The organism is Vulgatibacter sp., from assembly GCF_041687135.1.
GTDB lineage: Bacteria > Myxococcota > Myxococcia > Myxococcales > Vulgatibacteraceae > JAWLCN01.
Map to the genome: position 1 here is coordinate 114,769 of NZ_JAWLCN010000002.1, position 115,343 is coordinate 230,111.

Here is a 115,343-nt window from a genome sequence, read left to right on the forward strand (position 1 = left end):
ACTTCATCGCAGCGGCTCGAAGGCGTGCGCCTCGGGGAAGGGGTTGTCGCGGAAGTGGCGCAGGGGATCGACGAGGCCCGGCACGTTGGGGCTGCGCAGCGCCTCGCCGCAGGCGACGCCGATGAGGCTGCCGACGAAGCGATCCCGCGCCTCGATCGCGTCGAGGGCGCGGCTCGAGGAGAGGAGCGTGGCGTCGCCGCCGGGGGGCCTGCGCACCTGGCTGCCGTAGCAGGCGATCGCCTCGCGCTTCCGCTCGGCGGCGGCGGAGGTGTCGATCACGAAGGTCGGCTCCATCCGGTGGCGGAGCTGGTAGTGGAGCACCTGCCTGGGGACGAAGCGTTCGGAGGCGGGCTCCGTCTCGAAGCGCCGCACGCCTGCGTAGAAGATCGCCTTCTGGAGCAACGCCGCTGCCGCTACGTGGTCGGGGTGGCGTTCCTCCACCCAGGGCAGGAGCACCAGCTCCGGCCGGTGGCGGCGGATCACCTCCACCGCCTTTGCGATCTGCGCTCGATCGGAGGCGTCGAGGCCGGTGTCCGGGAGGCCGAGGTCCTCGCGGAAGGCGAGGCCGAGGATGCGGCTCGCCGCCTCCGCCTCCCGGGCGCGCTCCTCGGGCGTGCCGAGGCTCGCCTTCTCGCCGCGGGTGAGATCGACGACGCCGGTGCGGTAGCCGAGATCCGCGAAGCGGATCATCGTGCCGCCGCAGAAGATCTCCACGTCGTCGGGATGGGGCCCGAAAGCGAGTACCTCCACGCCATAGGCGCTCAAGGCTCGATCTCCAGCAGCGAGCCGTCGAAGGGGCGCACCGACGCGAGGATCGTCTCGAGGAAGGCGCGGTCGCCGTAGCGGGCGCCGTACCAGGCGAACCCGTGGTTCCGCTCCTGCGGCGCACCCTTCGGGTGGAGGAGGCGCTGCAGCTTGCGCACGTCGGCGACGACGGCCTCGTCCCGGTGGAGGCGCGCTCTTTCGTAGCGCGTGGCGAAGCGCTCCGCGGCGACGCGGACGCTGGTGCGCGTGCGGGCGAGGGCCTTCTCGAGTTCGCCACGCAAGGGGACCGCCACCTCGTCCAGCGTCTGCTCGAAAGGCGCGAGGAGCGATCGAAGGACCGCCGCGCCGTCGGGGAGCTCGGCCCTGCTACATCGGGCGAGGAGCGCCTCCTCGAGCTGCGCCGCGTCCTGCGGCGCGAGATCGTGGCGGACGAGGAGCCGCCTCGCCCGGGGCTCGATCACCCGGAAGCGGGCCCGGGGCACCACCAGCGGCATCCGCTTGTCGAAGGCGGCGTAGAGCGGCGCGAGCTGGGCGAAATAGGCGATCTCGCCGGGGCCGCCGACATAGGCGGCGGTGGGCAGGAGGGTGTCCTGCAGGATCGGCCGGAGGAGCGCGCTGGTGCTGAAGGCGAGCGGCTCCGCCTCGAGGCGCTCGAGCAGCGCCTGGCGGGTGTGCCTGCCGCTGCCGCCCACCTCGGCGAAGTGTGCGTCGAGGCGGTAGCGGGGCCCCGTCGGCCCGTCGGGATGAAAGAAGGAGAGCGGCGCCTCCTCGCGGACGTGGACCGCCACGTCGAAGCCCGCCGCCTCGAGGCGCTCGCAGCCTGCGCGCAAGCCGCGGGCGATGAGCTCCGCGCCCTCGAGGGCCCTGCGGTGGATCGGCACCGCTGCAGCTGCGAAGGCCGGGGTGCGGGGATCGAGGAGGACCAGCCCCTCGTCGGCGAAGAGCTCGGCGAGGAGGCCCGCGAAGGCTTCGCCCCAGCCGGCGCCGGCGCGGTAGTGGCGCCCGATCCGCTCGAGGTGGGCGGGACCGTGGGGCAGATCCTCGAGGAGCTCGCGGAGCTGCGCGAGCTGCCCTTCGATCGCCGCAGGGATCTTCCGGTGGGCGATCGAAATCCGATCGCTGGCTGCGGCGGGGAGCGCCAGGTGGGCGAGATCGCCGCTTGCCGTGGGCAGGCAGCAGCCGGCGATCTCGGGCAGGTCGTGGTCCTCGGTCTGCAGCCAGAAGACCGGCACCACCGCGGCGCCGCTCTCCTCCGCCAGCGCCCTCGCGTCCCGGATCGCCGCCGCCGCCTTGTAGACGGTGTAGAGCGGCCCGAGGAAGAGGCCGACCTGCTGGCCGGTGACCACCGCAGCGGCGCCCCGCCGCAGCGCCGCGAGGTGGGCGGCGCGGGCGGGGCTCGGTGCATGGCGGGCGTTCTGTCGTTCGAGCTCGTCGGCGACCGCCGGGTCGAGGGGGCGCACCGCCGCCGCGACCGCGCTGCGGCGGTCCGCTGCCGAGGTGGGCGTGAGCGGGAAGAAGGCCCTCGCCTCCCCCCGCAGATACGAATCGACCAGCCCTGCCACGCTGCTTCCTACTTCTGCCAGTCGGCGATGGCGGCGGAGACCTGCTTCACGAAGAAGCCCTCGTAGACGCGGTCGCCCTTGCCGAGCTTCTGCGCCGCCTTCGCGGTCTTCACCGCGTCGGAGCGCTTGCCGCCCTTGGCCTGGATCTGCGCCTTGACCCAGTGGTTCCACCAGGTGGGCTGGATCGCGATCGAGGTGTCGATGAACTGGGCGGCCTTCTTGAGGTCGCCGTCGTGCTCGAGGAGCCAGCGGGCCGAATCGAAGTGCGGGCGCCAGGCCTCGCGGACGGCGCCCTCGATGTTGGCGGCGACGTGGGTGTCGGTGTCGACGCCCACCGGCACGCTCACCCGGAGCTTCTCCCACTCGATGTCGAGGCGGGTGCCGTGGTCGGTGGTGTCGCTGAAGAGGAAGGTGAGGCGCTCGCGGGGGCTTGCCGCTGCGGCCGGCTGCACCTCGACGCGGGCGACGTCGAGCTTCTCGTCGTAGCCGTACGCGCCCCAGGTCTTGGGATTGGAGTTGAGCACCACGGTCCAGCTCTTCTCGCCGGGGATGGTGAAGAGCGAGTAGGTGCCGGCGGGAACCTTCTTGCCGCCGAAGGTGAAGTCCCGGCTGGCGGTGAGGTTGGTGGCGCCGTTGGCGCCGGTCCGCCAGACCTGGCCGAAGGGGACGAGCTCGCCCCAGATCTTGCGGCCCTTCACGCCCGGGCTCGCGTAGTCGACGACGAACTGGGTCACGCCGACCTGCTGCTCCACCCGGGCCTTCGGGCTCGGCTGCGGCAGCTCGACGCCCTGCGCCTCTGCGGGCGCGGTGGGGAGCGAGACGGCTGCTGCGGCAAGGAAGGCAACCGCGGCGATGCGGGAACCGACGTGGCGGAACGGAACCTGGAACATCGAGTTTCTCCTCGAGCGATGGGAAGGAGCGCGGCCCCCTCGGGCGCGCCCGGTCGGTCGCCCTCCTGTCGGAGGGCCGAGCCTTTCGTTTCGGCGTCGAACGATTGAAGCTGGAGCTTATTCCCGTGCGCCGCATCGCGCACCAGAAGTGCGCGGGGCCGGGAGTCTTTCACATCGGATGGCGGCGGCGCGAGGACGGGGTCTCGACAAGTCCCTTGCACGCCCGGAAGCCCCGCGGTAGGCGCCACGCCATGGAGCCCCTCCTCGTTTCCACCGCCGTGGTCGCGATCGCCGAGATCGGCGACAAGACCCAGCTCCTCGCGCTCCTCCTCGCGGCCAAATTCCGCAAGCCCCTCCCGATCATCCTCGGCATCCTCGTCGCCACCCTCGCCAACCACGCCGGCGCCGCCTTCGTCGGGACCCTGGTCTCCGGCTGGCTGAACGAGCAGGTGATGGCCTGGATCCTCGGCCTCTCCTTCCTCGCCATGGCGATCTGGGCCCTCGTCCCCGACAAGGAGGAGGAGCCCACTGCGGCGGCCTCCGGGTACGGCCCCTTCGTCGCCACCACCCTCGCCTTCTTCCTCCTCGAGATGGGCGACAAGACCCAGCTGGCCACCATCGCGCTCGGCGCCCGCTTCGACGACCTCCTCCTCGTCACCCTGGGCACGACGCTGGGAATGATGATCGCCAACGTGCCCGCGGTGCTCCTCGGCGAGGTGGCGGCGAAGAAGATCCCGCTGGGCGTGGTTCGCACTGTGGCAGCAGCCATATTCGTCGTGCTCGGCCTGATCTCGATCGGCCACGCGATCGGTTGGTTTTGACGGGGAGAGAGGCGTTTCGATGGACGGCACCAGCACCCAGGGCGCGAGCCGGCGGATCCTCGTGATCGAGGACAACGAGGACATCGCCACCACCCTTGCCGACCTGCTCGAGTTGGAGGGGCACGAGCCGATCCTCGCCGGCAGCGGCCCCGAGGGCCTCGACGCCGCCAGGCGCCACCGCCCCGACCTCGTGATCTGCGACATCGGCCTGCCGGGGATGGACGGCTTCGAGGTGGCCGCTGCGCTCCGCGCCAATGCCGACCTCCGATCCACCGTGCTCGTCGCCCTCTCCGGCTACGGCAGGCCCGAGGACAAGGAGAAGGCGGTCGCAGCCGGCTTCGACGAGCACCTCACCAAGCCGGTGCGCTTCGAGGACCTCGAGGCCCTGCTCGCCCGGTAGGAGAGCGGGGACTGCGCCGTTGTCGGGGCGGAATGCGCGTGGTAAGGACCCGCGTTTCTGCAGGGATATCGTCCATTCCCCCACGTGAGAGGGCCCCCGATGCTCGACGCAGTTTCCAAGGGCTTCAAGGCAGCCAAGAACCGCCTGCGCGGCAAGGCCGAGATCACCCCGCAGGTGGTCGACGAGGCGCTCCGCGACATCCGGGTGGCGCTCCTCGAGGCCGACGTCGAGTTCGGCGTGGTCAAGCAGTTCGTCGCCTCCGTCCGCGAGAAGGCGATCGGCGAGGTGGTCGAGACCCGGGTCGAGACGAAGAAGGGCGAGCTGCGCGCCACGCCCGCCGACCACTTCATCAAGATCTGCCACGACGAGCTCGAGGCCCTGATGGGCCCGGTGGACACCTCGCTGCAGTTCAAGGCGAAGGGGCCCACCGGCATCATGATGGTCGGTCTGCAGGGCTCGGGTAAGACCACCACCGCCGGCAAGATCGCCAACAAGCTCCTCAAGGAAGGCAAGAAGCCGCTGCTGGTGGCTGCGGACGTCTACCGTCCCGCCGCGGTCGATCAGCTCAAGGTGCTCGGCGAGCGCCTCGGCGTGCCCGTCTTCCACGACCCGGCGGTGAAGCCGCCGGAGATGTGCCGCAAGGCCTTCGAGGTGGCGCGCGCCCAGGGCAACGACGTCGTCATCCTCGACACCGCGGGCCGCCTCGCCATCGACGAGCAGATGATGGCCGAGCTCGAGGAGATCAAGGCGGGCACCCAGCCCGAGAACATCCTCCTCGTCGCCGACGCGATGATCGGCCAGGACGCGGTGAAGACCGCCGCCGAGTTCGACCGGCGCCTCACCATCGACGGCTTCATCCTCACCAAGCTGGACGGCGACGCCCGCGGCGGCGCGGCGCTCTCGATCAAGCAGGTCACCGGCAAGCCGATCAAATTCCTCGGCATGGGCGAGTCCCTCGACCGCCTCGAGGAGTTCCGGCCCGAGGGCCTGGCGAGCCGCATCCTCGGCTTCGGCGACATCGTCGGCCTGATGCAGGACTTCGAGAAGGTCGTCGATCAGCAGAAGGCCGAGGAGGACGCGCAGAAGATCCTCCAGGGCAACTTCACCCTGCAGGACTTCGTCGACCAGATCCGCACCGTGCGGAAGATGGGCCCGCTCCAGGAGCTCCTCGAGAAGTTCCCGATGTTCGGCGAGCTGCCGGAGGGGATCAACTTCGACGAGAAGGAGCTGGTGAAGATCGAGGCGATGGTCTCCTCGATGACCCCCGACGAGCGGAAGACGCCGCAGATCTTCAACGACTCCCGGATCAACCGCGTGGCGAAGGGCTCGGGCCATCCGAAGAAGGACGTGCAGGAGCTGCTGCAGAAGTACGAGGCGATGCGCGGCGTGATGAAGCAGATCGGCGGCGCGTCGGGGCTCCTCGGCAAGCTGCCCGGCTTCAAGCAGATGGCCCAGCTCCGCCAGATGAAGGGCATGGACCTCTCCTCGGTCTTCGGCGGCGCAGGTGGCGCCGGCGGGATCCAGGAGGCTGCCGCCGCGATGATGCAGCAGGATCCGCGGGCCCTCGGCCTGCCGCCCGGCTACATGCCGCCGATGGACGCCGCCGCGCGGGCCCGCGCCCGGGCGATGGGGTATGCGCTCCCCGGCAGCGGCGGTGCGCCCGCCTTCATGAGCGACGCGGAGAAGAAGAAGCTCCAGGAGAAGCGCAAGCGCGAGCGGCAGGCGAAGAAGGCCAACCGCAAGAAGGGCAAGAAGAAGTAGGCGCCCTTCCCCCCTGCTTTTCATGAAGAGGCCGGCCCGGTGCCGGCCTTCTTCGTTCCTGCGGAGCGGTCGGTCAGGCGCCGCGGGCCTGGCGGAGGATTTCGGCGACGAAGGGCGCCTTGCCGTCCGTGTAGGCCTCGCGGTCGTTCGTGTAGCGCTGCGCCAGCTGCTGCTTGAGGAAGCCGTAGCGGCGGGCGTCGTCGGCGTGGCTGCGGAGCCAGTCCCGGAAGGCGAGGTGCTCGTACCAGAAGGCCCCGCCCCGCTCCACCACGTGGAGGTGGAAGGTCCCAGAAGGCGTGCGGAGGAAGCGGCGCCGGGGCAGCTGCGCCTCGAAGGCCTGCACGTAGTCGTAGCCCAGCGCCTGCAGCTTCGGCACCAGCGCGTCGGCGTCGGCGAGGGTGGGCACGCCCACGAGCACGTCGACGGTCGGCTTGGCGAGGAGCCGCGGCACCGCGGTGGAGCCGATGTGCTCGATCACGACCGGCGTGTCGCCGGCAGCCTCGCGCAGGCGCGCCGCTTCGCGGGCGAAGGCAGCGGGCCAGGTGGGATCGGCGGGGACGAGCTGGACGGTGCGACCGAGCATCAGGCCTTCTCTTCGGGGATCTCGTTGGCTGCTTCGAGGGCCCGCTTCGGGACGACGAGGCCACGCGAGAGGCGGCGCAGCACCTTCACCCGCTGCCGGCGCTTGTAGCGCTCGTGGGAGTTCTCGCCCAGCTCGTTCTGCCGGGCGGTCTCCTGGTCCATCAGCTGGAACTCCACCGGCGCGAAGGCGATCTGCGGCCCGGTGGTGGGGCGCTGCGCCTCGAGCACGGTGAGGTACTCGTCGAGCCGCACCGGCACGTCGGCGACGAAGTTGAGCACGCGGTAGGTGGCGCCGGAGAACTCGTTCACCATTCCCCGCCCCTTGCGCCGCTCCTCCTGATCCCACTCCTCGAGGTGGGGATCGATCTGGAGCTTCGGCAGGAAGGTGGAAAGGTGCGGCGTCGACTCCACCAGCTGGCGGAAGGGAAAGAGCGTGTTCTGGGTCTGCGCCGGCACGGTGAAGGCGAAGGGGAAGAGGTGGGTGGTGAGGTAGTGGAGGACGGGGAGGATGTCCTCGTAGCGCTCGGTGACGATCCGGTAGCGCACCTTGTCGAAGATCTGCGCCGCCACGCTCTCGCGCTTGGCGAGGAGCTTGGTGATCATCGACTCCCGGCTCTTCACGCTGCCCACGAACTCGAGGACGGGCGCGCCCATGGCGAGCAGCTCCTCGGAGCACTGGCGCACCCGCATGTCGACGAGGGCGGCGAAGTCCAGCTCGCTGATCGGCGTTCGGAAGAGGAGCTCACGGGCGTCGGTGTGGAAGATCGTGTGCATCACCTTGAGGGCGATGCAGGCGATCCGCCGGTGGCGCCGGTGCTCGCCGACGTCGGAGGCCATCAGGAAGAGGTCGTGCACCTCCTTCGGATCGGCCACGGCGTCCGCCACCTTGTAGCGGAACTGCGAACGGAGGTAGGCCACCGCCTCGTCGAGGATCTCGCGCATCCGCGCCGCGTCGGCGGGGCGGTCGGAGTGGAGCTGCGCCAGGCGCAGGAAGGCGTCCACCTCGTCGCGGTCGCGGAAGTTGAGGCGGCGCCAGTCGATCACCGAACCGCCGCGGAGGACGAGCCGGATCTCCTCGAGCTCGCGGAGGCCGAAGCGCTCCACCGGGAGCAGCTCCTGCATGCTGGCATGAATCCGGTGGATGTCGATCGCCATCTTCCCCCGCTGGCGGCCCGTGGCTTCCGGGCCCGTGCTGGCATTCGGCGCGGACCCTAAAGGCTCGCCCGAGGCCGGGTCAAGGCGCAGGCGGTCGAGCCCCCATCGGTGTCGGGCCCGGAACGCGTGCTGGTGGCTGCGGGCAGGAAAGACAGCCGACCGCTCGGAAATCTTCCCGCCTGCACCTGTGCTCTTCGGACGGACAGGCAGGGGCCTGCCCCTGCAAAGGCGACGGGCCCCACCGGATGGTCCGGGGGGCCCGTTTTCACCGCCCGCAGGCGGGCGGTGGGCTGCGAGCGGGGCTTACTGCAGGGTGCCGTCGACGCAGAGGCTGTTCGACGCGTCGTTCGCCGAGTCGCGGAGCACCACGGCGGTGCCGATGTTGCCGCTCGAGGTCTCGGGGAAGCAGGCGCGGAAGCGGTACTCGGTGTTGTTGCCCGCCGCCGAGAAGCCGGTGCCGAAGACGGTGAGCTCGCGGCCCGCGCTGCTGATCACGCGGATCCGGTTGTTGAGGTCGCTCGTCGGCAGGTTGTCGTCGAAGCCGAGGAAGGAGAAGGTGCAGACCCAGGGAGCGGCGCCGGGGAGGCACTGGCTCGCATCCTGGGTGCAGGTGCCCACCTGCTCGGGGAAGAAGATCACCGGGCCGTCGGCGTCGCGGTCACCGTTGTTGGGCCCGAGGGTGCAGCGGCTGCAGCTGTTCAGGTCCGCGCCGCAGGAGACGTCGAGGCAGGAAGAACCGGCGCCGACCTCGGCGCAGTAGGCGGTCTGGTCGATGCAGTCCGCGGTGGTCTCGCACTCGTTGGTGGTGGCCTCGGGCACGCAGGTGCCGCCCTCGCAGACCTCACCGGTCTCGCAGTCGGTGTCGGCGGTGCACTCGTCGGGGACGATGCAGCCACCCTCGACGCAGACGGCGCCTTCCTCGGTGCAGTCGGTGTCGGTGGTGCACTCCTCCTGGAGCTGGGCCGGCTCGCAGACGGTCACGCCGCCACGCGAGATGTCCTCGACCTGGATGCACTCCTCGCCTTCACGGTTGCACTCGTCGCTGCTCTCGCAGAGCTGCTCGCACTCGAGCGCGCCCACGGCGGGCCCGATGCAGAACTCGTTCTCGGCGCAGTCGCCATCCGTCTCACAGGGTGCGTCCTCATCGTCGCCACAGGCCGCCAGGCCCGCGGAAGCGGCGAAGGTTACGCCGGTGCAGATCATCAGCCACTTCCAGTTCATGCCGTCCTCCTGTCGTTGTTCGACTTCTCGGTTCGGCAGGCCACTGCCTGCCGGAAAGGCAACCGGGGTGCTCCCACCCCTTTTCGATTGGGCGGAGGTGCACACGCTGGTGCGGTTGTGCATCCCCGCGGAGCAGGAATTTTCCGTCGGTCCTGCCCACCGCTACCGCTGCCGGGGGAGGCCAGCGGTCTCGAAGTACGTCGAAATTGTTAAAGCGGCTGCATAACACGCGGTCGCCGCCAGGGACAAAAAATCTGCCCCGCCGCCGCACCGGCCCTTATCAGCAGTGCACGCAGCCAGACCGACGCCGCCGCCGCCGCAGCTATTCAGCAGGGAGCATGCCGCAGGGCGGCCGCGCCTGATTTCGCGGGGTTGGCCGGGCTGCAAGGCGAGCAGGTGCCGCCCGAAGCGACATCCCTGTCAGGGCGTCGTGGTGGGAGCGGAGGAACGCGAAACGGCCGGCCCGCAGCGCTCGTCGCGCGCTGCAGCCGGCCGATTCCGCCCGTCGGAGGGCGCCCGGGTGAGATTGGCCCGGATCAGAACTGGAACGGGAAGTCGATCGGCGCCATCTGCGGGCCGCTGTAGGCGGGAAATTTCCACCCCTTCACGAGGCCCCCGATGCAGGAGGCGAGCTCCTTGTGCTCGGCGCCCTTCACCGGCTTCACGCCGCTGGTGCGGCCGTTCTGCTGGATCGTCCAGCGCATCACCACCGTGCCGGCGCTGCCGCCGTTCTTGCTCTTGTAGTTGGTCACGCAGGTCTTGAGCGCACCCTTGTGGCCCACCACCACGCCGGCGATGTCGCCCTGGCTCAAGGAATGGGGCTTGCCGCCGCTGCCAGGGGCGGGAGGGATGTAGGTGCCGCCGCTCGACTTCGGCTGTGCCTTCGGCTTCTTCGTGAACTCGCGCGCGAAGAGCGCGTCGATCGAGCTGTTGCTGCCCGCTGCGTCGAGGAGATCGCCCCCGCCGGACGCGGGTGCCGGCGCGGGCTCGGGACGACGCTTCGCCGCAGCGACCGCCTGGCGCTTCCGCTGGGGCCGGACCACCTTCGCCGGCGTCGGCTCGGGCTTCGCCGGTTCCGCTTCCACCGCTGCTTCCGCAGGTGCCTCCTGCAGGCCTGCGGTCGTGGCTGCCATCGTCCCGGGCGCGGCCTCGCCACCGGCGGCGACTGCTCCTGCAGCCTCTGCTGCGGCCTCGGCCGCCGCAGGCGCTCCGGCGGCAGCATCCGCAGCAGGAGCGGGCGGGGCCCCGGTTCCGTCGGCCGGAGCTGCTGGCACCGCCGCTGCGACGGCAGCTTCGGGAGCCGGCGCGGGAGCGGGAGCGGGAACGGCAGCGGGTGCCGGAGCGGGTGCCGGCGCAGCAGCGACCGGGGCCGCAGCCGGCGCGACGAGGTCGCGGGCGAAGAAGGCGCCGCCTGCCACGATGGCCAGCACGGCTGCTGCAGCGATCCACTTGCCCGCTCCGCCCTTCTTCGCTGGCGCGGCGGCAGCGGATGCCGGTGCTCCAGCCTGCGTCGCGGCGGCGGGCGCCGCTGCGGCTGCGCTCGGCTCTTCGCGGTGCTGGGGGGCGATGATCGGCGCAGGCACCGGGACGGAGGCAGGCGTCGCGCTCGAGCCCAGGGGCAGGAGCCGCGACTGCTCGGGTGCAGGCGCCGCGGCAGTGGGCAGATCGCGGAGCAGGCTGCGGATGCCGGTCGACTCGAGCCCCTGGGGGATGTCGCGTTCGAGCGTCGCCTCGGGCACCGGCGCCTCGCGGCTCGCTGCCATCTCCTGCTCGACGAGGGAGGCCAGCGCGCTGGCGGCAGTGGGCTTCCACGCCGGCGCTGCTGCAGGCTGCTCCTGGGGCTTCATCGCCGACTCGAGCCAATTGCCGCCGGCCTCTGCTGCAGGCGCGGGCCTGGGCGCGAGGCAATCGGCCAGCTCGGGGATCTGGGCGAGGGCCGTCCAATCCGCCATGCCGGTGCGCCAGCAGAGGGTGTCGGGACCGATCGCGCCGGCATCCCAGCGGCTCCGGACTCCGTCGATGGTGAGGGGGCCGACCTGCTCCTCGTCGATGGCGACGTACCACTCGGCGGCGGCGGCGGGCGCTGCCGGTGCGGGGACCTCGGCGGCTGGCGCCCGCTCCTTCTCCTCGAAGACCCGCTGCATCTCGGGCATCTCGACGATGCGGGTGCGCTCGATCTCGGAAGGCGCGTCGAAGCCGAAATCGTCGCCGGCGGGGAAGCCCGCCGGTGCCTCGGCTGGCGGCGCAGCAGGCGCCGGTGCCGGGGCGGTGCCGTCGACCATGTGGTCGAAGGCGGCGCCGATCTCGTCCTCGAGGTTGCCGCTGGGCGGCGCCGCGGGAGGCGGCGCCACGACCACGTCGGGGTCGACGGCGGGCGCCTGCCGCTTCACCACGTTCACGTGGCTGCACTTCTTGCACCGGACCTTCACGCCCCGGGGTCCGACCTTCTCGTCGGAGATCATGTACTGCGCCCGGCAACTCTCGCAGGCGAACTTCATCCTGTGCCCCGATTTCGTGGTGCCGGGGCGGTCCCTTCGGAGCGACCGGCCACGGAAAAAAGTCCCACGGTAAGGCCGGTTAGCTTAGCTAGGGGTTCGTGTGGGGGTCAAGGATTCCGCTGGGGTCCGGCAGCTGCAATGTGGGTGAACGGCGAAGCCGGCGGTGCGGATCGCCCGCAGCGCCGGCTCGGATCTTTTGGATTTTCATGCCTCTGGCTCGCCTGGAAGACCTCAGTCGTTCACCTGGAGAACCAGGAGCCGCTGCGCCACCAGCGGGAGATGGATGTTCGGGCAGGCGTAGGCGCTCTTGCAGCGGACGACGAGCTGGACCGTGTGGTTGCCGGCGTTGGCGGCCTGGGTGAGGAAGAAGTTCCGCCGCGAGCCGTCGGCGGGAAGGACGAAATACCGGCTCTGCTGGATGAGCGCACCGTCGTACTCGATGCCGAATTCCAGGTCGACGGTGCCCAGATAACTGCTCCCCGACGCCTCGCCCACATCGGCCAGAAGGATGAGGGTGGTGTTGTTCGCTGCCACGGTGACCGTCCGCGCGGTGCCCAGCCGCCGCCACGACGAGTTCGAGATGGAATAGCTGCTGTTGCTGGTGGTCGAGCCGGCGCTGAGGAGATCGACGCCGAGAACGCCGTCGTCACCCTGCGCCCCCTGGGGTCCCCGCATCCCCATGGAACCACGGGGCCCCGTCGGTCCGGTGGGGCCTGCGGGCCCCTGCGCGCCGACGGCGCCGCGATTGCCCTGCGGCCCCTGCATCCCCTGCGGGCCCCTCTCGCCCTGGGGCCCTTGCGGGCCCATCGCCCCCTGCGGTCCCTGCGGGCCTTCCGCTCCGGTGTCGCCCTTTTCGCCCTGGGGACCGGCGGGGCCCTGCAGGCCCACCTCGCCCCTGGCGCCACGGAGGAGGACCACCTCGCGCCGGGCGGAGCCACCGCCGGCGCGGACGAGCAGCGAGGCGGTGCCGGGAAGGGCCACGGACGGAAGGGCGAGGCGAAGCTCGTGATCGGTGGCGGCGAGGACCTCGAGCTCGTGCTGCACCCCACCCTGTTCCAGGACGGCGGTTGCATCGGCGAGCCCCCTGCCCCGCACCACCAGCACGTCGCCCTCGCCGAGGACGTCGAAGAGCTCGAGGCCCGAGACCACCTGGCCGGTGCCGCTGCCGCCACTGCCACCAGTCCCACCGGTCCCACCGGTGCCGCCGCTGCCGCCCGTGCCGCCCGTGCCGCCGCTCGCGCCGGAGCCGCCGCTGCCCTCCTGCTTGGGCGCGCCGCCCGCCTCCTCCTCCGGGATCGGCTCGCCGCCGCAGGCGATGAGCTGGGACGAGAGCACCACCACTGCCACCATCGAGACGAGACGCATGCGTTTTGCTCCCCGGCGGCCTCCGCCGCCGCTCGCAGCCGGGCCTGATGCCCGGCCGGTGTACGAGGGCGGGAGAAGCGAGCGCCGTACCGCAGCGCCGCCGCGTGATTCCGCGGCTTTGGCCTGCGGGCCCCGGGTACGCAAAAGGCCCCGGCCCGCGATGCGGACCGGGGCCTCGGGGCCACCTGAGACGATCGGTGTCAGCCGGGGATCGTCACCGCGAGGCCGAGGGCCTTGCGCAGGTCGCCGAAGCCCTCGGAGAGAGCGAAGGCCGCCACGTCGCGGAGCCGCGCGTCGAGGGGAAGCTCCGCCACGCCGCCCTGCTCCGCTGCGAGCTGGTGCCGGGCCACGGCGAGATCGCCGCAGAGGAGCGTGCCCACCCGGTTCGCGGTGAACTCCGCCGCCTCGAGCCAGTCGCGGACCGACTGCCGGCTCCGATCCCGGGCGTAGCCGTAGGCGATCTTCTTGAGGGCCTCCACCGCCGGGGGCGTCAGCACCTTCGCCAGCTTCTTGCGGGTCTTCTCCACCTGGGCCTCGTCGGCGGTGCGCTTGAAGCGCGGCTCGCCGAGGAGGACCGCCGCCTGGAGCAGGATCTCGAGCTGGGGCTCGGCATGGAAGCAAGCCAGCGCGATCTCGTGGCGGGTGAAGGCGAGGTTGCGGCCGAGGACGAAGGCGAGCTGCCGCCGCGATCCCTGCTCCGTGAACATCTCCTCGCCGGCGACGATGCAGGCGGGCCACGTGTTGGCGAGATGGAGCCCCGCTACGCCAGCCACCTTGTAGAGCTCCGGCGCCTCGAGCCCGAGGGTCGCCGCCGCCCGGTTGTAGGCACCGACCAGGTAGAGCATGCCGCCGAGGTCGACCCGGTCGCGCTTGCGATCGATGCGGAGCTCGCGCCCCTGCAGCGGCACCGCGCCGTGGTCCGCCGCGAGGAGCGAGCCTGCCTGCGCGTGGAGGATCGCGAAGATCTGGGCGACCGGACCACGCGCGCCCTCGTGGGCGATCTCGGTCCAGTGGCGATCGGTGAGGACGCCGCTCGCCTGGGTCTTCGTGAAGGGGCGGAGCTTGTCGAGGATCCCCGCCTCGTCGGAGGTGCCCGCGGCGTAGAGGTCCGCCACCACCGAGGCCGCCACGAAGGCAGCGTCGTAGGTCCGGCGCTTCGCGTGGAGGCGCTCGAGGTTGCGGGCGGCGCCGACCACGTCGGGCACCACCGCGATCGCCTTGCGCCAGGCGCCGATCGCCTCGAGCTCGCCGCCGGGCTTCTGGGTTGCCAGCTCCGCCCACTGGAAGGCGGCGTCGCCGTCCTCCGGCGCGAGGAGCGTGACCGCCTTGTAGGCCTCCGCCGCAGCGGCCGCGTCGCCGAGGGCGTTGCGGTAGAGGTCGGCGAGCGTCCGGTAGAGCAGGATGCGCACCGGCTTGCTCGCCTCCTCGCGGGGCAGGCGCTGCAGCATGCGCACGTAGTTGGCCTCGAGGAGGCGCCACTCGCCGCGCTCGCCGAGAAGCGCCTCGATCGCCTGGAAGGCAGCGGTCTGCCGCCAGTCGAGGTCGAGGGCCGCGTCGTAATGGGCCACCGCCTTCGGCAGCGCCGCGGGATCGCTCGCCGCCTCGAGGCGGAAGTGATCGCCGAGGCGCAGGTGGCAGCGGATGCGCCGGGCCGGATCGGCCTGCACCGCCGGGTGGGCGAGGAGGCGGTCGAGCAGATCGACGGCCTTCGCCCCCTGCTTCGTCTGGCGGTAGAGGTCGAGGAGCTTCTCCGAGGCGTCGACGTCGTCGGGCCGCAGGCGCAGCGCCGCCACGTAGGCGTCGATGGCCTGCCAGGGATCGTCGAGCCTGCCGGCGGCGAGCGCCGCCGTCTCGAGGAGGAGCGCGTGCTTCTCGTCACCCTCGAGGATCTCGCCGAGCCGCTGCCTGTGCTCGATGGCCAGGGCGAGATCGCCGGTGGCCTCCGCCAGCGCGATCACCGCCCGGTGCGACTCGACGTGCCAGGAATCGAGCTCCAGCGCCGAGCGGAAACTCTTGAGCGCCGCCTCGGTCTCGCCGAGGCGGCGGCGGATCTCGCCGAGGGCGAAGTGGAGCTCGACCACCTCGGGATCGCTGAGCTCGTCCCGGTGGTGGATGAGGATCGCCTGGTAGACCCGCAGCGCCTGCGCGTCGTCGCCGGTCCGCACGAGCAGGCGGGCGAGCCCCTCGCCAGCGGCGAGCTGGGTGGGATCGCTCTCCCAGGCGCGGCCGTAGGCCTGGAGCGCCTTCGCGGTCTTCTCGAGCCGCTCGCAGACGGCGCCCAGGCGGTAGAGCTTGTGGGCCCAGTTGCGGAGCGCATCCGCCCCGCCGTGGGGCGAGAGGCGGGCGCAGACCACGTCGAGGACGACCTCGGCCCTGGCCCACGCCTCCCGGGCGAAGTAGCGGTCGGAGAGCGCCAGCGCCGCGTCGAGATCGTCGGGGGTGTAGCGGCGGGCCTCCTCGAAGGCGGCAATGGCGGCCCCCTCCTCCTCGTGCTCGAGCTGGAAGGCGCCGACCTCGTTCCAGAGGCGGGTCTTCTCGCCCGCTGCCTCGGTGTGGATCGCCTCCAGGGTCAGCGCCTCGAGGAAGGCCGCCTTCTCGCCACGGGACGCGTGCACCGCGCGGATCGCCTGCAACGCAGGGACGTAGCCTGCGTCGATGGCCAGCGCGGTGCGATACGCAGCCTCCGCCGCATCGGCGTCGCCGCGCTGCTCCGCGTGGATCCGTCCGATCCGCACGTGGAGCGCCCGTGCCTCGGGGGTGCGCCCGAGCAGCTCCGCCTCGCGGCGCAGCATCTCGAGGGCCTCGTCCCAGCGGCCCGTCCGCTCGTAGTGCTTGCCCAGCGCCGCGAGCGGCTCCCGCGCAGCGGGATCGAGCGCGAGGGCGCCGCGCCATGCCTCCTCCGCCAGGTCCGCCTGCTGCAGCTCGCGGAAGCGGAGGTCGCCGAGCTTCACCAGCAGATCGACCCGCTCGGGCGTCGCCGCCGGATCGGTGGCGAGGGCAGCGAGGTGCTGCTCGGTGACGGCGACGAGGCGCTCGAAATCGCCTGCGGCGCGGAGCAGCCTGCCCAGCTCGCGAAGAACGACCCGGTGGGTCGGCACGCTGCCGAGGGCGCCTTCGAGGCAGGCGATCGCCTCGTGGAGGTTGGAGAGCTTCTCCTCCTGGATGCTCGCCGCCTTGAGGTGGAAGCGGCAACGCTCCTCGTCGCCGTCGACCAGGGCGATCTTGCGATCGTAGACCCGGAGCAGATCGGCGAAGCGATCGTGCCGCGTGTAGAGCCGCTCGAGGGCGTCGAGCGGCGCGAGCCGATCGGCGCCGAGCTCATGGGCGAGGGACCAGGCGGAGATGGCCGCCTCGTCGTCCCGCAGTTCGTTCTCGAACAGCGTGGCGAGCCGCTCCTGCAGCGTGTAACGCTCCGCCGCGTCGAGGACCAGATCGCGGGAGCGGGCGAGGAGCGAAGCCACGTCCCGGAGGCGGCCGGCGCGCTGGTAGAGATCGACCAGGGCCTCGCGGGTCGACGCCTCCGCCGGATCGAGTTCGAGGGCCCGCTCGAGCGATCGCGACGCCTCGTCCCGATCGCCGAGGCGCTCCTCCTGGACGCGGGCGATCCGCTGGAGGAGGTCACGCCGCGCATCGAGCTCCACCGAGGCCTCGAGCTGCTGCTCGAGCACGAGGACCAGCGAGCGATCCTCGCCGCGGCGGGCGAAGAGCGCCGCCAGCGCCTCGAGGGCCTGTGGGTGGACCGCGTCGATGGCGAGGATCCGGCGCAGGCTCGCTTCCGAGGCTTCGGCGTCGTCGAGCTTCTCGTCCTGCAGCCTGCCCAGCTCGAGGAGGAGCGTGGGGGCGACGGGATCGTCCTCCCAGGCGTCGATCACGCTCTCGTAGACGAGGGCGAGCTCTTCGTGGAGCCCGCCTTCCTCCGCGAGTTCCGCGAGCTTGCGCCGCAGCTTCTCCTCCCCGGGCTGCAACTCGACGGCGGCGCCGAGCTTGGCGAAGGCGAGCTCGCGCTGGCCGAGGCGGCTCTCGTGGACCTCGCCCAGCTCGCAGAGCAGCGCGACCTTGCGCGCCAGATCGGCGGTGCCGGCGGCGAAGCGCTCGGTGACCTGCGCGTAGCGGCGCCAGTCCGCCACCGAACGGTAGATCGAGCGGAGCTTGTCGAAGGCCTCGTCGTCGAGGCGCTCGTCGAGGATCCGCTCCAGCGCCGCTGCGGCGCCCTCGCGGCGGTGGAGCTGCTCCTCCCAGAGGCGGGCCACGCTGCGCCACACGTCGACGACCGCTTCGGAATCGTCCGCGAGCAGCGGCGCCTGCAGCTCCATGCTCCGGATCACCTCCGGCCACGCCGAGAGGTCGCGGAAGAGGAGCTCGACCCGCTGGAGCTGGAGGAGGTCGTGCGGATCGAGGTCGAGGACGCGCTTGCCGTTCTCGATCGCCTCTTCGCGGCGACCGAGGGAAGCCAGGGTCTCGGCGAGTTCGAGGCGCACGCCCTTCACGCCGCTCGCGTCGTCCTGCAACGGCACGAGCCGACGGAGCACCGCGGCAAGGGACTCGCCGTCGCCGTTGGCGGCGTGGATCGCCCGGAGCGCCTCCAGGGCCCGCCGGTTGCGGGGATCGCGCTCGAGCACCGCCTGGAAGCTACGCGCCGCTGCCTCGGCATCTTCGAGGTGTTCGGCCTGGAGCCTGCCGAGGCGCTCGTTGAGCTGCGCGATCTCGCGGGGGTCGACGGTGCTCTGCAGCCGCGACTGGAGGAGCGCGGAGAGGTCGTTCCACCGGCTCTCGCGCTCGAGGAGCGCCTCCAGGCCCCGGTGAGCGTTGTCGTGGCGCGGGTTGCGCTCGAGCACCTCGCGGAAGTGGGACGCTGCACGTTCAGCGTCGCCGAGGCCCCCGTCCGCGACCTCGGCGAGGCGAAGGGCGAGGCGCTGCCAGGCGCTGCCCTCCGGCGTCGCCTCGCGCTGCGCGAGGAGGACGTCGTAGAGCGCCTGCGCATCACCTGCAGCCTCGTGGAGCGGCTCGAGGGCGCGGAGCGCCGGCAGGTGGCGGGGGTCGACCTCGAGGAGCTGCCGGTAGGCCGCAATCGCGCGGCCCGGCGCATCGAGGCGCTCCTCGACGAGGCGGCCGAGGCGGAAGAGGAGGTTCACCTTCTCGCGCGGATCGCTCTCCCGCTGGGCGAGGGCATCGAGGACGTCCGCCAGCGTGGGCCAACGCTCCGCGGTGCGGTGGAGCCGCTCGAGGGCGACCAGGGCCTCGGGCGCCGGGAACGCGCGCTGGTACCAGCGTGCAGCAGCCTCGTCGTCGCCGATGGGCCGCTCGCAGAGCGGCGCCACGTGGAGGGCGAGGGCCGGGAGGTCCTCACCCTCGAGGGACGCAGCCGCCTCCTCCTGGAGGGCGAGCCACTCCTCCGCCGCTTCGCACGCGTGGGCCTCCTGCCAGAGGCGCTGCCAGATCGCGCGATCGGAGGGAAGCAGCCGGAACGCCCGGGTGAAGGCGAGGAAGGCGAGGTCGTGGCGGCCCTGCCGCGCCGATCGGACCTCCGCGAGCTCGACCAGCACGGTCCGCATCGCCTCCGGATCGGGCGTGGCGTCCGCACGGGCCTCGAGCATCTCGGCGAGGGGCGCCGCGTCGCCGGTGGCGCGGTGGGCGTTCTCGAGGATTTCGATCAGCTCGAGGTCATTGGGCGCCTCGGCGAGGAGCGCCCGCAGCCGCGCCAGCGTCGGCTCGTGGTCGGGGGCGAGCTCGAGGATCTGCTTGTGGAGCGCCAGGGCGCCGTCGCGATCGAGGAGCCTGGCCTCGCGGAGGGTGGCGAGGCGGAAGAGGAACTCGACGCGGGCGGCCCCGTCGCCGCGGAGGGCGGCTGCCTGTTCCTCGCGGGCGAGGACGTCGGCCAGATCGATCCAGCGCTCCTGCTGCACGCAGAGCACGTCGAGGCGCTGCAGCGCCTCCGGGTCGAGGGGCACGATCTCGAGGAGGCGGCGCAGCGAGGTCACCGCGCCGGCGAGGTCGCGCTTGCGCTCCTCCTGCACCACCGCGATCTCGAAGAGGAGATCGCGCCGGCGCCCGTTCTCCTCCTCGCGGGCGAGGAGCGAGCGGAGGGCCTCGAGCTGCGCCTCGACGTCGCCGCTCCTGCCGTGCAGGTGGGCGAGGGCCCCGAGGGCCTCCTCGTCGTCGGGGGCAGCAGCACGCAGCTTCGCCCACGCCTCGCGGGCGCCGTCGAGATCTCCTTCGCGATCGAGGAGGCGCGCTGCGGCCCGGAGCGCGGCCGCCCTCCCCTCGTCGGTGCGGGCGGACTCGGCGGCGTTGGAGAGCAGCGCCGCGAGCTCCTCGGCGACGTCGCCGGAGGCCTCCGCGATCCGCATGCAGAGCGCGAGGTTCTCCGTCGCGTCGGGGTCGGCCTCGAGGGCGCGGCCCGCTGCGAGGAAGGCCATCTCCGGCGCCTCGAGCTCGCGCTCGTAGACCGACGCGGCGGCGCGGTGGAGCTCGGCACGGGCGGCGGGCTCGATCGCCGCAGCGGCGAGGGCATCGAGCATCTGCACGTGGCGCTGCCAATCCCGCTCCTCGGCGTAGATCGGCGCGAGGACCTCGGCGGCGAGGGCACGGCGCCCCGGCTCCTGCACGCGGGCGAGATCCTCGAGGGCAGAGAGGGTGGCGGGGTGGCGCGGCTGTTCGCCGAGGACGGCGCGGTAGAGCTCCACCGCCCGGTTCACCTCGCCGGTCTGCTGCTGCAGGATCCTGCCGAGGCGGAAGCGCATCTCCCGCGCCTCGTGATCCATGCCGTTGCCTGCGGCGACGATCACCTGGCGCTCGAGGAGGGAGGCGAGATCCTTCCAGGAGCCGGACTCGCCGAGGAGCCGCGAGAGCATGGTGAAGGCCTCGGGATCCGCCTCGTCGATGGCGAGGATTTCCCGGTAGGCGGACATGGCGGCCTCACGGTCGCCGATCTGATCTTCCAGCAGAGATGCCATCTCGAAGAGGAGGTCCTTGCGCCGCGCGGGCGCTTCTGCGTGGGCCGCCTGTCGGCGGAGAACGGTGGCGAGCTCGCGGTGCAGGCCGCGACCCCGGTAGATCGATTCGAGGGCTGCGAGCGGGGCGGGATCCGCGGGCCGGGCAGCGGCGAGGTGCTCCCAGGCCGACGCAGCGGCGTCGGGCCTGCCGAGGCGCTCGCCATAGAGCGGCGCCAGCAGCGCCCGCAGGGCGAGCGCCGCCTCGTCGTCCGGTGCGAGGATGGCCAGGGCGTCCTCGAAGGCACCGGCGAGCTCCTCCCACGCGAAGGTGGCCTCGGCGAGACGCAACAGCCGGTCGCGCACCGCCGCATCGGCAGGGTCCTCGGCGAAGCGGGCCAGCGTCGCGACGAAGGCCGCCTCCTGCTGCCCGAGCTCCTCGCGCAGGGCTGCGATCGCGTCGAGGTGCGTGCGCCGCTCCTCGCCGGCGGCGCCGATGAGCAGCACGTCATGGACGTGGACGAGCTTCTCCGCAGCGCCTTGCGCCTCGTAGATCGGCGCGAGGATCGCACCGGCTGCGGCGGCGGAGGCGGGCACCTCGAGCAAGCGCTCCAGCGCACCGATCGCCGCGGGCTGCAGCGCTGCGATCTCGTTCCACGCCTCGACGGCAGCGAGCTCGTCGCCTGCAGACTCGAGGAGCAAGGCCCGCCGGGCACGGAGGGCGGCGCCCTCCTCCTCCGCAGCGGGGATGCGCTCTGCCAGCGCTGCGAGCAGGTCGAGGAGCTCGGCCCGATCCGCAACCGGATCGAGGAGGTCGACCAATGCGCGGAGCGCCTCCACGTCGCCGCCGTCGAGGGTGAGTACCTCCCGCCAGCAGAGGGCCGCGAGGGTCGCGTCCTGCAGGGGCCCCGCAGCGGTGCGCGCGGCCTGTGCGAGGGCAGCCCGGGGATCCCCCTCGTTCACGCCGGCCTGCGCCCTGCGGCGCAGCAGCGCCACCAGCTCGTGCCAGCTCTCCGCCGCTGCATGGATCCGCTCCAGCGCGGCGTAGGCCTCGGCGTCGGCGCCGACCTCGAGCAATGCCCGCCAGTGGGCCGAAGCCGTCGCAGCATCTTCCAGTCGCGTCTCGCGGATCCGCGCCGCTGCACGGAGCAGGGCGCGATCGTCCTCCGCGGCGGCCGCCTCCTCGAAGAGCTCGACCAGCTCCTCCCAGGAGCCGGTCGCCCCCGCGAGGCGCTCGAGATGCGCACGGAGCGCATCGGTGCGGTCGCCTTCGCCGAAGGCCCGGCAGGCTGCGACGAAGGCGAGCGCGGGCTGGCCGAGCGCCTCCTCGTGGAGCGCGCGGATCTCGCCGAGGCGATCGCCCCGCTCCGCCGCGTCGGCAGCAGGGAGGCGCCCCTCGCGCAGCTCGATCCGGGCGGCGTGGTCGCCCGCAGCTTCCAGGCTCTCGTCGAGCAGGGCGAAGGCCTCCGCGGCCCCCGGCGCCACCTCGCGGGACCAGCCCGCGAGCCAGCGGCGGGTAGCCTCGTGGCCAGGCGCCGCAACGAGGATCTCCCGGGCGACGAAGAGGGCCCCTGCAGCATCGCCGAGCCTGGAACGACGCACGGAGGCAAGGGCCAGTGCAGCTTCGATGGCCGCCTCACCTTCCGTCGCGGCGAAGAGCCCCTCGAGGGCGAGGGCCTCCTCCTCGTGGCGTTCGAGCAGCGCCGCGAGGCGGGCGAGCTCGCGGAAGGCGCCGGCCTCTGCAGGGGCGCGGTCCACCACCAGCCGCCAATCGGCGGCGGCGAGGGCCTGGTCGCCCAGCTCGTGCTCCGCCAGCGCCGCCGCCTCGCGGAGGAAGCCGACGAGCCCCTCCTGCGCCGCGCGGTGGAGGCAGATCTCGTGGAGCCGCTCCCAGCGTCCGGTGCTGCGGAGGAGCCGGTGGAGCGCAGCGAGGGCCTCGGTGTCGTTGGGCGCGAGCTGCAGCACCTGCTCCCACGCGTCCGCCGCTGCGCCGGGCTGGCCCAGCTGCTCCTCGTGGAGGGTGGCGACGTCCCGAAGGAGCGCCGGCGGCCCGCCTGCGGCGAGGACCGTCTCGAAGGTCTCGGCGAGCGCCTCCCAGGCGCCGAGCGCCGCCGCATGGGCGATCAGCGCGGCGCGATTCGCCTCGTCCGGCGTGAGGACGAAGGCCTCGCGCGCTGCGGCGAAGGCAGCTGCCGGCTCACCGAGCTCGGCGCGCAGGCCGGCGATCTCGGCGAGGAGCTCGGCGCGGTTCGGCGCTGCAGCTGCCAGGGTCTCGAGCGCGGTGACGAGGAGCGCGCGATCCTCCAGGTGCCGTGCGAGCGGCGCCGCGAGCACCGCGGCGCCGTCCCGGGTCGACTCCCTGGCGAGGAGCTGCGACAGGAGGTCGGCGGTGGCTGCATCGCCCTGCTCCGCGGCGAGGATCGCCTCGACCTCGACGAGCGCATCGCCGTGGCGACCGAGGCCGAGAAGGAGCCGCGCGCGCTCACCACGGGTGGCAGCGTCGTCGTCGAGGCGGAGCCTGGCGCCCAGGAGCTCGACGCGCTCGGAAGCGTCGGCGACGTGATCGAGAAGCGCCTCGATCGCCTCGCGCCCTCCCGGCAGGCGCAGGTGCGCGCCGCGCCAGAGCTCGACGGCGCGCTCGGCATCGCCGGCCGCATCCGCCGCCTCGAGAAGGAGGCGGTAGGCGGACGCGTCGTCGGCGAGGGCGGCGCGGCGGCAGAGCGCCTCGACCAGCTCCGCCCGATCGCCTGCGGCACGATGCAGCCGCGCGAGCGCATCGAGGGCCACCTCGTCCGCAGCGCCGGTGGCGAGGAGCTGCTGCCAGCAGCCGATCGCAGCGTCCGCATCGCCGCGATCCGATTCGTGGGTCCGCGCGGCGAGCTCGAGCCAGCGCGGCCGCTCGGCAGCGTCGCTCTCCGCCGCCTCCTCGTAGATCTCCGCGAGCTCGTCGAAGGCGCAGGTGGCACGGGCGAGACGCTCGACGTGGGTCGTGGCAGCGGCGCGGTCCTCGGCGAAGAGCCTGCACGCGGCGACGAAGGCGAGTTCGGGCTGCTCGGCGGCCTCGTGGAGCGCGCGGAGCTCGTCGAGGAGCGTGGTGCGCGCCGCGGCATCGCTGGTGGTGGCGAGGAGCGCCTCCCGGAGCTCCACGAGGAGCGCCGGCGTCTCGGCGAGGAGGGGATCGAGGAGATCGAGTGCAGCGCGGGCGCCGGCGCCGCCCGCCCGCGCCCACGCCTCGAGGGCCTCCCGTGTCGCAGGCCGATCGAGATGGGCCTCGTAGATCGCGAGGGCGCCTGCCTCGTCGCCGAGCTGCACGCGCCGGATCGCAGCGAGGCGCAGGGCGGCGGCGGGATCCGCCGTCTCCGCGAGGAGCGCCGCCACCTCGTCCCAGCGGGACGCGGCGGCGAGCAAGCTCTCGAGACGCTCGCGGGCCTCGGCGTCGTCGGGGACCAGCGCGAGGAGGCGCCGGAGATCGCCGATGGCGAGCGCGGGATCCTCGAGGTGGGTCGCTGCGAGGAATGCCGCCTCGCGGACCAGCACCGCCTCCTCGGCAGGCAGGAGCGCCGCAAGGCGCAGCGCCACCTCGCGCTGGAGCGCCGGCGCGCCGTCCGTTTCCGCGAGGCGGCGCACCGCGCGGAGCGCCTCCACGTCGGCGGAGTCGAAGGCGAGGATCCGCTGCCAGGTGGCCCGGGCCGCTTCGGTGCGCAGCAGCCGCTCCTCCTGGAGCGTCGCCAGCTGCACCAGCAGCGCACGGGCGCCGGGCCGCTCCACGAGAACGTTCTCGATCGCGTCGGCGACCGCCTCGTGGTTGCCGGTCCTCCCGCCCAGATCGAGGAGCGCCTGCAGCGCCCCGTCGTCCTCCGGCGCAGCGGCGAAGCGGGAGAGCGCCAGCGGCCAGGCGGCCTCGGCGTCGCCGCTCTCGAGCCGCAGCTCCATCATCTCGGCGAGGAGCGTCGCGCGCCCGGCGGCATCCGCCTCGGCGAGGCGCCGCTCGAGGAGGGCGAGGAGCCGCTCCCGGTCCCCGGCCTCCCGGTAGATCGGCTCGAGCACCGCGGCGGCGCCGACGAGCCCGTCGGCGAGGAGCGCCTCCACGGCGGCGACGGCGCGGCCCTCCGCAGGCTGCTCCACGAGCACCTGCACGCAGGCGGCGAGTGCCTCGTCGTGGGCGCCCAGCCCGGCGAGGATCGCCGCACGGCGGAGCCGGTGCTCGAGCCGCGTCTCGCTCCCCTCGGGCTGCAAAGCTGCGAGCCGCTCGAGGACGGCGACGAGCTCGGCCCCATCGTCCTCTTCCCGCAGGTAGAGCGCGAGCGTCTCCAGGGCCGGCGCGTGACCGCCGTCGATGGCGAGGGCCTCGCGGCTCAGGAGCACCGCCCGCTCGAAATCGTCGAGGGCCAGCGCGCAGGTATCGGCTGCCTGCATGAGGAGATCGCGGCGCTCGGCGCCGCTCGCCTCCTCGGCGCGGCGGCGGAGGATCTCCACCAGCTCCGCGGCGCGATCCGCCGCGGTGAAGAGCCGGGAGAGCGCCTCGAGGGCTTCGCGGTCCTGCGGCGCAGCGGCGAGCACGGCGCTCCAGGCCTCGATGGCACCGGCGGCGTCCTGCAGCTCGCGCTCCCGGATCGCGGCGATGCGCCGCTGCAGCTCGGGCCGGGCCTCCGCCGCATCCTCGTAGATCTCGACCAGCTCCTCGAAGGAACCGGTGGCTGCGGCGAGCCGCTCGAGCACCTCCTCGCCCACCGCTGCCTCGCCGAAGGCGCGGGCCGCTGCCACGAAGGCGCGCTCCGCGCTGCCCAGCGCACCTTCGAGAAGATCGACGGTGGCGGTGTGGAGCTCCCGCCGCTCCTGCGGATCGGTGGCACGTGCGAGGAGCGCCTCCCGGAGCTCGACCCGGGCTTCGTGCTCCCCGGCAGCAGCCAGGACCTCGTCGAGGGCGTCGGCAGCAGCGGATGCTTCGAGCGCCCAGGCGCCGAGCGCCTCCCGCGCGGCGTCGTGGCCGGGCTCCGCCGCGAGCACTGCGCGGTAGAGCCGCAGCGCGCCGGCCTCGTCCCCGAGGTGCGTGCGCCGGACGTTTGCGAGCCTGCAGGCCGCGTCGCGGTCGCCGGCGGCGATTCGCTCGAGCGCCCAGGCGACGTCGTCCCACGCCGCCTGCGACGCGGCGATCGCCTCGAGCTCGAGATGGACCGCACGGTCGTCCGGCGCTGCTTCCGCCAGGAGGCGCAGCGCCCGTGCGGCCCTGGCCGGATCGGCGAGGCGTTCGGTGGCGATCGCCGTCGCCTCCCGCCAGAGCTGCTGCCGCTCCGTGGCCGTCACCTGCGCCAGCTCGAGGCAGGTGTCGAATTGCTCCGCCCAGGCCGCGACCCCCGGCTGGAGCCGGTGGAGCGCGCGGAGGGCCTCGACGCTGCGCGGCTGCAGGGCGAGGATCCGCCGCTGCCGCTCTGCAGCTGCACGCGGATCGCCGAGCCGCTTCTCGTGCAATTCGGCGAGCTCCCGCTCGACGGCGACGGCCTGCTGCACGGCGCCTGTGGCGCCGAGGTGGGTGGCGACGTCGGCCATCACCACTGCCAGCGCCTCCAGCCTGCCGGCCTGCCCCGCTGCGACGCGGAGCTCGGAGCGGAGCAGCGCATCCGCAGGCGCCTCGCGGAAGGCGCGGGCGAGGCTCTCGAAAGCGAGCGTCGGATCGCGCAGCTCCCGGCCCGCGAGGACGGCGAGGCGGCGCAGCTCGGCGACCCGGAAGGCGGGATCGGCGGATGCGTCGATCCGGATCTCGAGGACGCGGCGCAGGCCGGCCCAGTTGCCGCGCGTCTCGTACGGACCCGCGAGGATCCGCGCGGCGTCGACGGCGGTGTCCGGATCGTCGAGGAGCGACTCCATCGAAGCCAGGGCCTCGGCGTCGTCGGGATCGCGGGCGAGGATCGCGGCGAAGTGGGTGGCGGCCTCGCTCTTGCGCTGCAGCGTGGCGAGGAGCTGCGCCTGCCGCAGGCCGAGACGCGCCACCTCCGCCTCGTCGCCGGCGGCGGTGGCGAGCTCCAGCTGCCGGCCGAGCACCTCGACCAGGTCGTCCTGCCTGCCTGCGGCGCGAAGGGCCTCGGCGAGGAGCGGCAACACCTCCGCCTCGGCGGCGCCAGCGTCGAGGGCGGCGCGGTAGGCCTCGGCGGCGTGGCCATGGGCGCCCTGCAGCGAGAGCCAGTCGCCGCGGGTCTTCTCCAGCGCGGGCCGACTTTCGGGCGGCGCCAGGGCGAGGCGCCGCTCGAGGAGGCTGCCGGCCTCGGCCCAATGGCAGGCGGCGGCTGCCCGATCGGCGAGGGCCGCGAGCGCCCCGTCGTCCTCGGGGTCGAGGGCGAGCAACCTGCGCCACGCAGCCACCACCACCGCCTCGTCGCCGCTCCGCTCCGCCACCCGGCGCGCCAGCGCCGCGGCCTCCGGTGCAGGCGCCGCATCCCAGGCGTCGCGGCAGAAATTGGCCAGCTCCGCGCCAGCGCCCAGCGAGGCAGCGAGGGGCTCGAGCCGATCGAGGAGCCCGAGGTCGTCGGGCCGCTCTGCCAGCGCGCGCCCCAGGGCGACGAAGGCGCCGCGCGAGTCGGCGAGACGCTCCTCGCGCAATGCGGCCAGCGCCACGAGCAGGTCGTGGCGGACGGCGGGATCGCGGGCGCCGGCGAGGCGGGCCTCGTGCAGCGCCGCGAGGCGGGTCCAGGCAGCGGCAGCCTCGAAGCGCGGCGCGAGCACCGAGGCGATCGCCTCCACCTCGACGCCACCGTGGAGGAGGCGCTCGAGCGCCGGCACCACCTCCGCTTCGTCCGCTCCCTGCTCGAGCGCCGCGAGCCAGTCGGCCGCGCCCTCTTCCGCCCTGCCCAGCCGCTCGACCAGCAGGGATGCGCGCTGGACCAGCGTCCCGCGCTCCCCCCGCTCCACGAGGCGATCGAGGATCGCCCGCTGCTCGGGCCAGCGCTCCGCGGCGCCGAAGGCCGCTGCGAGCCGCCGCAGGAGCGCCGCATCGTCGGGCCGCGCCTCGGCGAGAACCTGGAGGTGCTCCGCGGCCCTGGCGGGATCGCGGTGTTCGTAGAGCTCCACCAGCCTGGCGCGGATCTCGTGTCCTTCCGTCTCGTCGTCGCTCCGGCCGAGGCGCTCCTCGAGACCGCGGATCCGTTCCTCGCCGTCGGTGCTCGCCTCGAGGATCCGCTGCAGCCCTGCCGTAGCCTCCGCGTGGGCGGGCTCCACCTCGATCACCCTGCGCCAGGCTGCGGCGGCGTCGCTGGCCCTGCCAGGCTGCGACTCGAGAAGGCGCGCCGCGCCGGCGAGAAGCGCGGCGCGAACCGGCGCATGCCGCGTGGCCTCCGCCGCCTGCACGAGCAGGCGGAGGAGCGTCTCCGGCGCCGCCGCTGCAGCCTCCTCGAGGCGCTCGAGCACGTCGGTGCGCTCCGGCGCCAGGAGGAGGGCCCTGCCGAGAAGCTCGACGGCGGCAGCAGGCCGCAGATCTGCGGCGCGGACCAGCAGATCGACCTGCTGCGCCGCATCGGCGCTCCGCTGCGCCCGCTGCTCGAGGCGCCAGGCCAGCGCCTCGGGCGATGCGGCGAGGAGCGGCTCGAGGAGCTCGTCCGCCCGCTCGTTGGCCGGATCGAGGGTGAGCGCCTCCTCGAGGTGGATCCGGGCGCGGTCGGGCCTGTCCAGCGGATCGAGGTAGAGATCGGCGAGGAGCACGCGCAGCTCGGGCTGCCGTGCAGCAGCGGGCGAGGCGGCGAGGTGGCGCTCGAGGAGATCCGCCAGCTCGGCGCAGCGTCCCTCCTCCTGGAGCTGCTCGAGGAGCGGCAGCACCGCTTCGGTCTTGCCGGGATCGAGCTGCGCCGCACGGGCGCGGGCGCCGCTGGCGCGGGTCTCGTCGCCGAAGCGCACCTCGTAGAGGTTGGCGAGGCGCAGCAAGAGCTCCACCTGCCCGTCGCGCTCGGCGGTGGTCTCGACCAGCCGCTCCCAGGCTTGCGCGAGCCCCTCGAAATCGTCGGCCTCCGCGTAGCGGCGCTCGAGGAATTCGAGGGCCTCGGGCATCGCCGGGCAGAGGAGGAAGACGGGCCGGAGCGCCTCGCGGACGTGGAGCTCCGCATCAGCGGCTTCGTCGAAGGCGGCGTGGAGCGCCGCCACCTGCAGGTACATGCGGGCGGCGGCCTTGCGGTCCCGCTCCTCGACGGCGTTGCTCTTGAGGTGCCGGACCTGGTCGCGCCACCCGACCCGGAGGGCCTGGATCGCCTCGAGGAGCACGCGGGCCACGAGGCAATCGGGATCGAGCGCCAGCGCCGCCTCGGCACAGGAGCGGGCGAGACCGTGGCGGTAGGGCTGCTCCAGGGCCTTGCGCCCGAGCTCCGCGTAGCGCGCCGCGTGTCCCGCCGCGTCGTCCGGCGCCGCGGCGACCTCACGATCGAGCACGGCCTGCGCCGCCTCGAAGCGGCAGAGCGCGACGTAGGTCTCGCGGCTCGCGGCGAGGGAACGCAGGTGGGTGGGCACGAGGCGCAGGGCCCGCTGCCACATCTCGATCGCCCGCATCGGCAGGTCGAGGGCGAGGAGGCTCTCGCCCAGGGTGAAGTAGGCGTCCGCCGCGATCTCCGGCGTGGGCGCCCGCGCCGCTTCGCGCTCGAGAAGGTCGCAGAGCGCCTGGTCGTCGCGGCGCTCGCGGTAGAGCTGCACCAGCCGGTCGAGGGTCCGCGCGTCGCCGGGCTCCGCCTCGAGGAGGCGCCGCAGCCAGCGCTCCGCCCTGGGGAGATCGGCGAGCTTCTCCTCGAGGACCCTGGCGCCGCGGGCGATCAGGTTGGCGTCGCCGGGGAGCCGGCGCAGGTGGTGCTCGTAGACCCGGACCAGATCGTCCCAGGCGCCGGCGTCGGAGAGGGCCTGCTCGACCTCAGCCAGCGGCGGCACCTCGGGCGAGGCGTCGAGGAGCTCGAGATAGCCGCGGATCCGCTGGTCCATGTACGCGCACCCCAACCCCTCGCACGGGCAGCAGCAAGCGGCCCGGAATCGTTCGGAGGGAGCGCGATCCTAGGCTGGCGCGACGAGGGGGGTCAACGCCAAGTCCTCGCACTCACGAGCCTTTTTCTTCAGAAGCTGTACTTGAGGTGCGGAAGCACCGCTACGCCGTAGGCATCGCCGTCGTCGGTCATCATCGCCAGGCCGTTGGCCTCGAGGCCGATGGAGAAGTGGCGGAGCCTGGTGAAGTACTCGACGCCGAGGCCTGCGGCGCCCCAGAAGCCGTCGCCGATCACGCCCACCGGCCGCGAGATCGCCGGGCCGCCGGCGCCGCGCACGTAGAGGAAGGTGCGGTCGATGCCGTTGTCGTCGGCGAAGCGGAGGAAGGACCAGCGCAGCATGGCGCCGGCGAGGAGGCTCTGGAAATCACCGCGGGCGCCCTTGGGATCGAGCTCCGTGTCGGTGATCCCCTTGTAGTCGGCCTCGGCGCCGATCGCCTGGCCCCAGGCGACGAGGCCGAGCTGCAGCGTCCTGGTGACGTCGAAGCCTGCTTCGACACCGACCAGGGCGCCGCTGCCGATGCCCGCCCCTTCTCCGGGGGTCTGGAAATAGACGACGCCGCCGACGGTGGAGCCCACCCAGAAGCCGCGCTCGACCTCGTTGAGACGGACGGTATTCGGCTGCACCTCCGCCGCGGCAGCAGGGGCAGCGAGGGTGGACAGACCAAGGGCGAGCAGAGACGCGAGCACGGGGCGCATCGGACTTCCTCCGAATCCGCAAAAGATGCAAATCGGCTTGTACCACAGCCCCGGCCGACCGCGAAGTTGCTGGCACTTTCGAGTGGGTGGCGGTGGGAGCACGCGCTACCGCGGAGCGGGCCCTGCAGCGGGGGGAAGGCGCCTGGCGGAGGCTGCGATCCGGTCGAGGAGCGGAAAGTACTCGCCGTAGCGATCGCCCTGCGCCCCGGCGAGGACGACGAGGCAGCCTCCGGCGTCGCAGCGCGTCTGCGCGAAACCGGCGAGCTCGCCGCCGGGGAGCTTCCAGACGAAGGTCTGCCGGAGCCAGTCGCCGACCTGCCGCGGCTCGGGGCCGAGCTCCATCCCCTCGGGGAGGCCGTCGCCGACCAGCGCCAGCTCCAGCGCAGCCGCGGGGGCGCCGGCGGGCTCGCTCCCCACCGAAACGAAGGCGGCCGATCCGAATTGCGCGAGCGAATCGCGCACCACCAGCCCCTCCTCACCCTCGTCGCTGCGCCAGCTCCCCGGCGCGTCGACGGCGAGGCCGCGCTCCGGGCTCTCGATCGCCGTGAAGCGCTGGCTGGCGAGCAGCGCGGCGAGGGAGGCGACGATCACGAGGCCGGCGACCACCGCGGTGAGCCTGGCGAAGGCTCCTTCCCTCCCCTGCCACGGCCGCAGGACCCAGCCCACCGCGAGGCCCGCGGCGAAGCCGCCGATGTGGCCCAGCCAATCGATGCCTGGGACGGCGAAGGTGTAGACCAGCATGAAGGCGGACCAGACGAGCAGCTGCTTGAGCAGCTGCTTGCCCATCGGCGTCAGCCGCTCGCGATGCCGGAGGAAGAAGGCGACGAGCGCCCCCTCGAGACCGAAGAGCGCCCCGGAGGCGCCGGCGCTGATCTTGGTGGAGAGGAGGGTGAGGGCCGAGCCGGCGACGCCGGTGAAGACGAAGAGCGACAAGGTGGTGAACTTGCCGAAGGTCACCTCGCTGAGGCGGCCGAGCTGGAAGAGGGCCCAACCGTTCATGAGGAGGTGGACGAAGCCGATGTGGAGGAGCGTGGCGGTGACGAGGCGGAACCACTGCCCGTCGAAGACGAGCGGCGGGTAGTTCGCTCCCAGCTGCAGCAGCACCAGCGACTCGGTGGAGCCGCCGCGCAGCTCCTCGAGGAGGAAGAGCGCGGCGATCAGGGCGAGCAGGCCGCTGGTCACCGGGAAGCGGCCGAGGCCGAGGCGCTGTGGGTCGGTGGCTCGCACGGCGCGGAAGATAGATGCGCCGGGGCGGGAAGGCTCGCAAAACCGGTGGCTGTTGCAAGCTCCACCAAAGGCCCATATCACCGGGGCCTACCCCACCGCCGCAGGACGAGAGGGAGCTCGCATGCTCGAATCGCTGGGAACCGTCGCATCCGAATACTGGGATCTCCACGGGATCCGCTTCCTCCAGGCTGCGGTCACCATCGTCGCCGTGCTCGTCGGCGCGAAGATCGTGCGGAGCGTGGGCAAGCGGATCACCGAGCGGATCCTCAAGCCCCGCGAGGGCTCGAAGGACTACGCGATGCAGGTCCGCCGCGCCCAGACCCTCGGGCCGCTCCTGCTCGAGGTGGAGCGCTACGTCATCTACTTCGTGGCGGCGGTCACCATCCTCGCCCAGGTCGGCATCGACACCGGCGCGATCCTCGCATCGGTCGGCGTGGTGGGCCTCGCCCTCGGCTTCGGCGCCCAGAACCTGGTCAAGGACGTGATCAGCGGGTTCTTCCTGCTCTTCGACGGCCTGGTCGCCGTGGGCGACGTGGTCAAGGTCAACAACGACACCGCTGGCGCGGTGGAAGCGGTGGGCCTGCGCACCACCCAGCTCCGCGACTTCTCCGGCCTGCTCTGGATGGTGCCCAACGGCGACTTGCGCCAGTTCGGCAACTTCAACCGCGGCTGGACCCGGGCCATCGTCCCCATCGACATCGCCTACGAGGCCGACATCCGCAGGGCCCGCGAGACGATGCTCGAGGTGGCGGAGCGCTGGGTCGCCGAGAACCAGGAGAAGGTCCTCGAAGCCCCCGAGATCCAGGGCCTGATGACCCTCGCCGAGTCGAGCGTGGGCCTTCGCCTCGTGATCAAGGTCAAGGCGATGGAGCATTGGGGTGCCGAGCGCCTCCTCCGCGAGCGGATCAAGGCGGCGTTCGACGAGCGCGGCATCGAGATCCCCTACCCGCGCCGCGTGCTGATCGAGAAGAAGGAGGGCGTCGCCGAGAAGGCCGCCTGATCCCGCTTCCGCTGGTGAGAAGAAGGGCCGGTGCACGGGATGCGCCGGCCCTTCGTCGTTCCTTCATACGGTCGCGCGGAGGATCGCGAGGGCGGCCTCGAAATCCGGCGGCAGCGGCGCCTCCAGCGCGAGGCGCTCGCCGGTGCGCGGATGGGGGAAGCTGAGGCGCCGCGCATGGAGCGCCTGCCTGCCGATCGCCTCGGCGGCGCGGCGCACGGGATCGTCGGGGCGCAGCTTCGCCTCGCGCTTGCGCCCGCCGTATTCGCGGTCGGCGAGGAGCGGATGGCCCGCCTCCGAGAGGTGGACGCGGATCTGGTGGGTGCGCCCGGTCTCGAGCTCGACCTCCACCAGCGACGCGCCAGCGAAGACCTCCAGCAGGCGCACGTGGGAGACGGCGCGGCGCTGTGGCCCCACCGGCCTGCGCCCGGTATAGCGGGTGCGATCGGTGGGATGCCTGCCGTAAGGGGTGTCGACGGTGAAGGCCGGCTCCTGCGGCACGCCGTGGACCAGCGCGACGTAGCGCTTGTCGACCACGCGCTCTTTGAAGGAGGCCTGCAACGACACCAGCGCCCGCTCGTGTTTCGCCACCACCAGACAGCCGGAGGTGTCGCGATCGAGGCGGTGGACGATGCCGGGGCGGAGCTCGCCGCCGATGCCGCCGAGGTCGCGCACGTGGAAGAGGAGCGCGTTGACCAGCGTCCCGTCCGGCACGCCCGCTGCCGGATGGACCACCACCCCCGCGGCTTTGTCGAGGACGACGAGGTCGGCGTCCTCGTGGAGCATGCGCAAGGGCAGGTCCTGCGGCTGCGGGGCCGCCGGGACCGGGTCGGGGATCTCGACGTCGATCGCCTCGCCCCCGCGGAGCTTGCGGGCGGCCTTGGCCGGAGCGCCGTCGACCAGGACGTGGCCCTCGTCGATCAGCGACTGCAGCCGCGAGCGGGATAGCTCCGCGTGGCGATCGGCGAGGAATTGGTCGAGCCTGCGGCCCTTCGCTTCTGGAGGCACCTGGTGCCGGAGCTGCTCGGACATGATGGTGCTGGGGCGGAAGGACCGGCGCTGCTTTTAGAGCCAGAGGCGGGAGCGCACGTGCCCGCGGCTGCGGACGATGATGTCGACCACGGCGCGGTCGTAGAAATTGGTGTGGTTGTAGATCTCGGGGGAGACGCGGCTGCGGTAGAGGTCGCGGCCCTCCTCGAGCTCGGCGGCGAGGGCGTCGAAGAGGTTGTCGGCCTCGATGCCCTTCACGATCTTCTCGTCGTTGTAGAGCGAGATGTCGGACGCGATGGCGCGGGCAAGCCGCATCGCCTTCGCCTTCTCCTCTTCGGTCGGCATCGTTTTCGCCTCCTACCTCGTCGAATGCGCTCGGTTCGGGCGGGATCTTGGGCGCAAGCGCTTGATCCGTCAACGGGTTCGGACCGAATCCCGCCGTGCGAGGTAGGTCGCGACCACCTGTGTCGGGTCGAGTCGTAGCTCCCGGGCGAAGGCGGTGAGGTAGCCCTGGAGGAAGACGCGCTCGGGCAGATCGGCCCAGCGCTCCTCCTCGAGGTTGGCGAAATGGACCGCCTGGATCCGGGTCCGCCGGGCGATCTCGTCGAGGGAGAGGCCGCGGGCCTCGCGCACCTCGCGGAGCAGCGCGCCGGTGAAGCGGGTCGCTCCATCGATCGCCCGGAGCACCGGCGGCGTCGCGGCAGGCGGCGCCTCTGCTGCGGCGATCGCCTGGGCGAAGGGGCCGCTTTCCGGCAGGCGCTCCGGCTCGCCGCACGCCGCTTCGATCGCCTCGGCGCCGATCGCGTCGGGGTCGAGGGGCTCCTCCTCGAGGATCGCCGCCTCGTCCACCGGGAGCGTGTCCCGGGGCTCGGCCACCAGCGCCCCGGCGATCTCGACCACTTCGAGGAGGTCGGCGTCGTCGAGGACGATCTCGGCGAGGTCATCCTGCAGCGCCGGCGCTGCGACCGCCTGCGGCGCGTCGGCATCGTCCGCCCCGCTCCCGGCGGCACGGATCGCCCGAAGCGCGTCGGTGAAGGAGCTCCGGGCAGGCGCCTCCGGCTGCGGCGCGATCCCGAGCGAAGCGTCGTAGCGCCTGCGCTGCGCGGGATCCGAGAGGACGGCGAAGGCCTCGTCCATCCGCAGCAGCAGCGCCTGCTGCTCGGCGGGCTCGACCAGCGAATAGACCGCCAGCGACCCGGGCCCCAGGAGCTTGCGGAGCCGCTCGTAGCCGGCGCGGACCACGTCCGGCGCCGCGCCCGGCTCCACCTCGAGGACCTCGTAGTGGCTCTGCTCCGAAAGCGGCCTCAAATCGCCTCCCGCTTCGGCGCGGGGATCGCCAGCAGCTTGTCGGCGATGGCGGCCACGTCCTGCGCCAGCGGCGCGTCGCGGCGCTCGAGGAGCACCGGCCGCCGCTCGCGGATCGACTCCAGCGCCGAGGGGTCGTGGCGCAGGTAGCCGAGGTAGTCGAGCTCGAGGCCGAAGAAGCGGCGCCAGGCCACACACACGCCCTCGCCCACGGTGAGGTCGTCTGCTTCGCGGACCTGGTTCACCACCACCAGCGGGTGGAAGTCGCGGACCGCGTCGGCGAGCTCTGCGCCTGCGCCCGCGTCGTCCTGCGAGACCATCTCGATCAGGCGCGCCGGGCTGGGCAGCTTGTGGGCGTGCTCGCGGGTGGCCTCCTCGACCACGTCGGAGATCCCGTAGACCCGCTCCAGCGCCTTGAGCCTGCGGAAGAAAGCCGCCTTGAGGAAGCGGTAGGCGTTCTCGATCGAGGTGGGCTCCGGCACCACGGTGATGATCCCGTGATCGGCGAAGAGGAAGAAGTCGAGGACGTTGTGGTGGCTGCCGGCGCCGAGATCGAGCAGGGCCACGTCGACGTCGAGGGCCTGCACCGCGCGCAGGAGCCGCAGCTTCTGCTGGTGCATCGGGTTGGCCATCGCCAGCGCGTCGGAGGCGCCGGAGACGAGGCGCAGGCCGGGCACGCCGGTCTCGACCAGCACCTCGGGGAGCGACTCCACCCGTCGGAGCACGAAATCCGAGAGCGTGCGCTGCGGCTGGTGGAGGCCGAGGCAGGTGTGGAGGTTGGCGCCGCCGAGGTCGAAGTCGAGGAGCGCCACCGACTGCCCGCGCTGCGCCAGCTCGATGCCGAGGCTCGCGGAGAGGAGCGACTTGCCGATGCCGCCCTTCCCGCCGCCGACGGCGATCACGCGCCGGGCACGGAAAGGCGTGGGCCGGAAGCGCGGCGAGCGGCGCCGTTCGGTTGCAGGTGCGGTGTCGGAGGATGCAACGGTGTCGTCGCGGTTCATTGCGGCGGGCAACCTACCACGAAGTCGCCGGGCATGGGTGCGAGCGGTGGGCCGCCTCGCCTACTCGTCGAGAAGCTCCGTGTTCCAATAGGACACGTCGACGAGGGTGAGGAAGGGGATCCATGCCTTGTAGCCCCTGCCGGTGGGGCGGAAGCCCGGGGTCCAGCGCGGCCGCACCGGCACCTGGAGCAGCTCCATCCCGGCCTGCTCCGGCGTGCGATTGGCCTTCTTGAGGTTGCACGGGATGCAGGAGCAGACGACGTTCTCCCACGACGTCTTGCCGCCCTGCGACCGCGGCACCACGTGGTCGAGGTTGAGCTCGGCCCGCGGCAGGCGCCTCGCGCAGTACTGGCAGGTGCTGTCGTCGCGCTGGTAGATGTTGTGCCGCGAGAAGCGCACCCGCATCCGCGGCAGCCGGTCGAAGGCCACGAGCACCACCACCCGCGGCACGCGGATCCTGCGGCTTACGGTGCCGATCGACTCGGCGTGGACCTCGGCGGAGAGCGCCGCCCAGGAGTCGAAGTCGAAGAGCCGGTACTCCTCGTCGATCGCCTTGGCGACGCCCTGGTAGAGGAGCGTGAAGGCCCGGCGGAGCGAGCAGACGTGGATGGGCTGGAAGGAGCGGTTGAGTACCAGCACGCTGGAGTCGAGCAACGCCTGGTTCATCAAAGCCTCCTCCCTCGCTTCAGGCGCGCCCCGCCGCCGCGGCGATCGCCGCAGCGAGGGGGGCGAGCTCCCCATCCTGGACCGTTCTCGTGTCGAAGAGGAGGCGGCCCTCGTGGATCCGTGCAACGACCGCAGGCTCGCCCCGGCGCAGGCGCTCGTGCAGCTCCTCCATAGGGCCTGCCAGCGCGAGCGCCACCGAGGGCGGCGCCGCCAGCGGCAGCGCCCCGCCGCCGACCTGCGACGAAGTCGCGACGAGCTCGGCGTCGACCCCGCGTTCGGCGAGGAGGGAGCGGAGCCGCTCGGCACGGGCGCGCAGCGATTCCGGCGACGCATGGAGCATGCGCAGTGCCGGCACCTCGCCCGCTCTTCCGTCCCGGTACATGCGCAGCGTCGCCTCCAGGGCGGCAACGGTCAGCTTGTCGATCCGCAGCGCGCGGTTGAGGGGGTGGCGCTCGAGTCGCTCCACCAGCTCCCGGCGCCCGACGACCAGGCCGGCCTGCGGTCCGCCCAACAACTTGTCCCCTGAAAAGGTGATCACGTCCGCGCCAGCGGCAACTGCCTCTGCGACCGTGGGCTCGTGGGGCAGGCCCGCTCCTTCGAGGGGGACGAGGCAGCCGGAGCCCAGGTCCTCGTAGACCGGGATCCCCCGCTCGCGCCCCAGCCGGGAGAGCGCTGCGGCGGAGACCTCTTCGGTGAAGCCGACCAGGGCGAAATTGGACTTGTGGATCTTGAGCAGGAGCGCGGTCTCGGGGCCGATCGCCTCGGCGTAATCCTGCAGCCGGGTCTTGTTGGTGGTCCCCACCTCGACGAGGCGCACCCCCGCCATCCGCATCACGTCGGGGATCCGGAAGCCGCCCCCGATCTCCACCAGCTCCCCGCGGGAGACGATGCATTCGCGCCCCGCTGCGAGGGCCGAGAGCACGAGCAGCACCGCGGCGGCGTTGTTGTTCACCACCAGCCCCGCTTCGGCCCCCGCCAGCTCGCAGAGCAGGGGGGCCACCGGCGCGTAGCGGCTGCCGCGTTTGCCGGTGTCGAGGTCGAGCTCGAGGTTGGCGTAGCCACGGGCCACCTCGAGCACCGCCGCCTGCGCCTCCTCGGCGAGGGGCGCGCGGCCGAGGTTGGTGTGGAGCACCACGCCGGTGGCGTTGATGACCGGCCGCAGGCCCCTGCGCTGCCCCAGCGCCAGCGCCGCGCGGATCGCCTCGTCGGAGACCGACGGGTCGGCGCCGCCTTCGAGGAGGCGCCGGCGCGCCTCGTCCACCGCGGTCCTGGCGGCGCGGACCACCGCCGCACGGGGATGCCCGTCGAGGAGGGCGCGGATCGCGGGCCTGCCGAGGAGCTCGTCGACGGCGGGGAGCGCCCGGAGGAGGTGGTGGCTCGTTCGTTCGTCCTTCTGCACCGCCAGAGCCTACCTCGCTCCGCCGGGAAAGACGCCGCCGATCACTCGCAGCCCTCGAGCGGATCGCAATCCTCGACCTCGCAATCCGGGCAGCCGGGCGGATCGTCGGCGGTGCAGATCCCGTCGCCGCAGCCTGCAGCACAAGGGCCGCAATCGAGGGCGCAGACCGCGCAATCCTCCACGGCGGGATCGCAGATGTCGTCGCCGCAGGTGCAGTCGGGGCAGCTCTCGCTCTCCCCCGCCTCGCAGGCTGCGTCGAAGTCGCAGACCCGTTCGCAGCGGGTGCCGGGGCAGTCGCCGGGGCAGGTGCCGATGCACTCGCCGGCGCCGGTGTCGCAATAGCCGTCACCGCAGCTGCAATCGGGGCAGCGGGGGCTCTCCCCCACGGTGCAGAGCCCGTCGAAGTTGCACCCGGCCGGATAGCAGTCGGGACAGGTCGCGCCCTCGCCCTCGCTGCAGACGCCGTCGAGCTTGCAGGGCAGCGCGCAGGGCACGTCGGGACAATCCGCCGGGCAGGCGCCGACGCACTCTCCCGCGGCGAGATCGCAGATCCCGTCGCCGCAGGGCGCCCGCACGGGCTCGCGCTCCCTGCCGGTGCGGGCGGCGAAGAGGAGGCGAATCGGCTCCGGCGGTCGGGCCGCCACGCAGCGCGCGCCCTCGCACCGCTCGCCTGGGCCGCAATCCGGGCCGTCGGCACAGGGCCGCACCGTCGGGGCCGGCTCCAACACGAGCCAGGCCACGGTGCCCACCATCGCCACCAGCCCCGGGATCCAGCCCCACCTCATGGTAGCGAAGGTGGGGCAGCGGCGCCGCTGCCGCCGCCCCCCGCTGAGGTCAATGGACCGCCTTGCCGTCGGCCCTCGTGGGGACGAGGGCCACGAAGCGCTCCTCGCCGCTGCCGTAGGTGAGCCGGTAGGTGGCGAAGCTGTCGAGGACCCGCTTCACGTAGTTGCGGGTCTCCTCGATCGGGATCTCCTCGACGAACTCGTCCATCTCGAGCTGCCCCCGCTCGCCGAGCCAGCGCGAGACCGCGCCGGGCCCCGCGTTGTAGCTCGCGGTGGCGAGGGCGGGATTGCCCTTCCAGCGCTTGAGCAGCTGGCCCAGGTAGGCCGTGCCGATCCGCACGTTGAGATCCGGATCGCGCAGCTGCGCGTTCGACGGCGTACCCAGCTTGAGCTGCCGCGCCACCGCCCGCGCGGTGGAGGGCATGAGCTGGGTGAGCCCGATGGCGCCGGCCCACGAGACGATCTGCGGATCGAGGCTCGACTCCTCCCGCATCAGCGCCTGCATCAGATCCGCGGGCACGCCGTAGTTGCCTGCGTGGCGCTCGATCAGATCGCGGAAGGCGAGCGGGTAGGCGATGCGGAAGTGGGCGGCGCTCTCGCCGGTGGGCCTGCCGCGGATGAGCTCGCGGAGCTCGGTGCGGGCGATGTGGTGCGCGGCCCTGCGGGACTCGACGCGATCGAGGAGCCAGGCGACGAGGAGCACCGGCTCCGGCGATCCGCCTGCACGAGCCCTGGCAGCCTCGCGGTCGATGCGGAGCAGCTCGTCGCCGGCGAGCTTCGGGAAGCCGAGACGGATCAGCTCGAGGGCTGCCTGGTAGTGGAGGTCGGGCTCGAGGGCGCCGGTGTGGAGCACGAGCGGCGCGTTCTCCTCCTCGGGATGGGGCAGCGCCGCCTCCGCCGCTGCGGCGCGGTCGGGATCGAGCCGCGCCAGCCTGCCGCGGGCGAGCATCGCGTAGTAGCCGGCGGGGTGGTCGCGGATCAGCTTCTCCCAGGTGGCCGCCGCTTCGAGCGGGCGTTCCAGCGCCACCAGCGAGCGTCCCTGCCAGTAGAGCGAGCGCTCCAGCGGCACCGCGTCCGCGGCGTCGGCGTAGTCGCGCTCGAGGATGCGCAGGGAGTCGATCGCCTTCCGCTCGGCGCCGGCCTTGCGGTCCATCCAATAGAGCCGGAAGAGCGCGTCGGCGCGGTAGTCGCCCTGGGGGTAGCCGTCGACGAGGCGCTGGAGCGCGGCGCGGGCCGCCTTCTCGTTCCCCGCCCGCTCGTGGAGCTCGGCGAGGAAGAGGAGCGCGTCGTCGGCGAAGGAGTGGTCGGCGAACTCGCTGGCCAGGGTCTCGTAGACGCCCAGCGCCTTCTGCGGCGCGACGATGGTGGTGCTCTGCCCGAGGATGTAGAGCGCCCGCGCCCGGACGGACGGGTCCTTGCACGACGCGACCACCGCCTCGAGGATCGGGATCGCCCTGCTGTGCTCGCGCATCTTCCGGTAGCCGCGGCCCAGGGCGAAGCGCGCCTCGCACGCCAGCGGATCGGGCAGCTCGAGCCGGGGCAGGAGCGCCGCGATCAGGTCGGTCCCCTCGCGGTTCTGGTGGGCGCCGAGGAAGCGCTGCGCCCGGGCCACCTGCTGCGCCCGCGTGGGACCTGCGCCGCCGAGCCGATCGGCGCGCTGCTTCGCGTCCTCCGCCTGCGGCGAGAGGGCGTGCTCGCTCCAGACCTCGAGCCAGGCGCTGCGGGCGGCGTCCTTCTCGCCCCGCTTCAGGTGGAGCTCGCCCGCGAGGAAGTGGGCAGCGGCAGCGTAGTTGGTGCCCCAGGCCGGCGCCGGCCGCTTCCGCAGCGGCGCCAGCACGGCGAGGGCCTCGTCGCTCTTGCCCAGCCGGGCGAGCGCCCGCGCCCGGGAGAGGCGCGCCTCCTGGTGCCGCACCGAATCCCCGGTGATCGCGCCCCACGCCTCGGCGGCGCCGGCGAAGTCGCCGGCCCGCTCCCGGGCCAGGCCGAGGTTCCAGCGGATCCGATCGGCGAGGGCGGGCAGCTTCGCCGGCAGCGGCGCGAGGATCCTCGCCGCCTCCTCGTTGCGGCCGATCTCGAGGGCCGACAGCCCACGGAGGAATGCGACCTGCGGCGAGCCGTCGTCCCCCCTGGTGAAGAGCTGGAAGGCGCCTTCGTGGAGCCCCGCCTCGAAGCGGGCCCGGGCTGCGCGCAGATCACCCTTCTCGAAATGGGGGCGGAGCAGCGCCTCGTCGAAGACCGGTCCACGATCGGGTGGCTTGGGCGCCTCCATCGCGGGCGGCGCCGGGGTCGCAGGCGGCGGGTCCGCCGGCGCGCTCCTTCCCGAATCGGGGACGATGGCGAGCGCCCCAGCGACGAGAAGCGGCGTGGCGAGGGCCAGAGCGATCGTTGCCTTCATGTGGTGCGGCACTCCCAGGGCGCAAGGGGACGGTTGCAGGACGTGGCGGCCCCTGCCCCGGCCACGAACCCACCGGGCCCGCCGCCGGATTCCCGGCGCCCGGCCCTGCAGCGGGGGCTCGTAGGCCCCCCGGCCAGGCGGGCATCCGCCAGCTGGCCGATGGTGCGGGGAGGATGGCGACGCCGGGAAGGAGGCGCACGTACACCCCCACGCTGCGCCCGGGCCGGACCGAGTGTCAACCCGACAGGCGGTGGAGAATTGCGATAGGATCCCGGGCGCTTGGATTTCCGGACACAGAGCCTCCTCCTGGCGGCGATCGTGGCGGTGGCGCTGGCCGTGGCGATGCTCCTGCGTTCGCAGCGGGCCAAGGCGCTCACCCTCTTCGCGGTGCTCTGCCTCTCGCTCGCGGCTTCGTACCTCGGCGACTTCCTCTACGCGGTCACCGGCCACGAATTCTGGCTGCGGGCCGCCATCGCCAACGGCGCCGCGGTCCCCGCAGCGGCGCTGGCCTTCTTCCTCGAATTCCTCGGCGTTTCCCGGCGATCCGCCAGGCGGGGCAGGACCCTCGCCTTCATCGGCGCCTTCGGCGGCCTCCTGGTGGCGGTGACCCCGCTGGCGGAGTTCACCTCGGCCCGGGTGGTGGTGGCGACCTGGGTCTTCGGCTCCCTCACCGTCTCGCTCTCGCTGCTCTACCGGCGGATGCGCGGCTCGCCGTCGCGGGTGGAGCGGGCGCGGCTCACCTACCTGCTCGGCGGCGCAGCGGTGGCGCTGCTCGCCTCGGCCCTCGATCTCCTCCCGCGCCTCGGGATCCCCTTCCCCTCACTCGGGCCGATCCTCACCACCCTCTTCCTCTTCTTCCTCTCGCAGACCCTGCAGGTCTACCGCCTCCTCGACCTGCACGAGCTCCTCGGCAAATTCGCCACGCTCTCGGTGCTGGCGCTGATCCTCGCGGCGATCTACGCGGGCCTCGTGATCTGGGTGGGCGACAGGCCCGGCCTCTTCGCCTTCAACACCCTCGTCGCCTCCTTCGTGATCCTGAACCTCTACGAGCCCCTGCGGGCCAAGGTGGAGGAGTGGGTGATCGCCACGCTCTTCCGCGAGCGCTTCGAGCTGCTCCGCACCCTCGCCGGCCTCAAGGCCCGCCTCACCAGCGTCATCGATCCGATCGAGCTGGCGCGGATGGTCCTCGACACCTTCCACGAGTCGCGGCGGGTGACCCACGCCTCGCTCTACCTCCTCACCGACGCCCGCCCCGGCTTCTCCCTGGTGGACGCCCGTGGCCCGGCGCCTGCGCCCTTCCTCGACGCCAGCGCTGCCCGCGGTCTTCTCGCCATCGCCCGCAGCGGCCAGAAGGCGGTGCTCCTCGAGAACGTCGACCGGCGGCTCCACGAGCTGCGGCGCCAGCTCGCAGCAGGTGCGCGCACCACCGCCGCCCCCACCGACGAGACGGCGCGGGCAGCGGACGAGCAGCAGCGCCTCGCCGAGGTGCGCTCGGCGCTCTTCTCGATGAAGGCCGGCATCTGCATCCCGCTCCTCGGCGCCGAGCGGGTGATCGGCTTCCTCAATCTGCAGGACGAGCGGGTGCCGGAGGCCTACTCCTCCGACGAGATCGCGCTCCTCCTCGAGATCGCCGAGCAGACCGCCACCGTGGTGGAGAACAGCAAGCTCTACGATCGGATGAAGGAGCGCGACCGCCTCGCGGCGCTCGGCGAGATGGCGGCGGGCCTCGCCCACGAGATCCGCAACCCGCTCGGCGCGATCAAGGGCGCAGCGCAATTCCTCGATCCGCAGCAGCTCGGCGGCGAGGAGGGCGAGTTCGTGCAGGTGATCATCGACGAGGTCGATCGCCTGAACGGCGTGGTGACCCAATTCCTCGACTACGCGAGGCCCCTGAAGAGCACGCCCCACCCCATCGACGTGAACGATCTGGTGGAGCGGACGCTGCGGCTGGTGCAGACCAACCTGCCCGAGGGGATCGAGGTGCAGGCGATCCTCGACCGCGCGCTGCCCCGGGCGCAGAGCGACGCCGAGCAGCTCAAGCAGGTGATCATCAACCTGGTGCAGAACGCGGTGCAGGCGATGCCGGGCGGCGGCAGGCTGATCATTTCCACCGCGGCGCCGGAGGAAGCAGGCGGCTTCCGCCTCCGCGGCCGCGGACCGGAGATGGTGGAGCTCCGGGTCCGAGACGACGGTCCCGGCATCCCCGAGAACCAGCGCGACCACATCTTCGTGCCCTTCTACACCACCAAGGAGAAGGGCACGGGCCTGGGCCTCGCCATCTCGCAGCGCATCGTCCGCTCCCACGGCGGCAGCATCGGCCTGCAGAGCAGGCCGGGCGAGGGCACCGAGTTCGTGGTGCGGCTGCCCGCGGTGGAGGAGCGCCGCGCCGAACCCTCGGTGGAGGCACCGCTCCCCGCCAACGATCCGGCGCCGCAGCAGCAGCGGCAGGGGAAGCGCCCCCGCCGCCGCAAGCCGGCCTAGCGGAGCGCGCCGATCACCACGTCGGCGATGCTGCCGGTGCTGGTGGAGCCGCCCACGCCGTAGACCCTGCCGTCGACGACGGGGAGCTGGTGCACGTGGGCGCGGGCCACCGGCAGCTCGCTCACCGATTCCCAGTCGGCGAGGGTGCCGTCCGGCGCGAAGGTCGCCCGACTCACCGCGCCGGTGTAGCGCGAGGTCTGGACGCCGCCGACGACGAAGACGGCGCCGCCCGCCTCGAAGGCGCTCATCGAGCTCACCGGCACCGGCAGCGCGGCCAGGGTCTCCCACGTGCCGAGCGATCCGTCCTGCCCCAGCGCCGCCCGCCACACGTCGCCGTGGGTGGTGTCGCTGCCGTTCATCGGGTTGCCGCTCAGGCCGCCGAAGACGTAGAGCCAGCCGTTCCGGACCAGCGCCGCGTGGTGGCTGCGGGGGCCGGGCATCGCGCCGGCGCTCTCCCAATCACCGATCTGCCCGGCCTCGTCGATCGACGCGCGGACGATGGCGTCGGTGGCGGCGGCGGGCATGAGGCCGCCGAGCACGTAGACGAAGCCGTCGTGGAGCACCGCGGCCTGGTGGAAACGCGCGTCGGGCAGCGACGGGCCCGCGTCCCAGCCGGCGATGTGGCCGTCGTCCTGCAGCGTGCCGATGCGGACGTCGGCGCGGTTCTGGATGTCCGAGCCGCGGCCGCCGAGGACGATCACCTTGTCGCCGGCGAGGAGGACCGAATGGCCGCCGATCCCCTCGGGCAGCGCGGTGGTCTCCTCCCAGGTGCCGAGGCTGCCGTCGGCGGCGATGGTCGCCATGTAGCCGTCGCCGTGGAAGGTCGTCCGGTCGGTCACGCCGCCCAGCACGTAGAGGCGCAGGCCGCTCTCGGTCCTGGCGGCGAAGGTCACGTGGTGGTCGAGCTCCAGCGGGAAGAGCGTCGCCTGGGTCTGCCAATCGACGTCGGTGAAGGTCTCCCCGATGGATCCACCGCTGCCGCCGGCGCCGCCCATGCCACCGCTGCCACCAGCGCCGCCGACGCCGGCGGTTCCGCCGACACCGCCGCTGCCACCGGCGCCGCCATTACCGGCCGAAGAGCCGCAACCCGCCGCTGCAACGAGCAACGCGGCGATCAGAAAAGCCTTGTGCATCATGACGTTCCCCCAACGAACGTCGGAATCCTAACAACAGCCTGCGGCAGGCCGCCGGTTCGAACCGACGAACGCACCGGCAGTGCGAGCGCCTCCGCCGGAAGCGCTTGACTCCCCCCTCGGGCGTGGCTGAATGCGCGGGATGCCGTGGCCCACGCAGGGCCCCGTGCGCACCTTGGAGCACGATGCCCACCGATCTGGAGCTCGTACGGCAGGTTCTCGCCCGCGAGCTGGACACGATCAGCCAGTACGAGCAGGCGGCGCGGGAAGCCGAGATGGAGCTCGTCCGCGCCTTCTTCCGCCATCTGGCCGACGAAGAGAAGGAGCACGTCGCCGAGGCGATGCAGCTGCTCCAGCAGCTCGACGCCAAGCAGCGGGCCCACTTCTCCACGGTGGACGTGCGACACGAGCACTTCCTGGGCATCTCCGCGAAACCCGCGCCAGCGTCCGGGGCCGGGAACCAGACCGCCGCTCCCCCCGTGTTGCGGCACACCTTCACCGTCGGCAGCCTGAAGAGCAGAAAGGACGCGCCATGAGCGATTTTCTCGGCCACCACGAGAACCCCCTCCGCCCCGAGGAGTGGCAGCGCCTCAACGAGACCGTGATCCAGGTCGCCCGGCGCACCCTGATCGGCCGCCGCTTCATCGATCTCTACGGCCCGCTGGGCCCCGGCGTGCAGACCGTCCCCCACGACCAGTTCGTCGGCGTCGACAAGGGGGCGGTCGATCTCGTGGGCGAGGTGGAGACCACCAACGTCTTCGCCGACCGCCGCACCTTCAAGACCGTGCCCCTGGTCTACAAGGACTTCCTCCTCCACTGGCGGGACATCGAGGCGGCGCGGACCCACAACATGCCCCTCGACGTCTCCGCCGCCGCAGGCGCCGCGGCCTTCTGCGCCATGCGGGAGGACGAGCTCATCTTCTACGGCGAGGAGAAGCTCGGTTACGAAGGGCTGATGACCGCCGAGGGCCGGACCCGGATGCCGCTCTACGATTGGAGCGAGCCGGGCAACGGTTTCCGCAACGTGGTGGAGGCCACCGAGCGCCTCAACGCCAACGGCCACTTCGGCCCGTACGCCATGGTCTGCTCGCCGCGCCTCTACGCGATGCTCCACCGGATCTTCGAGAAGACCGGCGTCCTCGAGATCCAGACGATCCGCGAGCTCCTCGTCGACGGCATCTACCAGTCGAACCGCCTCCGCGGCGACATCGCGGTGGTGATCTCCACCGGCCGCGAGAACCTCGACCTCGCGGTGGCGATGGACATGGCGGTGGCCTACCTCGGCGCCGAGCGGATGAACCATCCCTTCCGCGTGATCGAGAGCGTCCTCCTCCGCATCAAGCACCCGGACGCGATCTGCACCATCGGCGACGCGCGCTGAAAAAGCAGCGCGGTTGGCCGGGCATCGGCGAAGATGCCCTGCCGTTCGCCGGAGGCTGGCCCATGAGCGCGACGATCCTGGTCGTCGACGACGAGACGAACCTTCGCAAAGTCCTCGCCGCCACCCTCAAGCGCGAGGGCTACGACGTGGTGCAGGCGCAGGACGGAGCGGAAGGCGTCTCCCTCTTCGACAAGGGCGGCATCGACGTCGTCGTCTCCGATCTCGTGATGCCGAAGCTCGGCGGCTTCGAGGTCCTGCGCCACGTGCAGGAGAAGGCCCCCGACGTGCCGGTGATCCTGATCACCGCGCACGGCACCGTCGACTCGGCGGTGAGCGCGATCAAGACCGGCGCCTTCGACTACGTCACCAAGCCCTTCGAGCAGGCGGAGCTCAAGCAGGTCATCGCCAAGGCGGTGCGCACCCGGGATCTGGGGCGCAGCAACCTCGCCGGCACCCTCGACGGCGAGCGGCGGATCATCGGCCAGTCCCCGGCGATCCAGGAGATCTACCGGATCGTCGAGAAGGTGGCCGATACGCCCTCCACCGTGCTGATCACCGGCGAGAGCGGCACCGGCAAGGAGCTCGTGGCGCAAGCGCTCCACCAGGGCTCCTCGCGGCGGACGAAGCCCCTGATCAAGATCAACTGCGCCGCGATCCCCAAGGATCTGATGGAGTCGGAGCTCTTCGGCTACGAGCGCGGCGCCTTCACCGGTGCGGTCACTTCCAAGCCCGGGCGCTTCGAGCTCGCCGACGGCGGCACCCTCTTCCTCGACGAGATCGGCGAGATCCCGATCGAGATGCAGGTGAAGCTCCTCCGCGCGCTGCAGGAGAGCGAGTTCGAGCGCGTGGGCGGCGTGAAGACGCTCAAGGTCGACGTGCGCCTCGTCGCCGCCACCAACCGGGATCTCTCCAGGGAGATCCAGGCGGGCCGCTTTCGCGAGGATCTCTTCTACCGGCTCAACGTCGTGCCCATCTCGCTCCCGCCGCTGCGCGACCGGCGCAGCGACATCCCCCTGCTCGTCGAGTTCTTCCGGGAGAAATACAACCGCAAGCTCAACAAGCGGATCGAGCGGGTCGAGCCTGCGGCGATGGAGCTGCTGCAGGCCTGGAACTTCCCGGGCAACATCCGCGAGCTCGAGAACCTCCTCGAGCGCGCGGTCCTCTTCGCCGACGGCTCGACGGTCCGGGCGGAGGATCTCCCCGAGAACCTGCGCCGGGCCGCAGCGCCGGCGGCGCCGCCGCAGGCCCCTGGGCTGCAGCCACCGGTTCCGGTGACGACCCCGGGCCCCGCTGCGGCCCTGCCGGTGCTGGCGGAAGCCTCGATGAAGGACATCGTCCGCGGGGCGGCGGCTGCCCTCGAGCGGGACCTGATCGTCCGCGCCCTCGAGGAGACCGGCGGCAACGTGACGCAGGCAGCGCGGAAGCTGAAGATTTCGCGCAAATCGCTGCAGAACAAGATGAAGGAATTCGGCCTGCGCCTCCCCGAGGAGAGGTAGGCTCGCCTCACACCCCGGGTGTACCGTCACAGCGGCGCGATCGATGCTTTTGTGACAAGATGCCCCCTTCGCGACAGGGGGGGTCGGGGATGGGCCTGCCGATCGGGGTGGCGGTTGGGCACGCAGACAAGCAAGACGAAAACGCGCAGCGCGACGTGAGCGATCGGCAGCGCCTGGAGCGGGAGCTGGCGACGGCGCAGGCGCGTTTCGACGCGCTCTGCGAAGCGACCGGGCAGCTGGCTTTCCGTGCCGATCGACACGGTCGCAACATCGCCAGCTCGCCGGCGTGGGTCGCCTATACCGGAAGGCCCGCGGAGGTGGCTGCCGACGAGGGCTGGCTGGATCTCGTCCACCCCGACGATCGCCCCGGCGCGCGCACGACGCTCGACCACCTGCTCGAGCACCCGCGCATCGTCCAGACCGAGTGCCGCTTCCGTGGGGCCCGCGGCGCCTATCGGCGCTTCGCCGTGCGCATCGTGCCGGTTCGCGATGGAGACGGCGCCGTGGTGGAGTTCGTCGGCGCCGCGGTCGACATCGAGGAACAGCACCGCAAGGAGCTCGAGCGGCACGAGCTGAGCCGCGCCCTCGAGCGCAAGCGGGACAAGCTCGAGGCGATCCTCGAGGCGCTGCCGGTGGGCGTGGTGCTCACCGAGGTGCCGAGCGGCCGCGTCCTCCAGACCAACCGCGCCTTCGACACGCTCGGCGAGAACGCGGCGCCGGCTCCGCTGGAGCTCGCCGCCCGCCCGTGGGGCTCGACCGGCCCGGGCCCGATCGCACGCGCGATCCGCGAGGGCGAGCCGGTCGAAGGGGTGGAGGCGCGGCAGATCCGCGACGACGGCACGGAGCGGTGGTTGCGGATGAGCGCGGTGCCGCTGCGCGACGGCTCGGGCGCCGTGGTCGCCGGCCTCGGCACCACGATCGACATCACCGATCGCAAGCGGATGGAGGAGGCGCTGCGCGACAGCGAGCGACGCCTGCGCTTCTGCCTCGAGAGCATCCCGCAGCAGGTCTGGATTGCAGCGGCGGACGGGTCCCTCGAGTACTACAGCCCGCGCTGGTACGAATACACGGGCCTGGAGCCCGGGCAGGCGGACGGCTGGGGTTGGTCGATGGTCGTCCATCCGGACGATCGGTCCACCTGCTTCGCCGCCTGGAAGCGCGCAGTGAGGACCGGTGCCGCCTACGAGGTGGAGGTCCGGCTCCGCGCCGCGGACGGAAGCTACCGCTGGTTTCTCGGCAGGGCGCTGCCGCAGCGCGACGAGGACGGCAGGATCCTGCGCTGGTTCGGCAGCAACACCGACATGCACGAGCACAAGCAGATCCGCGAGGCCCTCGAGGCGAGCGAGGCCCGCTTCCGCCGGATCTTCGAGCTCGACCTCCTCGGTATGTGCACGTGGCGGATGGACGGGCAGATCCTCGACGCGAACCGCGAGTACCTCCGCACCTTCGGTTACGACGAAGCCGACCTCCGCGCCGGGCGGATCAACTGGTACGCGTTGACCCCGCCGGATCAGGCGCAATTGGGCGCCGACACCGCCGACGAGCTGCAACGGAGCGGCGTCATCCGTCCCACCGAGAAGGTCTGCCTGCGCAAGGACGGCAGCCGGGTCCCGGTGATCCTCACCGCCGCCCTGGACGCGGTGGGTGGCGAGACGGGCACCGCCTTCCTCTTCGACGCCTCGGACCGCAAGCAGCTCGAGGAGTTCCAGCACCAGCTCATCGGCGTGGTGAGCCACGACCTCCGCAGCCCCCTGGCCGCGATGCTCACCACCGCCGGGGTGCTGCTGCGGAGCGCGAGCCTCTCGCCCAGCGAGCGCCGCGGCCTCGAGCGGATCCACGGCACCGCCGAGCGGATGCGCCGGATCACGCGCGATCTGCTCGACTACACCCAGGCCCGGGTCGGCAGGGGCCTCTCGCTCACCGCGAGCGATGCGGACATCGGCGCGATCTGCAGGGCGGCGGCGGCGGAGGCGCAGCTCCTCGCGCCGGATCGGACGGTGATCTGCAGCGGCGAGGGAGCCGGCGAGCTCCGCTGCGATCCGGGCCGGATCGAGCAGGCCCTCTCGAACCTCCTCGCCAACGCGGTCAAATATGGCGAGGGACGGATCGCGCTGCGCTGGAGCAGCAGCGAGGACGAGTTCGCCATCGAGGTGGAGAACGAGGGCAGGCCCATCGACGGGGCCCTGCTGCCCCAGCTCTTCCTGCCCTTCCGCCAGGGGCCGCGTCCCGACGCACCCGTGACCCAGAGCCTCGGCCTGGGCCTCTTCATCGTCCGCGAGATCGCCAGGGCCCACGGCGGCGACGCGTCGATCCGGCCGCTGCCCCACGGCACCCTGGTGCGGCTCACCCTCGCCCGGCGCCTCGGCAACGCATGCGATCAGCGCCCGGAGGCGAGCTCCAGCGCGCGCTGGTAGAGCGGCTTCTTCGGCAGGCCCGTCGCCTCCGCCACCTCGCGGGCTGCGTCCCGCACCGAGACCCCCGCTGCGAGGCGGGCGCGGAGCAGCTCGTCGGGATCGGCCGCCGCTTCCGCCGGGGCAGGCCCCGTCCGGCCCTCGATCACCAGGGTGATCTCGCCGAGGACCTCGCCGGCGAAATGCGTCGCCAGCTCGGAGAGCCGGCCGCGCACGAATTCCTCGTGGAGCTTGGTGAGCTCCCTGGCGACGCAGGCCCGCCTGTCGCCGAGCGCCTCGCGCAGATCGAGCAGCGTATCGTGCAGCCGCCGCGGCGATTCGAAGAGGAGCAGCGTGCCCGGGGCAACGGCGAGCTCCGCCATCGCATCCCTGCGGGCGCCGCCCTTCCGCGGCAGGAAGCCGAAGAAGGTGAAGCGCTCGGTGGGCAGGCCGCTCGCCGCCAACGCTGCCAGCGGCGCCGACGGACCGGGAACCGGCACCACCGTGACCCCGGCCTCCACTGCGAGGCGCACCACCTCCGCGCCCGGATCGCTCACGCCGGGCATTCCCGCGTCGGTGACGAGCGCGATGCTCGCACCGCCGGCGAGGCGCTCGATCAGTCCCCCTGCCCTGCGCGCCTCGTCGAAGGCGGGGAGCGAGGTGGTCCTGGTGGCGATGCCGTAGCGGTCGAGGAGGATGCGGGTGCGCCGGGTGTCCTCGCAAGCGACGACGTCCACCGACCGCAGCACCTCCACGGCGCGCTGGCTGATGTCGCCGAGGTTCCCGATGGGCGTGCCCACGAGGTAGAGGGTGCCGGCTGTCGTCGTCATGGCGCGCTACCTAACACGGCGCCCCGGTGGCGTCGAAGGCCGCCGGAATCCAATCGATCGAGACCTCGCCCTCCCCGCGATCGATTACCGCGATCACGTCGAAGCGGATCGCCCTCGCGTCGAGGAGCCCCGCGCGCGTGGCCCAGTCGATCGCCGCGGCGATCACCCGTCTGCGCTTGCGCAGGGTGACCGTCTCCGCCGGCGCGCCGAAGGCGTCGTCCCGCCTGCTCCGCACCTCCACGAAGGCGAGGATCTCGCCCTTTTCAGCCACGAGATCGACTTCGCCCCTGCGGCAGTGGTGGTTCCGGTCGAGGATGACGAAGCCCTCCGCCTCGAGGAAGGCGGCGGCCCGCGCCTCCGCCTCGTCCCCGCGCGCGCGCCGCTCGGAGGGTCGTGCAGGCGGGCGGCTCACCGGAACGCCGCCACCGTGTCGGCGTGGGCGAGGAAGGGCGGCGCCTCGGTCCGGTGGATCACCTGGGCGCGCTTCCCCAGCCCCTGCAGCATCCGGCCGAGGAGCTCTTGCTTCGCCTCGTCGAGGAAGTGGAAGGGGTCGTCGTAGATCACCGGTACGGGCTGCCGCGCCGCCACCTGCTCGATCAAGGCGAGCTGCAGCGAGAGGAAGGCGACGCCGCGATCCGCCGCAGGCAGCTCGGCGAAGGGGATGCCGCCGCAGCGCATCCCCGCGGTGCTGGAGAGGGCCACCTCGCCGAGGCGCCGATCGGTGAAGGCGGCGAGGTATTGCCCCACCCGCTGCGCCATCCTGCCGCCGAGCTCGTGGCGATCGGCAGCGAGCAGCTCCGCCGCATGATCGATCGCGCGGGCGCAGGGATCGGCGGAGGGCCCGGCCTGGAGCACGCCGGGCAACGGCGTACGGCTCCGCGGCGCCGGCGCGACCGGTGTGAGCGCGCGGGCCGCGAGGGGCACCGCCGCCCCGAGGAGCGTGCCGCCGCCCGAATCCGGCGCCCGGCCCTCGAGCTGCGCCCGGAGCGTGGCGAGCTCCGCCTCCACCATCGTGCGCGGGCGATAGGCGGACGCCGCCAGGCCGGCGAGCTGCTCCTCGATCGCCGTGCTCTGCCGGTGCAGCTCCTCGAGAAGCGCGGCGGAACCGCCGTGGGCCTCGCGCGCCGCCTCGAGCTCCGCCTCCGCTGCAGCCACCTGCGCCCGGGCCTCGGCCCTGGCGCGAACCAGCTCCACCAACTCGTCCGGAAGCTGCAGCCCCGCCCGCTGGAGTGCGGCGCGCAACGGCGCCGTCGCAGCCTCCCACTGCGCCTCGACCCTGCGCTCGCGCTCCGTGAAGAGCACACCGAGCTTCGACGCCGAGTCGAGGGCCTGGAGCTCGCCCACCCACTTCACGGCGAGGGCCGCTGCGACGCCGAACGCAGGCACGTCGAGCAGCGCGACGATCCGCAGCGGGGTGAAGAGCGCGACGCTCAAGGATGCGAAGCCCAAGCCGCAGGCGCCGAGGAAGCGACGATCCTTCCAGACCGGCGCCGGCGCCTCGGGCGGCGCGCGCCCCTCCACCGCGGCGCGGTCTGCCTCGATCCGCTGCAGCGCCGCAGCCCGGTCGGCATCCGCCGCGCGGTAGGCAGCAACCAGCGGCGCCACGTCGTCGGGCAGATCGCCCAGCACCTCGTAGCGCTGCAACGCGCCGCGCAGGCCGCTCACCCGGCCCTCCGCCGCCCTCACCAGGTCGCGGTCGCGCTGCAGCCCCGCCTGCCGGTGGAGGCTCTCGTCGAGCTGCCGCTGCAACTCGTCCACCCGCCGCGTCGCCTCCAGCTCCTGCTCGAGGCGGGCGATGCCGCCGCGGAGCTCTGCGGGATCGGCTGCCGGCGCAGCCGGCGCCGGCTCGGGAAGCGCGAGCTCGGGCAGCGGCGGCGCGCCAGGGGCCGGCACCGCCGCCGCGCGCAGCAGCGCCGGGTCGAAGGTGAAGAGCTCCTCGAAGATCTGGCGGGAGGGGACGCCCACCTGCGCCCGCAGGAAGGGGCCGATCTCGCCGGGGCCCGCCTCCACCGCCACGAAGCGCCGCTCCGCCACGTCGAGGCGCTGCAGGGTGCAGCCGCCGCGCAGCTCCCGGACGAGGCGGAAGATCCCGCCGTCCCGCCCGCGGAGCACCAGCCCGACCTTCGCGCCGGGGGCCGCGGCGAGCTGCGCCGTCCCATCGTCCGGGCTGCCGTCGTAGAAGAGGAGGCTCCGGAGGATGGGCAGCAGCGGCGCGCCGCCCTGCACCACCACGTGGCCCTGGCCGAGCTGCAGCCTGCCCTGCGGCGGATGGCCGGCGACGCCCTGGAGGATGAGCTCGACGAGATGCATGGGAGCCGATGGTAGCGGAAAGAGGCCCGCGTGAGAGGAAAGTGCACCGCAGGAACTGCCAGGGGCCGGTCCCCCGAAGGAGAACCGGCCCCTGGCATCGACCAGCAGGAGCGCCTTACGCGCCCTGGATGGTCTTCGTCTCGGCGGTGCGGACGGCCTCTTCCTTGAGGCGGGCCTTCTTACCCTGCAGCGCACGGATGTAGTAGATGCGGGCGCGGCGCACGGCACCACCGCTCACCACCTCGATCTTCTCGATCTTGGGGCTGTGCATCGGGAAGATGCGCTCCACACCGACGCCGTAGGAGACCTTGCGGACGGCGAAGGTCGAGCGGAGGCCGGCGTTGCGCTTCTTGAGCACCGTCCCCTCGAACACCTGCACGCGCTCCTTGTCGCCCTCCTTGATCTTGGAGTGCACGCGGATCGTGTCACCGGTGGTGAAGTGGGGGAGGTCCGACCGGTACTGCTTGGCCTCGATGGAGGCGATCACGGGGTTGCGCATCTTCTATTCCTCTAAGGCCACGAAAGGCCCGGCACCATACGGGAGCATACGTCGTCGGGCAAGCCCCGCGCGCAGCGGCTCACGCGTTCTCGAGCAGCTTCCTGTCCTTCTCGCCCAGCTCCAGCTGGGCGAAGAGATCGGGTCGCCGCTCCTTCGTCCGGAGGAGGGCCTGCTGCCTGCGCCACCGCGCGATCTTCGCGTGGTCGCCCGAGAGCAGGATCTCCGGCACCGTCATCCCCCGGAACTCCGGGGGCCTCGTATACTGCGGGTACTCGAGCAGCCCCTCTTCGAAGCTCTCGAAACCAGCCGATTCCTCGTTGCCCAGCACGCCGGGAACGAGCCGGGCGGTGGCGTCCACCACGCTGAGCGCGGCGAGCTCCCCACCCGTGAGCACGAAATCCCCGATGGAGATCTCGTCGTCGACGAAGGCGCGGATGCGCTCGTCGTATCCTTCGTACCTGCCGCAGACCAGCACCAGCCGCTCTGCCCGGTGGAGCTCGCGCGCCACCGCCTGGGTGAAGCGCCGCCCCTGGGGATCCATGAGGACCACCCGGCTCGGACCACCCATCGCCTCCCGCGCCGCCTCGATCGCGGAGACGAGGGGCTCCGGCTTCATCACCATCCCGGCGCCGCCGCCATAGGGCGTGTCGTCGGTGACCCGGTGCTTGCCGATGGCGTGGTCCCGGATGTCGCGGACCCGGACCGAGATGTGGCCGCGCTCCACCGCCTTGCCGAGGATGCTCTCTTCGAGCGGTCCCGCGACGAGCCGGGGGAAGAGCGTGAGGATCTCGAATTCCACGGCTACTCCGCCATTTCGGGCGGCGCAACCACCACCTTGCCGGCTGCCGTGTCGACCGAGAGGACGTAGGGATCGACGAAGGGGACGAAGAGCTCCCCCGCCTTCCCCCGCACCACCAGCACCGGCACGTCGGCGGTATCCACCACCTCGGCGATCGGTCCGAGCTCCTGCCCCGCCTCGTCCACCGCGGTGAGTCGAAGCAGGTCGCGCTCCCAATATTCGCCGGGCTGGAGCTTCGGGAGCTGCTCCTCCTCGAGGAGCACCTCCTGATCGCGCAGCGCTTCTGCCGCCTCGGGCGTGGTGAGTCCCTCGAGCTGGAGGAGCGACTGCCCCTTGCGCCCCGGTGCGCTGCGGACGACGACGATGCGCCGCGGGGCTGCATCGGTCGCACGCAGGTGCACGTACCGGATGCCGAGGAGCGATTCGCTCTCGGGATCGTCGAGGGTGACTGCCACCATCCCCCGGATTCCATGGGGACGGGCGATGCGCCCGATGCGAATCACGGCGGTCAGTCCAGGATTTCCAGGGTGGCCCGCTTGCCCTCGACCTCGGCCCGTGCGGCCAGCAGGGTCCGCAGCGCCTTGGCGGTGCGTCCCTGCCTGCCGATCACCTTGCCGAGATCCCCGGGGGCAACCGAGAGCTCGTACACCGTGCTGGCGCCGGGACGCTCCTCGACCTCGACGGCCTCGGGCTCGTCCACCAGGCACCTGGCGGCGTATTCGATCAGGTCGCGCACCGGTCGGACTCCGCGGATCAGGCCTCGGTGGAGGCGGTTTCCGGCTTGTGCTTCTTGAGCAGGTTGCGGACGGTGACGGTGGGGACCGCGCCGTTCTTCAGCCACTTCGAGAGCTTGTCGGTGTCGAAGGAGACCGCCTCGCTGCCCGGGTTGTAGGTGCCGACCTGGTCGAGGAAGGCGCCGTCGCGGGGGCTCCGCGAGTCGGCAGCGACGATGTGGTAGTAGGGCGCCTTCTTCGCGCCGGCGCGGCTGAGGCGCAGGTGGACTGCCATGTCTTCTTCCCTCTCCGAGCGGGCGAGGAGCCCGCTGCCTGGAATGATCTCGTCGGGCTCAAAACCCGCGAAAGCGGGGGCTTTTACCCCTACGCAAGCGCCCGTGTCAAGGTGAGAGCGCCATCGAAAGGCCCCAACCTGCGGCACTTCGGGCCGATTCCGCCGCCCCCGGCGCGGGTCAGAGCGCCCCGCCGATCGGGACACCCACGCCGAAGAGGGCCTTGAGGTCCTGATCGGTGAAGTAGATGCCGCCGCCGAGGAAGTAGTCGCGCCCGAGGAGGATGCGGCCCGTGTTCGCCTCCACGTCCCGCGGGTTGAGCACGTCGTCGACGCCGGCGGTGACGAAGAGGTGGGAGAGGAAGAGGAGGTTGAGGCTCGCCTTGACCCGCGGGTAGTCGCTCGCCGGGTTGGCGAAGTCGAAGGCGTCCATCTTGAAGACCAGGTGGTCCTCGAGAAAGTTGAGGTCGAGGCCGAGGCCGCCGGTCGACTCGATCAGGCCGAAGCGGAAGGTGGTGAAGTAGTAACGCTTGGCGAATTGCGCGGAGAATTTGAGCCGGTCCCTGGTGATCCGGATCTCCTGGTTCGCCACCTCCTCGGAACCCGGCGGGCTGCGCACCACGGTCTCGCGCTCGACGAAGCCCCGGGGATCGTCGATCACCTCGAAGAAGAAGTATTTGTCGGGCCTGGGGATGAGGCGGAGCTGGAGGTAGTTCTTCGCCCCCTCCTCGTTGATCAGGTACTCGGAGCGGAGCGCCACCTCGACCTGGATCTGGGTCAGGGTCTCGATGTAGTCCGCGGCGTCGTAGGCGGCATCGGCGATCTTGTCGCCGAGCTCCTTGTCGGAGACGAGGCGGCCCACCGTCCCCTCCCCCCGCTCGATCTTCCCGGTGATCGACTCGAGGTTCTCCAAAGATTTGTTCAGGCTGGCGACCGCATTGCGCACGCCGCCCACCGACTCGCGGAGCTCGTCCTCGTCCTCGCCGACGATCCCCTGCACCGAGGAGAGGATCTCCCGGGTCTGCTCGGTGATCAGGCGGACGTTGGTGATGATCTCGCCGACCTCGTCGTCCTTCGCCTCGGTGAGGGCGCGGATGTCGGCGGTGACCGCCTGGGTGTTGTCGAGGATCGCCTCGAGTTTCGCCGAAGAGGAAGCGATCGTGCCGTCGAGGCGCTCGGTGATCCGGTCGAGGTTGGCGATGAGATCCTTGATCGAGGTCTCCTCGCCGGCGAGGGCCTCGCGGAGCGACTCGGTGATCACCTCGACGTCATCGGTGATCGCGTCGAGGGACTCGAAGATCGCCTCGATCTGCACCGCTTCCTTGACGTTGGTGACCTCGCCGCCCGGCGGCAGCGGCTCGTCCGGTGGCGGCGCCCCTTCCGCCTGCGCGAGGCGGAAGCTCGCCGGCACCACCTGCAGGCCCCGCGGCTGCCAGAGGTTGCCGGCGGGCTCCACGTTCCGCTCCTGCGGCGCGCCGGGATTCAGGTCGAGGACGAAGTCGCCCAGGAGCGAGGCGCTGCGCTTGGCGAGGACGGCGTTCGGGTAGACCGGCACGTCGGAGCGCACCGTGAAGAAGACCCGGGCCTTCCCGTTTTCGAGCTGGATGCGGGTGATCTCGCCCACCGCGATCCCGGCGACGCGGACCTGGGTCTTGGGCGCAAGGCCGGACGCATCGGCGATCACCGCCGAATACTCGGTCATCTCGCCCTTCAACCCCTGGTCCTGGATGAAGGAGAGGAAGACGAAGAAGGCGACGAGGCCGAGGACGACGAGGACGCCGACCTTCACGGATGTGGCGAGGTTACGCAAGGACGCTCAACCTATTGCCTGCCGAACCACATCTGCAAGAACTCGCGGACGTGGGGATGGGTGGACTGCCGCACCGCTTCCGGTGGGCCGTAGGCGACGATGCGCCCGTGGTGGAGAAAAGCCATCTGGTCGGCGACCTTGAAGGCCGAGCCGATGTCGTGGCTGATGACGACGCTGGTGACGCCGAGCTCCCGCTTGGCGTCGAGGATCATCTCGTCCACGTTGTCGGTGGTGATCGGATCGAGGCCCGTGGTGGGCTCGTCGTAGAGCACGATCTTCGGGTCGAGGACCACCGCCCGCGCCAGGCCCACGCGCTTGCGCATGCCGCCCGAGAGCTCCGCCGGAAATTTGTCCTCGATCCCCACGAGACCCACCAGCCTGAGCTTCTCCGCGACGATCTCCCGGATCTGCTTCTCGGAGAGATCCTTGCGGTGCTCCCGGAGGGGAAAGGCGACGTTGTCGAGCACGGTCATCGAGTCGAAGAGCGCCGCCATCTGGAAGACCATGCCGAATTTGCGCCGGACGTCGTTGAGCTCGCGGCGCTTCAGCCGGGTGATCTCCTGCCCGTCGACCAGCACCTGGCCGGCGTCGGGGTGGAGCAGGCCGATCATGTGCTTCATCAGCACCGACTTGCCCGAGCCCGAGCCGCCGAGGATCACCGTGGTGGTCCCCGGCATGCAACGCAGGTTGATCCCCTTGAGGACGTGGTTCGAGCCGAAGGATTTCTCGAGGTCGATGACCTCGATCATCGGGCGCTCCGCCATCAATCCCACCAGGGCACCATCAGCGCGGTGAGGAAATAGTCGCTGACGAGGATGAGGACCGAGGAGAGCACCACCGCTTCGGTGGTCGCCTCGCCGACGCCCTTGGCGCCGCCGCTGGCGTTGAACCCCTTGTAGCAGGCGATGGTGGTGATCATCAGGCCGAAGATCCCCGCCTTGATCATGCCGCCGAAGACGTCGGCGAGATCGACCCAGGTCTGGATCCGCGACCAGAACTGCGCCTCGCTGATCCCCTGCACGTGCACGGCGATGAGGTACGAGCCGAGCAGGCCGATCAGGTTGAAGACCATGCAGAGGATCGGCACGGTGAGCAGCCCCGCCAGCACCCGGGGAACGAGCAGGTAGTGGCGCGGATCGACCGCCATCGTGGCGAGGGCATCGATCTGCTCGGTGACCCGCATCGAGCCCAGCTCGGTGGCGATGGCCGAGCCCGCCCTGCCGGTGACCATCAGGCCGGTGAGCACCGGCGCCAGCTCACGGGTCAGCGCCAGCGCCACCGTGGCGCCTGCGAGCGATTCCGCGTCGAAGAGACGGAAGGCGATGGCGAGCTGCATGCCGAAGACTGCGCCGGTGAAGAAGCCGGTGAGCACCACCACGAAGATCGAGCCGACGCCCACCGCCTCGCAGGAGGCGAGCAGGTTCCCGAGGCGATAGGGGGGCCGCAGCGCCTGCGCGAAGACCTCGAACGCCAGCAGCGTGATGCCGCCGAGGTCCGAGAGCACGCGCAGGATCGCGGTGCCGATCCCGCCGAAGAAGCCGTGGAGCGCTGTACCGAGCTGGCCCAGGGGCGTTCCTCACTGCCCCGGGCGCGGTTTCAGCCGCCGACGAACCGGCGGGGCACCCGGGGACCGATGCCACAGAAGATCTCGTAATGGATCGTCCCCGTGTGTGCGGCAAGTTCTCCAGCGCCGATATTTTCGCCACCCTGGCAACCGAGCAACACCACCTCGTCGCCGACGGCGGCGCCGGGGACCTCGGTCACGTCGACCATCATCTGGTCCATGCAGACGCTTCCGACGATCTTCGTCCGCCTGCCACCGACCAGGACCTCGCCGGTGTTGGTGAGCGCCCGGGGGTAGCCGTCGGCATACCCCACCGGCAGGGTGGCGATGACCGACGGCCGCGGTGCGGTCCAGCGGGAGCCGTAGGAGATCGGGGTCCCCTCGGGCACGGTCTTGAGGTGGGTGATCGCGGTGGTCCAGCGGAGCACCGGCCGCAGGGAGATCTCGCCGCTGAAGCGCGGGCTGGGCATCTCGCCGTAGAGCATGATCCCCGGCCGCACCAGGCTGCCGTGGGCGTCGGGCTTCGCCACGGTGGCGGCGCTGTTGGCGAGGTGGAGCCAGCGGGGTCCCAAGCCGCGCTCCCGCATCAAGGTGGCGGCTGCGGTGGCCCGCTCGATCTGCCGTGCGGTCAGGGCGGAGTCGGCGAGATCGGCGTTGGCGAAGTGGGTGGCGAGCCCCTCGAGGACCACGCCGTGGCTCTTCGCCGCGTCGAGGAAGGCGGGCAGGTCCTCCGGCTGCACGCCAATCCGGCCCATGCCGGTGTCGAGCTTGAGGTGGGCCACCGCCTCGCGGCCCAGCGCCCTGGCAGCAGCGGCGAGCCCCTCGAGGTGCTCGGGCCGGAAGACCACCGGCGTGAGATCGTGGCCGACGAGCAGGTCGAAGCGATCGCCGTAGGCGCCGCCGAGGACGAGGATCGGCGTCTCCACGCCGGCGCCGCGGAGCTCGAGCCCCTCCTCGGTGAGGGCGACGCCGAGGAAGCCGGCGCCCTCGCGCTCCAACCGCCTGGCGCAGGGCACGGCGCCGTGTCCGTAGGCGTCGGCCTTGACCACCGCCAGGACCTCGGCCCTCGCGTAGGCCTTGAGCTGCCGGAAGTTCCAGGCCAGCGCGTCGAGATCGATGGTGGCGAGGGTGGGCCGGATCGGGCTGCCGTCCCAGGTGGGACGGGGCAGCCGCAGCGCGATGGGATTTGCCTGCCGGGCCATGGAGCTCCTTCTCGACATCCGGGGTATCCCGGCGTCTCCGCAGCGTCAAGGAACGCGCGTTGGGCTGGAAACGCCCTCTCCTGCCAACCGAGCAAGCGCCGGGCCATTTTCGGTTCGGCAAGCATTCCGGCCCTTTGGGCGGGCGACACCCCGCGGGCCGCGTCCCGGCAGCCGCACGCTGTGGCAGCAACGACAACACCCCGACCGCGGTGATTGTTTGCGATGGAGCGATCGTTTAGGGTGCGCGCCCTTTCGCTTCCAAGGAGCACATCGTGGCTGGACATCGGGTCGGGGGAGACGTCGACGCGTACTGCACCAAGTGCAGGATGATCCTCGGACACACCATCATCGCGATGGTTGCCGACAAGATCGCCAAGGTACGCTGCAACACCTGCCAGGGGCTGCACGCCTACAAGGCAGGCCCCCCGGGCACCAGGACCGCGTCGTCGCGCGCCCCCGCCGAGGGCCGCACGCGCCCTGCAGCGGCCCGGCCCGCGCGGGAGAAGGTGGAGACGCGTCCCTTCGAGGAGCTCTTCGCCGGCCGCGACACCTCCGACGCGAAGCCCTACTCGCCCCGCGAGCGCTTCGTCGAGGGGGAGATCCTCGCGCATCCCACCTTCGGCCTCGGGCTGGTGAAGAACGCCCGCCAGGACAAGGTGGAGGTGATCTTCAAGCTCGGGGAGAAGACGCTGGTCCATGCCCTCCCCGGCGGGCCGAAGGCGCCGGTGAGCTTCGCCAAGCCGGGCCGCCGCGAGGAGGGTGCCGCCTCCACCAGCGGCTCCGCAGCGGACAAGCCGCCCCCGGGGCAGCCCACCGGCCTCCACGTGGTGCACAACGAGCCGCTCACCGAGATGCCCCAGCGGGACGTCGACGCTGCCGATGCGGACGGCGCCGCCCTCGAAGAGACGGTCCGCGAGTAACCGCCCGCTTCGTGCGCGCACCAGCGGGTCGGTCCGCAGGTGCGCGCGCTGCCGGGTTGAGGCCGTCGCCCGCAGCGGCTCCTGCTCCGGCCGCTGCACCGGCGTGCCGGCGAGCGTCGCCTCGTAGAGCCTGTCGAAGTGCCGGGCCATCGTCTCGATCTCCAGGTTCGCCTCCACGAAGCGCCGCGCCGAGGCGCCGAGCCTCTCCCGCATCGCGCCATCCGCGAGCAGCCGCTCCAGCGCGTCGGCCACCCGCGCCGGCGCCCGGGGCGGAACGAGCAGGCCGAGGTCCCCGTCGGCGATCAGCTCGGGGCTGCCGCCCACCGCGGTGGCGATCACGGGCAGGCGTGCGGCCATCCCCTCGATCACCGAGTTGGAGAGGCCTTCCGCGTAGCTGGACGAGATCAGGATTTCGCTGCGGGCGAGGATCGCCGGGATGTCGGTGCGGTGGCCGACGAGGTGCACGCGCTCCTCCATCCCCAGCTCCCGCGCCCGCGCGGCGATCGGGGCACGGCGCTCGCCCTCCCCCACCAACAGCAGGTGCACGTCGGGGAAGCGATCGCGGATCGCCGCGAGGCCCTCCACCACGTCGTGCTGCCCCTTCACCGGGTGGAGGTTGGCGACGACGGTCACCATCCGGGCGCCGTCGGGAACCGGCAGCGGCGCTGCGAGGGGCTGGCGCTGCCGGCGGTCGAAGCGATCGAGGTCGATGCCGTTGAGCACCACCTCGATCCGATCCGGCGCGATGCCCTCCTCCTCGATCAGCTGCCGCTTGATCGCCAGCGCGTTCACCTGCACCCGGTCGGCGAGCCTGGTCACCCAGCGCAGCGCCTGGCGGCGCCGCGGTCCGTGCCAGTGGGCGAGGTCGAGGCGGCTCACGATCACCTTCGCCCCGGCGAGGCGCGCCGCCGGGACCGCGAGCAGGTTGGTGTAGAAGTCCTGGGCGTGGACGAGCTTCACGCCCTGCAGGCGCATCCACGCGGCGAGTCTGCCCACCGCGGCGAGGGTCGCCGGATGGGCGAACGAGCCCGCCAGCGGGAACTCCTTCGGCTCGAGGCCGAGGCGCTGGAACTCCGAGAGATGCGGCCCGGCCTTCTTGAGCGCCGCCACCAGCGGCTGCCAGCGGCGGAAGTCGGTGCTGCGCACGCGCTCCACGAACTGCCCCTCGGCGCCGCCGATCCCGAGGATGTTGACGAAGTGGAGGATGGGGGTCGTGCCGTTCTTGCGCATCGTGATTCAGGCTCCGTGTCCGTGACGGTTGGCTGCTGCCAGCTGCCGCTCCCGGCGCGCGAGGCGCTCTGCGGCGGTGGCGAGGCCGAGCAGCAGGAAGAGGAAGAAGCTGAGCATGAAGCCCGCGAACATCTGGCAGACCAGGTAGCCGGCCAGTGCGGCGACGATGCCGCGGGCTTCCTCGGGTACCGGTGAGGGCGGTCTCGTCGCCCGCCATGCGCCCCAGGTGCAGGCGGAGAGGAGCACCAGGAAGGCCAGCAGCGCGGGGATGCCGAGCTCCGCCGCCACCTCGAGGATGAGGTTGTGGGCGACGTAGGCGTGGGCCCCTGCCTCGCCCGGCGCGTAGGTCGCCCATGCGGCGAGGAAGGCCGAGGCGCCGACGCCGGTGAGCGGCCTGCGCTCGAGGATGTTGGCGGCGGTCTGCCAGGCGTAGATGCGGCCCATCGCCGAGGCGTCCTCGGTGTAGCTGGCGATCGTCTCGGTGCGGTTCCAGAAGCGCTCGGGCGCGAGGAAGAGGAGCGAGACCACCACGCCTGCCACCACCGCGAGGGAGCGGATCCGCCGGTTTCCGCCGGCGCCGGTGAGCAGGTAGACGAGGAGCCCCACGCCGAGGCCGAGCGCCGCGCCGCGGCTGTAGGTCACCACCACGCCCCAGATCTGCAGGCCCACCGCCGCCAGCGCGAGGAAGCGCAGCACCGGGTTCTGCAGCCGCGCCCGCATCGCGAGGAGGATCATCGACGAGGCCACCAGCGCCATCGAGAGGCGGTTGGGATCGAGGAAGGTCCCGGTCCAGCGGGCGCGATAGCCTTCGAGGAGGTTGGTGCCGGTGAGGTAGTTGGAGACCGCGTAGTACGCTGGCACGCAGCCGGCGATGGCCACGGCCCAGGCCACCTTGCGCAGCCGCTCCGGCTTGTCGAGGAGGCTCGCCGCAGCGACGTAGACGAGGCCCATCTTCAGGGCCTCGTTGCCGGCCCACCGGCTGATCGCGGGATCGAGGCTCCAGAGCTGCGAGGCGACGGCGGCGGCGAGGAAGCCGACGAGGCCGAAGACGCGCAGGCCGCCTGCCGTCGGCGCAGCGCCGCCGAGGACCCAGCGGGCCACGAGCCCGGCGCTCATCATCGCCGCGGTGAGCACACCCACCCGCAGCGGCTCGAGCACCGGGAAGATGTACTGCGGCAGCGCGTAGATCGTCACCGCGAAGAGGGCGACTCCGAAGACGCCCACCCGGGCCGCCAGCGAGACGGAGTTCCCGCGGAACGGTGCTGGCGTCCCCCGGGGAAGCGCGTCGGCGTTGTGCATCGAGTCCTCCAGGAAGCTTGCGTGGGGCGGATCGAAGTGGGCCTCGAGGGGTGCGGTGCCCCCTTGGCCTACATCGCCCCACGGCGACAGAGACGATGTGCATCGCCGTGCCGCGGTCGCAGTTGCGCCGCGGTCGCGAGGCCGCGGCTTCTCATCCGGGAGCAGCCGATGCGCGAGGCGTGCCGAAGCACAGGAGGCCCGCCGAGCGCCCTCGCCTACATGTAGGCCTCCTCTCGGGTGGGGAGCGCGACGGCCCTGCAGGGAAAGGTTTTTCCCGCTTTTTCCTCGCGTTTTCTCTGCTTGCGCCTACGCCGGCGGTGGAGGTGGGCACGTGTCGGAGGCCGGTGGCGGCGCTCGCACGCCGACCGGTTCGGGGGGAAGAGCCTCACGGATGTTCGGGTTGCATGCGGCGCAACGACGAACGAGCCCACCGCGCGGTGCCGCCCTCCGGGAGAGCCTGCGCATCGAGGAGACTCCCGCTTGAACCAGCTCGCTTCCGCCGTCACCGCAGCCCTCGTCCTCGCAGCAGCAGGCAACGCAGCAGCAGAGGCCACCGCCACCCACACGCTGATCAAGCTGCAGCCCCGCGACGCGGCGCCCACCGGCAAGGTGGCGCGCATCGCCGCCGCCGCCAACGAGATCGAAGCCTTCCAGGCGGTGGTGGCCGGTGGCGAGGCGGGCCTCACCGGCGTCTCCGCCGCCATGTCGGACCTGGTGGGACCTGCCACCATCCCCGCGGCGGAGGTGATGCTCTACCGCGCGGCCTACATCGACGCGCGCAACCTCTCCGACGCCAATGCCCGCGCCGGCCTCACCCCCGACGCCCTCGTGCCCGACGTCGACCGCTACTACGGCGAGAAGCGCAACGCCTTTCCCTTCGACGTGCCCGCGGGCGAGAACCGTTCGGTCTGGGTCGACGTGCACGTGCCGCAGGGCACGCCCGCCGGCACCTACCAGGGCACGCTGCGGATCACCGCTTCCGGCGGCTTCACCCAGGACGTCGCCGTCGAGCTCGAGGTCTTTCCCTTCGAGCTCCCCTCGACCCCGCGCTACCGCAGCTCCTACGGCCTCTCCTGGAACGCCACCAGCCAGGCCCACCACGGCGACGTCTGGGCCAACGGCGACGACGCCAGATACGACGAGCTGCGCGTGCTCTACGGCATCGCCGGCCTCGACAACCGGATGAGCTTCTCCGGGGTGGTCGGCGCCACCGTCCCCGGCACCGGCGGCAACCTCGACTTCTCCCGCTACGATCGCGTCTACGGCCCGCTCCTCGACGGCACGGCGAAGACGCGGCTGCCCGGGGCGAAGCTCACCGCCATCGAGGTCTGGCAGAAGGATCCGCAGGCCGCCGACTACGCAGCGTGGGCGGCGCACTTCAAGGAGAAGGGCTGGTTCGACGCGCTCTTCGACTATACCTGCGACGAGCCGCCGCTGACCTGCGAGTGGAGCGACATCAAGCCCCGGCAGGACCGGGTGCACGGCGGTGATCCGCAGATGAAGTCGCTGGTCACCACCACCGTCGGCCACCTCCGGGAGCACGGCCTCTACGAGTCGACCGACATCATCGTGCCGGTGGTCAACTTCGTCGAAGGCAAGGACGGCGCGTACGCCGGCGATCAGTCGGCGCAGTACCGCCAGGCCGCTGCAGACGGCAAGACCGTGTGGATCTACTCCTCCTGCATGAGCCACGGCTGCGGCGGCACGGTGGGCGGCGAGTACGAGGATCCCGCGCTCAAGGGCTGGCCCTCGATGGCGATCGATCACACGGCGCTGCAGAACCGTGCGCTCCCCTGGGTCGCGTACAAATACGGCTTCACCGGTGAGCTCTACTGGGACTCGGCCTACGCCTTCGTGACCAAGAGCGATCCCTGGGTCGACCAGTGGGACTTCAGCGGCAACGGCGACGGCACCCTGCTCTACCCCGGTACCCCCGCGAAGATCGGCGGCACCACCCACATCCCGGTGGAGTCGATCCGCATGAAGCAGGTCCGTGACGGCATCGAGGATTACGAGTACCTCGCCGAGCTGGCGAAGTACGACGCAGCAGCGGCGGACCGCTTCGCCTCCGAGCTCTTCCCCCACGCGTGGAGCGCCGGTGACATCACGCCGGATCAGCTGCTCGCCACCCGCCGGGCCATCGCCGCCGAGATCGCCCGGCACGTGGCGCCCGCCGGGACGCCCTCCACGCCGACCCGCCCGAGGGACGGCGGCGGGAGCTCCATCGCCGTGCCCGGCACCTCCAGCGGTGGCGAAGGGATCAGCGGCGGGGTGGGCGGCGCGAAGGCCGGCGGCTGCTCCAGCAGCGCTGCAGGCCCCGGGGCGCTCTCGGCGGTGGTCGTGGCGCTCGGCGCCGTGATCCGCCGCAGGCGCCGCGCCTGATCCAGCGCTGAAGACCGAAGGCGCCGCCTCCCTCCTTGCAGGGAAGCGGCGCCTTCGCGTTCCTACTCGAGGTCGGTTATCGCCACCACGCGCCGCTCACCCTCGATCCCCGCAGCCTTCAGCCCCGACTCGATCGCCTTGCGGTCGCCGACGAGCACCAGGCCCCAGGGCTGCGCGAAGAACCATGCACGGGCAGCGGCATTCGCCGCGGCGGCGGTGACCGCGGCGAGCTTCGCCCGGTAGGTCGAGACCCAATCGGCAGGGAGCCCGTAGAGGAGCAGCTCCCCCAGGGCCGCGGCGATCTGATCGTTGGTCTCGAGGCGCAAGGGGTAGAGGCCGGCGAGGTAGCTGCGGCTGCGCTCCACCTCGACGTCCGCGAGCCCCTCGGTGCGGGCCTTCTCGGCCTGGGCGAGCAGCACCTGGAGCAGCTCGCCCACACTCTCGTTCTTGGTGAACGACTTGAAGACGAAGAAGCCCGCGCCCCGCAGCTGGAGGAAGCGGGTGCCGACGCTGTAGGAGAGGCCGCGGTTCACGCGGATCTCGTCGACGAGCCGCGAGGTGAAGCCGCCGCCGAAGGCGCCATTGGCGACGGTCGCCGGGAAGTAGACCGGATCGTTCTTGCCGGTGAAGGCCGGCGCGACGAAGCGGACCTGCACCTGCGTGGCCTGCTCCTTGTGCACCACGAGGATGCGGTTGCGCTGCAGCGCAGCGGCGGCGGGCGCCGTGATCTCGGCGGGCGCCTTCGTGGTCCAGGCGCCGAAATGCTTCTTCGCCAGCCTGCGGACCTCCTGGGGATCGACGTCGCCGACGACGATGAGCGTGGCGCGTTCGGGCGCGTACCAGGTGCGGTGGAAGCGCTGCAGGTCGGCCCGCCTCAGCGAGCCCACTGCCTTGCTCGTGCCGGCGGTGGGCAGCGCGTAGGGATGCCCGGCGGGCAGCACCGTGCGGAGCATCGCACGGTCGGCGACGACCGAGGGCTCGTCGAGCTCCTGCGCCAGCTCGGCGAGGACGCGGCGCTGGTGGGTGTCGAACTCCTTCTTCGGGAAGGTCGGGTGCAGCGCCACGTCCGCCACCAGCTCCAGCGCCAGCGCGAGGTTCTCGCTGGTGACGCCGGCGGTGATCGCGGTGGCGTCGGGGCCTGCAGCAGCCTCGAGGTGCCCGCCGACGTATTCGATCGTCTCGTGGATCTCGTCGGCGCTGCGGATTTCGGTGCCGCGGCGGAGGAGCGCGGCGGTCATCGAGGCGAGGCCCGCCTGGCCTTGCGGATCGTGGGCGCCGCCCACCTCGACGAGGAGCTCGACGCTGGCGAGCGGCAGCTGGTGCCGCGGGGCCACGATCAGGCGCAGGCCATTGGGGAGGCGGAATTCCTCGTAGGGCGGGAGATGGACCGCAGCGGGTGCAGGGGCTGCGGAGGCCTTGGAAGAGAAGGAACGCATGTCGTTGGCCACCTGGTGTCCTGATCAGCGGGTACGGCGCTTCGCGGTCGCGGCGCGGGTGGTCGTCTTCGTGGCGACGCGTTTCTTCGCGGGCGCCTTCGTGGCCCTGGCGGAGACCGCCTTCACCTTCGCCTTCACCTTCGCCCGCATCGTCGCCGCGGGCTTCGCCTTCGGCTTGGCCTTGGCCTTGGCCTTGGCCTTGGCCTTGGCCTTGGCCTTGGCCTTGGCCGCCTTCGGCCTGCGCTTCGGGGCGGGGGCCTCTTCCTCGGTGGCGGTGGGCACCAGCGTGACCACCGAGCGGTTCTTCGGATCGAAGGTCGCCGCCGCCACCCGCTTCACGTCGGCGTGGGTGATCGCCCCGTAGCGATCCAGCGTGCGCAGGCTCTCGCGCCAATCGCCGAGCAGCGTCTCGTAGTTGCCGATGGCGTGGGCCCTGCCGTTGTTGGTGGCGATCTCGTGGAGGAAGTGGGCGCGCAGGGTGTTCTTGGCCTTCTGCAGCTCGAGGTCGGTGATTCCCTCCGCCGCCACCCGGGCCAGCTCCTCGTAGATCGCCTTCTCCACCTTTCTCGGATCACTGCCTGGCTGCAACTCGGCGAAGACGAGGAAGACGGAAGGATCGATCCGCCAGCCGAAGTCGACCATCACGTTGGTCGCGATCTCGTCCTTGTAGACGAGGCGGCGCGTCAGCCGCGACGAGTCGCCGATCGAGAGCGCCGACTGGATCACGTCGAGGACGAAGGTGTCGGCGTCGCGGGCCTTCGGCGCCCGGTAGCCCAGCATCAGCGCCGGGGCCTGGCTGGGGAAGTGGACCTCGGCGCGGCGCTCACCCTGCGCCTCGGGCTCGGCGTCGATCACCTCGGGGACCGGCGGCCCCGCGGGGATGTCACCGTACGCGCGCTCGATCATCTCCAGCGTGCGGGCGGGGTCGAGGTCCCCGACCGCGACGAGGATGGCGTTGTTGGGCGCGTAGTAGGTGCGGAAGAATTGCAGGGCATCCTCGCGGCCGATCGCGTTGATGTCCTCCATCCAGCCGATCACCGGCCAGCGGTAGGGATGCGCCCGCCAGACCAGCGTGCCCAGCGCCTCGTCGAGCATGCCGACGATGTCGTTGTCGACGCGGAGGCGCCGCTCCTCCTTCACCACCTCGCGCTCGCTCGCGAGGAGCTGCGGGTCGAGGGCCAGCGAACGCATCCGATCCGACTCGAGCTCGATCACCGTGGGGAGCGCGTCCGAGGCGAAGTCCTCGTAGTAGGCGGTGACGTCGTTCGAGGTGTAGGCGTTGGACGATCCGCCGGCGCTCTCGAGCACGCGGTCGAATTCCTTGGGGCCGTATTTCGCCGCCCCGTTGAACATCATGTGCTCGAAGTAGTGGGCGATGCCGGTGATCCCGGGGCGCTCGTTGCGCGAGCCGACGCGGAAGAAGGTGTAGTAGCTGATCGTGGGAACCGCGTGGTTCTCCACCAGCCGCACCCGCAGTCCATTGGCGAGCGTGTGCTCGTGGACCTGGAAGAGGTTGGGATCGATCGGCCGGGGCTTGCCGGCACGGGGCTTCTTCGCTGCGCTGCTGGGGGCTGCGGTGGTGCTGCGCGCCACGGGCTCTCTCCTTGCGCGGGGGCCGCGAAGGAGCCGCTCGGCCTCGAACCTTCACGGGGGCCCGCAGGGGTGCCGCGGACCATAGGCATCGCGGATCCGGAGCGTCAAGGCGCCGCAGGGCCGTCCGGACGTGCGGCCCTCGTTCGTTCTATCCTCCGTTCACCACCCACGGGAGGATTCATCGATGCGGCTCCACGCCCTCATGCTGCTCACGCTCGCACTGGCCGCCTGCGGCTCGAACGACGAGGAGGCGGGCCGCAGCTGCACGCCGTCGCCGCTCCTGGACGACGACTGCGGCGGCACCTCGCTCTGCGTCCCCGATGCGGACGACCCGGCGGTGGGCACCTGCGCGCAGATGCGGGCCTGCGATCCCGACGGCAGCTGCCCCGTCGGCAGCGAGGGCGCGGTCTGCAGCGAAGGGATCGTCGAGCGCGAGGAGGCGATCTGCCTGCGGGGGCTGTGCAGCGCGAGCAGCGATTGTCCGTCGGGCTTCGTCTACGACAGCCTCTCCGGCGTGGTGGGCGTCTGCACCGAGTCGGGCGAGGTCGACGCCCCCTGCGAGAGCCAGGCCGATTGTGGTAGGGGCCTCGAGTGCCTGCAGCCCTACCGCGGCGCCGATTTCAGCGTCTGCGGCGATCCGACCCCGCCGGCCGACGGCAGCTGTCTCTACGACGTGCACTGCGGCGCCGGGGCGTTCTGCGAGTTCGAGACCGACGCCTGCCTGAACGGCAGCGGCATGTACTGCAGGGCGGACGAGGACTGCATGGCCAACGAGCTCTGCAGCCGGAACGGCAGCTGCTACGTGCCCTGAACCGCTGCAGCCCCTGCGTCGGCCCAGGGGACGCGCGCCAGCTCGGTGACGCGGGCCACGGCCTGCGCCGCCACCTCGACCTCGGCGGCGGGCCGCTCGCCGAAGCCGAAGACGCCGGTGTCGTGGACGACCACGAGCTCGGCCCTCGCGCCGGCGGGGCGGACGGAGACGCAGCGCAGCCGCTCGAAGACGATCTCGGCGCCCTCCGGCAGGAAGATCCGCCGCTCGGAGCCGTCGACGCTGATCCCGCCGCGGGAGAGCCCGCGCCGCAGCGCGTGGGCCACGTAGATCAGCGTGAAGTCGACGAGGCCGGCGATCATCCAGGCGACCGGGTTGGAGGCGCCCTCCTGCAGCAGCGTCGCCAGGGTGATCCCGAGGACGAGGGCGGTCGCCGCCCAGGCGAGGCCCGCTGCCAGCGCGCCGTCCGCCCTGCGGAAGACCACGCGAAAACCCTCGTCCTCTGCCAAGGCGAACCGGCCGCGGAGGGGCCGGAGAAGCTCGTGCTCGTGCTCGTCGCTCATCGCCTCCTACCTACCACAGCGCAGGGGCCGGATGCGGCCCCTGCCAGGCAGGCGGGCGCAGGCCGTCACTCGATCGCGAGCTCCCAGAGGCTGCCGCCGTCGGTGGCGGCGACCAGGCGATCGCCCACCCGCTCCAGCTCGTAGACCGGCGCGGGGAGCTCGTTGCCCAGGGGCACCCAGGTGGCGCCGCCGTCGATGCTCGCCCAGACCGTGCGGTCCGCGGCGATGGCCTCCTGGCGCGGGGCAACGGCAGCGACGAGCACACCCTCGATCCCCTCGAGGTCGCGGATCCACGACGCCTCGGGGAAGCTCGCATCGACCGCCGTCCAGCTCGCGCCGCTGTCGTCGGAGTGCCACAGCGGCGCGGTCGTGCTGCTCGACGAGGTGGCGAAGAGGCCCCCGCCCCGGCCGGCTGCGGTGAAGTTGCCGAGGGTGGTGTCGGTAGGGACCAGCTCCCACGTGGCGCCGCCGTCGGTGGAGCGGGCGACACCGCCGGAGAGCGTCTGCCCAAGGACGACGTCCTCGAAGGAGGCGAGTTCGAAGATGGACGGGCGCCGGTCGCTGCCGTCCCAGGCCGTTCCGATCACCGGAAGCGCCTCGTGCGCGTACTCCCAGCCGCGGCCGCCGTCGACCGAGCGCCACAGCTCGTCGTCGAAGGTGGCGAGCACGTCGCCCTCCACCAGGGTGAAGTTGCCGCCCGACCAGAAGTCGTACGGCGCCTGGTGGACGCGCGAGAAGCTCTGCCCATCGTCCAGCGACCAGAGCAGCTCGCGATCGCCGACGGCGAGCCACCTGCCGTCACCCAGCGCCGTCGGCGAGCCGAGGCCGTCGAAGGTCGGCGCCTCCGCCCAGGTGCCGTCGGCCTGCAGGCGGAGCGCACGCGCCGCTGCGGTCTGCGCGATCATCTCGCTCCCGTCGGTGCGCAGCACGAAGACGCGGGTCCGGGGGCTCTCCACGGCGACGCGGTCGAAGCCCTGCCCTGCCTCGTCCCAGCGGAAGAGCAGCTCCTCCGTGGCGACGAAGAGGCTGCCGCCGCCGGCAGCGACGGCGCCGATCTCGCCGGGAAGCCCGCTCTCCACGGAGGCCCACCCGCTGCCATCCCAGCGGAAGAGCCCGGCCCGTGCCAGTGCGTGCAGCCCCGCGTCCGTTGCGACAAACCGGTCGCCGAGGCCCCGCGTCTCCGAGGCGGGCAGCACCGTCTCGGTCCACGTCGCGCCGCCGTCCACCGAGCGATGGATGCGGTTGTTGCTCATCGCGAAGATCGCCCCCTCGTAGCTCGCGAAGTGCGTCGCAGCAGCGAGCATGTCGGTCCCAGCGACAGCGTCCCAGGTTGCGCCGCCGTCGGTGCTCCGCACCAGCGCGCGGGCGCCGTAGAGGTCGGGGGTGATCATCACGTTGCCGGAGACGAAGAGCGTCTCCACCCCGTGGTCGAGCGGCAGCTCAGCCGCCTCGCTCCAGGTGGCGCCCCCGTCGTCGGTCCGCTCGGCCCAGACCCGCTGCTGCGCCTGGTGCACGGCGTAGACCGCGTCGCCGTCCACGGCGACCGCCTCCACCGTGCTGCTGACGAACGACCAGCTGCTGCCCCCGTCGGTGGAGCGGTAGAGCCCCACGTAGTCGACCTGGAGGAAGAGCGCCTGCGGGGTCTCGACGAGGGCACCGATGTTCCCCGGGTTCTGCAGCACCGGCTCCCAGGTGCTGCCGCCGTCGCTGGAGCGCAGGAGATGGGCGCCGCCGCCGGCGAAGAGGGTGCCGTCCCCGAGGGCGAAGAGCGCCGTGCCGATCGAGACGCTCTGCGGCGCGTCGGCCAGCGCCCAGGTGCCGGTGCCGTCCCAGGCGCCCGGCGCCACCGTGCCGCCCGTTCCCCCGGCACCGGCCACACCTCCTGCGCCGCCACTGCCACCGGCGCCGCCGGTGCCGCCCACGCCGCCGGCGCCGGCGGTCCCGCCTCCGTCACCGCCCACGCCACCGCTGCCGCCTACCGCGCCGGTGCCACCGACACCGCCGACACCGCCGACGCCACCGGCACCGGCACCGGCACCGGCACCGCCGCCTTCGTCGGGCAAGGAGTTCGCGTCCACCGTACAGGCCGAGAGCAGCAACGCAGCGGCACAGGCCGCCGTCTTCGGGATGCGGCGCATCTTTCCCCTCCGGGGTTGGAATGAAGCGAGGCTACGCTCCCCCACCCGGAAGGCCCACCCCCCGCGGCCGTATTCTGTATACAGCCGCGAGTACACACCCCCCAGACGCGAGAAAGGCCCCGGATCGCTCCGGAGCCCTTCTTCTACGCCGGCAAGTCGTATCCCGGATCAGCCGCCCGAGGGACGGAAGACGAAGGGATAGGTGATCACCGCGATGCCGCCTCCCTTGGGTGCCGGGAAGTTCCAGCTCTTCACGCGGGCGTTGATGCAGCTCGCCACCCGCGCGTTGTTCAGGCTGGAGCTCACCGTGCTCACCTGGGTCACCCGCCCCTGCGAGCCGATCACCCACTTCACGGTGATCTTGCCGCTCATGTTGGGCTGCCGCACCAGCTCCGACTCGTAGCAGTACTTGAGCTGCGAGTGGTGCGAGTGGACGACCTTGCGGACGAGCTCCTTGTCGTAGCCGACGATGACCGCCTCGCTCGAGGAGATCTGCACGTCGGAGGAGCCCTTCTTGCCGAGGCCGCCGACACCGCTGCCGAAGGAGCCCATGCCGCCGCCGCGGCCCTTGGTGCCCACCGCGCCGACGCCGATGGTGTTGCCCACGCCGCCGCCGCCGGTGCCCGTGCCCTTGAGGCCGAGGCCGCCGAAGCCGTGGGCGTCGCCGACGCCGTTGCCGGTGATGCCGCCGATGGCGCCCTTGAGATCGCCGCCCAGGCCGCTGGTGCCGAAGATGGTGGAGAGGCCGGCGTTCTTGCCCTTGCCGAGCATCGCGAGGATGCCCTGGTTCTTCACCTGCTCCTTGTCGTTGGGATCGATGGCCCGCGGCGCCGAACGCGTGTTGCGCTTGGGAGCGTCGCGCTTGCCCATCTGCCCCTCGTCGCCTGCGGCCTTCGCCGCCATCTGGCCCGGATCCTTCGGGGCCTTGAGCGAGAGCTTGTCGAAGAAGGGGTTGTAGTGGCGCTTCGGCGCCTCGAAGAGCGTCTTCGCCCAGCGCGCCTCGTTGGAGTGGAGATCGTCCTGCCAGATGTCCGCGTCGTAGGCGCTGTTGGCAGCGCCGACGATGAGGCCGCCGATGAGGAAGGCGGCGACGACGAAGACGTTGAGGAACTGGTAGTCGAGGCGCTGCGCCCACGGCACCACCGCCTGCTTCGGCGTGGGCCGGAAGCAGACGTCGGCGCGGATGTGGCCGAGGTCGACCCAGGCAGCCTCGTGGCTCGCCAGCGGCAGCTCGTAGAAGCCGGGCTCCTCGCCGGGCCGCACCTTGCCGGCCTTCACCAGATCGGAGAGGCGCTGCGGCCCTGCGTCGCTGATCCACTCGCCGTCCATCGAGCCGTTGAACGCGAGCGTCCAGCTGCCGTCGTTGCGCTTGAGGAGCGGGAAGGCGTCGCCGGGCAGGTGCGCGGCGTCGAGCTGGAAGTCGGCCTCGACGCCGGCGCCGACGGTTACCTGGGTCTGCTCGTCGAAGTGGCCCACGGCGAGCTGGGTGTCGCCCCAGAAGAAGCGCACGTCGAGCTGAAGGGCCCGGTCGGTTGCGCTACGCGGCAGCGGGAGCGGCCGCGGGGGCGGTGCGTGGGTGGTGGACGCAGGCTGCCGCACCAGGGAGATCCGGCCGATCTTGATCTGCGGCTGCGCCCAGGCCTCGGCGACGGTGCCGGGCGAGGGCTTCGCGGCAGCAACCGCCGGCGCTGCGGTCGCCGCGGGAGCGGCAGGCTGCGCCACGTTCTGCGCCACGTTCTGCGGCGCTGCTGCGGCAACCGGCGGTGCCGGCTCCGCCGGGGCCTGGGCAGGTGCCGCGGCCTGCGGCTCAACCGCAGCCGCCGCGGCGTTCTGCGCTGCAGCCTGTGCCGCGGCGATCACCTGCGCCGCTGCCTGCTGCGCAGCGGCGAGGACCTCCGGCGGGACCTGGGGCACCACGCTCGCCACCGGCAACTCGGCGGCGGTCCCAGCCGCTGCTGCAGCGGGGGTGTCCTCGGCCTCTCCGGGCGCCTCGTCCGCAGCTGCAGCGGCAGGTGCGGTGGTGGTGGTGTCGCCAGCGCCTGCCTCTGCCTCGGCGCCGATCGCGATCTCGAGGCGGGTGGCCCCGATCTCGATCGCGTCGCCGTTCGCCAGCGCCGCCTTGCTGATCCGCTTGCCGTTGACGAAGGTCCCTTCGACCGACCCCATGTCGATCACCGAAACCTGGCCGTCTCCGGCGACCTCGATCACCGCATGGATGCGCGAGACACGCTCGTCGTCGATGCAGAGGTGCGCGGACGAGAGCCTGCCGACCTTGATGATCTCGCGGTGGAACTCTTTGGTTGCTACGAGCTGCCCGTCCCGGAGGACCCGCAGCGTGAGCGGAATGGCCATGTCGTTTGCTCCTGGCGCGCCCGGCACGAGGCCGGGCGCAGCGGGCTTCAGAGCTCGCCCACCGATTCGAGAACCTCGTCCCGGAAACTCTCGCGAACCTTGATCAGGTTGGTGTGGCGCACCTTCTGCCGTGCATCCACGTGCTCACCGTCGGGCCTGGTGAGATCGCCCTGGATCGTGTCGTCCTCGAAGTCGATGACGGTCTCCTTGGCGTACTCGACGTTCTGCTCCGCCGCGAGGGCGGGCGACGCTGCGAGCAGAAGCCCTACAACCGCCACCAGACGTGCAATCGCTGCACTAGAAGTCATCATCGGGCTCCTCCGGATCGTGCTGCGGCGCAGGCGCCGGACCAGCTTGCTGCGGCGCGGGCGCAGGCGCCAGTTCCTCTTCTGCCGCTGCGGGCTCCTCAGCCGGGGCTGCTGCAGCGGGAGCGGCCTCCCCCGACGCGTCGGCGGTCGCCTCGCCAGCGGGCTGCTCCCCGGCACCGGCGCCGCCTGCGGCCTGCGCCTCCCGCGCCGCCTCTTCGGCGGCACGCTGCGCCATCGCCTTCTCCTCCAGCTTCAGCGCGACGAGCTGCTCGCACTCGCGCAGGTCGGCGAAGACCGGATGCTCGGCGGGCAGGTTCATCGAGTTGCCGGAGATGAACTCGCGGTAGTGGGCGAGGGCCTCCTCGGGCTGGTCCTTGTGCCGGTGGAGGATCGACGCGATGCCGTACTGCGGCCGCGGGTCGTTCGGGGCGAGGACGAGCACCTGCCGGTAGCCGGCGAGGGCCTCGTCGATCTTGCCGAGGCCCCGGAGGGCGATGGCCAGATCGAGCTGCGCCCCGACGTTCTTCTCGTCGTGGCGGAGGATCGCGCCGTAGTGGCTCGCCGCCTCGTCGAAGTTGCGGGCCTCGAGGGCTGCCGCAGCCACCTTCGCCCTGGCGGGGAGATGGTCCTCGCGCAGCTGCACCACCTGCCGGTACTGCGCCAGCGCCGCGGCGGGGTCACCCTCCTTCTCGCGGATCTCGCCGAGAAGGTAGACCAGCTCCGCGTCGGTGGCCTCGTAGCCGATGCCACGCAGGGTCACCAGCTTCGCCAGCGAGAGCTGGCCGCGCTCGAGGTGGACCTGCGCCACGACCTTGTGGGCGGTGAGGTTCTTCGGCTCGCGGAGCAACGCCTCCCGGGCCAGCTCCAGCGCCCGGTCGTTGTCGCCGCCCTCGCGGTAGAGCACGGCGAGCCGCGCCCTGGCGCCGGCGTCCGCCGGGTAGGCGCGGAGCACGTTCTTGTACTGCTCCTCCGCGCCTGCCCGATCGCCAGCGTTCTCCATCAGCACCGCGAGGTTCTCGTAGGCGGCCTTGAGGGTCGGCTTGGCCTCGATCGCCCTGCGGTAGTGGCCGGCGGCCTCGTCGGGCAGGCCGCGGCGCTCGGCGATGACGCCGAGGTTGAACCACGCCTCCGCGTGGGCCGCATCCTCGTCGACCACCGTCTGGAACTTCCTGGCGAGGGCGTCCCAGTCGACGACCTTGAGGGCGAGGCCGTCGTTGTAGGCCCGCACCGCGTCGCCGAACTTCCGCTTCGCCGCAGGCGAGATCTCGCGGGGCTTGTCCTCGCCGGTGGGACGCTCGACGGCGACCGGTCCGGCATCGACGGCGCCGGTGGTGGCGCAGCCGGTCCCGAAGGCCGTCGCGAGTAGCAATGCTGCAAAAATCCGATTGGCTCGCATGATCAAACCCTAGGGAAGCAGGTCGGGGTCTTCGGGCTCGCCTTCCCGCGACGGGAGGGGCGGCTCGTCCACCGGTGCGGTCGGCCCATCGCCACGCACGGGCGCAGCAGCTGCTGCAGGCGCGGGGGCGCTGGGCGCCTTCTCGTTCACCACCGCGGGAACCGAAGCGTCCGGCGGCGGCGGCGGCGGGATCGGCTGCTCCTCGAGCAGGAGGCCGAGGCCCTGGCGCCGCGCGGCGACGGTCACCGCTGCGGGCTCCTCGACGAGCTTCGCGAAGCCCTCGGCGTGGCTCTGCTCGAGCATCGAGAGGGCCTCGGCAGCGCAGCTGTTGTGCACGCCGAGCTCCCGGCTCTTGGCCACCGCGGTGGCGAAGGCCTCCTGCGCCTTCGCCTCCACCGGCATCGCCTGCTCCGCCAGCGCCGCCTTGTAGAGCGACACCTCTTCCTCGCTGAAGCCACGGGGCACCGGCGCGTCGTAGAGCGCCTGGGCGAAGCTGCGGTAGGCGAGGCCGATGCGGTCGAGGGCGCAGATGCCCGGGCCCGCCGCCTTGAGGGAGACGGTCTCGGTGTAGCGCTTCTGCACCGCGAGGAGCTTCTGGCCCTTCTCCTTGAGGGCGCGGGCCATCACCTCCTGCGGCAGCCGGATCCGGATCCGCTGGTACTCGCGCCAGGTCGGCTCGGAGAGCACGAAGTGGGCGGAGGCCACCGCCTCGAGGGCAGGCGCGGAGAGACCGGCACGGGTGCGGCCCGGCAGACGCGAGTAGGTCCGCCAGACCTCCTCGTAGATCTTGTTGCGGGCGCCGATGAGGCCGCGGCTCTCCTGGATCTTCGCGATCCGGCCCTGCGCCGCGAGGCGCTTGGAGGGGTCGCGCGCCCACCGCTCCTTCTGGTAGGCCTCGAGCTGCCGCACCGCGAGGCGGCCGTTGCCGCTCTTCTCGTGGAGGTCGGCGACCGAGAGGAAGACCGCCTCGGCGTCGGCGTCGCGGGGCCAGAGCTCGAGCCAGCGCTGGCGATCGCGCAAGGCCTGGCGGTGCTGGCCGAGGGCCTCGCGGAAGATGCCGGCGTTGAAGAGCGCCGCCTTCGCCTTGCTCTCCTCGTACTTCGGCCCCTTCTCGTTCTTTGCCGGGGCGCGGCGCCCCCTGCGCTTCGGGGGCTTCGCCTGGGCTTCCCACTTCTGCGCGTAGCGCTCGTAGCTCCCGGCGGCGGCCTCGAAGTTGGTCATCTCCTCCTGCGCCGCGGCGTTCAGGTAGAGCGCCTCGGGAGCGAGCTCGCTCCGCGGGTACTCGCGCGCCAGCCGCTCGCGGACCTCGATCGCCTGCTCCGGCCTGCCCGCCTTGTGGAAGTCGACCGCGGCGTTGAAGAGCGCCTCGTCGGCGAGATCGCTCTTCGGCCAGTCGGCAACGAAGGCGAGGTAGCGGTTGCCGGCCTCGGCGTACTTCTCCTCCTTCTCGAGGAGGGCGACCATCTTGAACGAGTTGCGCTCGATGATCTGCTCGAGCTCGACCTTGAACGGCCCCCTGGCCAGGCGCGGCTCACCGTGGAAGCGCTTGGCCCACTCGTCGATCTTCTGCCAGTCCTCGAGGATGTTGTAGGAGTCGAGGACGAGGTGGGCGGAGAAGACCGCCAGCTCGTGCTCCGGGTGCTCCATCGCGATCTGCGCGAAGCGCTGCACCGCCGGCTCGAAGTGGTTGTAGCGGTACTGGATCTGCGCGGCCTTGTAGGCGATCTCCACCCGCTTGTCGCCCTGCGGCACCCAGGTCAGGTAGCTCTCGCAGGCGGTGAGGAGCGCCTGCTTCGGCGCAGGGATCGGCAGCGCCTTCTTCGGGTCGGCGTTCTTCGGCAGCGGCTCGTCGCCGAGCTTCTTCACCACCTCGTCGTGGGCGAAGATGGAGCCCTCGAGCGCCTTCACGAACCACTTGCCGGTCTCGATCTTCGCGGCCTCGTCGGCCTTGCCCTCCGCCTCGAGCTTCTTCTTCTCCTCGAGCTTCGCGATGTCGATCGCCGCGACGCGCTCGTACTCGGCTGCGGCCCAGTCGTACTTCCGCAGGTTCTCGTAGAGCAGCTCGGCGTGGAAGAAGCGGAGATCGTAGGCCTTCGGCGAGTCGGGGAAGATGGCGAGGTAGTCGTTGTAGGCCTGGCTGGAGAAGACGAAGGTCTCCTCGTGCCTGCTGCGCTTGCCCTCGTTGTGCCACGACACCGCGAGGTTGGAGAGGGTTCGCTCGGAGAGGTCACGGGCCTCCTCGAGCTTCTTCCTGTCGTCGTCGGTGCGGATCACCCCGCTCTTCTCGACGTCCTGGAAGATCTTCACCAGCAGGCGCGCCTGCTCCACGGTGATCTTCTTGTGGCCCACGCGCATCACCGCGCTCACGATGCGCGCCTGGAAGAGCGGCGCCTCGGGCGAGAGCGGCTGCTCGCGGATCAGCTGGCGGTAGACGAGCACCGCCTCCTTGTCCTGGCCGTTGTCGTAGTAGAGGCCGGCCAGGCCCTTGAGCATCCCCCACCACTCGTCGTCGCCGCCGACCTGCTGGAAGGAGGCCTTCGCCGCGGTGGGATCGCCGAAGTGGGAGTAGGCGAGGACGTAGTCCTTGCGCGCCTCGCGGATGAGCGCGGTCTTGTTGGCGTTGGCGACGTTCTGGGCCAGCTCGCCGTAGAAGACGGTCGCCTTGAATTTGTCCGCTGCGGCGGCGTAGTTGCCGAGGTTGTAGAGGCACCAGCCCTGCTTGTAGACGGCGAAGCCGTAGACCCGGCTCTCGGTGAAGGCCGCCGCCTTGGTGTAGGCGTCGAGGGCCTTCTGGAGCATGTCGCGCTTGCCGTTGGAGTTGTTGAAGTACCACTCGCCGAACGCGAGCCACGCGTCCGCGACGTACCGGGACTTCGGGAAGCGCGTGATCAGCGTCTTGTACGCCGCGAGCGCTTCCTGCTCCTTGCGGGCTTCCCAATAGTTGTGGCCGAGGAAGAAGAGCACCTCGTCCACGCGCTTGTAGTCGGGGAAGCGCTGGATCAGCTCCTTGTAGCGGAGGATGGCGCGGCCCTGGAACTCGTCGCGCTTCGCGATGAACTCCTTCTGCTCGGCGCGGGCAGCGGAGGCGCAGGCAGCGTCGCCTGCATCGTCGCAGCGCAGCGCCTTGTCCTCCTGGCGGTTGGCCTCGAAGAACCAGTAGCGCGACTCCTCCCAGTTGAGCTCCGCCAGCCGGAAGAGCAGGTCCGGCTGCTCGGGCGAGTCGCCGCCGAGGGCCACCATCTGGTCGAGGGTGCCCATCAGCTCGCGGCGCTTGTCCTTGAGCTGCAACTCCACCGAGAAGCGGAAGGTATCGTATTCGATCCCCGGGCGCTGCTCGTCGGGGGAGGTCTTCTCGCGGCTCACGTCGCCGGCGAGATCCTTCGAGGGACCGCCGGCGTCGGCCTTGCGTCCGAGCCTGGCGTCCTTCTCCGCCCGCGCTGCCACGGACGAGGGGGCGGCCCAGGCCTGCGGCGCAGGCGCGGCGGCGGCGAGAAGCAGCGCTGCAACGATGCTGTGGGTTCTCATCGGTTGTCCTTGCAGCCCTTGGTGAGCGTGTACTGGTAGGTGCCGAGCTCGTCGCGCCAGTACTCCCCCTCGTACGGCCAGTAGACGTGCTCGTCGTCGACCGCGGTGGAGTAGCGGTACTGCTTCACCACCGTGACGTTCTGGCCCTCGGCGAGCGAGGCCTCGAGGGCGTCCTTCTCGCTGGTGCCGATCTCGGCCTTGATCGCGAGGGCGCGGTAGTTGAGCTGCGCCAGCTCCCGGCGCTCGCGCTCGAGCTTGCGCTTGGCGTAGAAGCCCGCCTTCTTCTGGACCTCGACCCGCTGCGCCTCGAGATCCTGGATCAGCGTCTTCGCCAGGTCGGAGAAGCGGAAGAGGTCCCGCTTCCCACCGATCGCGTCCGCCTCCGCTTCCAGCTCGAGGATCGAGTCGTTGAGGTGCTTGAGCTCGCGATCCGAGAGCGCCAGCTTGAGGATCCGCTCGAGCATCTTCGAGGTCTCGCCGGCCTCCGTGCGGTTGGCCTTCTGGATGTCGGCGAGGACGTCGTAGTAGTCCTGCGGCGTCAACAGGTTGCCGGAGAGCACCCGCTCCAGCTCGTGGTAGAGCGGCAGGTAGGTGCGGTTGAACTCCTCGACGATCTGCGTCGCCTCGGGGTAGCGGCAATTCTCGTAGTAGATGACCGCCTTGAGGATCAGCGCCTCGGGGAAGTACTCGTCCTGGAAGAAGGGCGAGTGCAGCGTGATCATGTTGCCGAGGGCGCGCTCGTACTCGCCGAGGCGGAAGTTCGACCAGCTCGACTCGTAGAGCGACTGCAACCACTGGTCGCCGCCGCGGGCGACACGGCCGTAGTAGAAGATCGCGTAGCGGTTCTGCTTGTGCTCGTAGTGGATGCGCGCGAGCTGCATGAAGGCCTGCTCGCGCAGGGCGGGATCCTGCTGCTGGCCGGTCTTCGGGTTGAGCGCGCGGACCACGTCCTTGAAGGCCTCGACCGCAGGCTGGAACTGCCCCTCCACGTAGAGGGTGAGGCCGTCGAGGTAGCGGGCCTTCGGGTGGAAGCGCGAGTCACGGGGCACCATCGCGAGCAGGCGGCGCGCCTCCGAGAAGCTCTTCTTCGCCTCGGCGGTGTGGCCGGCGCGATCCTTCTCCGCCGCAGCGGAGGCCGCATCGAGCAGCGCCTTGCCACGGACGAAGTTGTACTTCGCCAGCAGGTAGCGGAACTCGGTCCGGTACTTCTCCGGCCACTCGGCGCCGGCGTACCTGGCGATCTCGTCGAGCACCACCGACTGGCCGGTGGTCTTGTGCGAGATGAAGAAGAGCCACTCGAGGCTGGTCGAGAAGTATTTGTGCGCCTCGCCCCGGGCCAGGATGCGCTGGAAGACCGTGAGCGACGAGTGGTAGAGGCCCATGCGGTAGAGCGACTTGGCCAGCAGGTACTCCGCCTGCTGGTGCTGCTCGATCGCCTGCGCGTCGTTCAGGATCTCCTGGAAGCCGAGGGCAGCCGCCTCGTAGTTCTCTTCCTTGAAGAGCGAGACCGCGGCGTCGAGCTTCTGCCGGTCGGCGGTCTTGCCGGTGACGTCGAACCCGTCGAAGGACATGGTCGGCGCCGGCTTTTCCGCTGCGGGCCTGGTCTGCGCTGCTGCGGGGAGCGCCGGCGGCGTCACCTGCTTCGTGGCGCGCTTCGGCGCCACCTTGCGCTTGGGCTGCGCCTTCTTTTTCTTCGGCGCAGGGGCGGCGGGCTTCTTCTCCTCGACCGGGTCGGAGAGATCGAGGCCCTCGAAGGAGATCTGGGCGTTCGCCTGGGCGGGGAGACCGACGAGGCTCGTACCCAGCGCGAAGGAGAGCGCGAGACTGAGGATGGACGTGCGCATGGCTCAGGACTCCGGGCCGTCGCCGAGAAACCAGGAAAGGCCGATGGTGAAGAGGAGCTGGTTCTGCAGATCCTTCTCCAACTCGCCGGACCGCCCGAAGACTTCGGTCTGGTAGAGCACGTCGCGGATCTCGAACCGCAGCGTGGCATTGCGGGAGACGAAGTAGCGCTGGCCCACGCCGAGGTGGAGCGCCGGGGCGATCGTCGACTCGACGGTGCTGCCGTCCGGCGGCGCCATCTTCGACTCGACGAAGCCGGCACCGACGACGCCGTAGGTGTCGAAGTGGAGCACCTTCTCGGCGAGCACCGAGATCTTGCCGTAGAGCGGCGCCCAGCTCAGATCGACGCTGCCGATCAGCCCCATGTCGCCGGGGGTCCTCGCGAGATCGTCCTTGGTGGGGACCTCGCAATTCTGGCCGCTCGAATCACAGCGGGTCACGGCGCCCGACGGCGAGGAGAGCGCGTAGGCGGCGTTCAAGCCCGCCGACCACTCCTCGCCGAAGTGGTAGGCGTAACGCAGGCCGAACGTGTACTTCGAGAAGAAGCCGTCGTTGAGCGAGAGCCCGACGGTCGGCGTCAGCTCGTGTCTGCCGTCCTTGGCGAACATCCTGCCGGAGACCGGCTTGATGCGTTCGTCGAGGTCGAGGTTGGCCTCTTCCTTCACCTCTTTGGCGGCGGCCTCGTCTGCACGGGCCTCGGCCTGTGCGTCGCGGTCGGCTTCCTGTGCAGCGGCTGCTGCTGGAAGAGCGAGGAGCGCGGCGGCGAGGAGCGGAGCGATGCTTCGGTTGCGAATCACGGGGCGCATCCTCACGGGTTCTCGTAGGTGAAGGAGCCCGGCAGCCAGAAGGAGAGGCCCACGTTGAGCGTGAGCACCTTCTGGATCTCGGAGATCTGGCGGTCCTGCGGGCGGTCTGCGTAGAGCAGCTGCTTCACCCAGAACTCAAACGCCATGAAGTCGAACATGGCGAAGCGCTGGCCGATGCCGATGTCCACCGCGGGGTGGGCGCCGTCGTCCACCGGCGAGCCGGAGGTCTGCGACCAGGCGACACCGACGCCGGAGAGCAGGAAGAGGTCGTAGGCGACGATGGTGTTGCCCCAGGCGAGCTTGCCGTAGATGGGCGTCCACACCATGTCGGCGCCTGCGGTCCAGTCCAGCTTCGAGGAGAGGAGCAGCGACTTCAGCTCCCGCTTGGCGATGCGCACGTTGTCGGTCTGCGCGATGCCGAATTTCTCGTAGTGGAGGGAGAGCGCCAGCGAATCGGCGAAGTGCCAGTTGGCGGCGATGCCGCCACCGACCTTCGAATAGAAGGCGTCGTTGAGCGAGATCGCGAAGGACGGGACCACCTCGAGCCGGTTGCGCTTGAGGAAGTGCTTGCGCTGCACGGCCTTGACCCGGTCGTCCTGGGTCACGGCGCGCTCGACGCCGTCATCGGGGCGGCCGGCCTGCTGCCGGGCGAGCTCCTCGGCGGAGGCGGGGGGCGGCTGCGCTGGCGCCTGGGCTGCCTCGGTCTCGGTGGAGTTCTCCGGCGCGTCGCCGGAGAGGTCGAGACCGAGTCCCTGTGCCAGGGCAGGCGACGCGCCGAAAAGCAGCAGCGAAGCTGCCATCGAGGCGAGCGTTCTCACGCGGGGACTCCCTTTTCGGGCGGAGGGACGGTGGCCATCTGGCTTCATTTCCAAGTGATCCGCCTGAAAGTGCAAAATCTGAATGGGCCGATGCTACAGCGCCCCCCGAGAGGGAGCAAGCGCCGTTCCGGGGTCCCACACGCCGGGGAGGTGACACCGGTGGTGCGGGTGGGAAGCGGGCCCACCCGCCCGACGAGGGGGCCTGCCCGGTCGCCGGCAGCGCGGATGGGGCCCCTCGCCAGGCCCGGGACCGCTGCCGATGAAGCCGTCGGAAAGGGCGCGGCGCAAGTTTCCCGCCGGCGGAACGGCCCGGCCGCTTAGGAGAATTTGCGCTTATCTTGAGGCCCACACGCAGGCTGTGTTACCGCTTGGGCATGTCCACCCGTCGCATTCCGTCCGTGGGCCTTTTCGCCCTGGCCTGCTCCCTCGGCTTCTTCCTCACCGCCGGCTCCTGCGTGGAGACCGACGTCGGTGCGCCCTGCAACCTCGCGCAGAACGCGACATACGTCGGGAAGAACGACCCGAACTGTCCGAGCAAAGAAGAGGCGAACGTCGAGGAGCACCGCTCGTGCTTCGAGTTCTCGCCGTCGCGCGAAGATCTCGCTGCGGGCGGCGACAAGGAGTACGTCTCCTTCGGCGCCGCCGAATGCGACAACCTCACCTGCGTCCGCTCCAAGGGAGAGCCCGTGCCTGAAACGGACGAGGCGCCCAACGGGACCTGCTCCGGCGAGTGCATCACCGACCAGGACTGCTCTTCGGAAGATGGCAAATTCGTCTGCCGCGAGCTCTTCCTCGACCAGGCGTTCCTCACGCAGCTGCGCGAGAACCTCACCGAGGAGGAGTACGCCCGCTACTTCGGCCGCATCCAGAACACCAAGTTCTGCGCCCGCGCCGAGTAGCCGCGCCCACGCACGAAAATCGAAAGCCCCCGTCGCCTCTGCGAGGCAGCGGGGGCTTCGTCGTCTCGGCGCCGGCAGCGCGCTACTCGTCTCGCTCGTATCCTTCGCCGGCGAGGAAGCGGGCGGCAGCCTCGGGCCCGAGTGTCTCGCGCATCATCCCCTCGACCGCCGCCTCGAAGGCCTGCCGCGCAGGCTCGTCCACCCAGAGGAAGCGAACGCCCATGCCCGCGTCCGGCGGGGTGGCCTTCGTCCAGACCACCTCTCCCTGCAGCGAAAATGGCTCTTCCCGCCCGGGCACGCCGAGGAGGAAGGAGAAGCGGGTCCCGACCGGCAGTGGACGCGGCGTCTTCACGAAGGTGCCGCCGCGGGAGAGGTTCTTCGTGTATTCGGCGAAGAACGCCTCCATCCTCCGGTATTCGAGCCGCAGCGCGATCGGAATGCGGGCAACCCTGCGCCGATCCTGCGAGTTGTCGCTCATCTCTTCGCACTCCGTGCGGCGGGAAGGCACAGGGGCCAGGCCGCGTTCGACGACGGCAGCGTACAACACCTGGGCAGGGACGGAGGAAACGGTATGCAGGCAGCAGGGCCGATTGCAGCGCGGATGGCCGGCTTGTGGCGCAGGCCGCGGATCCGGCTCGCGCTCCTCGGCGCGGGAGCGCTCGGCCTTCTCTCGCCCCTCCTGCCCCTTGCAGCCGTCCCCGGCTACGAGTCCGCCCTCCTGGCCAACCTCGTCGTCGGCCTCCTCGCCGGTGTGATCGGAATCGCCGCGGCGCGGCAGGAGCGCGCCGTCGAGCGGGGCGAACTGCAGGCGATCGAGCGCAACCCCGCCGCCTTCACTGCGGTGGCCCGCGGGACCTTCGCCGCCTTCGCCACCAGCGCGCTCGCGATCCTGCCCTTCGTCGGCGCGGCGCTCGTCACCGGCGCCATCGGCGCGCCCTGCTCGGTCACGGCCGGGCTGGGCTGGTATCCGGTGCTGCCGCTTCCCTCCGCCTTCCTCGGCGCGGCGCTGGGTTTTCTCTGCGGCGCGGTGACGGAACGCCGCCGCCTGCCGGGCGCGCTCTACGCCGCCGTGCTCGCGGCCACCTTCCTCGCCACCGCCCTGCCCGTGCTCTTCGGGCCGCAGGTCTTCCTCTACCACCACCTCCTCGGCTTCCTGCCCGGCCCGCTCTACGACGAGGTGGTGCAGATCGAGCTGCCCCTCGTGACCTACCGCCTCCTCACGGTGGCGTGGGGCGCGGCGACGCTGGGCCTCGTCGCGCTCTGCTGGCGCGGCGGCACGATCGGCGTCCCCGCGTTCCGTCCCCTCGCCCTCACGCTCTTCGTCGGCGCCGCCACGCTGGTCGCGGTGGGCTGGGCGGATCGCCACGAGATCGGCTACGCCCGCAGCAACGAGAGCGTGCGGGAGGAGCTGGGCGGCCTCGTCGAGGGCGAGCGCTGCACCGTGGTCCACCCGCGGGAGATGAAGCGCGCGAGCGTGCTGCGCTTCGTGGAGGAATGCGACGCACGGGTGGCGGAGCTCGAGCGCTTCTTCGACACCGAGGCGCAGCGCCCCACCGTCTTTCTCTATGCGAACCGCGAGCAGAAGCGCCGCCTCGTCGGCGCCTCCGGTACCCAGTTCGCCAAGCCGTGGATCGGGCAGCTGCACGTGGACGATCGCGGCTACCCGCATCCGGTGCTCAAGCACGAGCTCGCCCACCTGGTGGCGGGCCGAATCGGCAGGCCGCCCTTCGGCGTCACCGCGGTGCTCGGCGGCCTGTTGCCGGTGCAGGGGCTGGTCGAGGGCGCCGCCGTCGCAGCCGACTGGCCTGCAGGCGAGCTCACGATCCACGAGCAGGCCCGGGCGATGCGCGTGCTCGGGCTCGCGCCGGCGCTGCCGCGGATCATGTCCGCCACCGGCTTCTACGGCGAGTCGGCCTCCCGGGCCTATACCTACGCCGGATCCTTCGTGCGCTGGCTGGTGGAGGCACGCGGCGCCGCGTCGTTCGCCCGGCTCTACAGGGACGGCGATTTCCATGCGGCCTACGGCACGCCGCTGCCCGAGCTGGTTCAGGAGTGGGAGGCGTGGCTCGACGCACAGCCACTCTCCGAGCGGGCGCGGGTGGTGGCGGAGCGCCGCTTCAAGCGCCCCGCGATCTTCCGCAGGCCCTGCGCCCGTGAGGTGGCGGACCTCACCGACGAGGCAGGCGACGCGCTGCGCGCCGGCGATGCGGAGAAGGCCGTCGAGCTCTACGGGCGCTGCTCCGAGCTCGACGCAGGCGATCCCGGGTTCCTCGTCTCGCAGGCGCGGGCGCTGGCGGAGGACGGCAGGGCCGAGGAGGTCGAGGCGCTCCGGCCCCTGCTCGACGCCCACCCCTCGGTCGACGATCTCCTGCGCGCACGGCTCCTCGTCTCCCTGGGCGACGCCTGGGCCCACCGCGGCGATCCGCTCCGCGCTGCAGAGGCGTGGCGCAAGGCGGGCGCCTTCCAGATCGATCGTGCCGGCACCCGCGAGGTCGACGTGAAGGCGGAGGCAGTCACCGACGCAGCCTGGGCCAGCGCCGTGCTCCCCTACCTGGCGGAAGGCTCCGACGCGCGGCTCCTCGCCGTGCGCGATCTCCTCGAGCGCCGTCCCGACTACGCCACCGGCTGGTATCTGGTCGGCCGCCGTCTCGTGCAGCGGGACGAGCCCGCCCTCGCCATCGCCCACCTCGACCGCGCCCTGGCAGGCACCCTGCCCTCCGCCCAGATCGAGCGCGAGGCGAGGCGCCAGCGCGCCCTCGCCCTGCTGGCCCTCCACCGCCACGCCGAGGCGGAGGCCGAGCTCGTCTCGATCCTCCACGCCGGCGACCTCGGCGAGCAGCTCGAAACCGCCGACCTCCTCGCCCTCACCCGCTTCGCCGCCGCCCGCCGCCTCGCCACCCGCTGAAAAGGCCCCCACCACCGCCGTGCCGGCTCACGCAGCGCCACCGCACCGCCGCACCGCCGACTGGCGACACCCGCCAGCTGCTCGGCGAGCAGCCGATCGAGGCGCCGCGCCGCCGGTGCGCGCGATCCGCGGGAAGTCGGGGGGGACCCGTCGCGCAGCGACGGGGGGGTCCTGTTTCCCGCGGGAGCGCGACGCCGGCGGAAAGCGCGGCGCCGTACCGGCCTCCCCCCGCCCCCACTGGCCGATCCCCCCAGGAACGACAACGGGCCACCCGGTTCCCCGAGCAGCCCGCGTCGTTCCAGCTGGCGAAATCGATCAGCGAATGAGCTGCGTCGCCTCGGTCTCCCAGACCTGCGCATACTGCCGCTGCCCCGCCTTCGCGAGCAGGTCCTTCACCTGGGCGATCGCCGCGGTGAGCTGCTCACGCGAGGCCTTCGCCTGCCGCCACTGGGTGAGGGCGGTGGCGTACTCCTGCATGCCCTGCTCGTACTCCTTCTTCGCGAAGCGGAGCATGGCCTTCTCGACGTAGAGGTCGGGGTTGAACTCCTGGGCAGCCTGCGCCGCCTCGAAGGCCTTCTCCGCCTCGTCGAACTTCGACTGCTCGCGGAGGATCGAGCCCTTGGCGACGTAGAGCGCGCCGTTGACCTCGTTCTCCTTGATGCCGAGCTCGTACTTCGCGAGGGCGTCGTCGAGCTTGCCGGTGCGGCGGAGCGCGTTGCCGAACTCGAGGAAGTACTTGTCGTCCTTCTTGAGCGGGTACTGCTCGAGGAAGGAGATCGCCTTGGCCGAGTCGAGCTCCGCGGCGAGGAGGTACTTGGCTGCGTCGAAGTAGAACGCCGCCACGTACGCGTCGGCAGCGATCGCCTTCTCGAACGAGGTGATGGCGTTCGCGTCCTTCTTGCTCGCCTCGGCCTTGGCCTTCACCGCGAACGACCAGGGGTCGGTCGCGTCGGCCTGCGCAGCGGCGTGGGCGGTGGCGATGGCGTCGTCGACCTTCTGCTCGAAGAGCTCGAGCTCGGCCTTCGCCACCAGGGCGCGGGCCTTCAGGCTCGGGGTGAGCTCCGCCTCACGCTCCATCGCGGACTTGATCGCGTCACCGGCCTCCTTGAGGCCAGCGCCGTTGGCGATGCGGGCGCGGGCGGCGCCGAGCATCGAGCCGAGGTGCTCCGAGTTCGACTGGAGGCCCTTCGAGAAGTAGGCGAGCGCGTTGGTGGCGTCACCCTCCTCGAGGTAGCTCTCGCCGATCAGCACGGCGAAGCGGGGGTTGCGCCAGTCGGCGTCGAAGGCGGCCTTGAAGGCGCGGCGCGCCTCCTCGAGCTTGCCCTGGGCGCGCAGCGCCTCACCGAGCGCGGCGTAGATGCGCGCGCCGCCGGCGCCCTTGTCGAGCACCTCGGCGGTGAGGAACTTCTCCGCCTCGGCGGCCTTGCCCTCGGCGGTCATCATCATCGCCTTGGCAGCGTACTCCTCGGCGGTGCTGGTCTTCTCGGCGACGGCCTTGGCCACGAACTCGCTGGCAGCGCCCTTGCGGTCGCCGACGTTGTGGTCGACGTAGAGAATCGCGTTCAGCTCGGCCAGAGCGGCGAGCGAGTAGCCGTGGCTCGAATCGAGGGCGAGCACTTCCTTCAGCTTCGCTTCCGCCTGCGCGTAGGCCTTGGGATCGTCCTTGAGGAGGAGATCCTTGGCGACCTTGGCCGTCTTGTCGGCCTCGGCCTTCTTCTGCGAGGAGGTGTAGTACCAGCCGAAGCCGCCGGCGAGGACCGCCGCGACGATGACGACGTCGCGGATGAACCGACCACCGGTCTCGCTCTTCTCCCAATTGTCGCTGCCAGGCTTGCGGACGTCCTTGCTCATGCATCCTCCCCGACGCAGACGTGTCGGTGACGGGCGAGTCATGTAGGGATTGGGCCAGCGTGAATAGCAAGCGCGCCAAAGGAGTGTCAAGGCAGCGGAATCGCTCCAAGACCTTTGACGCGGCACGCTTTCCATGCGTGTCGCACCCGACTCGTGAACGGCAGGCATCGTCGCACCAATCGAGGGAAAATGCAGCCACCCCGCGTGCAATCGGCAGGCGGGGTGGCGAGCGCATGCCGGTGCCGCGCCGCGTCGAGTTCAGTCCGCCGGGAGGTCCTCGCCCGTCTCCGCGTTCCCCTCGCCGCCTGCAGGCGCGCCGGCCTGGCCGTTCTGCGGCGGCGCGGCGCCGCCGGGCTGCGGCGAGCCGGGCGGCTCGAGCCCCTGCGGCGTCCGGGCCTCCGGCGCCGAGACGAGGCGGTCCGCGGTTCCCTCGTCCACCGCGCCGGTGGGAACCCACCCCTGCGCGGTCTGCCAGGCCCGGATCGCCTGCCGGGTCGGATCGTCGAGCTGCCCGTTCGGCGCCTGGTGGTAGAAGCCCTCCGCCCAGAGCGTGCGCTGCATCCGCTCGATCTCCTCGGGGGAGAGCTCCACGAGATCCTCACCGTAGGCGGCGCGGACCTCCTCACCCTCCTCTATCCCCGCAACCGCCTCCTCACCGTCGGCCTGGACCAGCTCGAGCCCGGCGAGCGCGGTGGCCCCGCCCAGATCCTCGAGTTGCTCGGCGTGGAGCCGGAAGACGGATTCGGCCTTGGCTGCCTGCGCCTCGAAGAAGGCGCGCTCCCGCCCCTCGGCCCGCGCCGCCCTGCCGCGGAGCACCCGGGCGGCGGCCCGGAGCCTGCGGGCCTCGGCGAATTGGAACGCGGGGTCCGCGGGTGCTGCAGGCTGGCTGGCCCCCAGCGCCGCGGGATCGGGCGGCAGCGACGCAGGCCCCGGCTCGCCGCCGACCATGCCACCGTCGAGGGTGGCGCCGGCGCTCCAGTAGGCGCCGGCCCCCGCCTCGATGGGCAGGACCTCGTCGGCCTCGAGGCCGAGCGCCGAAGCGGTATCCGCGTCGAGCCAGCCGGTGGGGGCGAGCCCCTCCTCCCGCTGCACGGCGAGGAGCGCGAGGCGCATCTCCCCGGGCAGCGGCACCGGATCGAGCCAGCCGCCGGCCTGGAGCGCCTCCTCCACCCGGGCGAAGGAGGCGGCGTCGAGCCGCTCCACCGGCCTGCCCAGCTCCCGTGGTTCGATGTCGGGCCCCGCCGTCTTCTCGAGGGCCGGATACCCCGTCACCGGCTCCGGGCCACCAGCGGTGGCGCAGCCGAAGAGACCAACCGATACACCCAACGCCGCCAGGATCACGCGCCTCATGGGTGAAGCGTCCGCACGCGAGCAGGCCTCGGCAACGGAGCCGGAAGGCGCGGCGCCTGCCTGCCCGGCACCTTCCGCGGCCTTCCGCCCGGTGGGCAGGCAGCCGGGGAATACGTTGACAGGTGGGTGGTTTGTGGGCAGAAAGCCGGCGGTTCGAGCCCCATTGCCGGCCGGAGGAAGCATAGCCGTGAAGCGCACCATTCTCGTCGTGCTCGCCGCCCTGTCCGCCACGGCGTGCGCCACCCGATACATCGGCAATACGCGCATCGAGGACACCGAGCAGAACCGCGAGATCCTCCGCGCCGTCGAGCAGTACCGGCGGGCCGTCGAGGATCGCGACGTCGAGCGCATCCTCGCCATGACCAGCGATCGCTACTTCGAGGATCCGGGCACGCCGCACGTCGCCGCCGACGACTACGACAAGGTGGGGCTCCGCGACCGGCTGGTCGAAGCCTTCGCCAAGGTGGCGGAGCAGCGCCTCGTCGTCGACGTCCGCAAGGTGAACGTCGAGGGCGACGACGAGGAGCAGGCCCAGGTCGACTACCGCTTCGACTACCGCTACCGCCTCGATCTGCCGCGGGCCGACGAGTGGCGGCAGCAGATGGACCTGAACCGCCTCGAGTTCCGCCGCGAAGGCGAGGACTGGAAGATCGTCTCGGGTCTCTGACCAGGCGGAAGCGCACTGGACCCGCGCCTGGATCGTTGATTCGGGCACGGGTAGTTGCTACCCGTTGCTCCCTGTTCCTGCAGGAGAGCGACGGATGGCGACGAGACGGACCCCGCAGCCACGCACGGCCCCACGCACCGGCCCGCAGCAGCCAGCAGCCCGCACCGGTCGCGGGCGCGCGCCTGCAGCGCCCCTCGTCGCCAGCACCCCGCCCCCACCCCTCCCGATCGCGACCATCGAGCGCCTCCTCGGCCTCGCCATGGGCCGCGGCGCCGATTTCGCCGAGGTCTACGTCGAACGGGGCGCCACCACCTCGGTCCTCCTCGACGAGGGGAAGATCAAGTCGGCAGCGGTGGGCATGTCGAGCGGCGTGGGGATCCGCGCCATCCACGGCGCCCGGGTCGGCTACGCCTGGAGCGACGACCTCGACGACCGCACCCTCGACCAGACCGCCCGCACCGCTGCGGCGGTGGCGGCGAGCGGCGGCAAGGAGGAGCCGATCCGCGTCTCCCGGATCTCGGTGCCGCGCTACTACCACGTGATCGAGCCGCTCGCCGACGTGGCGATCGCCCGGAAGGTCGACCTGGTCGAGCGCGCCGACGCCACCGCCCGGGCCTACGATCGCCGGATCACCCAGGTGCAGGCCTCCTGGGCGGATCACTCGAAGAAGGTCGCCGTCGCCAACACCGAGGGCTACTACGCGGAGGACGAGCAGGATCTCTGCAGGATCCACGTGCAGGTGGTGGCGCAGGGCAAGGACGGCGAGCGCCGCACCGGCTCCTACGGCGGCGGCGGCCGGGTCGGCATCGGCCACTTCGACAACTTTCGGCCCGAGGACGTGGCCCGCGAGGCAGCACGCCAGGCGATCGCGACGCTGGGCGCAGTCGACGCACCTGCCGGTCCGCAGACGGTGGTGCTGGCGCCGGGCTGGAGCGGCATCCTCCTCCACGAGGCGATCGGCCACGGGCTCGAGGCCGACTTCATCCGCAAGGGCACCAGCCTCTACGCCGGCAAGCTCGGCGAGAAGGTCGCCTCCGACAAGGTCACCGTCATCGACGACGGCACCATGGCCAACGCCCGCGGCTCGGTGAACGTGGACGACGAGGGCGTTCCCGCCGAGCGGAAGGTGCTGATCGAGAACGGCATCCTGCGCGGCTACATGTTCGACAAGCACAACGCCCGGCTGATGAAGCAGAAGAGCACCGGCAGCGGCAGGCGGCAGTCGTTCAAGCACTACCCGCTGCCCCGGATGACCAACACCTATCTCGCCCCCGGGGACTCGACCCCCGACGAGATCATCCGCAGCGTCGACCGGGGCCTCTACTGCAAGCATTTCGGCGGCGGGCAGGTCGACATCTCGAACGGCAATTTCGTCTTCGAGGTGGCCGAGGCCTACCTGATCGAGAAGGGCAAGCTCACCCGCCCGGTGAAGAACGCCACGCTGATCGGCGTGGGGCCCGAGGCGCTCGCCGGCGTCTCGATGGTCGGCTGCGACCCGACGCCGGATCCCGGCATCGGCACCTGCGGCAAGGACGGGCAGAGCGTGCCGGTGGGCGTGGGCCTGCCGACGGTGCGCATCGACGGTCTGACGGTGGGCGGGACGAAGGTCGGCGCCGGGAAGGTGGCTTGAGATGGCAACCGTGGATCTGCTCGACATCTGCGAGCGCGTGGTGAAGCGCGCGCGGCGCCTCGGCGCCACGCAGGCGGAGGCCTACGGCGAGCGCACCCGCGAGGCGGCGGTGCGGGTGCGCGAGGGAGAGGTCGAGGATCTCACCCAGGCGGAAGGCAAAGGTCTCGGCCTGCGCGTGATCGTCGAGGGGCGCCTCGGCTTCGCCTATACCAGCGACTTCTCCGACGCGGCCCTCGAGGAGTTCGTGCGCCGGGCGGTGGCGCTGGCGAAGGTCGCTGCGAAGGATGCGAGCAACAAGCTCCCCGACGAGCGAGCCTTGAAGAGCCGCAACCCCGAGCTCCACGGCCTCTTCGATCCGGAGATCGAGGGGCTCACCACCGATTGGAAGATCGAGGCGGCGCGGACGATGGAGCGCGCCGGCAAGGCGGAGGACAAGCGCGTCTCCAACTTCGAGTCGGTGGGCGCCGGCGACTTCGTGGCCGACGTGGCCATCCACTCGAGCGAGGGGCTCCACGAGCGCTACCGGGGCACCTACGTCTACCTCTTCGCCGCGCCGGTGGCGAAGGGCGACGACGGCCAGCTCCAGACCGCCTACTGGGTCGACTACAAGCGGCGCCTGCGCGATCTGGAGACGCCGGAGGAGATCGGGCGGATCGCGGCCCGGCGCGCAGCGCGCATGCTCGGCGCGAAGAAGGTGAAGACCCAGCGGGTGCCGGTGATCTTCGAGCCCACCATCGCCGCCTCTTTCGTGGCCGGAATCGCCTCCGCGGTGAACGGCGACCTGGTGCGCAAGGGCTCCTCCTTCCTCGGCGACAAACTCGGCAAGCGGATCGCGCCGGAGAGCATCACCGTCGTGGACGACGGCCTGCTCCCCGGGGGCATCTCCACCGCCCCCTTCGACGGCGAGGGGATCGCCACCAGGCGCACGCCGGTGATCGAGCGCGGCGTGCTCCAGAATTTCCTCTACGACAGCGCCACCGCGCGGAAGGCGAAGGCGAAGCCCACCGGCAACGCGCGCCGTGGCTACTCGTCGCTCCCGGGGATCGGCGTCACCAACTTCCACCTCCACGCAGGCGACACGCCGGCGCAGTCGATCGTGAAGTCGGTGAAGAACGGGCTCTACGTCACCGCGATGCTCGGCCGCGGCGCGAACACCGTCACCGGCGACTACTCGCGGGGTGCCAACGGCATCTGGATCCGCAACGGCGAGTTCGCCGAGCCGGTGCAGGAGGTCACGGTCGCCGGCCACATGCTCGACATGCTCCAGACCATCGACGCGGTGGGCGACGACATCGACTTCCGCGGCAGCGTGGGGGCGCCGACGATCCGCTTCGCCGAGCTCACCGTCTCGGGTTCTTGAGGCTTCAACCGAAGGGCCAGAGCCACGGCACGGCGACGGTCAGCAACACCAGCGCCAGCAAGGTGAGCGGCGTGCCCGCGCGGACGAAGTCGGAGAAGCGGTAGTGGCCCGGGCCGTAGACCAGGGCGGCGGAGGGCTCGAGCGGCGTCACGAAGGAGCACGAGGCGGCGAGGCAGGTGCCGATGGCGAAGGGCCGCGCGTCGACGCCGAGCATCTGCGCGATCTGGACGCCCACCGGCAGCAGCACCAGCGCCGCCGCCTGGTTGCTCATCGGCGCCGAGAGCAACACGGTGAGGAGCATCACGGTGAAGAGCGCGGCGCGAGGGCCGCCGATCTCCGCCACCGGGAGCAGCGCTCCGGCGACGAGGGCGCCGGCGCCGCTCGCCTCCATCGCGGCGCCGAGCGCCAGCAGCGAGCCGATGAGCAACACCACGCGCCACTCGACCCGGAAGGCGTCGGCGGCGTCGACGCAGCGGGTGGCGATCATCGCCAGCATGCCGGTGAGTCCGGCGATGGCCGGCGGCACCACGCGGGCCCCCGCTGCGCCGACCGCCGCCGCGAAGATGAGCAGCGCGAGCCCGGCCTTCCGGTAGCGCGGCCGCTGGTAGGCGACGGTGCCGAGGATGGTGAGGAGGTCGCCTTGCGCCAGCCCGCGCATGCGGCGCGGCGGACCGCTCAGCAGGATCACGTCGCCGGCGTCGAGGCGCACCCGCTCGATCGATCGCGCCTCGAAGATCGCTTCGTGCGGACTTCGCCCCAACTCGACGGTGGGATGGCGGTGCAGCGCCAGCGGCGCCAGGCCGAGGCGCTCGCGGAAGAGGAAGCCGTGGAGCGACCTGCCCACCAGCGGCGAGTGCGGCGGGACGAAGGCCTCGACGAGGATGGTCGCGGGGCCTGGCGGCCCCTCTTCCTGCGCCTCGCCGCCGAGGATGACGCTGCGCAGATCCTTCACCCGGAGGATCTCGTGCCTGCCGCCGCGGATGATCAGCCGATCGCGCGGTCCGATCCGCACGCCCGGCTCCGCGGGGATCCAGGTCTGCTTGCGCACGATCGCGATCACGTCCAGGCCGAGATCGGTCGCCGCCTCCACCACGTCCCGGCCGAGCAGGCGGGAGTTCGCCACGGGGACCGCCTCGGTGACGAACTTGCGGTGGGCGAGCGGTTCGTCGCCCCGTTGCTCCTTTCGGACCGGAAGGCGGCCTCTGGTGAAGACCATCCACGCGATGGCGATGCAGGTCAGCGGCAGGCCGATCACCGCCAGCTCGGAGAAGCCGATCCGCCGCATGCCCATCCCCGCCATCGCCTCGCTGACCACCAGGTTGGTCGAGGTGCCGAAGAGCAGGATCGTCCCGCCCAGCATCGAGCTGTAGGCCATGGGCAGGAGGATCCGGCTGCGGGGGATGCGCGCCCGCGCCGCAGCTGCCGAGACCACCGGCAGGAACGCCGCGGTCACCGCCGTGTTCGACGCGATGGAGGAGAAGCCCGCCACGACGGCGAAGAGCACCGTCGAGAAGGTGCGCTCGCCGAAGCGGGTGGCGAACGCAGCCCGCCTGCCGACGATCTGCATCACCCCCGTCGAGCCGAGGCCGCGGGTCATCGCCAGCAGGGCGAAGATGAAGATCACCGTCTCGTTCGAGATGCCGGCGAAGGCCTCCGCCGGCGTCAGGACGCCGGAGAGGGCGATCAGGACCATCAACACCAGCGATGCGACCTCGATCGGCACGCGCTCGATGGCGAAGAGGACCATCGCCACGAGCACGAGTCCGAGAACGATCGCCGCATCCATCGGGCGAGCATAGGGGCCCTGCCCTCCGGAACCGCCGCCCCTCCAGGGGTGGCGGCTGTCGGCGCCCATGCCGACCGCCGCCCTCGCTGGCGAGTCCCCGCACGCCGGCGGCGCCGCCTGTTGCCTGGGGTGAAGGGACCGGCGACGATGCCCCTTCGTCCATCATCGATGGGGGAAGACCGATGTCGCGCATCACCGTGATCGCCGCACTCCTGCTGCTCGGCGGTTGTGGAGACCGAGAGCCTGCGCCGCACCTGAACGCGAAACGAACCGACCGGGTCACCGCCGATCGGTGCACCGCGGTGGGTTGGGTGGTCCTCGAGGACGGGAGCTGCGAGGCGCCCGACGTGAGGACGGAAGAGGAATGCAGGGCGCTCGGCGGCGAGAGCTACCACCTCGCGCTCGACGATGATCCGGCCACGTGCTTCCTCCCCACGCCGGACGCCGGCCTGCCCTGCACCGACGGCAGCCAATGCGCCGGCTTCTGCGAGGCGCCGGCGGAGACCGAGCCCGGCACGCTGGTCGAAGGCACGTGCTCGGCTCGAACCCAGGAGCTCTGCTGGACCGAGGTCCGCGACGGCCTCGTCCACGGCACCATCTGCTTCTGATCCAACGTCAGCCCAGCAGCCCCTTCATGTCGGCGGGGAGCTGGCTCTCCACGTCGCGCATCTCGCCCTCGCTGATCCAGCGCCGCACCACGCGGAAGACCGCCCCGGCCACCCGGTCGGCGTCTTCCTCGCCGCCCAGCTCGGCGTGGGACGCCACCTGCACGAGGAAGCCCTGCCTGCCGAACGAGGAGTCGCCGGTGGCGAGGTCGGCGTGCACGTCGCAGGCGCCGAGCGCCTGGATCCCCTCCGGCAGCTGGGCGAGGAATTGCTGTGCCTCCCGCTCGCTGATCCGCCGCTGTACCGCGCAGAGCACCGCCGCCACCGGCGGCGCCGCATCGCCCGGTGCGTCGAGCTCCGCCTCCGCCGCCACCTCCTTGAGGAAGCGCCAGGCCTTCTGATCCCGGGCCGCGTGGGAGAAGCGTTCGCCGCGGCGGGTGGGCCGCTCGCCCTGCACGCCGCCGTGGCGCTCGTACCAGGCCGCCTCGCCGAAGAGGTCGCGGAGAAAGCCGAGCAGCTCCCCCTTCTCGAGCCGATCGGCCACCGCCGGGACGATGCGCCGCAGCACGAGCAGCTGCTCCGCCAAAGACAGCTGCAGAAAGTCCCCGGTGACCTCGCGTGCGCTCTCCCGCATAGTGGTGTCCCGCATCTCGTATGCCCTCCGCTTTCCTCCAACCGTGGGCATTGGCGGGGATGGGGCAACCACGGCGCCGGAAGGAAGCGGCGCAGATGGCGGTTGCCGAGGTAGCACCCGAGCTTGCGTTTCCACGAGCCTTGAGAACATGACCGAGAACCGCACCGCAGACAGCTCCGCCCCGCTGGTCCTCGTCGTCGACGACGAGGCGGCCAACCTCGAGTCGGTGGCCCGCATCTTCCAGAAGGAGGGCCTGCGCACCGCCACCGCCGCCACCGGCGAGCAGGGGCTCGATCAGCTCCGCCGCGAGCGGGTGAACGTGCTGGTGACGGACCTGCAGATGCCCGGCATGTCGGGGGTCGACCTCCTCCGCGCCGCCCGCACCGTCTCCCCCGGGACCGAGGTGGTGCTGATGACCGCCTACGGCACGGTGGAGACCGCGGTAGAGGCGATGAAGGAAGGGGCCTACGACTTCCTCACCAAGCCGCTCAAGCGCCACAACCTGGTGAAGAGCGTGCGCAAGGCCCTCGAGAAGCAGGAGCTGGTCGAGGAGAACAAGCGCCTGCGCGCCAGGGTGGCGCAGCTCTCCAAGGCCGGCGGGATCGTCGGCGCCTCCCCCGCCTTCCGCGCCACCATGGACATCGTCCGCCAGGCAGCCCCCTCCTCCGCCACCATCCTCGTCCTCGGCGAGAGCGGCACGGGCAAGGAGCTGGTCGCCCGGGCGATCCACGACCTCTCGAACCGTGCGGACGGCCCCTTCATCCCGATCAACTGCGCCGCGATCCCCGAGTCGATCCTCGAGAGCGAGCTCTTCGGCTACGAGAAGGGCGCGTTCACCGGCGCGGTGGGCCGCAAGGAAGGCCGCTTCGAGCGCGCCCACAAGGGCACGCTCTTCCTCGACGAGGTGGGCGAGATGAGCCCCGCGGTGCAGGTGAAGCTCCTCCGCGTGATCCAGGAGGGCGAGTTCGAGCGCCTCGGCGGCACCAGCCCGGTGAAGGTCGACGTGCGCCTCGTGGCGGCGACCAACCGCGACCTCGCCCAGGAGGTGAAGGAGGGGCGCTTCCGCGAGGACCTCTACTACCGCCTCAACGTGGTGAAGCTCGGCCTCCCGCCGCTGCGCGAGCGCACCGGCGACGTGCTCCTCCTCGCCAACCACTTCCTCCGGGCCTTCTGCGAGAAGAACGGCAAGCAGATCACCGGCTTCTCGAAGCAGGCCCAGGAGGCGATGGAGCGCTACGGCTGGCCGGGGAACGTGCGCGAGCTCGAGAACGCGGTGGAGCGCGCCGTCGTCCTCAGCCGCACCGAGGTGATCGATCTCGGCGATCTGCCGGAGACGGTACGCGGCGCTGCCGACGCAGCGCCGGCCAGCAGGGCCATCGTCATCCCGATCGGCACCCCGATGGACGAGATCGAGATGCGGGTGATCCACGAGACCCTGCGCCACACCCAGGGGGACAAGACCCTGGCGGCCCAGCTGCTCGGCATCGCGACCCGGACCATCTACCGCAAGCTCGACCGCGAGAAGTCCGCCGGCGAGCCCGAGACCGTCTGACCGGTTCTTCCATCCGCCCTCTGCCGGATTGACACGAGGTCCCGTGTCCGGCGACCTCGTTTGCCAAATTGGCAGGGACCTGCCTGCCCGCCGGCTCCCCAGGCACCGAATGGCATGACCCTCGTCCCGGTTTCCCCAAGGAATTCGCGGCGGGAAGGGTCCGTTGGCCCGTCGCGACCCGATGGCACATCGGTTGCTAATCAACTCCGGCAGGATACGGGTGCATGGAGCTTCTCTTCCGCAAATACTTCTGGTCGGTCAACCTCGCCTTCCTGGCTCTCGCCGGGCTCCTGGCGGCGCGGACCGTCAACACCTTCGTCGCGGCGCAGCTGGCGCCGCCGGTGAGGGTGCAAGCCGCGGACGCCGGCAAGCGCACCGCTCCGCCCCGGCTCGGGCTGGCCTCCATCAACCTGGAGCAGACCGCGCGCGTCTTCGGCATCGAGCTCCCGAAGGAGGAGCCTGCCGAAGTGGCAGCGACCCCCGCCTTCGATCCCAACGCCGAGCCGGTGAAGAGCAGCCTCCGCGCCTCGCTCATCGGCACCATGGTCGCGAACAGGAACGAGTGGTCGTTCGCCACCATCCGGGACGACAGCAACCAGAACGTCGGGATGTATCTCCCTGGCGACCAGTTCATGGGCGCCGAGATCCTCTCCGTCGATCGTCTCCGCGTGATCCTCCTCAACCAGGGTCGCAAGGAGTTCCTGGCCATCGGCGACGCCGCCGCGCCGGTGCCCGCGGTGGCGGCGCCGGTTGCAGCGGCGCCTGCGTCCTCCTCCGGCGAGGGGATCAACCAGGTCGACGAGAACAACTACGTCATCCCCCGCGAGGAGATCGACAAGCAGCTGTCGAACCTCAACTCCATCGCCACGCAGGCCCGCATCGTGCCGTCGTTCAAGAACGGCACCGCGAACGGCTTCAAGCTCTTCTCGATCCGTCCCGGCTCGATCTACTCGAAGATCGGCATCCAGAACGGCGACGTGATCCGCCGCATCAACGGCTACGAGATCAACAGCCCCGACAAGGCCCTCGAGGTCTACACCAAGCTCAAGGAATCCTCGAAGATCGAGATCGAGCTGGAGCGGCGGGGCAAGCCGGTGACCAAGTCCTATTCCATCCAGTAGTTGCCGGCGCACGCGAAGCCGGCCACCACGGCAGGCGTATCGCGAGGGATGCGACTCGGCACCGCTTCAGGAGCACGAAACGCCGATGCCCATCCTCCGCACCGCCACCGCGACGCTCGCATCCGCCTCCCTGCTGCTGGCGCCGCTGACCGCCATCGCGCAGGTTCCCGTGCGCCCGCCGGCGCCTGTCGACAAGAAGGAGAAGCTGGAGGAGCGGGAGGCGCAGAAGAACCGCCTCCGCCTGCCGGGCGGCGTCCTCAACCAGCAGCTCCAGGCGCAGCGCCCGGGTCCCCAGACCCAGCCGATCCGGCCCTCGACGCCGCTGCCGCCCCGCCCCAACGCCCCCGCCGCTCCGGTGCCCCCGCCGGCGCCCCCGACCACCCGGGCCCAGCAGGGCACCACCAGTGGCACCGGCACCGCTGCAGGCACGACCAACGGCCGCACCGCCGAGGAGCAGCAGGAGATGCGCGAGGAGGCGCGCCGCCGGGGCCGCTTCCAGCTCGACTTCGACAAGGCCGACATCGCCGACGTGGTCCAGACCATCTCGGACTTCACCGGCAAGCTCTTCATCGTGCCGGAGAACGTCCGCGGCAAGATCACCATCGTCGGCCCCGAGGACGGCACCGGCCTCGTCACCGCCAACGAGGCCTACGCCGCCTTCCTCTCCGCCCTCGAGGCGAACAACTGGACCGTCTATCCGGTGGGCCAGTACCTGAAGCTGGTGGAGAAGCGCGCAGCGCCCAACAGCCACGTCTGGACCTATACCGATCCCAACGCGCCGATCCCCGCGGACGAGCGCATGGTGACCAAGGTCCTGCGCCTCAAGTACGCCGAGACCGATTCGCTGGCCAACCCGCTGAAGCAGCTCGCCTCCAAGGACGCGAGCATCATCCCGCTTCCGCCGGACACCCTCATCATCACCGAGGTGGCGCTCAACCTCCGCCGCATCGAGCGGATCATCCAGTCCCTCGATCAGCCCGGCGGCGGTGACGAGCTGCGCATCCTCCAGGTCGAGTACGCCAACGCCCAGGAGCTCGCCGACAAGCTCCTCCAGATCTTCGAGAGCCAGGGCGGCGGCGGGCAGGCCGCAGCCCGCGGCCGCGCCACCCCCGCGAAGCCTGCGACGGCAGCGGCTCCCGGCGCCGATCTCGAGGGCGGTGCGGTCTCGATCACCCGGGTGATCGCAGACGAGCGCACCAACAAGCTCATCGTCATCGCCTCGAGCCGCGCCTTCGATCAGATCACCGACCTCGTCCGCCAGCTCGACGTTCCCACCGGCGACACCGGCCGCGTCAACGTCTACTACCTCGAGAACGCCAACGCCGAGGAGCTCGCCACCACGCTGCAGGGGCTGACCACCGGCGGCACCGCGGCGCCGGCGCGCCCCACCCCCCGCCGCGCCGCCCGTCCCGGCCAGGATCAGGCGCAGCCCGGCACCGCCGAGCTCTTCGCCGGCGAGGTGAAGATCTCCGCGGACACGGCGACCAACTCCCTCGTGATCGTCGCCAGCGCCCAGGACTACAAGAGCATCACCAAGGTGATCGAGCGCCTCGACATCCCGCGCCGCCAGGTCTTCGTCGAAGCGGTGATCATGGAGGTCAACCTCCGCAACAACGACGAGTACGGCCTCTCCTTCCACGGCGGCGCCACCGTCGACACCGAGGACGGCATCGCGCCGATCATCGCCGGCTCGCAGGTCGGCCCCGCGCGCTCGCTCAACCTCTCGAGCCTCGTCTCCCTCGGCGGCTTCCTCGCCGGGATGCAGGGGCCCCCGATCCCCGCTGCGGCGGAGCTCGGCGTGGCGCTCCCCTCCTTCGGCGTGGTGCTGCACGCCCTGAGCAGCAACTCCGACGTGAACGTGCTCTCCACCCCGCACATCCTCACCTCGGACAACGAGGAGGCCGAGATCACCGTCGGCCAGAACGTCCCCTTCCAGGCGGGCTTCGCGCCGCAGGGCATCTCCAACCTGCTGAGCGGCGCGGCGGGTGGCACCGGCGCGAGCAGCGCCCTGCTCGGCTCCGCCCTCGGCGGCCTGGGCGGCGGCCTCAGTTCCTTCTACGCGCCGATCCAGCGCCAGAACGTCGAGCTCAAGCTCAAGATCAAGCCGCAGATCAACGAGAGCGACTACATCCGCATGGAGGTGGAGGAGCAGACCGAGGAGATCGCGGAGCAGGATCCGACCCTCGGGCCCACCACCGCCAAGCGCACCGCCAAGACTGTGGTGGTGGCCAAGGACCAGACCACCGTCGTCATCGGCGGCCTGATCCAGGAGCGCACCATCAACTCGGTGGCGAAGACCCCGATCCTCGGCGACATCCCGGTGATCGGCAGGCTCTTCCGCGACACCTCGACCACCAAGGCGCGCACCAACCTCCTGCTCTTCCTCACGCCCTACATCATCCGCGACCAGTCGGACTTCCGCCGGATCTTCGAGCGGAAGATGCGGGAGCGCGACGAGTTCATCGCCGCCTTCTACGGCACCTCCACCGAGTACGAGGTCCCGATCGACTACGCCCGCAAGGCCGGCCCGGTTGCCCTCCTCGCGCGCGACGTGCGGGGCGAGCTGCAGAAGGTGGAGAACGGCGGCCCCGGCGCCCCCGGCGAGACCGAGGTCCGGCCGCGCACCGAGATCCAGGTCGTGCCCCGCGGCAGCACGCCCGAGGGCGAGGCCGCCGCGGAGCCTGGCGCAGCGCCGGGCACCGAGGCGGCCACCGAGCCCGCGCCTGCCGGCGGGGAAGGCGCCGAGGAGACCGGCACGCTGCCGACCGAGCCCCCGGTCTCTCCGGGGATGGTGACCCCGGATGCAGCGGAGGAGATGGACGAAGCGGGCGAGCAGGCTCCCTGAGCCCTGTGCCTTCCACGAGCTGGAAGGGACCACGTCGAGTCACCGTTCCAAACCAGACCGAAGTCGTGGAGTGGAACGGGCCGGGGCCAACCCGGCAGGGAAGGTGAGATGGCGAGCGACGGAATGCCCCTGATGAACCTCGATGCCCGGACGGCCGGCGCCTTCGACGCCGAGCTGGCGGCGAACGACACCGCCCTCCTGTGCGGCAGGCCCATCGGCGAGATCCTGCGCCACACCGCCGGCCTCTCCGAGGCGAAGATCGCCGAGGCCCTGGCGAAGCAGGACGAGTCGGGCAGCCGCCTCGGCGAGGTCCTCGTCGGCATGAAGGCGGTCACCGAGGAGCAGGTGCTGCAGGCCCTCGCGCTGCAGCTCGACCTGCCCTTCCTCGAGAAGATCGACGACAACAAGGTCGACACCGAGCTCGTCCAGCGGATCCCGATCAACTTCGCCAAGCAGTACAAGATGATGCCGCTGTGGCGGGCGGACGGCGAGATCGTCGTCGCCGTCGCCGACCCGGTGGACACCACCGCCCTCGATCAGGCGCGCCTCACCCTGCAGGCCCGGGTCTCGCCCGTGGTCGCCACCCAGCAGGTGGTGATCGACGCGATCCACACCGTCTTCGAGCGGCTCGCCCACGACGCCGACGCGATGGGCTCGCAGCTGGACGAGGAGGAGAACGAGACCCTCGCGCAGGAAGTCGAGGAGGCCCCCGACCTCATCGACTCCGGCGACGACGAGGCCCCGATCATCCGCCTCGTGAACTGGCTGATGAAGCGCGCGGTGAAGGAGCGCGCCTCCGATATCCACATCGAGCCCTTCGAAAAGGAATTGCTCGTCCGGTTCCGCGTCGACGGCGTGCTCAAGGAGGTGATCAAGCCTCCGAAGCGCTTCCAGAAGGCGATCACCTCCCGCATCAAGATCATGGGGCAGCTGAACATCGCGGAGACCCGTCTCCCGCAGGACGGCCGCATCCGGATCAAGATCGCCGGCAAAGAGGTCGACATCCGCCTCTCGACCATCCCCACCGCGTGGGGCGAGAGCTGCGTGATGCGTCTGCTCGACCGCTCGAGCGTGATGCTCGACCTGAAGGACATCGGCTTCGAGCAGGAGCAGTACGAGATCATCGACCAGCTGCTCCACCGCTCCCACGGCATCGTGCTCGTCACCGGCCCCACGGGCTCCGGCAAGACGACCACGCTCTACGCGGGCCTTCACAAGATCAACAAGCCCGACCTCAAGATCCTCACGGCAGAGGACCCGGTCGAGTACCAGATGAAGGGCGTGAACCAGGTGGCGGTGCAGCCGAAGATCGGCCTCACCTTCGCCGGCGCGCTGCGCTCCTTCCTCCGCCAGGATCCCGACGTGATCCTCGTCGGCGAGATTCGAGACATCGAGACCGCCGAGATCGCGATCCAGGCCTCGCTCACCGGCCATCTCGTGCTCTCCACCGTCCACACCAACGACGCCCCTGGTGCGATCACCCGTCTCGTCGACATGGGCGTGGAGCCCTTCCTCGTGGCCTCGTCGCTGGTCGGTTCGCTGGCGCAGCGCCTGGTGCGCACGCTCTGCAAGCACTGCAAGGAGCCGTACCAGCCGTCGAAGGAGGAGCTCGAGGAGGTGGGCATCACCCCCGAGATCATGGAGCGCACCGGCACCGGCGTGCTCATGCGCCCCAAGGGCTGCCAGGAGTGCAACAACCTCGGCTACAAGGGCCGCACCGGCATCTACGAGATGATGCTCGTCGACGACGAGATCCGGCAGATGATCCTCAGGAACGTCGACTCGAACACCATCAAGAAGCACGCCCTCGGCAAGGGGATGATGGCGCTGCGCGAGCATGGCGCCGTGAAGGTCGCCCGCGGGATCACCTCTGCAGCCGAAGTGCTGCGCGTGGTCCAGGACGACGTGGTGCTCTGACATGCCGGTCTTCGAGTACAAGGCGTTCAACGACGCCGGGAAACAGATCACCGGCGTGCGTGACGCCGAGAGCGCCAAGGTCTTGCGGCAGCTGCTCCGCAAGGACGGGATCTTCCTCACCGAGGTCACCGCCGAGCGGCAGGGGGCCGGTGCGGTCGCCGCCGGCGGCACCGCCCGCAACCTCAAGCTCAAGCAGCTCTTCGTCGGCCGCATCGGCACCGACGACATCGCCATTCTCACCAGGCAGCTGGCCACCCTGCTCCACGCGGGGATCCCGCTGGTCGAGGCGCTCACCGCGCTCATCGATCAGGTGGAGCACGAGCGGCTGAAGACCATCGTCACCCAGGTGAAGGAGCGCGTGAACGAGGGCGCGGCGCTGGCCGATGCGCTGCAGGAGCACCCGCGCGCGTTCTCGAACCTCTACGTGAACATGGTCCGCTCGGGTGAGCACTCGGGCGCCCTCGACGTGGTGCTCACGCGCCTCGCCGACTTCACCGAGGCGCAGGCGCGCCTGCGGTCGAAGATCTTCGGCACGCTGATGTACCCGGCGATCATGATGGGCATCGGCATGCTCATCGTGGTGGTGCTGCTCACGGTGGTGGTGCCGAAGATCTCGCAGATGTTCGAGGACATGGGCGCCACCCTGCCCCTGCTCACCCGCATCCTCATCGGCGCCTCCAACCTGGTGAGCCAGTACTGGTACGTGGTGGTGGCGCTGCTGGCGCTCGGCGGCTGGTTCTTCGCGAAGTGGAAGAAGACGCCGAAGGGAACCGAGAAGTTCGACGAGCTCCTGCTCAAGTCGCCGGTGCTGGGGCAGATGATCCGGATGCTCGCGATCGCCCGCTTCTCCCGCACCCTCTCGACGCTCCTCAAGAGCGGCGTTCCCCTGCTCACCGCGATGGGGATCGTCAAGGCGCTGGTCACCAACACCGTGCTCTCGAAGGTGATCGAGAACGCCCGCGAGTCGATCAAGGAGGGCGAGTCGATCGCCGGTCCGCTGAAGCGCAGCGGGCAGTTCCCGCCGATCGTCTACCACATGGTCGCGATCGGCGAGCGCTCCGGCCAGCTCGAAGAGATGCTCACCAACGTGGCCGATGCGTACGACTCGCAGGTCGAGACCCGCATCGCCGCCCTCACCAGCCTGCTGGAACCGATCATGATCGTGATGATGGGCGGAATCGTCGCCTTCATCGTCTTCTCGATCCTGATGCCGATCCTCCAGATGAACACGCTGGTCCAGTAAGGGAGCGGGGACGAAACCATGGGCGAGTCGCGGTTGGAGAGAGGTCTGCGCGCCGTGGCCTGGACGGCACTGGTCGCCACCCTGCTCGCGCTCATCGGCGTCGGGATCTTTTTTGCGCCTCCCTCGGCGGAGGCAGACGAAACCAAGGGAAAGACGGCCCCCACGGCGATGACGCCGGGTGCCGCGGAGGAGAACGAATGAAGTCCTACTTGCAGAAGCTGGTCGCCAAGCGCGGCAACGTCGGCGCCCGCGGCATGACCCTCATCGAGATCATGGTGGTGGTCTTCATCCTCGGCCTGATCGCGACCGTGGTCGCCATCAACGTCCAGGACGCCGCGTCGAACGCGGAGGCGAAGGCCGCGCAGCTCGACATCAAGGCGATCGAGCAGGGCATGGACATGTACCGCCTCAAGAAGGGCCGCTACCCGAACACCAGCGAGGGGATCGGCGTCCTCTACTCGAGCGGCACGCTCAAGGGCTCGCCCAAGAAGGATCCCTGGGGCAAGGACTACGTCTACCTCTACCCCGGCCAGAAGAACCCCAAGGGCTTCGACTTGATCTCGTACGGCCCCGACGGCAACCCCGGCGGCGGCGACGACATCACCAACGCGGACTGAGAGACGATTTGAAGGCACTCTCCACCAGCAAGAACGGCGCACGCGGCTTCACGCTCATCGAGCTGGGCGTCGTGGTGGGCATCCTCGCCCTCGTCGCGCTGGTGGTGATCCCTTCGGTCGAAGCGGCGTTCGGCGTGAAGACGCGGGAGGAAGCTGCCCGCGTCGCCGGTTCCGTCCGGGCGATGTACTCCGAGGCCGTACTCTCCGGCAGGACCTGCCGGATGGTCTTCGACCTCGACAACGGGAGCTATTGGCCCGAGTGCGCCGCAGGCCGCGTGACCGTGACCAAGACCGAGGAGAGCCTCCGCGGCAAGCGGATCGAGGATGCGGCCCGGTTCATCACCGGCACCGAGGAGGAGGAGGCCGCCCGCCAGGAGATCGAGGCGAAGAACGGCTTCTCCGCCTACGAGTCGGGGCTGGCTCCGAAGAAGACCCTCTCCGAGCCGATCCGGGTCGAGTCGGTCTGGACCCAGCACCAGACCGAGCCCTACGAGGCGGGCACCTCCTTTCTCTACTTCTTCCCCAACGGACAGACCGAGCGAGCCTACATCTACGTGAGCGACGAGGAAGACACCTTCACCATCATCGTCAACCCGATGACCGGCAGAGCGCGGGTCGAGGCGGGCAAGGTCGAGATCCCCGACCGGGAGATGAGCCGATGAGGAAGGCCCGTGGCTTCACGCTCCTCGAGGTGATGGTCGCCGTGGGCATCCTCGCCCTCGCCATCACCGCGATCGTCGGGATCAACGGCAACGCCATCAACGCGCACCAGTACTCGAAGCGCGTGACGGTGGCGACGATGCTCGCCCGCTCGAAGATGGTGGACCTCGAATCGCAGTTCAACGAGGAGGGCTTCACCTCCCAGTTCGACCAGAAGATGGCGGGCGACTTCTCCGAGGAGGGCTGGGACGAGTTCCGCTGGGAGGCGGAGATCGTCAAGCCCGAGCTCGACGAGGGCAGTGCCACCTCGATGGTCCAGAACCTCGTGCAGCAGTTCACCGGCCAGGCCGAGGACGAGGTGGAGGCCGCCTCCAACACCGCAGGGGGCCCCACGCCGGCGCTGCCCGGCGGCATGGGCGCGATGGCGGCGCAGTTCGCGCCGATGATCGAGTCGCAGGTGAGCACCCTCACCACGACCCTCGAGCAGTCGGTCCGCGAGGTGCGTCTGAAGGTCTCCTGGGGCAAGGGCGAGCAGACGGAGAGCGTGGACGTGACCACCCACTTCGTCATCCTGCCGCAGGCGCAGTGGGCGCCGCCCAAATGAGGACGACCCTGCGCCGCGCCAGCGGCTTCACCCTCCTCGAGGTGATGGTCTCCCTCGGGATCCTCGCCGTGCTTGCCGCCCTGGTGTGGGGCAGCTTCGCGCCCACCTGGGACGCGAAGCAGCTCGTCGCCGAGCAGGCCGAGCACTACCACGGGATCCGGATCTCGCTGCAGCGGATGAGCCGCGAGATCTCGATGGCCTTCATCTCGGACAACTACGATCCGAAGCGCTACCGGGAGCGGCCCACCCACTTCGTCGGCAGGGACTCCGGCGACGACGACGAGCTCCGCTTCACCACCCTGGCCCACGAGCGGATGTACCAGGACGCCAAGGAGAGCGACCAGTCGGTCGTCGAGTACCGCATCGACCGCGACCCCGACGACCGCGACAAGCTGGCGCTCATCCGCCGCGAGAAGACGGTGATCGACGAGGACCCCGACGACGGGGGCACCGAGGCGGTCCTCGCCACCGGCATCGAGGGGCTCGACTTCGAATACTGGGACGTCGAGGAGAAGGACTGGAGCCGGGAGTGGGACACCCACGACACCGGCTACACCGACCGCCTGCCCGAACGTGTGCGGATCACGATCCACGCAAAGGACGAGACGGGGCAGGTGCGGAAGTATACGACGCAGTCGGTTGTCTTCCTGCGAACGCCGCTCGGCAAGTAGCCGGCAGCAGGCAAGGAGGGGTTGACGAGCCATGCGGCTTTTCTCGGACAAGGCAGGCGGCGCTCGCCCGAAGGCCACCACCCTCTCGAAGGATGGCGGCAAGCGCGGCATGGCGCTGCTGATGGTGCTCACCTCGATCGCGGTGCTGACCGCGGTGGTGGTGGAGTTCGCCTACGAGACCCGCGTGGACGCCACCCTGGCAGCCAATGCCCGCGACGAGCTGCGCGCCGAGTACATGGCCCGCTCCGCGGTCAACCTCTCGCGCCTCGTCCTCCACTTCCAGAACCAGTTCGACAAGCAGGGCGCGCAGCTCGGCCAGGCGATCGGGGCCGCCACGGGCGGGCAGGCGATGGCGATGCCGAAGATCCGCCTCTGGGAGCTCCTCCCGGTGGAGTCCTCGTCGATCAACATGTTCGTCGGCGCGGTGGCAGGCCCCCCGCCGGAGGACGTGCCCCTCGCTCCGACCGAGCCGAAGCCCGGCGAGGCGGTCCCCGCAGCGGGGCTGCAGATGTTCGGCACCTACGAGGGATCGTTCGCCGCCTCGATCGAGGACGAGGAGAGCAAGTTCAACCTCAACCGGATCAGCATGCCGGGCACCACCGGCGCCGTCTTCGCCCAGCAGCTCGCCCTGCTCTGGCGGGACCCCCGGTGGGACTTCCTCTTCGACGAGGACACCGCGCACAAGGAGCGCTACACCCGCGAGGAGCTCGTGGTCCACATCAAGGACTGGATCGACGAGAACGAGGTGGGCTCCGCGGTGGACCGGGTGACCGGCCAGCTCACCGACGGCTTCTCCGACGAGGTCGGCCCCTACACGCGCTACCGGCCGGACTACAAGCCGAAGAACGCGAAGTTCGACAGCCTGGCGGAGATGTACCAGGTGGCGGGTATCGGCGACCGCTTCATGGCGGCCTTCGGCGATCGCTTCACCGTATTCCCGGATCCGAACACCGAGATGAACGTCAACACCTCGGATCCGATGCAGCAGTACGTCAACATCCTCATCGCGGCAGAGAACCCCGACCTTCCCGCGTTGAAGGACCCGATGGTGATCCAGGCGCTGCTCCAGGAGATCGAGACGCTCCGGATGTTCGGCGGCTTCATGGGGATCACGGTGCAGCAGTTCTCGCAGGTGCTCATGGGCGCCGGCATCAACGTGCGGCGCGAGATCCAGTACAGCCCGCAGCAGAACGAGTTTCTCGGCGACACCAGCCAGACGTTCCGCATCGAGGCGACGGGCCAGGTGGGCGACGTGAACAAGAAGATCACCGCCGTGGTTCGCTACGACGACAAGTTGGGGACGCTGCTTTACTGGCGGGAGGACTGACCCTTTGGCGCAGAAGATTCTCGGCCTCGATATCGGGGCCCATTCGGTGAAGGCCGTGCTCCTCGAGGGCACGCTGCGGGGCTGGGAGCTCAAGGGCCACGCCATCGCACCGCTCGGCCCCGTGGAGGCAGCGCCGGAACCGGCTGCGCCCGCGGTCGCCGAGGAGGGCGCGGAAGGCGCCGCTGCAGCGAACGGCGAGCAGCAGGAGGCCGCGATCGACCTGCGCCTCTCCCGCGCCATCGCCACGGTGGCGGAGCAGCTCGGCGGCCTCCGTGCCGACCTGACCGCGGTGGCGTTGCCGGGGACCTCGGCGGCGACCCCGCTCGTCACCCTGCCCTTCACCGACGCGAAGAAGGTCGAGGCGACGCTGGGCTTCGAGGTGGAGAGCCTTCTCCCCTTCGACATCGACGACGCCTTCTACGACTACCAGGTGCTCTCGCAGCAGGACGGCAAGAGCGACCTGCTCGTGGGCGTGGTGCGGCGCGAGGAGTTTTCGCAGCTGGTGGAGCAGCTCCACACCGCCGGCGTCGATCCGCGCGTCATCACCCTGCCGGGCTTGGGCCTCGAGCCGCTGGCAGCCGATCTGGCCGTCCGCAACGGCGTCGGCCACGACGAGCAGGCGGCGATCCTCGATCTCGGCCACGACCGCAGCGTGCTCACCGTGGTGCAGGGCGGCAGCCCCGACGGCAAGCAGCCCCCGCACCTCGTCTTCACCCGCACCTTCTCCGGCGGCGGCGCGAGCCTCCCCGAGGGGAGCAGCGACCTGGAGAACGACGCGCTCCTGCGTCGCAAGGTGCAGATGCTCCTGCGCGAGGTGCGCCAGTCGCTCCGCGCGGCCCAGACCCGCACCCGCCGGCCGGTGGGCCGGATCTTCCTCGCCGGCGCGCTCTCCCAGCTGCCCGGCCTCGGCGCCCTGCTCGCCCACGAGCTCAACGTGCCCGTGGATCCGGTCACCCTGCCCGGCGACGCAGCGGCGAAGATCCCCGCGGAACAGCAGCCCGCCTACGCGCAGGCGCTGGGCCTCGCCCTGCGGGCGCAGGCCCGCGGCGGCCAGAAGCTGCTCAACCTCCGCAAGGGCGCCTTCGCCTACAAGGGCGACCTCGACTACCTCAAGGGCAAGACCTCGCGGCTCGTGGCCTTCGCCGCGGTCCTGGTCGTGCTCTTCGCCGGCAACTTCTGGGCGAAGCTGCAGACGGTGAAGGCGCAGGAGGCGAAGCTCGACGACGCCCTCTGCCAGGTGACGCAGAACGTGCTCGGCACCTGCGAGCAGGACTTCAACATCGCCCTCTCCAAGCTGCAGGGTGGCGACACCATGGCGGCGCAGATCCCCACCGCCTCGGCGATGGAGGTCTTCACCGAGGCGATCACCCGGATGCCTTCCGAGGCCGGCGTGAAGTTCGAGGAGGTCGACGTGACCCTCGAGCGCCTCCGCCTCAAGGGCACCGTGGACTCCTTCGACGGCGTCGACCAGGTGGTCGGCGGCCTGAAGAAGTCGCGGTGCATCGGCGAGATCAAGCGCGGGCGCGTGCAGCGCAACCGCAGCGAGAAGATCGAATTCACCCTCGACGCGCTCTACGTCTGCGGCCAGAACGCCGACAAGATCGCCAGCGCGGGAACCGGGGGCTAAGGACACATGGCCAGGATCTCCCTTCCGTTCAAGGATCAGTTCGAGCGCCTCTCCGCCGCGTGGGCGAGCCTCTCGCACCGCGAGCGGCGCATGCTCGGCCTCATGGCTGCTGCCGCCGCCGTCTTCGTGGTGGCGCTGGGCTTCACCTCGCTGCGCAAGAACATCAATACGCGCGAGGCGGCCATCGCCACCAAGACCCAGTCGATGGAGCAGGTGGTCCAGCTCGCCGAGGGGTACCGCGAGGCCGAGCAGGCCCGGCAGCGGATCGAGGCGCGGATCAAGGGCACCCCGGTGCGGCTCTTCAGCTACCTCGAGGAGCTCGCGAAGAAGCAGGAGCTCTCCCTGGGCGACATGCAGGATCGCGGCACCGACTCGGTGGGCGACGGCATCTCCCGCTCCACGGTGGAGGTGAGCTTCGCCCGCATCGACCTGCGCTCGCTCACCGGCTTCTTGAACGAGATCGAGAAGAGCCAGCAGCTGGTGAAGGTGGAGAAGCTGCGGGTGCGGGGGCGCTCCGACGATCCCAACGCGCTCGACGCCGCCGTCACCGTCTCGACCTACAGCCTTTCGAAGGGATGAACGTGACCATCCTCGCCAAGCTGAAGAACAAGCCCTGGCTGCGACGGTTGGGTTACCCGGCCTTCTTCAACGCGGCCTTCCTGGGCGGCATCTACCTCACCTTCCCCTACGACCAGCTCCGCGACCGGATCGTCTCCGAGGCGGAGAAGGCCACCGGCTACGACGTGGAGATCGAGAAGGTCCGCCTCGCCGGCGTGAGCGGCATCACGCTCCACGGTGTAGACGTCGGCAGCGCCGACGCGGACGAGGGCACGCCCACGCTTCCCGTCGAAGGCGAAGCGGCGGCGGAAGGGGAAGGCGCCGAGGCGCCGCCGCCTCCGGCTCCGAAGAAGCTCCACCTCGACGCGGTGACCGCGAAGGCCGACCTGCTCGCCCTCGCCATGGGCAAGCGCGCCGTGAAGTTCGACGTCGACGCCTTCGGCGGCAGCCTCCGCGGCAAGGTGGTGATGGGCGACGAGGAGCAGTTCTTCCGGGCCCGCGGCAGGAAGATCGACTTCGGCCAGAGCCCGCTCAAGGCGCTGGCTGGCCTCGACCTGGTCGGCCGCATCGACACGCTCGACGTCGAGCTGCGCTCCCCCGGTCCGGACTTCTCCAAGGCAGACGGCACCGTGGAGATCAAGGGCGAGGAGCTCAACCTGAACGGCGGCGAGGTGCAGATGTTCGAGCTGCCCGCCGTGGCGCTGGGCACCATGAACGGCCGCATCGAGTTCAAGGAGGGCGTCGCCGATTTCGAGGAGTTCGCGATCGAGGGCGCCGACCTCGAGGCGAAGGTCGACGGCAACATCCGGCTCTCGCCGGTGCTCTCGGCCTCCAGCGTCACCGGCAAGCTCCGGATCAAGCCCTCCGACGATTGGTGGAACCGCAACGAGATGCTGAAGACTGCCGCCAATTTCGCCCTGCCCGCAGGCAAGGACGGCTGGCGCACCATCAGCATCTACGGGCCCTTGAGCTCGCCGAAGTTCCGCCCGCAGAAGTAGACGCCCTGCCCCGCGTGCAGGCGAAGAGAAGGCCCTCGTGCTCCGGCACGGGGGCTTTTTCGTGGGCGCGGTGCCGGGCCGTGCGCAAACGCCGTGCTTGCGGACCGAGTCCGCCGCCCGGGGCCGAGGGGGCCGGCCGCCCATGCTGCGTCTGCGCTCCCCACCCGCAGGGCATCGCCCGATTGGCCGCGCCCCAAACACCCATTCGGGCGATAGAAACCTACTCCCAACCGATATACGCTAATCAAGTCGATCTTCACGGGGGCGGACGATGGCCAGGCAGCCGAAGCCGGGAACACAGGGCAAGCTCCCGCTGGAGGAACGGCGCTGGGGCGGTAGGCGCGAGGGCGCCGGCCGCAAACCGAAGAGCCCGCGCCCACTCGGCGGGCCCGGCACCCCGCATCTCCGCCGCCCCGAGATCCAGCGGCGCCACCCGGTGCACCTCACGCTCCGCCTCATGCCCGACGCCTGGAACCTTCGCTCGCAGCGCTCGTTCCGCGTGATCTCCGGCGCGCTCCTCGCCGTGCGCGACGCAGGCCTCCGCCTCACCCACTACTCGGTGCAGGGCAACCACCTGCATCTGATCGCCGAGGTCGAGACGCGCACCGTGCTCTCGCGCTGCATGCGCTCCCTCGCCATCCGCCTGGCCAGGGGGCTCAACGCCATGATGGGCCGCAAGGGCCGCGTCATCGCCGACCGCTACCACGTGGTCGTGCTCCGCAACCCGCAGCAGACCCGCAACGCGATCCGCTACGTGCTCTCCAACACCCGCAAGCACATGCTCGAGCGCGGCGAGCCCACCCCCAGGGTGATCGCCGATACTTACGCCGCCGGCCCCTCCGACCATGTGCCGCGGACGATGCGCCTGCGCCCCAGCGTCCTCCTCCTGGAGCCGCGATCGTGGCTGCTCACCGACGGATGGCGCCGCGCCGCCGGCTCATGACGAGCGGACCTCGCCTCGGGCCGTGCTACGCTCGCGCACGAGGGGTGACCAATGAAGCGTGCGATCGTGGTGTTGGCGCTGCTGGCGGGTTGCGGCGGTGAAGGGGGCAACGAGGCGCCGGTACCGGGCAGCGAGGGCTCGCGCTCCGAGCCGATCGTCTGCCGCTCGGAGGACCGGCTCGACAAGTTCTGCCCGGCGGATTGGGAAGCAGCCGTCGCGCAGGCCGATCGTTTTCCGCGCGAGACGTGCGCCGGCACCTGCGGTCGGTGGCTCCTCCACACCACCGGAGGCTTCATGCGGGTCAACTGCGCCTACGATCCGCAGACCCACGAGCTGATCGGCGTCGCGATCCACGACGACGTCCCTCTCTACTGCGATGGCACGACCGACATCCTCGTGTGGGGTGACGCGCCGCTGGCTGGTGGCTGCACGTTCGAGGCCGGCGCCAGCGGCGCCTCCTGCCCATCGCTTGCCGACTGACCCAGCCAGCCGTCAGGTGCCGAGCGGCAAGGTGACGGTGAAGGTCGTCCCGCCACCGGCGGTGCTCTCCGCCGCCACACTGCCGCCGTGCGCCTCGACGACGCGACGCACCAGGTAGAGCCCGAGGCCCCAGCCGCCGTAGTGCTGGCTGGAGACCGCCCGCTCGAAGCGCTCGAAGACGTGGGGCAGCCGCTCCGGCGGAATGCCGATCCCCTCGTCGTGCACCGTGAGGCGCGCCGACTCCCCCTCGGCCTCGACCGTGACCCGAACCGGTTTACCGGCGCCGAATTTGAGCGCGTTGTCGAGCAGGCTCGCCACCACCTCCTCGATGCGCCGCCGATCCCAGCTGCCGCGGATCGGCGCCGGCGCGATCACCTCGACCAACGAGCCGGAGGTGGCGATCCGCTCCTCCGCCCGGGCCACCGCTGCGCGCGCCGCCTCGGCCAGATCGAACGCCTCCCGCTCGAGTTCCAGCTCTCCCGACTGCGCCTCCGAGACCTCGAGCAGCTGGTCGACCAGGTGGTTGAGCCGCCGCAGCCCCCGCTGCGTGGTGGCGAAGGTGCGGCCGACCGCCTCCTCGGAGAGGCCTTTGCGCAGGGCCGAACCGATCGCCGTGGTCATCGAGGTGATCGGCGTCTTGAGCTCGTGGGAGGCGACCGAGAGGAACTCCTCCCGCACGCGGATCGCCTCCTGCGCCTCGCGGTAGAGCCGGGCGTTGTCGATGGCCAGCGCCGCGCGCCGGGCGAGCTCCTCGGCCAGGGGCAGATCCGCGGGCCCGTAGCGCCAGTCGGTCGGCGAGTAGAGGCTCATCACGCCGAGCGTACGGCCCCGTGCGACGAGCGGCACTGCCAGCACGCTCCGGAGGCCGAGCCCGCGCAGCAGCCGGGCGTGCTCCCGATCGATTACCACGGCGTCGAGGCGGGCGTCGTCGACCACCGGCACCAGAACCGGGGTGCCGGAGGCCAGCACCTGGCCGGCGGGGTAGGAGATACCGAGCGGCGGCGGGTATCGCTCCCGGAGCGCGGCGAGCAGCGGCTCCCTGGCGGGATCGCGATGGGCGCCGTAGCCACGCTCCGCCCGTCCGCTCTCGTCGACCAGGAAGATCACGGACCACTCGGCGAGGCGCGGCACCGCGAGCTGGGCGAGCCGCTGCAGGGTGGCGTCGTAGTCGAGGGATTGGGCGAGGACGGCGCTCGCGTCGGCGAGGAAGCGGATGGCCTCCTCTGCCTTGCGGCGCTCGCCGATTTCGGATTCGAGGGCCTCGAAGAGGCGGCCGTTCTCCAGCGCGATGGCGATCTCGCCGGAGAGCAGCTCGAGGGCGAGGACGCGCTCGCGGGTGAAGGCGCCGGTGGTGAGCGAGTTCTCGAAATAGAAGACGCCGAGGAACTCCTCCTGCCGTCGGATCGGGATGGCGAGGATCGACTTCACCTTCCGCGCGAGAAGATCGGCGTCGCTTCCGTACCGGGGATCGCTCGCAGCGTCGTCGACGAGCACGGCGATGCGCCTGCTGCGTACCGCCTCGACCACCGCGGCGCAGACGCCCGCAGCGCCGCCGAGCGGCGTGTCTTCGTCCCGGGTGGTGCCGTTCGCGTCGCCGGAGGCCCGGACGCGCGCGCTTCCGTCCTGCTCGAGCACCAGAACGCCCCGCTCCGCCCCCGCAGCCTGGATGCAAACCTGCACCAGCTTGGGCAGCAGCCTGGAGAGGCGGACCTCGCTCGAGATCGACTGCGCGGTGCGCAGCAGGCTGAGCGCGTCGAGGCCCGCCACGGGCGCGATGCTCGCGCCGCGCGAGAGCTCGAGGCCC

84 protein-coding genes and 2 pseudogenes (2 of these 86 only partly in view) are annotated in these 115,343 nt (G+C 71.2%); 34 read left to right on the forward strand and 52 right to left on the reverse strand.

The window, feature by feature from the left end; translation table 11 throughout:
- The 4 genes in view from bshA to ACESMR_RS04455 are tightly spaced (at most 8 nt apart) and all read right to left on the reverse strand, a layout consistent with a single transcriptional unit that may run on beyond the window.
- Window positions 1-7: the start of an N-acetyl-alpha-D-glucosaminyl L-malate synthase BshA gene (bshA, locus tag ACESMR_RS04440; RefSeq protein ID WP_373045413.1), read on the reverse strand. The gene continues 1,154 nt to the left of window position 1, outside the view; 7 of the gene's 1,161 nt are visible here — the first part of the coding sequence; it begins with the start codon at window positions 5-7; its stop codon lies off the left edge, out of view.
- On the reverse strand, window positions 4-765 hold the full coding sequence (gene bshB1 / locus ACESMR_RS04445) for a bacillithiol biosynthesis deacetylase BshB1 (RefSeq protein WP_373045414.1): 762 nt from the start codon (window positions 763-765) through the stop codon (window positions 4-6). The genes bshA and bshB1 overlap by 4 nt, the downstream gene beginning before the upstream one ends.
- Window positions 762-2,327, reverse strand: coding sequence for a bacillithiol biosynthesis cysteine-adding enzyme BshC (bshC, locus tag ACESMR_RS04450; protein ID WP_373045415.1), 1,566 nt, complete (start codon window positions 2,325-2,327; stop codon window positions 762-764). Before bshC ends, bshB1 begins: the two co-directional genes overlap by 4 nt.
- Window positions 2,328-2,335: 8 nt before the next feature.
- Window positions 2,336-3,217, reverse strand: a complete 882-nt coding sequence (locus ACESMR_RS04455) for a DUF2911 domain-containing protein (RefSeq protein ID WP_373045418.1) — start codon at window positions 3,215-3,217, stop codon at window positions 2,336-2,338.
- A gap of 251 nt (window positions 3,218-3,468) precedes the next feature.
- Between ACESMR_RS04455 and ACESMR_RS04460 the strand changes: the two genes are divergently transcribed.
- The 3 genes from ACESMR_RS04460 (at window position 3,469) to ffh (ending at window position 6,199) form a co-directional block, all read left to right on the forward strand.
- Window positions 3,469-4,038, forward strand: a complete 570-nt coding sequence (locus ACESMR_RS04460; protein ID WP_373045419.1) for a TMEM165/GDT1 family protein — start codon at window positions 3,469-3,471, stop codon at window positions 4,036-4,038.
- 19 nt (window positions 4,039-4,057) lie between these two features.
- Window positions 4,058-4,438: a response regulator gene (locus ACESMR_RS04465; protein ID WP_373045420.1), complete on the forward strand. Its 381-nt coding sequence runs from the start codon at window positions 4,058-4,060 to the stop codon at window positions 4,436-4,438.
- A gap of 99 nt (window positions 4,439-4,537) precedes the next feature.
- On the forward strand, window positions 4,538-6,199 hold the full coding sequence (gene ffh, locus ACESMR_RS04470; protein WP_373045422.1) for a signal recognition particle protein: 1,662 nt from the start codon (window positions 4,538-4,540) through the stop codon (window positions 6,197-6,199).
- 73 nt (window positions 6,200-6,272) lie between these two features.
- Here ffh and ACESMR_RS04475 read toward each other — a convergent pair whose 3' ends face one another.
- The 8 genes from ACESMR_RS04475 to ACESMR_RS04510 form a co-directional block, all read right to left on the reverse strand.
- Complete coding sequence (locus tag ACESMR_RS04475) at window positions 6,273-6,782, reverse strand: GrpB family protein (RefSeq protein WP_373045424.1); 510 nt, start codon at window positions 6,780-6,782, stop codon at window positions 6,273-6,275.
- Window positions 6,782-7,936, reverse strand: a complete 1,155-nt coding sequence (locus tag ACESMR_RS04480; protein ID WP_373045426.1) for a TIGR04552 family protein — start codon at window positions 7,934-7,936, stop codon at window positions 6,782-6,784. The genes ACESMR_RS04475 and ACESMR_RS04480 overlap by 1 nt, the downstream gene beginning before the upstream one ends.
- A gap of 303 nt (window positions 7,937-8,239) precedes the next feature.
- Window positions 8,240-9,157: a hypothetical protein gene (locus tag ACESMR_RS04485; protein WP_373045427.1), complete on the reverse strand. Its 918-nt coding sequence runs from the start codon at window positions 9,155-9,157 to the stop codon at window positions 8,240-8,242.
- A gap of 536 nt (window positions 9,158-9,693) precedes the next feature.
- Entirely contained in the window at window positions 9,694-11,655 is a 1,962-nt protein-coding gene (locus tag ACESMR_RS04490; RefSeq protein ID WP_373045429.1) for a GYF domain-containing protein, read from the reverse strand.
- A gap of 231 nt (window positions 11,656-11,886) precedes the next feature.
- Window positions 11,887-13,020 (reverse strand): hypothetical protein, encoded by a 1,134-nt coding sequence (locus tag ACESMR_RS04495; RefSeq protein WP_373045431.1) that lies wholly within the window; start codon window positions 13,018-13,020, stop codon window positions 11,887-11,889.
- 200 nt (window positions 13,021-13,220) lie between these two features.
- Window positions 13,221-28,892, reverse strand: coding sequence for a hypothetical protein (locus ACESMR_RS04500; protein WP_373045433.1), 15,672 nt, complete (start codon window positions 28,890-28,892; stop codon window positions 13,221-13,223).
- A 128-nt stretch (window positions 28,893-29,020) separates the two neighbouring features.
- A complete protein-coding gene (cglE, locus tag ACESMR_RS04505; RefSeq protein ID WP_373045435.1) occupies window positions 29,021-29,647 on the reverse strand; it encodes an adventurous gliding motility protein CglE in 627 nt (208 codons plus the stop codon).
- Between the two features lie 105 nt (window positions 29,648-29,752).
- Window positions 29,753-30,874 carry a rhomboid family intramembrane serine protease gene (locus ACESMR_RS04510; protein WP_373045437.1) on the reverse strand — a complete coding sequence of 374 codons (1,122 nt, stop codon included), beginning with the start codon at window positions 30,872-30,874 and terminating at the stop codon, window positions 29,753-29,755.
- Window positions 30,875-30,995: 121 nt separating this feature from the next.
- Here ACESMR_RS04510 and ACESMR_RS04515 point away from each other — a divergent pair, with 121 nt between their 5' ends.
- Window positions 30,996-31,874, forward strand: a complete 879-nt coding sequence (locus ACESMR_RS04515; RefSeq protein ID WP_373045439.1) for a mechanosensitive ion channel family protein — start codon at window positions 30,996-30,998, stop codon at window positions 31,872-31,874.
- Window positions 31,875-31,937: 63 nt separating this feature from the next.
- On the opposite strand, the gene ACESMR_RS04520 is transcribed toward ACESMR_RS04515, so the two are convergent.
- From ACESMR_RS04520 to ACESMR_RS04555, 8 genes are all read right to left on the reverse strand, one after another.
- Complete coding sequence (locus ACESMR_RS04520; RefSeq protein ID WP_373045442.1) at window positions 31,938-32,903, reverse strand: RluA family pseudouridine synthase; 966 nt, start codon at window positions 32,901-32,903, stop codon at window positions 31,938-31,940.
- Between the two features lie 33 nt (window positions 32,904-32,936).
- Window positions 32,937-33,206: a hypothetical protein gene (locus tag ACESMR_RS04525; RefSeq protein WP_373045444.1), complete on the reverse strand. Its 270-nt coding sequence runs from the start codon at window positions 33,204-33,206 to the stop codon at window positions 32,937-32,939.
- A 69-nt stretch (window positions 33,207-33,275) separates the two neighbouring features.
- Entirely contained in the window at window positions 33,276-34,169 is an 894-nt protein-coding gene (locus tag ACESMR_RS04530; protein ID WP_373045446.1) for a helix-turn-helix domain-containing protein, read from the reverse strand.
- Entirely contained in the window at window positions 34,166-35,167 is a 1,002-nt protein-coding gene (locus ACESMR_RS04535) for a P-loop NTPase (RefSeq protein ID WP_373045448.1), read from the reverse strand. The genes ACESMR_RS04530 and ACESMR_RS04535 overlap by 4 nt, the downstream gene beginning before the upstream one ends.
- A 60-nt stretch (window positions 35,168-35,227) precedes the next feature.
- Window positions 35,228-35,821 carry an HNH endonuclease gene (locus ACESMR_RS04540; RefSeq protein WP_373046412.1) on the reverse strand — a complete coding sequence of 198 codons (594 nt, stop codon included), beginning with the start codon at window positions 35,819-35,821 and terminating at the stop codon, window positions 35,228-35,230.
- Window positions 35,822-35,852: 31 nt separating this feature from the next.
- Window positions 35,853-37,232: an L-seryl-tRNA(Sec) selenium transferase gene (gene selA, locus ACESMR_RS04545; RefSeq protein ID WP_373045450.1), complete on the reverse strand. Its 1,380-nt coding sequence runs from the start codon at window positions 37,230-37,232 to the stop codon at window positions 35,853-35,855.
- A gap of 41 nt (window positions 37,233-37,273) precedes the next feature.
- Window positions 37,274-38,017: a hypothetical protein gene (locus ACESMR_RS04550; protein WP_373045452.1), complete on the reverse strand. Its 744-nt coding sequence runs from the start codon at window positions 38,015-38,017 to the stop codon at window positions 37,274-37,276.
- Between the two features lie 49 nt (window positions 38,018-38,066).
- Window positions 38,067-40,412, reverse strand: coding sequence for a transglycosylase SLT domain-containing protein (locus ACESMR_RS04555; RefSeq protein WP_373045454.1), 2,346 nt, complete (start codon window positions 40,410-40,412; stop codon window positions 38,067-38,069).
- Between the two features lie 279 nt (window positions 40,413-40,691).
- On the opposite strand from ACESMR_RS04555, the gene ACESMR_RS04560 reads away from it, so the two are divergent.
- A complete protein-coding gene (locus ACESMR_RS04560; RefSeq protein ID WP_373045456.1) occupies window positions 40,692-42,893 on the forward strand; it encodes an ATP-binding protein in 2,202 nt (733 codons plus the stop codon).
- Here ACESMR_RS04560 and ACESMR_RS04565 read toward each other — a convergent pair.
- Window positions 42,890-44,026, reverse strand: a complete 1,137-nt coding sequence (locus tag ACESMR_RS04565; RefSeq protein ID WP_373045458.1) for a Kelch repeat-containing protein — start codon at window positions 44,024-44,026, stop codon at window positions 42,890-42,892. The two genes, ACESMR_RS04560 and ACESMR_RS04565, sit on opposite strands and share 4 nt — an antisense overlap.
- A gap of 185 nt (window positions 44,027-44,211) precedes the next feature.
- Here ACESMR_RS04565 and ACESMR_RS04570 point away from each other — a divergent pair, with 185 nt between their 5' ends.
- The 4 genes from ACESMR_RS04570 to ACESMR_RS04585 all read left to right on the forward strand — a co-directional run bounded on the left by ACESMR_RS04570 (window position 44,212) and on the right by ACESMR_RS04585 (window position 49,317).
- Window positions 44,212-44,562, forward strand: coding sequence for a ferritin family protein (locus ACESMR_RS04570; protein ID WP_373045460.1), 351 nt, complete (start codon window positions 44,212-44,214; stop codon window positions 44,560-44,562).
- Entirely contained in the window at window positions 44,559-45,407 is an 849-nt protein-coding gene (locus ACESMR_RS04575; RefSeq protein WP_373045462.1) for a family 1 encapsulin nanocompartment shell protein, read from the forward strand. The genes ACESMR_RS04570 and ACESMR_RS04575 overlap by 4 nt, the downstream gene beginning before the upstream one ends.
- 62 nt (window positions 45,408-45,469) lie before the next feature.
- Window positions 45,470-46,903, forward strand: coding sequence for a sigma-54-dependent transcriptional regulator (locus ACESMR_RS04580; RefSeq protein ID WP_373045464.1), 1,434 nt, complete (start codon window positions 45,470-45,472; stop codon window positions 46,901-46,903).
- A 155-nt stretch (window positions 46,904-47,058) separates the two neighbouring features.
- Entirely contained in the window at window positions 47,059-49,317 is a 2,259-nt protein-coding gene (locus tag ACESMR_RS04585) for a PAS domain S-box protein (RefSeq protein WP_373045466.1), read from the forward strand.
- On the opposite strand, the gene rsmI is transcribed toward ACESMR_RS04585, so the two are convergent.
- The 12 genes from rsmI to alr form a co-directional block, all read right to left on the reverse strand.
- Entirely contained in the window at window positions 49,281-50,123 is an 843-nt protein-coding gene (rsmI, locus tag ACESMR_RS04590; protein WP_373045468.1) for a 16S rRNA (cytidine(1402)-2'-O)-methyltransferase, read from the reverse strand. The genes ACESMR_RS04585 and rsmI overlap by 37 nt on opposite strands.
- A gap of 10 nt (window positions 50,124-50,133) precedes the next feature.
- The gene (locus ACESMR_RS04595) at window positions 50,134-50,535 is read right to left on the reverse strand and encodes a YraN family protein (protein ID WP_373045470.1); all 402 of its coding nucleotides are present in this window, start codon (window positions 50,533-50,535) and stop codon (window positions 50,134-50,136) included.
- Entirely contained in the window at window positions 50,532-52,433 is a 1,902-nt protein-coding gene (locus ACESMR_RS04600) for a hypothetical protein (RefSeq protein ID WP_373045472.1), read from the reverse strand. Before ACESMR_RS04600 ends, ACESMR_RS04595 begins: the two co-directional genes overlap by 4 nt.
- A gap of 115 nt (window positions 52,434-52,548) precedes the next feature.
- Window positions 52,549-52,932 carry a 50S ribosomal protein L19 gene (gene rplS / locus ACESMR_RS04605; RefSeq protein WP_373045474.1) on the reverse strand — a complete coding sequence of 128 codons (384 nt, stop codon included), beginning with the start codon at window positions 52,930-52,932 and terminating at the stop codon, window positions 52,549-52,551.
- 79 nt (window positions 52,933-53,011) lie between these two features.
- Window positions 53,012-53,731 carry a tRNA (guanosine(37)-N1)-methyltransferase TrmD gene (gene trmD / locus ACESMR_RS04610; protein WP_373045476.1) on the reverse strand — a complete coding sequence of 240 codons (720 nt, stop codon included), beginning with the start codon at window positions 53,729-53,731 and terminating at the stop codon, window positions 53,012-53,014.
- Window positions 53,732-53,733: 2 nt separating this feature from the next.
- Window positions 53,734-54,234, reverse strand: coding sequence for a ribosome maturation factor RimM (gene rimM, locus ACESMR_RS04615; protein WP_373045478.1), 501 nt, complete (start codon window positions 54,232-54,234; stop codon window positions 53,734-53,736).
- A 5-nt stretch (window positions 54,235-54,239) separates the two neighbouring features.
- Window positions 54,240-54,467: a KH domain-containing protein gene (locus tag ACESMR_RS04620; protein WP_373045480.1), complete on the reverse strand. Its 228-nt coding sequence runs from the start codon at window positions 54,465-54,467 to the stop codon at window positions 54,240-54,242.
- Between the two features lie 17 nt (window positions 54,468-54,484).
- Window positions 54,485-54,739: a 30S ribosomal protein S16 gene (gene rpsP / locus ACESMR_RS04625; protein ID WP_373045482.1), complete on the reverse strand. Its 255-nt coding sequence runs from the start codon at window positions 54,737-54,739 to the stop codon at window positions 54,485-54,487.
- Window positions 54,740-54,917: 178 nt separating this feature from the next.
- On the reverse strand, window positions 54,918-56,546 hold the full coding sequence (locus ACESMR_RS04630; protein ID WP_373045484.1) for an MlaD family protein: 1,629 nt from the start codon (window positions 56,544-56,546) through the stop codon (window positions 54,918-54,920).
- Window positions 56,547-56,557: 11 nt separating this feature from the next.
- Window positions 56,558-57,295: an ABC transporter ATP-binding protein gene (locus ACESMR_RS04635; RefSeq protein ID WP_373045486.1), complete on the reverse strand. Its 738-nt coding sequence runs from the start codon at window positions 57,293-57,295 to the stop codon at window positions 56,558-56,560.
- 14 nt (window positions 57,296-57,309) lie between these two features.
- A complete protein-coding gene (locus ACESMR_RS04640) occupies window positions 57,310-58,050 on the reverse strand; it encodes an MlaE family ABC transporter permease (RefSeq protein ID WP_373045487.1) in 741 nt (246 codons plus the stop codon).
- A gap of 92 nt (window positions 58,051-58,142) precedes the next feature.
- Window positions 58,143-59,312: an alanine racemase gene (gene alr / locus ACESMR_RS04645; RefSeq protein WP_373045489.1), complete on the reverse strand. Its 1,170-nt coding sequence runs from the start codon at window positions 59,310-59,312 to the stop codon at window positions 58,143-58,145.
- Between the two features lie 272 nt (window positions 59,313-59,584).
- Between alr and ACESMR_RS04650 the strand changes: the two genes are divergently transcribed.
- Complete coding sequence (locus ACESMR_RS04650) at window positions 59,585-60,232, forward strand: hypothetical protein (RefSeq protein WP_373045491.1); 648 nt, start codon at window positions 59,585-59,587, stop codon at window positions 60,230-60,232.
- Window positions 60,233-60,388: 156 nt separating this feature from the next.
- On the opposite strand, the pseudogene ACESMR_RS04655 reads toward ACESMR_RS04650, so the two are convergent.
- Window positions 60,389-61,462, reverse strand: a pseudogene (locus ACESMR_RS04655) (glycosyltransferase); the annotation flags it as partial.
- 6 nt (window positions 61,463-61,468) lie between these two features.
- The gene (locus ACESMR_RS04660) at window positions 61,469-62,761 is read right to left on the reverse strand and encodes an O-antigen ligase family protein (RefSeq protein ID WP_373045492.1); all 1,293 of its coding nucleotides are present in this window, start codon (window positions 62,759-62,761) and stop codon (window positions 61,469-61,471) included.
- A 480-nt stretch (window positions 62,762-63,241) separates the two neighbouring features.
- On the opposite strand from ACESMR_RS04660, the gene ACESMR_RS04665 reads away from it, so the two are divergent.
- A complete protein-coding gene (locus ACESMR_RS04665; protein WP_373045494.1) occupies window positions 63,242-65,143 on the forward strand; it encodes a glycoside hydrolase domain-containing protein in 1,902 nt (633 codons plus the stop codon).
- A 62-nt stretch (window positions 65,144-65,205) separates the two neighbouring features.
- Here ACESMR_RS04665 and ACESMR_RS04670 read toward each other — a convergent pair whose 3' ends face one another.
- Both ACESMR_RS04670 and ACESMR_RS04675 read right to left on the reverse strand, forming a co-directional pair.
- Window positions 65,206-66,579 (reverse strand): M16 family metallopeptidase, encoded by a 1,374-nt coding sequence (locus tag ACESMR_RS04670; RefSeq protein WP_373045496.1) that lies wholly within the window; start codon window positions 66,577-66,579, stop codon window positions 65,206-65,208.
- A 264-nt stretch (window positions 66,580-66,843) separates the two neighbouring features.
- A pseudogene (locus ACESMR_RS04675) lies at window positions 66,844-68,103 on the reverse strand (M16 family metallopeptidase); the annotation flags it as partial.
- A 253-nt stretch (window positions 68,104-68,356) separates the two neighbouring features.
- Between ACESMR_RS04675 and ACESMR_RS04680 the strand changes: the two are divergent.
- A complete protein-coding gene (locus tag ACESMR_RS04680; RefSeq protein WP_373045497.1) occupies window positions 68,357-68,983 on the forward strand; it encodes a hypothetical protein in 627 nt (208 codons plus the stop codon).
- On the opposite strand, the gene ACESMR_RS04685 is transcribed toward ACESMR_RS04680, so the two are convergent.
- The 9 genes from ACESMR_RS04685 to ACESMR_RS04725 all read right to left on the reverse strand — a co-directional run bounded on the left by ACESMR_RS04685 (window position 68,971) and on the right by ACESMR_RS04725 (window position 82,689).
- Window positions 68,971-69,504 carry a hypothetical protein gene (locus tag ACESMR_RS04685; protein WP_373045499.1) on the reverse strand — a complete coding sequence of 178 codons (534 nt, stop codon included), beginning with the start codon at window positions 69,502-69,504 and terminating at the stop codon, window positions 68,971-68,973. The two genes, ACESMR_RS04680 and ACESMR_RS04685, sit on opposite strands and share 13 nt — an antisense overlap.
- A 65-nt stretch (window positions 69,505-69,569) precedes the next feature.
- Entirely contained in the window at window positions 69,570-71,642 is a 2,073-nt protein-coding gene (locus tag ACESMR_RS04690; RefSeq protein ID WP_373045500.1) for a WD40/YVTN/BNR-like repeat-containing protein, read from the reverse strand.
- 168 nt (window positions 71,643-71,810) lie between these two features.
- Complete coding sequence (locus ACESMR_RS04695) at window positions 71,811-73,994, reverse strand: AgmX/PglI C-terminal domain-containing protein (protein ID WP_373045501.1); 2,184 nt, start codon at window positions 73,992-73,994, stop codon at window positions 71,811-71,813.
- A 47-nt stretch (window positions 73,995-74,041) separates the two neighbouring features.
- Window positions 74,042-74,302 (reverse strand): adventurous gliding motility protein CglF, encoded by a 261-nt coding sequence (cglF, locus tag ACESMR_RS04700; protein WP_373045503.1) that lies wholly within the window; start codon window positions 74,300-74,302, stop codon window positions 74,042-74,044.
- On the reverse strand, window positions 74,292-75,698 hold the full coding sequence (gltE, locus tag ACESMR_RS04705; RefSeq protein WP_373045505.1) for an adventurous gliding motility TPR repeat lipoprotein GltE: 1,407 nt from the start codon (window positions 75,696-75,698) through the stop codon (window positions 74,292-74,294). Before gltE ends, cglF begins: the two co-directional genes overlap by 11 nt.
- Window positions 75,699-75,707: 9 nt before the next feature.
- Window positions 75,708-79,223, reverse strand: coding sequence for a tetratricopeptide repeat protein (locus ACESMR_RS04710; protein WP_373045506.1), 3,516 nt, complete (start codon window positions 79,221-79,223; stop codon window positions 75,708-75,710).
- Window positions 79,220-81,067, reverse strand: a complete 1,848-nt coding sequence (gene gltC / locus ACESMR_RS04715) for an adventurous gliding motility protein GltC (RefSeq protein ID WP_373045508.1) — start codon at window positions 81,065-81,067, stop codon at window positions 79,220-79,222. The genes ACESMR_RS04710 and gltC overlap by 4 nt, the downstream gene beginning before the upstream one ends.
- Window positions 81,068-81,070: 3 nt before the next feature.
- Window positions 81,071-81,862 carry an outer membrane beta-barrel domain-containing protein gene (locus tag ACESMR_RS04720; protein ID WP_373045510.1) on the reverse strand — a complete coding sequence of 264 codons (792 nt, stop codon included), beginning with the start codon at window positions 81,860-81,862 and terminating at the stop codon, window positions 81,071-81,073.
- An 11-nt stretch (window positions 81,863-81,873) separates the two neighbouring features.
- Window positions 81,874-82,689 carry an outer membrane beta-barrel domain-containing protein gene (locus tag ACESMR_RS04725; RefSeq protein WP_373045512.1) on the reverse strand — a complete coding sequence of 272 codons (816 nt, stop codon included), beginning with the start codon at window positions 82,687-82,689 and terminating at the stop codon, window positions 81,874-81,876.
- Window positions 82,690-83,087: 398 nt separating this feature from the next.
- Between ACESMR_RS04725 and cglC the strand changes: the two genes are divergently transcribed.
- Entirely contained in the window at window positions 83,088-83,588 is a 501-nt protein-coding gene (gene cglC, locus ACESMR_RS04730) for an adventurous gliding motility lipoprotein CglC (RefSeq protein ID WP_373045513.1), read from the forward strand.
- An 82-nt stretch (window positions 83,589-83,670) separates the two neighbouring features.
- Here cglC and ACESMR_RS04735 read toward each other — a convergent pair whose 3' ends face one another.
- Entirely contained in the window at window positions 83,671-84,066 is a 396-nt protein-coding gene (locus ACESMR_RS04735; protein WP_373045514.1) for a TIGR02266 family protein, read from the reverse strand.
- A gap of 93 nt (window positions 84,067-84,159) precedes the next feature.
- Here ACESMR_RS04735 and ACESMR_RS04740 point away from each other — a divergent pair, with 93 nt between their 5' ends.
- Window positions 84,160-86,493, forward strand: coding sequence for a hypothetical protein (locus ACESMR_RS04740; protein ID WP_373045516.1), 2,334 nt, complete (start codon window positions 84,160-84,162; stop codon window positions 86,491-86,493).
- 315 nt (window positions 86,494-86,808) lie between these two features.
- Here ACESMR_RS04740 and ACESMR_RS04745 read toward each other — a convergent pair whose 3' ends face one another.
- Window positions 86,809-88,344, reverse strand: a complete 1,536-nt coding sequence (locus ACESMR_RS04745; RefSeq protein WP_373045518.1) for a tetratricopeptide repeat protein — start codon at window positions 88,342-88,344, stop codon at window positions 86,809-86,811.
- 258 nt (window positions 88,345-88,602) lie between these two features.
- On the reverse strand, window positions 88,603-89,694 hold the full coding sequence (locus ACESMR_RS04750) for a peptidoglycan-binding domain-containing protein (RefSeq protein ID WP_373045520.1): 1,092 nt from the start codon (window positions 89,692-89,694) through the stop codon (window positions 88,603-88,605).
- Between the two features lie 187 nt (window positions 89,695-89,881).
- Here ACESMR_RS04750 and ACESMR_RS04755 point away from each other — a divergent pair, with 187 nt between their 5' ends.
- The 3 genes from ACESMR_RS04755 to ACESMR_RS04765 all read left to right on the forward strand — a co-directional run bounded on the left by ACESMR_RS04755 (window position 89,882) and on the right by ACESMR_RS04765 (window position 93,351).
- Window positions 89,882-90,361, forward strand: coding sequence for a hypothetical protein (locus ACESMR_RS04755; protein WP_373045521.1), 480 nt, complete (start codon window positions 89,882-89,884; stop codon window positions 90,359-90,361).
- Between the two features lie 94 nt (window positions 90,362-90,455).
- A complete protein-coding gene (locus ACESMR_RS04760; RefSeq protein ID WP_373045522.1) occupies window positions 90,456-91,991 on the forward strand; it encodes a TldD/PmbA family protein in 1,536 nt (511 codons plus the stop codon).
- Window position 91,992: 1 nt separating this feature from the next.
- Window positions 91,993-93,351: a TldD/PmbA family protein gene (locus ACESMR_RS04765; RefSeq protein ID WP_373045524.1), complete on the forward strand. Its 1,359-nt coding sequence runs from the start codon at window positions 91,993-91,995 to the stop codon at window positions 93,349-93,351.
- A gap of 4 nt (window positions 93,352-93,355) precedes the next feature.
- Here ACESMR_RS04765 and ACESMR_RS04770 read toward each other — a convergent pair whose 3' ends face one another.
- Entirely contained in the window at window positions 93,356-95,137 is a 1,782-nt protein-coding gene (locus ACESMR_RS04770) for an SLC13 family permease (protein WP_373045525.1), read from the reverse strand.
- Between the two features lie 182 nt (window positions 95,138-95,319).
- Here ACESMR_RS04770 and ACESMR_RS04775 point away from each other — a divergent pair, with 182 nt between their 5' ends.
- Entirely contained in the window at window positions 95,320-95,745 is a 426-nt protein-coding gene (locus ACESMR_RS04775) for a hypothetical protein (RefSeq protein ID WP_373045527.1), read from the forward strand.
- Window positions 95,746-95,752: 7 nt separating this feature from the next.
- Here ACESMR_RS04775 and ACESMR_RS04780 read toward each other — a convergent pair whose 3' ends face one another.
- Window positions 95,753-96,391, reverse strand: a complete 639-nt coding sequence (locus ACESMR_RS04780) for a DUF2267 domain-containing protein (RefSeq protein WP_373045529.1) — start codon at window positions 96,389-96,391, stop codon at window positions 95,753-95,755.
- Between the two features lie 133 nt (window positions 96,392-96,524).
- Here ACESMR_RS04780 and ACESMR_RS04785 point away from each other — a divergent pair, with 133 nt between their 5' ends.
- The 16 genes from ACESMR_RS04785 to ACESMR_RS04860 all read left to right on the forward strand — a co-directional run bounded on the left by ACESMR_RS04785 (window position 96,525) and on the right by ACESMR_RS04860 (window position 113,539).
- Complete coding sequence (locus ACESMR_RS04785) at window positions 96,525-97,928, forward strand: sigma-54-dependent transcriptional regulator (protein WP_373045530.1); 1,404 nt, start codon at window positions 96,525-96,527, stop codon at window positions 97,926-97,928.
- Window positions 97,929-98,152: 224 nt separating this feature from the next.
- Complete coding sequence (gene gspC / locus ACESMR_RS04790; protein ID WP_373045532.1) at window positions 98,153-99,049, forward strand: type II secretion system protein GspC; 897 nt, start codon at window positions 98,153-98,155, stop codon at window positions 99,047-99,049.
- An 85-nt stretch (window positions 99,050-99,134) separates the two neighbouring features.
- On the forward strand, window positions 99,135-101,894 hold the full coding sequence (gene gspD / locus ACESMR_RS04795; protein WP_373045533.1) for a type II secretion system secretin GspD: 2,760 nt from the start codon (window positions 99,135-99,137) through the stop codon (window positions 101,892-101,894).
- 132 nt (window positions 101,895-102,026) lie between these two features.
- Window positions 102,027-103,811, forward strand: a complete 1,785-nt coding sequence (gene gspE / locus ACESMR_RS04800) for a type II secretion system ATPase GspE (RefSeq protein ID WP_373046413.1) — start codon at window positions 102,027-102,029, stop codon at window positions 103,809-103,811.
- Window position 103,812: 1 nt separating this feature from the next.
- Complete coding sequence (gene gspF / locus ACESMR_RS04805; RefSeq protein WP_373045535.1) at window positions 103,813-105,054, forward strand: type II secretion system inner membrane protein GspF; 1,242 nt, start codon at window positions 103,813-103,815, stop codon at window positions 105,052-105,054.
- An 18-nt stretch (window positions 105,055-105,072) separates the two neighbouring features.
- A complete protein-coding gene (locus ACESMR_RS04810) occupies window positions 105,073-105,255 on the forward strand; it encodes a hypothetical protein (RefSeq protein ID WP_373045536.1) in 183 nt (60 codons plus the stop codon).
- Window positions 105,252-105,671: a type II secretion system major pseudopilin GspG gene (gene gspG / locus ACESMR_RS04815; protein WP_373045537.1), complete on the forward strand. Its 420-nt coding sequence runs from the start codon at window positions 105,252-105,254 to the stop codon at window positions 105,669-105,671. The genes ACESMR_RS04810 and gspG overlap by 4 nt, the downstream gene beginning before the upstream one ends.
- A gap of 8 nt (window positions 105,672-105,679) precedes the next feature.
- Complete coding sequence (locus tag ACESMR_RS04820) at window positions 105,680-106,333, forward strand: Tfp pilus assembly protein FimT/FimU (RefSeq protein WP_373045539.1); 654 nt, start codon at window positions 105,680-105,682, stop codon at window positions 106,331-106,333.
- Window positions 106,330-106,935: a prepilin-type N-terminal cleavage/methylation domain-containing protein gene (locus ACESMR_RS04825; RefSeq protein ID WP_373045541.1), complete on the forward strand. Its 606-nt coding sequence runs from the start codon at window positions 106,330-106,332 to the stop codon at window positions 106,933-106,935. Before ACESMR_RS04820 ends, ACESMR_RS04825 begins: the two co-directional genes overlap by 4 nt.
- Entirely contained in the window at window positions 106,932-107,606 is a 675-nt protein-coding gene (locus tag ACESMR_RS04830) for a type II secretion system protein GspJ (protein WP_373045543.1), read from the forward strand. The genes ACESMR_RS04825 and ACESMR_RS04830 overlap by 4 nt, the downstream gene beginning before the upstream one ends.
- Before the next feature lie 31 nt (window positions 107,607-107,637).
- Window positions 107,638-108,933 (forward strand): general secretion pathway protein GspK, encoded by a 1,296-nt coding sequence (locus ACESMR_RS04835; RefSeq protein WP_373045544.1) that lies wholly within the window; start codon window positions 107,638-107,640, stop codon window positions 108,931-108,933.
- Between the two features lie 4 nt (window positions 108,934-108,937).
- Entirely contained in the window at window positions 108,938-110,560 is a 1,623-nt protein-coding gene (pilM, locus tag ACESMR_RS04840) for a pilus assembly protein PilM (RefSeq protein ID WP_373045546.1), read from the forward strand.
- Window positions 110,561-110,566: 6 nt separating this feature from the next.
- The gene (gspM, locus tag ACESMR_RS04845; protein WP_373045547.1) at window positions 110,567-111,139 is read left to right on the forward strand and encodes a type II secretion system protein GspM; all 573 of its coding nucleotides are present in this window, start codon (window positions 110,567-110,569) and stop codon (window positions 111,137-111,139) included.
- Entirely contained in the window at window positions 111,136-112,116 is a 981-nt protein-coding gene (gspN, locus tag ACESMR_RS04850) for a type II secretion system protein GspN (protein ID WP_373045549.1), read from the forward strand. Before gspM ends, gspN begins: the two co-directional genes overlap by 4 nt.
- A 271-nt stretch (window positions 112,117-112,387) precedes the next feature.
- Window positions 112,388-113,059 carry a hypothetical protein gene (locus ACESMR_RS04855; RefSeq protein WP_373045550.1) on the forward strand — a complete coding sequence of 224 codons (672 nt, stop codon included), beginning with the start codon at window positions 112,388-112,390 and terminating at the stop codon, window positions 113,057-113,059.
- A 51-nt stretch (window positions 113,060-113,110) separates the two neighbouring features.
- Window positions 113,111-113,539, forward strand: coding sequence for a hypothetical protein (locus ACESMR_RS04860; RefSeq protein ID WP_373045551.1), 429 nt, complete (start codon window positions 113,111-113,113; stop codon window positions 113,537-113,539).
- Window positions 113,540-113,551: 12 nt separating this feature from the next.
- Here ACESMR_RS04860 and ACESMR_RS04865 read toward each other — a convergent pair whose 3' ends face one another.
- A protein-coding gene (locus tag ACESMR_RS04865; RefSeq protein WP_373045553.1) for a GAF domain-containing protein crosses the window boundary here: on the reverse strand, window positions 113,552-115,343 show its 3' portion. 3,755 nt of this gene lie beyond the right edge of the window; 1,792 of the gene's 5,547 nt are visible here — the last part of the coding sequence; its start codon lies off the right edge, out of view; its stop codon occupies window positions 113,552-113,554.

Coding starts and splice junctions, on each gene's coding strand:
- ACESMR_RS04455 (WP_373045418.1), bottom strand. CDS start 3,217: ATGTTCCAGGTTCCGTTCCGCCACGTCGGTTCCCGCATCGCCGCGGTT.
- ACESMR_RS04460 (WP_373045419.1), top strand. CDS start 3,469: ATGGAGCCCCTCCTCGTTTCCACCGCCGTGGTCGCGATCGCCGAGATC.
- ACESMR_RS04465 (WP_373045420.1), top strand. CDS start 4,058: ATGGACGGCACCAGCACCCAGGGCGCGAGCCGGCGGATCCTCGTGATC.
- ffh (WP_373045422.1), top strand. CDS start 4,538: ATGCTCGACGCAGTTTCCAAGGGCTTCAAGGCAGCCAAGAACCGCCTG.
- ACESMR_RS04475 (WP_373045424.1), bottom strand. CDS start 6,782: ATGCTCGGTCGCACCGTCCAGCTCGTCCCCGCCGATCCCACCTGGCCC.
- ACESMR_RS04480 (WP_373045426.1), bottom strand. CDS start 7,936: ATGGCGATCGACATCCACCGGATTCATGCCAGCATGCAGGAGCTGCTC.
- ACESMR_RS04485 (WP_373045427.1), bottom strand. CDS start 9,157: ATGAACTGGAAGTGGCTGATGATCTGCACCGGCGTAACCTTCGCCGCT.
- ACESMR_RS04490 (WP_373045429.1), bottom strand. CDS start 11,655: ATGAAGTTCGCCTGCGAGAGTTGCCGGGCGCAGTACATGATCTCCGAC.
- ACESMR_RS04495 (WP_373045431.1), bottom strand. CDS start 13,020: ATGCGTCTCGTCTCGATGGTGGCAGTGGTGGTGCTCTCGTCCCAGCTC.
- ACESMR_RS04500 (WP_373045433.1), bottom strand. CDS start 28,892: ATGGACCAGCGGATCCGCGGCTATCTCGAGCTCCTCGACGCCTCGCCC.
- cglE (WP_373045435.1), bottom strand. CDS start 29,647: ATGCGCCCCGTGCTCGCGTCTCTGCTCGCCCTTGGTCTGTCCACCCTC.
- ACESMR_RS04515 (WP_373045439.1), top strand. CDS start 30,996: ATGCTCGAATCGCTGGGAACCGTCGCATCCGAATACTGGGATCTCCAC.
- ACESMR_RS04520 (WP_373045442.1), bottom strand. CDS start 32,903: ATGTCCGAGCAGCTCCGGCACCAGGTGCCTCCAGAAGCGAAGGGCCGC.
- ACESMR_RS04525 (WP_373045444.1), bottom strand. CDS start 33,206: ATGCCGACCGAAGAGGAGAAGGCGAAGGCGATGCGGCTTGCCCGCGCC.
- ACESMR_RS04535 (WP_373045448.1), bottom strand. CDS start 35,167: ATGAACCGCGACGACACCGTTGCATCCTCCGACACCGCACCTGCAACC.
- ACESMR_RS04550 (WP_373045452.1), bottom strand. CDS start 38,017: ATGAGGTGGGGCTGGATCCCGGGGCTGGTGGCGATGGTGGGCACCGTG.
- ACESMR_RS04555 (WP_373045454.1), bottom strand. CDS start 40,412: ATGAAGGCAACGATCGCTCTGGCCCTCGCCACGCCGCTTCTCGTCGCT.
- ACESMR_RS04565 (WP_373045458.1), bottom strand. CDS start 44,026: ATGCACAAGGCTTTTCTGATCGCCGCGTTGCTCGTTGCAGCGGCGGGT.
- ACESMR_RS04570 (WP_373045460.1), top strand. CDS start 44,212: ATGCCCACCGATCTGGAGCTCGTACGGCAGGTTCTCGCCCGCGAGCTG.
- ACESMR_RS04575 (WP_373045462.1), top strand. CDS start 44,559: ATGAGCGATTTTCTCGGCCACCACGAGAACCCCCTCCGCCCCGAGGAG.
- ACESMR_RS04580 (WP_373045464.1), top strand. CDS start 45,470: ATGAGCGCGACGATCCTGGTCGTCGACGACGAGACGAACCTTCGCAAA.
- rsmI (WP_373045468.1), bottom strand. CDS start 50,123: ATGACGACGACAGCCGGCACCCTCTACCTCGTGGGCACGCCCATCGGG.
- ACESMR_RS04600 (WP_373045472.1), bottom strand. CDS start 52,433: ATGCATCTCGTCGAGCTCATCCTCCAGGGCGTCGCCGGCCATCCGCCG.
- rplS (WP_373045474.1), bottom strand. CDS start 52,932: ATGCGCAACCCCGTGATCGCCTCCATCGAGGCCAAGCAGTACCGGTCG.
- rpsP (WP_373045482.1), bottom strand. CDS start 54,739: ATGGCAGTCCACCTGCGCCTCAGCCGCGCCGGCGCGAAGAAGGCGCCC.
- ACESMR_RS04635 (WP_373045486.1), bottom strand. CDS start 57,295: ATGATCGAGGTCATCGACCTCGAGAAATCCTTCGGCTCGAACCACGTC.
- alr (WP_373045489.1), bottom strand. CDS start 59,312: ATGGCCCGGCAGGCAAATCCCATCGCGCTGCGGCTGCCCCGTCCCACC.
- ACESMR_RS04660 (WP_373045492.1), bottom strand. CDS start 62,761: ATGCACAACGCCGACGCGCTTCCCCGGGGGACGCCAGCACCGTTCCGC.
- ACESMR_RS04670 (WP_373045496.1), bottom strand. CDS start 66,579: ATGCGTTCCTTCTCTTCCAAGGCCTCCGCAGCCCCTGCACCCGCTGCG.
- ACESMR_RS04680 (WP_373045497.1), top strand. CDS start 68,357: ATGCGGCTCCACGCCCTCATGCTGCTCACGCTCGCACTGGCCGCCTGC.
- ACESMR_RS04685 (WP_373045499.1), bottom strand. CDS start 69,504: ATGAGCGACGAGCACGAGCACGAGCTTCTCCGGCCCCTCCGCGGCCGG.
- ACESMR_RS04690 (WP_373045500.1), bottom strand. CDS start 71,642: ATGCGCCGCATCCCGAAGACGGCGGCCTGTGCCGCTGCGTTGCTGCTC.
- ACESMR_RS04695 (WP_373045501.1), bottom strand. CDS start 73,994: ATGGCCATTCCGCTCACGCTGCGGGTCCTCCGGGACGGGCAGCTCGTA.
- cglF (WP_373045503.1), bottom strand. CDS start 74,302: ATGACTTCTAGTGCAGCGATTGCACGTCTGGTGGCGGTTGTAGGGCTT.
- gltE (WP_373045505.1), bottom strand. CDS start 75,698: ATGCGAGCCAATCGGATTTTTGCAGCATTGCTACTCGCGACGGCCTTC.
- ACESMR_RS04710 (WP_373045506.1), bottom strand. CDS start 79,223: ATGAGAACCCACAGCATCGTTGCAGCGCTGCTTCTCGCCGCCGCCGCG.
- gltC (WP_373045508.1), bottom strand. CDS start 81,067: ATGCGCACGTCCATCCTCAGTCTCGCGCTCTCCTTCGCGCTGGGTACG.
- ACESMR_RS04735 (WP_373045514.1), bottom strand. CDS start 84,066: ATGAGCGACAACTCGCAGGATCGGCGCAGGGTTGCCCGCATTCCGATC.
- ACESMR_RS04740 (WP_373045516.1), top strand. CDS start 84,160: ATGCAGGCAGCAGGGCCGATTGCAGCGCGGATGGCCGGCTTGTGGCGC.
- ACESMR_RS04745 (WP_373045518.1), bottom strand. CDS start 88,344: ATGAGCAAGGACGTCCGCAAGCCTGGCAGCGACAATTGGGAGAAGAGC.
- ACESMR_RS04750 (WP_373045520.1), bottom strand. CDS start 89,694: ATGAGGCGCGTGATCCTGGCGGCGTTGGGTGTATCGGTTGGTCTCTTC.
- ACESMR_RS04760 (WP_373045522.1), top strand. CDS start 90,456: ATGGCGACGAGACGGACCCCGCAGCCACGCACGGCCCCACGCACCGGC.
- ACESMR_RS04765 (WP_373045524.1), top strand. CDS start 91,993: ATGGCAACCGTGGATCTGCTCGACATCTGCGAGCGCGTGGTGAAGCGC.
- ACESMR_RS04770 (WP_373045525.1), bottom strand. CDS start 95,137: ATGGATGCGGCGATCGTTCTCGGACTCGTGCTCGTGGCGATGGTCCTC.
- ACESMR_RS04775 (WP_373045527.1), top strand. CDS start 95,320: ATGTCGCGCATCACCGTGATCGCCGCACTCCTGCTGCTCGGCGGTTGT.
- ACESMR_RS04780 (WP_373045529.1), bottom strand. CDS start 96,391: ATGCGGGACACCACTATGCGGGAGAGCGCACGCGAGGTCACCGGGGAC.
- ACESMR_RS04785 (WP_373045530.1), top strand. CDS start 96,525: ATGACCGAGAACCGCACCGCAGACAGCTCCGCCCCGCTGGTCCTCGTC.
- gspC (WP_373045532.1), top strand. CDS start 98,153: ATGGAGCTTCTCTTCCGCAAATACTTCTGGTCGGTCAACCTCGCCTTC.
- gspD (WP_373045533.1), top strand. CDS start 99,135: ATGCCCATCCTCCGCACCGCCACCGCGACGCTCGCATCCGCCTCCCTG.
- gspE (WP_373046413.1), top strand. CDS start 102,027: ATGAACCTCGATGCCCGGACGGCCGGCGCCTTCGACGCCGAGCTGGCG.
- gspF (WP_373045535.1), top strand. CDS start 103,813: ATGCCGGTCTTCGAGTACAAGGCGTTCAACGACGCCGGGAAACAGATC.
- ACESMR_RS04810 (WP_373045536.1), top strand. CDS start 105,073: ATGGGCGAGTCGCGGTTGGAGAGAGGTCTGCGCGCCGTGGCCTGGACG.
- gspG (WP_373045537.1), top strand. CDS start 105,252: ATGAAGTCCTACTTGCAGAAGCTGGTCGCCAAGCGCGGCAACGTCGGC.
- ACESMR_RS04825 (WP_373045541.1), top strand. CDS start 106,330: ATGAGGAAGGCCCGTGGCTTCACGCTCCTCGAGGTGATGGTCGCCGTG.
- ACESMR_RS04830 (WP_373045543.1), top strand. CDS start 106,932: ATGAGGACGACCCTGCGCCGCGCCAGCGGCTTCACCCTCCTCGAGGTG.
- ACESMR_RS04835 (WP_373045544.1), top strand. CDS start 107,638: ATGCGGCTTTTCTCGGACAAGGCAGGCGGCGCTCGCCCGAAGGCCACC.
- gspM (WP_373045547.1), top strand. CDS start 110,567: ATGGCCAGGATCTCCCTTCCGTTCAAGGATCAGTTCGAGCGCCTCTCC.
- gspN (WP_373045549.1), top strand. CDS start 111,136: ATGAACGTGACCATCCTCGCCAAGCTGAAGAACAAGCCCTGGCTGCGA.
- ACESMR_RS04855 (WP_373045550.1), top strand. CDS start 112,388: ATGGCCAGGCAGCCGAAGCCGGGAACACAGGGCAAGCTCCCGCTGGAG.
- ACESMR_RS04860 (WP_373045551.1), top strand. CDS start 113,111: ATGAAGCGTGCGATCGTGGTGTTGGCGCTGCTGGCGGGTTGCGGCGGT.